This window comes from Streptomyces sp. NPDC002054, from assembly GCF_040296685.1.
Lineage (GTDB): Bacteria > Actinomycetota > Actinomycetes > Streptomycetales > Streptomycetaceae > Streptomyces.
In genome coordinates this window covers 1-86795 of the sequence record NZ_JBEOXT010000039.1, presented here as the reverse complement: position 1 = coordinate 86795, position 86795 = coordinate 1, and the positions used below count along the sequence as shown (strand labels likewise).

The following is an 86795-nucleotide window of genomic DNA, read 5'->3' as shown; positions in this document are numbered from 1 at the left end:
CAGCCCTACACCCCCGAAGAAGTCCGCGAAGCACTCCAGATCGGCCCCGACGCACCCATCATCACCACCGACGCACGCCACCGCGCCGACGCCAAGTCGGCACTCATCACGCTCGTCGAGCACGCGCTGATGGCACGACTGCGGTAGTAAGTAGGAACGCCTCTTCCGGAACGCCGGGAACCCGTCCACGGGTCCCCGGCGTTCTGTCTTTCCGAGGAGTGGGGCGAGGGGGTGCGGTGAGCGCTGAGGTTGCGGCGATCAATCTGGGGCGGGTCCTGGCGACCCGGGCGGCCGGGCTGTGGCTGGGGCCGAAGCGGCGGGCCCAGGAGAGCCGGTCCGAGCTGTCGGAGCTGATCCGGGTGCGGGTTCCGGGGCTGCGCCCGCAGCGGAGCCTTGAGCGGCAGTTCGAGCAGATCGCGGATGCGGTGGCGGCCCGGCTGGAGCCGCTGCTGGCCCACGAGTTCCGCGGCCTGTCGGAGTCCGGCCGCCAGTCCGCCCTCGACGCGGTGACGGACACCTTCACCGCGGCCGACCTCTCGGACGCGGCGATCATCGGCTCGGACGCGGACGCGGCGGAACTGGCCCGCCGCATCCGCCGCGCGGTCCCGGCCCCGGCCGGCCTGGACGAGCCGGCGGCGGCGCTGTACGAGCTGCTGTTCTCGGAGTGCTGCGACTGCTACGTGCGCGTGCTGCGCCGGCTGCCGGTGTTCACCGAACGCGCGGTGACGGAGCTCCTGGGCCGGACGACCTCCCTGGCGGCGGAGCTGTCCCAGGTCCTGGAGCGCCTCCCGGCCCGGTCCCTGTACGCGCCGGAGGGCGAAGGCCGGGACGAGGCCTTCCGCCGGGAGTACCTGGAGCTGGTCTCCCGCTCGCTGGACGAGATCGAGCTGTTCAGCTTCGCCTCGGAGCGGGCCGCGCGGACGAAGTTGTCGGTAGCGTATGTGAGCCTGCGGATCGCCGACGAGAAGCAGTCCGCCTCCCGGCTGCCGCTGGCCGGCGATGACGAGGCCCACGGCAGACAGGTGGAGACCGTCCTGCAGGACGCCCACCGGGTGCTGCTGCGCGGGGAGGCCGGCTCCGGGAAGACCACCCTGCTCCAGTGGCTGGCGGTCACCGCCGCCCGCAGCGCGTTCGGGGCAACCCTCGCCGCGTGGAACGGCCTGGTCCCGGTCCTGATCAAGCTCCGCCGGTACGCGGGCCGGGAACTGCCCCGGCCGGAGGCCCTGCTGGACCAGGCGGCGGGGCCGCTCACCGGCCACATGCCCGCGGCCTGGGTCGACCGTCAGCTGGCGGCGGGGCGGGTGCTGCTGCTGGTGGACGGTGTGGACGAACTTCCCGCCGAGGAGCGACGCGCGGTCCGGGAATGGCTCCGGGGACTGTTGCACGCCTACCCGGACAACCGGGTGGTCGTCACGTCCCGGCCGGCCGCCGCCCGAGGTGACTGGCTGCGGGCCGAAGGGTTCCGCGCGGTGCTGCTGGACCGCATGCGCCCGGCCGACCTGGTGACCTTCGTCCGGCAGTGGCACGAGGCGGTGCTGGACCGCAACCGTGATCTCCCGCACTACGAAAGGTCGTTACTGGCCGGACTGCGGGACCGGCCGCACCTGCAGTCGCTGGCGGCCACGCCACTGCTGGCGGCGCTGCTGTGCGCGCTGCACCTGAACCGGCAGGGCCAGCTGCCGCGCAGCCGCATGGAGTTGTACCGGATCGCCCTGGAGATCCTGCTGCAGCGGCGGGACGCGGAGCGCTGCGTGCCGAGCGCGGCGGCGGTGCAGCTGTCCCTGACCGACCGGCTGCGCCTCCTCCAGGACCTCGCCTGGCGGCTGTCGGACAACGGCCGCAGCGAGATCGCCTTCGAGCGGGCGGCCGTCCATGTGCACTACGCCCTGGAGGCCATGCGCCACCTGGAGGGGATGGACGCGCAGGCCGTGCTGGAGCACCTGGTGGCCCGGTCGGGAGTGCTGCGCTCCCCCGCCGAGGGCCGGTTGGACTTCCTGCATCGCAGTTTCCAGGAGTATCTGGCGGCAGCGGACTCCGCCGCCCAGGACCACATCGGCAACCTGGTGGGGCGGGCGCACCAGGACACCTGGCACGAGACGATCGTGATGGCGGCGGGCCACGCCAACCGCCCCCAGCGGGTCGAGCTGATCGAGGGCATCCTGGCCCGGGCCGCGGCCGAGCCCCGGCACGCCCGGCGGCTACGGCTGCTCGCGGCTGCCTGTCTGGAGACCATGGATGCGGTGCCGGAGGAGGTGCGGACGGCACTGGACCGCACCCTCGACCACCTGGTGCCGCCGCGCCGCGCCGCGGAGGCGGCGTCCGTCTCGGCGGTCGGCGGCCCGGTGCTGCGCCGACTGCCCGCGTCCCTGCGGGAATTGTCGGAGGCCGAGGCCAAGGCGGTCATCCGGACGGCGGCGCTCGCCGGCGGCGCGGACGTGCTGGACCTGATGGCGGGGTGGGCCGGTGACGAGCGGCCCGCGGTCCGGGCGCAGCTGGCCCTCGAATGGGAGTACTTCGCTCCTGCCCCCTTCGCCCGGGCCGTACTGCGGCGGCTGCCGCTGCGCGACGTGTGGCTGTCGCTGACGCACCCCACCCAGTGGGAGGTACTGCTCACCCTGCCGGAGGCCAGGAAGGTCGCCGTCCAGTACCCGTTCACCCGTGGGCTCGGCGCCACGGCGGAGCTGGGTGAGCTGGATCTGCTGTGGGTTCCGGGGCTGCGGGGCGACAACGACCTGTCTCCGCTGGCCAAACGCCCGGGGCTGACGAACCTGTCGGTGTGGGGGAACGTGCCGCTGCTGGACCTGGGGCCGCTCCACGACCTGCCCCTGCTGTTCAACCTGCAGCTGCAGGACTGGCAGTCCTTCCCGGATCTGCGGACGGTGCCCGACCCGCCCGGCCTGGAAGGGCTGGGTGTCGGGGTGCTGGCCGAGAACACCGATCTCTCCGTGCTGACGGCCCGGCCCGGACTGCGCTGGCTGATCGTGCAGGGGCGCGGGGTCCCCCGGGGCTTCGCCGAGCTGGGGCCGCTGCAACTGCTCCGGTCGCTCCATCTGGCGCACTACGACCTGCGCGAGTGGCTTCCCTCGGTGCGCTCGGCGCCGGCCCGGCTGCGGTCGCTGTCGTTCAGCAACTGCGTCCTGCCGGAGGACCTGAGCGGTCTGGCAGCCTTCGGGCGGCCACGCGTGTATCTCAACGGCTGCCGGACGGCCGACGGCCGTCGCCCGGTCCGGGACTCGGTCCCCGCGGGGATCAAGGTGCGGATCAGGTGACGGCCGTCGGGTGAAAGGGCTCAGCCCTGCCAGGAGTGCGGCGCGCGGAAGCCCGGGGTGCGCTCCAGGCGGCGCCAGCCGGCCGTGCTGCGGGAGCGGGCGGCCGGGATGTCCGGGGTGGACGCGGCGCGGGCGAGCAGGATCGCGGTGATCGCGGCCAGCTCCTCGGGCTCGGCGTTGCCCTTTTCGACGCGCAGCAGCATGTCGGTGCTCATCGGTGGCTTGTCTCCTCTTACTGCGGCGGGTTGCCGTGCTTGCGCGACGGCAGGTCGGCGTGCTTGTTGCGGAGCATCGCGAGGGCGCTGATCAGCGTCTCGCGGGTTTCGGCAGGGTCGATGACGTCGTCGACGAGGCCGCGTTCGGCCGCGTAGTACGGGTGCATCAGCTCGGCCTTGTACTCCTTGACCATCCGGGCGCGCATGGCCTCGGGGTCTTCGGCGTCGGCGATCTGGCGGCGGAAGATGACGTTGGCGGCGCCCTCGGCACCCATCACCGCGATCTCGTTGGTGGGCCAGGCATAGGTCAGGTCGGCGCCGATGGACTGGGAGTCCATGACGATGTACGCGCCGCCGTAGGCCTTGCGCAGGATCAGGCTGATGCGGGGCACGGTGGCGTTGCAGTACGCGTACAGCAGCTTGGCGCCGTGCCGGATGATGCCGCCGTGCTCCTGGTCCACGCCCGGCAGGAAGCCGGGCACGTCCAGGAGGGTCACGATCGGGATGTTGAACGCGTCGCACATCTGGACGAAGCGCGCGGACTTTTCCGAGGCCTCGATGTCCAGAACGCCTGCGAGGTGGGCCGGCTGGTTGGCGACGATGCCGACGACCTGGCCGTTCAGGCGGGCGAGGGCGCAGATGATGTTGCGGGCCCAGCGCTCGTGGATCTCGAGGAAGTCGCCGTCGTCGACAAGCTCCTCGATGACCTTGTGCATGTCGTACGGGCGGTTGCCGTCGGCCGGGACCAGGTCGAGCAGGACGTCCGAGCGGCGGTCGGCGGGGTCGTCGGTGGCGTGCACCGGCGGGTTCTCGCGGTTGTTCGACGGCAGCATCGAGATGAGGTAGCGGACCTCGGCGATGCAGTTCTCTTCGTCGTCGTAGGCGAAGTGCGCGACGCCGGAGGTCTCGGCGTGTACGTCGGCGCCGCCGAGGCCGTTCTGGCTGATCTCCTCGCCCGTCACGGCGCGGACCACGTCCGGGCCGGTGATGAACATCTGCGAGGTGTCGCGGACCATGAACACGAAGTCCGTCAGGGCCGGCGAGTACGCGGCGCCGCCGGCGCAGGGGCCGAGCATGACGGAGATCTGCGGGATGACGCCCGAGGCGCGGGTGTTGCGCTGGAAGATGCCGCCGTACCCGGCGAGCGCGGAGACGCCCTCCTGGATGCGGGCGCCGGCGCCGTCGTTGAGGGAGACCAGCGGGGCACCGGCCGCGATGGCCATGTCCATGATCTTGTGGATCTTCGCGGCGTGGGCCTCGCCGAGCGCGCCGCCGAAGATGCGGAAGTCGTGGGCGTAGACGAAGACCGTCCGCCCCTCCACCGTGCCCCAGCCGGTGATCACACCGTCCGTGTAGGGCTTGCGGGCCTCCAGACCGAAACCGCTGGCGCGGTGCCGGCGCAGCTGCTCGACCTCCTTGAAGGAGCCTTCGTCGAGCAGGAGGGCGATGCGCTCGCGGGCGGTCAGCTTGCCCTTGGCGTGCTGGGCTTCGGTCGCGCGGTCGCTGGGGCCGCGCCGCGCCTGCTCGCGCAGGTCGTGCAGCTCGGCCACACGGCCGCGAGCATCCGTCGGCTCGCCCGGGATCTGGTCCACAACGGTCATGTATCGACCTTACGAAGAGGACCAAGCGAAACCCTCCGTAGATACCGGACAGTCTCCGGCGCGATCCACTGTGAGGACGGGACAGAACCGGGGAACGCCGCAAGGACATCACCAGCAGGGGGCTGCGTCCTTTGTGGCATGCCTACAAAGCCATCGCCAGATGTTGAAATTTGAACGGAATGGGTCTACCGTCATTTTCGTTGAAGGTTCAACCAGGTTCAGTCACAACCGAGGAGCACATCATGGGTCTGTTCACCCGTCGCAGCCAGCAGAACACCACCACCGCCGTCGGCACGGTCGCCACCCTCGAGGTGGACCCGGCCCTCGCCGCCCTCACCGGCGACTACGTGATCGACGCCGCGCACAGCAGCATCGGCTTCACCGTCCGGCACGCGATGGTGACCAACGTCCGGGGCACCTTCGCCGAGCACCAGGGCACCCTGCACCTGGACGGCGCCGCCCCGGCCCGGTCGACCGCCGTCATCGAGGTACAGATCGCCTCGGTGGACACCGGCATCGCGGACCGCGACACGCACCTGCGCAGCGGTGACTTCTTCGACGCCGAGGCGTACCCGGTGATGGCCTTCCGGTCCACCGAGGCGCAGCAGCTGGGCGGCGACCGCTACCGGATCAGCGGCGAGCTGACCATCAAGGACGTCACCCGGCCGCTCGCCATCGACCTGGAGTTCAACGGCTCCGCCACCGATGTGTACGGCAACGAGCGGGTGGGGTTCGAGGGCAGCACCGAGATCCTGCGTTCCGACTGGGGGCTGACCTGGAACGCCGCCCTGGAGGCCGGCGGTGTGATGGTCAGCGACAAGGTGAAGCTGACCTTCGACATCTCGGCGATCAAGCAGGCGGCCTAGAAGCCGCCGCCGTCGAATCCGCCGCCGCCACCCCAGTCCCCGCCGCCGCCGAAGTCGGAGGCGCTGAAGTCGGAGCCGGAGAAGTCCCCGCCCTCGAAGCCGCCGCCATCGCCGCCGCCGAAGTCGGAGGCGTAGGCCGGGCTGGACATCATCGAGCCGAGCATGGTGCCCATCAGCAGGCCGGGCAGGATGCCGCCGCCGAAGTAGCCGCCGGCCCAGGGACCGTACGCCGGGCCGGCGTCGTAGTAGGGGCGCGGTCCGTGCTCGGTGTCGACCGTACGGAGCATCGGGTCCCGGCCCTCACGCAGCCGGACCGCGTCCGCCGTGCACACCGGAACCGTCCGGGCGGTGCCGCCGGCCGGCGCCCAGCCGGCGTCCTCGGTGCTGGGTCCGTGCCGCGGGTCGAAGAAGCAGGGCAGGCGGCGCTCCGGAAGCGGCCGGCCCTCCCGGCGGGCGGCAAGCACGGCCAGCGAGTACCGGCCGTCCTCCAGTGCCTGGGTCACGCCCTTGACCTCGTCGGGGTGCTGGACGTTGCCCATGATCTGCTTGGCCTTGTCGTACGAGTCCAGGGACTTCTCGTAGTCCGTGCGCATGGCGTCGTCGGCGCCGGGCTCGGCGGGGTGGAAGTCCAGGCGTTCCAGTTCCTCGCCGAAGGCGGTGATGTCCTCGTCGACCACCACCCGCAGCTTCTCGATGGCCTCGCGCCGGGCCTCCTCCTTCTGCTTCCGGCTGCGGCGGACCAGGGCGTACGCACCGCCGCCGCCGACCGCCGCCACGAGGCCGAGCCCGACCAGGCCGGCGACCGGGGTCCCGCCGTCCGTGCCGGTGGTGCCCCAGGAGGCCGGGGCGCTGCCCTTGGCCTGGGGCAGGGCCTGGTCCACGAAGTTGTTCAGCTGGGTGGCGGTGTCCACGGTCCCGCCGGCCTTCACCGCGCTGGTGAGGTTGCTTACCGCGTTGGTGGGCATGACGGCCTTGTCCGCACCGGCGTTGAAGCCGTCGCCGAGCCGGATGGCGTACAGGCCGGTGATGCCGGTGTTGTTGCGGACGGTGGCGAGCACGCTCTCGGGCGGGAACTCGGTGGAGTTCGGCAGCACCGCGACGAACACCGGCTTCCCGGCGTCCTTGATCTTCTTCGCCAGCGCGTCTGCCTGGTCCTTCGGCAGCTGCGCCGCGGCGCGCGGGTCGACATAGACCGGGCCCTCCTTGAGCGCCTCGGCCACGGCGGCGGGTCCGGTTGCAGCAGCTGCCGGCGACGCGAGGGCGAGGGCGCCCGCGGGCAGGGCCAACAGCACACCGGACAGTACGGATATCAGCCTGGTCCTCATATCTATGACGCTACCTGAACAGGGCATTCCCTGTGTTAGCCGGACATAAGGACATCTGGATACAAGGACCAGGCGGACGGTGACTACTCGGCCGGCTCCGCGCCCGCGTGCAGCAGACCGTAGGTGAAGGCGTCCTCCAGGGCCTGCCAGGAGGCGGCGATGACGTTCGGGGCCACCCCGACCGTGTTCCACTCGCGGTTGCCGTCGGTCGTGGTGACCAGGACCCGGGTGGTGGACTCGGTGCCGTGCGTGCCCTCCAGGATGCGGACCTTGTAGTCGACGAGCTCGAACTTGGCCAGCTGCGGGAAGAACCGCTCCAGGGCCACGCGCAGGGCCCGGTCCAGGGCGTTGACCGGGCCGTTGCCCTCGGCGGTGGCGACGATGCGCTCGCCCCTGGCCCACAGCTTCACCGTGGCTTCGTTGGCGTGCGAGCCGTCCGGGCGGTCCTCGACGATCGCGCGCCAGGACTCGATGCGGAAGAAACGGCGGGCCCGGCCCTCCGCCTCCGCGCGGAGCAGCAGCTCGAAGGAGGCGTCGGCGGCCTCGTACGTGTAGCCCTTCAGCTCGCGTTCCTTGACGCGCTCCACGACCCGGGAGACCAGGGCGCGGTCGTCGCCGAGATCGACCCCGAGCTCCCTGCCCTTGAGCTCGATGGAGGCCCGGCCGGCCATGTCGGAGACCAGCATGCGCATGGTGTTGCCGACCCGCTCGGGGTCGATGTGCTGGTAGAGGTCCGGGTCGACCTTGATGGCCGAGGCGTGCAGTCCGGCCTTGTGCGCGAAGGCGGAGACGCCGACGTACGGCTGGTGGGTGGAGGGGGTGAGGTTGACGACCTCGGCGATGGCGTGGGAGATGCGGGTCATCTCGGCCAGGGCGCCGTCCGGGAGGACCTGGCGGCCGTACTTGATCTCCAGGGCGGCGACGACCGGGAAGAGGTTGGCGTTGCCGACCCGCTCGCCGTAGCCGTTGGCGGTGCACTGCACGTGGGTGGCGCCGGCGTCGACGGCGGCGAGGGTGTTGGCGACCGCGCAGCCGGTGTCGTCCTGGGCGTGGATGCCGAGCCGGGCGCCGGTGTCGGCGAGGACGGTGGAGACCACGGCGGTGACCTGGGCGGGGAGCATGCCGCCGTTGGTGTCGCAGAGGACGACCACGTCGGCGCCGGCCTCGTGCGCGGTGCGGACGACGGACTTGGCGTACTCCGGGTTGGCCCGGTAGCCGTCGAAGAAATGCTCGCAGTCGACGAACACCCGGCGGCCCTGTTGGCGCAGGTAGGCGACGGTGTCCCGGACCATCTCCAGGTTCTCGTCCAGGGTGGTGCGCAGGGCCAGCTCGACGTGCCGGTCGTGGGACTTGGCGACCAGGGTGATGACGGGGGCACCGGATTCCAGCAGGGCCCGGACCTGGGGGTCCTCGGCCGCGGAGCCGCCGGCCCGGCGGGTGGCGCCGAAGGCGACCAGCTGGGCGTTCTTGAAGTCGATCTCGGCGCGGGCGCGGGCGAAGAACTCGGTGTCGCGCGGGTTGGCGCCGGGCCAGCCGCCCTCGATGAAGCCGACGCCGAACTCGTCCAGGTACCGGGCGATCGTCAGCTTGTCCGCGACCGTGAGGTTGATGCCTTCGCGCTGCGCGCCGTCCCGCAGCGTGGTGTCGAAGACGTGGAAGCTGTCGTCGAGGACGGCCTTCGGCGCTGTCGTCTCTGTTGGCGTCACGGTGTTCTGGCTCCTGTCGGATGAGTGGCTCCGGATGCCTGCCCCCAGGGGAGGTCGCCGCCACTTGCCCCCATCATCGCGCGCTGTCCGCTTCCGGCAGGAATGTGGCCGGGAAACGAAAAAACCTCTCGCGGGTGCGAGAGGTCTGCGCGCGGGTCTGGGGCACGGTGGCCGCTTCCGCGGAGGTTTTCCACGGTTCAGCGGCTACTGCGGACCGGCGCGCTGCTGCCGATAATCATGGGCTGAGCAAGCACGCCCGCAGTTTGCCACATCGCCTCCGGCAACTGGACACCGGTCTCACGATGCGGGCACCCCTAGCGGGGCGTAAGGGCCTCGGTGAAGAACTCCTGTACGTGGGCCAGGATGTCGGCCCGGTCGACCGTGGGCAGGCCCACGGCGAGCTGGATGCTGAAGCCGTCGAGCAGGGCGCGGGTGCGGGCGGCGAAGCGGTCGGCGTCCACCGGCCGGAATTCGCCGCGCGAGATGCCCTCGGCGAGCAGCGCCACCAGGTCGCGGTGCCAGGCGCCCTCGATGGCGGCCTGGCGTTCGCGTTCCTCGGGCCCGGCGTTCTGGGAGCGGTTCCAGACCTCCAGCCAGAGCGTCCAGTGCGGGTCCCGGGCGTACTGGGGCACGTACAGGTCGACGTACGCGGCCAGCCGGTCGCGGACCGGGCCGCGCCGGGAGAGCAGGGCCCGCCGTTCGCCGCCGAGGGCGGCCTCGCTCCACTCCAGGGTCTGCAGCAGGAGCTCGTCCTTGCTGCGGAAGTAGTAGAGGAGGTGGCCGCTGCTCATACCGACCTGGCGGCCCAGTCCGGCCATGGTGAGCCCGTCCAGGCCGCGCTCGGCGATCGTGGCCATGGCGGCGACGAGTACGTCCTCGCGCGGCGGCGCGTTCTTCCGCGCGCGTACCCCACCGGCCACCATGGCCACTCTCCTCACACCTTCGGCTGTTGCTGGGTGATGCAGTGAATACCGCCACCCCCGGCGAAAATCGTACGTGCGTCAACCAGTGTCACGGTCCGCTCCGGGAACAGTCCGCGGAAGATCTCGGCGGCCTCTTCGTCGCGCGGGTCGTCGAAGGAGCACAGCACGACACCGTCGTTGCACAGGTAGTGGTTGATGTAGGAGTAGTCCACCCACTCGCCGTCCTCTTCCAGCACGGTCGGCGCCGGGATCTCCACGACCTCCAGCGGCCGGCCCTGGGCGTCGGTGGAGGCGCGCAGGATGGCGGCGATGGTCTTGCCGCGCTCGTGGTCCGGGTGGGCCGGGTCGGGCTGGGTGTGGACCAGGACCACGCCGGGGCGGGCGAAGGCGGCGACGATGTCCACATGGCCCTGGGTGCCGTAGGTGCCGTAGTCGCCGGCCAGGCCGTACGGCAGCCAGATGGCCTTGGTGGTGCCGAGGTGGGCGTGGATCTCCTGCTCGACCTGCTCGCGGGTCCAGTCGGGGTTGCGGCCGGCGCCCAGCTGCACGGTGTCGGTCAGCAGGACGGTGCCCTCGCCGTCGACGTGGATGGCGCCACCCTCGTTGACCAGCGCGGTGGAGTACGTACGGGTGCCGACCAGGTCGGAGACATGGCGGGCGACCTTGGAGTCCTTGTCCCAGCGGGCCCACTCCTGGGCGCCCCAGCCGTTGAAGGTCCAGTCCACGGAGGCGAGCTCGCCCTGGCGGTTGGTGACGAAGGTGGGGCCGATGTCCCGCATCCAGGCGTCGTCGAGCTCCTGCTCGACCAGGTCGATGGGGTGCTTGTCGCCGGCGCCGACGACAGCGCGGGCGCCTTCGGCATCGCCGGGCGAGACCACGAGGGTGACCGGCTCGTACGCGCTGACGGCGCGGGCCACGGCGCCCCAGGCCCTGCGTGCCTCGGCGAGCTCCTCCGCGTTGGTGAAGGTCGGATTGGGGCTGGGCCAGGCCATCCAGGTGCGCTCGTGCGGCGCCCACTCGGGGGGCATGCGGAATCCGGCGTCCACGGGCTTGTTCATGATCACGGCAGTGGTCCTTGCTGGTCTACAGGAAGTACAGGCGGTTGAGGGAGACCGATTCGGCGGCTTCGGAGCGCAGCGGGTCGCCGTCGAGGGTGACGAGTCCGCTGCGCGCGTCGACATCGACCGCGCCCACCCGGGAGTTGAGGAGGAGGTCCGCCGGTCCGATGCCGCGGGTGCCGCGGACGGCGACCCGGCGGCGGCGGGTCGGCATGGCGTCGCTGCCGAGGGCCGCGGCGGCGGCCGAGACGAAGGCGACGGAGATGTCGGCTGCGGTGGCCCCGTACGAGCCGAACTGCGGGCCGAGCACGAGGGGTTCGCAGGTGTCGGTGGCGGCGTTGGGGTCGCCGGTGACTCCGTAGGCCGGGAAGCCGGACTTGAGGACCAGCTGCGGCTTGGCGCCGAAGAACGGGGGGCGCCAGAGGACGATGTCGGCGAGCTTGCCGACTTCGATGGAGCCGATCTCGTGGGCCAGGCCGTGGGCGATGGCCGGGTTGATGGTCAGCTTCGCCATGTAGCGGAGCACGCGGGCGTTGTCGTCGCCCTCGCCGTCGCCGGCCATCGGGCCGAGCTCCTGCTTCATCTTGGCGGCCATGGCGAAGGTGCGGCGGATCGTTTCCCCCGCCCGGCCCATGCCCTGAGCGTCGGAGGAGGTGATGCCGATCGCCCCGAGGTCGTGCAGCACGTCCTCGGCACCCATCGTCCCGGCCCGGATCCGGTCGCGGGCCATGGCGGCGTCGCCGGGGAGGTCGGGCTTGAGGTCGTGGACGGAGACGATCATGCCGTAGTGCTCGGCGACCGCGTCCCGGCCGAAGGGCAGGGTGGGGTTGGTGGAGGAGCCGATGACGTTCGGCACGCCCGCCATCTTGAGCACGTTGGGGACGTGTCCGCCGCCGCAGCCCTCGATGTGGAAGGCGTGGATGGTGCGGCCTTCCAGGACGCGGAGGGTGTCCTCGACGGACAGGCACTCGTTGAGGCCGTCGCTGTGCAGGGCGACCTGTACGTCGTGCTCCTCGGCCACCCGCAGCGCGGTGTCCAGGGCCCGGGTGTGGGCGCCCATGTCCTCGTGCACCTTGAAACCGCTGGCCCCGCCCTCGGCCAGGGCCTCGACCAGGGGTGCGGCGTCGGAGGAGGAGCCGCGGGCCAGGAAGCCGATGTTGACGGGCCAGGCATCGAAGGCGTTGAAGGCGTGCTTGAGCGCCCACGGGGAGTTGACTCCGACGCCCCAGACCGGCCCGAATTCCTGGCCGATGACGGTGGTGACACCGGCGGCCAGCGAGGCCTCCATGATCCGCGGGGAGAGCAGGTGGACGTGGGTGTCCACGGCGCCGGCGGTGGCGATGAGGCCTTCGCCGGAGACGATGCTGGTGCCGGTGCCGACGACCACGTCGACGCCGTCGAGGGTGTCGGGGTTGCCGGCCCGGCCGATGGCGTGGATCCGGCCCTCGCGGATGCCGATGGACACCTTGCGGATGCCAAGGACTGCGTCGATCACCAGTACGTTGCTGATGACCACGTCGCAGGTGTCGCGGACGGCCGCGGCCTTGAGGTGGAGGCCGTCCCGGGCGGTCTTGCCGAAGCCGGCCAGGAATTCGTCACCGGGCTTCTGGGCGTCGGACTCCACCCGGACGGTCAGCCCGGAGTCGCCGAGCCGCACCCGGTCCCCGGCCCGGGGGCCGAAGACGGAGGCGTACTCGTGCGGGTCGATATGCCGACTGCCTGCGGCGCAGTGGTCGCTGTGTTTGGTGGGCCTGCTCACGCGGGAGCTCCTTCCGGACCGGAGGTGTCGCCGTGGCGGGTGCCGTCGGCCGGGGCGTCCCCGGCGGCTTCGGCTGCGGCCGGCGTCGCGCCGAGATAGCCGCACGCAGCCGCTGTGGCCAGCGCCTGCGACTTCGCGCCCGGCGCGTCCAGCGGGCCGTCGACCAGGCCGGCGAAGCCGATCGCGACGCGGTCGCCGCCGATGGGGACCAGGCCGACCTCGGCCTCGCCGAGCGGGTCGAAGCGGACCGAGGAGCCCGCGGGCACGCAGAGGCGCATGCCGTACGCGGCGGCGCGGTCGAAGTCCAGGCGCGGGTTGGCTTCGAAGAAGTGGAAGTGCGAGGTCACGCTCACCGGGACGGCCGCCGTGTTGCGGACGGTCAGCCGCACCTCGGGCTCGGGAGCGGGGGACTCCGGGCCGGGGACGACGGCTCCGGGGGCGTCGTCGCCGAGCGGGACCGCGCCCCGGATCGGCGCCGAGACCACGGCGAGGCGGGAACCGTCCTCGAAGACGGCCTCCACATGTACCTCGGTGACCACGTCGGCGACGCCCGGCAGGACGTCGTCCGCGCCGAGCACGCTGCGGGCCGCCTCGATCGCCTCGGCGAGCCGCTTTCCGTCGCGCGCTGCCTCACAGACCGTGTCCGCGATCAGCGCGGTGGCCTCCGGGACGTTGAGCTTCAGGCCCCGGGCGCGCCGGGCCCGGGCGAGTTCCGCCGCGCTGAAGAGCAGCAGCCGGTCGCGCTCCGTAGGGGTCAGCCGCACGACATCCACCTCCCTGTGCAAGGTTGAGCGGGTTAGAGCAACACTCTAACTCTTCACCTTCCCGCAAGAAACCATTGACCTGGGACCAGGCCTTGGGTCACATTGAGCGTCGCTCTAACAAATGCCCCCCGCTCACCGTCCTCTGCCCGGGAGTCCCCCATGCCCATAGAACAGCGCGGAGTCGACACCATCCCCGAGGAGGAGCGCACCAGCTCCCCGCGTGACCTCGTGGCGATCCTGCTCGGATCGAACCTCTGCCTCGGTGTGATCGTCTTCGGCTGGCTGCCGCCCTCCTTCGGGCTGGGCCTGTGGCCCTCGGTGACCGCCATCGTGACCGGCACCCTCATCGGGATCGCGTTCACCGCGCCGCTCGCCCTGGTCTCGCTCCGGACGGGCACCAACCTGTCCACGTCCAGCGGAGCCCAGTTCGGGGTCCGCGGCCGGCTCGTCGGCTCGGTGGTGGGCCTGCTGCTCTCGCTCGGCTACACCGCGCTCACCCTGTGGATCGGCGGCGATGTGATGGTCGGGGTGCTCTCCCGGCTCACCGGGCTGCCGGACGGCGGGGCCTCCCGGGCCCTGATGTACGGCGTCCTGGCCGCCTGCACCGTCGTGGGGGCCGTCTTCGGCTACCGGCTGCTGCTGCGAATGAGCAAGCTGCTGGCCGTCGCCATGGTGGTGCTGCTGGCGGTCGGCGTGTTCGCGTACTCCGGCGACTTCACCACCGCCGCCCCGCCGGACACCCCGTACCTGCTGGGTTCCTTCTGGCCGACCTGGGTGCTCGCCGCCGTCGCCGCCGGACTCAGCGGCCCGGTCGCCTTCATCACCCTGCTCGGCGACTACACCCGCTACATCTCCCCCACCCGGCACGGCTCCCGCAAGGTCTTCTGGGCCACCTGCGCCGGCCTGCTCTTCGGCCTGCTGATCCCGCAGCTCTTCGGCACGTACACCGCGCTGGCCGCCCGGGCCGGCCTGGACTACGCCGGACCGCTGGTCGAGGCCTCGCCCGGCTGGTACCTGGTCCCGCTGCTGCTGGCCGCCGCGGGCGGCTCGATCGGCAACGCCGGGCTGATGTTGTACTCCATGGGCCTCGACCTCGACGCCATCCTGCCCCGCACCACCCGCACCCGGGCCACCCTGATCGCCGCGGCCGTCGCCACCGGATTCGTCTTCCTCGGCTCCTTCGCCTGGAACGCACAGGCCGCGATGACCTCCTTCGTCCTGCTGCTCACCGCGCTGGGCACCCCCTGGGCCGTGGTCACCCTGATCGGCCATGTGCGCTGCCGCGGGGCGTACGACCCGGATGCGCTCCAGGTGTTCAACCGTCGGGCCCGTGGCGGCGTCTACTGGTACAGCGCCGGGTGGAACCTCCGCGCCACCGCCTCCTGGGCGGCGGGTGCGGCGGTGGGCCTGGCCGCCGTGTCGACTCCGCTGTACGAAGGGCCGCTGCTGGCCCTGACCGGCGGGGTGGACTGCAGCTTCATCCTGTCGGGGCTGGTCGGCGGTCTGGTGTACGCGGCGCTGACCTTCCGGACCGAGCCGGTCCGTGAGGTCGCCATGGCCATGGACTGAGGGACGCACAAGGGGGAGGCGCCGTGGAAGAGCTGGCGTATGTGGCGGGCAAGATCGTCAAGGGGGTCGCGGGCCTCGCGTATGCCTTCGGCGACACCCTCGTGGGCCTCGGCCCCGAGGGCAAGGAGAAGCGCAAGCAGGCCGATGGCGAGGACCGGGCCGAGGACAAGGCCGGCAGCTGACCGCCGCCGTACACGGCAAAGGGCCCCTGCTTTCGGCAGGGGCCCTTTGCCGTACGACGGGGGTGCCGCGGGCTAGCCGAGCTGGTGCATCCAGCCGTGGGTGTCGGCGGAGTGGCCGGTCTGGAGCTCCAGCAGGGCCTTGCGCAGGCGCATCGTGACCTGGCCGGGCTCGCCGTCGCCCTGGGTCCAGTTGGCGCGCTCGGACTTGACCGAGCCGACCGGGGTGATGACGGCGGCGGTGCCGCAGGCGAACACCTCGGTGAGGGTGCCGTTCTCGTTGTCCCGCTTCCAGTCCTCGGTGGTGATCCGGCCCTCCTCGGCGGTGTAGCCGAGGTCGCGGGCGATGGTGAGGAGGGAGTCGCGGGTGATGCCGGGGAGGAGCGAACCGGTGAGCTCCGGCGTCACGATGCGGTCGCCGTACACGAAGTACAGGTTCATGCCGCCCATTTCCTCGATCCAGCGGTGCTCGACGGCGTCCAGCCAGACCACCTGGTCGCAGCCGTGCGAGGCCGCCTGGGCCTGCGCGACCAGCGAGGCCGCGTAGTTGCCGCCGGTCTTGGCCGCGCCGGTGCCGCCCTTGACGGCGCGGACGTACTCCTCGGAGAGCCAGACGGAGACCGGCTTGACGCCACCGGGGAAGTAGGCGCCGGCGGGCGAGGCGATGACCATGAAGAGGAACTCGTTGGCCGGGCGGACACCCAGGCCGACCTCGGTCGCGAACATGAACGGCCGCAGGTAGAGGGAGGCTTCGCCGGAGTCCGGCACCCAGGCGCGGTCCTGCTTGATGAGCGCGTCGCAGGCCTCGATGAACAGCTCGGTGGGCAGCTCCGGCATGGCCATGCGGCGGGCGGAGGCCTGGAACCGCTCGGCGTTGGCCTCCGGGCGGAAGGTGGCGACGGTGCCGTCGGGCTGGCGGTACGCCTTGAGCCCCTCGAAGATCGTCTGCGCGTAGTGCAGGGTCATGTTCGCCGGGTCCATCGACAGCGGCGCGTACGGGACCAGCTCGGCGTCGTGCCAGCCGCGGCCCTCGGTCCACTTGACGGTCACCATGTGGTCGGTGAAGTGGCGGCCGAATCCGGGGCTGGCCAGGATCGCCTCGCGCTCCGCGTCGGACAGCGGGTTCGAGGAGGGCTTGAGCTCGATCGTGGGCGTCGTCATGAGTGCTTGTCCTTCACCGGTTGTGTATGGCGGACCGCGCTCACGGCGTACTAGGACGTCCGAGCTTCCCCGTATTCCGCGGCCTCGCGTTCGATTATCGCGCGCAGGGTGGCTTCGGAGAAACAGGTGATGCGGCCCAGGGAGATGGTGGCACCCGGGGCCGCACAGGAAAAGCCGCCGGGTCCAGGGAACGCGACCCGGCGGCTTTCCGTGTTCTGGTGGAGCCGTTGTGTGCCGGGTCAGCCGGCTACGCGCGCGGCGAGGGCGTCGCCGATCCGGTCGGTGGACCGGAAGGTGCCGTCGCGCTCGGCCAGGTCGGCCGAGACGGCCTCCTCGATGCGGACGGCCTGGGCCTCGTAGCCGAGGTGGCGCAGCAGGAGGGCGACGGAGAGGATCGTCGCGGTCGGGTCGGCCTTGCCGGTGCCCGCGATGTCCGGGGCGGAGCCGTGGACCGGCTCGAACATGGACGGGTAGGCGCCGGTCGGGTTGATGTTCCCGGAGGCAGCCAGGCCGATTCCGCCGGTCACGGCGGCGGCCAGGTCGGTGAGGATGTCACCGAAGAGGTTGTCCGTGACAATGACGTCGAACCGGTCGGGCTGGGTGACGAAGAAGATCGTCGCGGCGTCGACGTGCAGGTAGTCGGTGGTGACCTCGGGGTACTCCTGGCCGACCTTGTCGAAGATGTTCTTCCACATGTGGCCCGCGTACACGAGGACATTGTTCTTGTGCACCAGCGTCAGCTTCTTGCGCGGGCGGGAGTTGGCCCGCTCGTACGCGTCGCGGACGACCCGCTCGACACCGTAGGCGGTGTTGATGCTGACCTCGGTGGCCACCTCGGCGGGTGTACCGGTGCGCAGCGAGCCGCCGTTGCCGGTGTACGGGCCTTCGGTGCCCTCGCGGACGACGACGAAGTCGATCTCCGGACGGCCGGCCAGCGGGGTGGCGGTGTTCGGGAACAGCTTCGACGGGCGCAGGTTGATGAAGTGGTCGAAGGCGAAGCGGAGCTTCAGCAGCAGACCGCGCTCCAGTACGCCGGACGGGACCGAGGGGTCGCCGATGGCGCCCAGCAGGATCGCGTCGTGGTGCTTGAGGGCCTCAAGCTCCGCGTCCGGGAGGGTCTCGCCGGTGCGGTGCCAGCGCTGGGCGCCGAGGTCGTATTCCTTGGTCTCCAGCTTCACATCCTGGGGCAGGACCGCGGAAAGGACCTTGAGGCCCTGAGCCACGACTTCCTGGCCGATGCCATCACCGGGGATCACTGCGAGATTGATGCTGGTCGACATGACGGCACCGTACTCCTTGTCCAGCCCTCGGGCATGTTGCGTCCACCATCTGGACGCAACATGCCCGGCGGACGGGCTTAGTGGCCGGTCTCGCCGCCGTTGTCACGGCGGTCCAGGGAGCGCTGCAGGGCGGCGGCGGCGTTCCTGCGGTCCGCGTCGGCCGAGGAGGTGTGGCGGACGCGGCGGGTGGCGGGGCGGGAGGTGGTGGTGTGCATGGTGATCGACTCCTTGAGATCACGGCGTGGCGGGGCCACGGATGAGGGGGGTTCCTTCAAGGCGCCGGAGGGGCGGGGAGCGCATCGCCGCAGGGGTTGCCTGCACGGGGCGCGCACTCTCGACCGCCATTCGCCGGATCGGCGAGACGTTCGGCTTCTACAAAGCTAGGACAGGTCGGGCTGTATGTCTGCGCAAATACTCGGGCTTCCTAGTATCTGAGACGAACTTGTCCGGTTGATACGGGAAGCGTGCGCGGAGGGTGTTCGGGTGGTGTCCGGACAATGCCCGGACGATGCCGGGGGCGCGGGGTGGGGCCGTGGGGCGCCGGGCCCCGGTTCAGGCGCCGGTGCCGGTGGGGCGGCGCTGGGCGCGGAGCTCGCGGATCAGGGCCTGGACGGCCAGGGTACCGGCCTGCTCACGGGTGGTGACGTAGCCCACCGAACGGGTGGGGCGCTCCGGTCCGAGATCGGTGATCTGCACCGCGTCCGCTGCTCCGCTCAAGGAGAGGGCGGGCATGATCGCCATGCCGAGGCCCCGCTCCACCATGGTCAGCACCATGCCGTCGTCCTCCGCCTTGACGGTGGCCCGCGGAATCCAGTCCTGCCCTCGCCACCACTCCCGGGTGTAGGACCCGCAGTTCTCGTCCCAGTCCAGCAGCGGCAGCGCCTTGGGGTCGGGGTGTCCGGCGGGGTGCACCAGGGCGTACGGCTCCTCGACGAGCACCCCGCTCAGCAGGCCGGCCGGTATGTCCGCGGAGCCGCCGAGGGTGGCGATGCCGAGGTCGGCCCGGCCGGCGGCCACCTCCCCCGCCGTGCCGGCACCCAGCTCGCGGACCACCCGCACCTCGGGCCGGATGCCGGGGTGGCGGGCGGTGAGCCGCTCCAGGGCGGGCGGCAGCAGGTGCAGGGCCGCGCTGCGGAAGGCGGCGATGCGCAGGGGGCCGGCCAGGGCCCCGCCGGGCGCCGCCGCGGCGCGCACCTCCGCGGCGAGGCCCTCGTACAGCCGGAGGATCCGGCGGGCGTGGGCCACGGCCCGCTCCCCGGCGGGGGTGGGCCGGGCACCGGACCGGCCACGGTCGAAGAGCACGGCGCCGAGCTTGGCCTCACTGCCGCGCACCGAGTGCGAGACGGCCGACTGGGTGAGACCGAGCACCCCGGCGGCAGCGGAAAACCCCCCGGCCTCACCAACAGCCACCAGAACCCGAAGCTCCTGCGGCCCAAGCTCGCCGGAGCCGACCGCGGACTGCGCCGAGCCTGCGGGCGCCCGCGACGCCACCCGTGCCGGAACCGGCGCCAGTGCTGGAGCCGACGCCGCTGCCCGCGCCGGTACTGAAGCCTGCGCCAGTGCCGAAGCCGGAGCCGGTACCCGCGCCGGAGCCGGAGCCACTGCCTGAGCCCGTGCCGGAGGCGGAGCCACTGCCCGCGCAGCACCCTGCGCCGGTGCCGGTGCCTGTCCCAGAGCCGGAGCCGGAGGCAGCTCCTCCGCCGGAGCCGGCGCCACTGCCCGCGCCGGTGCCGAAGCCGGCGCCACTGCCCGCGCCTGCGCCCGCGCAGCACCCTGCGCCGCTGCCGGAGTCTGCCGTTGCGTCGCCATATGGCCCGTCCTCTTTCCATGAGCGCCGCTCATGGATGTGCGGCTTTCATGAGCGCAACCCTCTGCCCGGCTCGGTGATTCCTTCCTAGCGTCATCGCCATGACCACCCAGACCGGCCGGACCGGCCACGCCGTCCACCAGATCGCCCGCCCCACCGGCTACCCCACCGCCGACGCGTTCCGCCTCGTCGAGACCCCCGTCCCCTCCCCCACCCCCGGCACCGCCCTGGTGGAGAACCTGCTGCTCTCGGTGGACCCGTACCACCGCGGCCTGATGGACGGCGGCGAGGACGGTTTCGAGCTGCACACCCCGCTGGAGGGCCGCTCGCTGGGGCGGGTGATCGCCTCCCGTGACCCCGGGCTGGCCGAGGGCGACCTGGTCTTCCACCGGGCCGGCTGGCGCACCCACGCCCTGGTCACCGCGGGCGTGGACGGCACCCGCACGGTCCGCCCGTACGAAGGGGTCCCGCTCGAGGCCCACCTCTCCATCCTCGGCGGCACCGGCCTCACCGCATACGCGGCACTCACCCGGACGGCCGCCCTCCGCGAGGGCGAGGACCTGTACGTGTCCTCCGCCGCAGGCGGCGTCGGCACCGCCGCCCTGCACATCGCCCGCCTGCTGGGCGCCCGCCGGATCATCGGCAGCGCCGGCTCGGCCGCGAAGGTCCGCCACCTCACCGAGAACCTCGGTTTCGACGCGGCCTTCGACTACCACGACGGTCCGGTCGGCGAACTCCTCGCCGCAGCCGCACCGGACGGCATCGACGTGTACGTGGACAACGTCGGCGGGGACCACCTGGGGGGCGCGATCGACGTGCTCCGCGAGTACGGCCGGATCGCCTGGGTCGGCGCGATCTCCCAGTACAACGGCGACCGCGCACCGGCCGCGCCCCGCAACCTCTTCGAGGTCGTACACAAATCCCTGCGCCTGGAAGGGGTATTGGTTCGCAATCACACCAATCTGCAGGCGGAGCTGGAGGAATTCCTCGTCCCGCATCTGCGCAGCGGGCGGATCACCACCGACACCACCGTTGTGCAGGGCATCGAGCACACGGTGGACGCCTTCCTGGCCATGCTCAACGGGGCGAACACGGGCAAGATGCTGGTCCGTCCCACCCCTTGATACCGGCTACCCGGAAGTTCACCGAACCCTTACCGCACGGCTGTAGACCTTTGAAGGTGCTGCCGCCAGCCTTGCCGTCGATGTGCCGCCGTGGCACCGGAGTGGGAGGCGAGGGGCCAGTGACACCGATCAGCCGCAGAGGATTCGTGGGAATCGGAGCGGGTCTCGCGGCGGGGGCGGCCCTCGCCCCCGCCGCGACGGCCGAAGCCGCAACCGTCTCGGCGGCGGCAGCGGCTGCCACCGGCACGATCACCGACGTCCGCCACGTGGTGATCCTGATGCAGGAGAACCGCAGCTTCGACCACTACTTCGGCCGGCTGAAGGGCGTGCGCGGGTTCGGCGACCGGGCGGCCGGCAACATCCCCGGCGGCTGGGGCACCTTCCAGCAGCCGAACTGGGGCGGCCGGCAGTTCCCGTGGAAGCTGTCCGCCACCCCGCCGGCCGGCGGCGCGGACAGCGAGACCCTCGCCCAGTGCACCGGCGACCTGCCGCACAGCTGGACCTCGCAGCACGCCGCCTGGAACAAGGGCCGGATGGACAACTGGGTGATGGGCGTCGGCAACACCCGCACCCTCGGCTACCTGGACCGCGGCGATATCCCCTTCCACCACGCGCTCGCCGACCACTACACCATCTGCGACGCGTACTTCTGCTCGGCGCTCTCCGCCACCGGTCCCAACCGCACCTTCCTGTGGAGCGGCAAGATCGACGCCTCCAGCAAGGACGGCGGGGACGAGTCCGGGCTGACCTGGGAGACGTACGCGGAGGCCCTGGAGCGGGCCGGTATCTCCTGGCGGGTCTACCAGAACGCCCAGGACAACTACGGGGACAACGGTCTGGCCTACTTCAAGAAGTTCACGGACGCCGCGCCCGGCACCCCCTGGCACGACAAGGGCATGTCCTCCGTCCCCCGGGTCACCGGCTCCACCCCGGACGACATCGCCGCCGCCATCCGGGCGGACGTGGTGGCGGGCACCCTCCCCCAGGTGTCCTGGGTGGTCGCGAACGAGGCGTTCTCCGAGCACCCGTACGCCCCGCCGGGTGACGGCGCGCACTTCGTCGACCTGGTCTACCGGGCCCTCGCCGCGGACCCCGAGGTCTTCGACTCCACCGTCCTGTTCCTCAACTACGACGAGAACGACGGCTTCTTCGACCACGTGCCGCCGCCGGTGGCCCCGCCCGGCACCGTCGGCGAATACCTGGACGGCGTCCCGATCGGCCTCGGCTTCCGGGTGCCGATGCTGGTCATGTCCCCGTGGACCCGCGGTGGCTGGGTCAGCTCGGAGGTCTTCGACCACACCTCGGTCCTCCGCTTCATGGAGACCTGGTCCACGGCCCTGGGCAAGCCCGCCCTCTGCCCCAACATCAGCGCCTGGCGGCGCAAGGTGGTGGGCGACCTCACCGGCGTCTTCGATTTCACGTCGCCCGTGTACGGCGTACCGGCCGGCCTGCCCTCCACGGCCAAGGTCATCGGCCAGGGCACCTGCGCCCCGCTCCCCAACCCGGTCCCGCAGAACAACGCCCTGCCCGCCCAGGAGCCCGGCACCCGCCCGGCCCGGGCCCTGCCCTACCAGGTCAACGGCAACCTGGACCGGCTGGAGTTCGGCGCGGTCGGGAAGATCGTCGCCTGGTTCTCCATGACCAACCAGGGCGGCCAGGCGAAGCGCCCGGCGCACTTCTCCATCCACCCGCACCAGCACCGGGACACGGCGGCCTGGCAGTACACGGTGGACGCCGGCGGCACCGCCACCGACTACTTCCACATCGGCCTGGGCCATGGCTCCGGCAAGTACGACATATCCATGTACGGCCCGAACCGCTTCCTGCGCCGGTTCCTCGGGGACGCGACGAAGCCGGGCAAGTCCCTGGAGGTGGCCGCCCGCTTCGCGGTGGAGCCCGGCACCGGCAAGCAGGCGATCTACTTCAAGATGACCAACACCTCGGCCGCCCCGGTCACCTTCACCATCCGCTCGAACGCCTACCGCTCGGACGGCCCCTGGACCTACACCGTCCCGGCGAACTCCTCCCGCGAGGACTTCTTCAACGCGGTGGCGTACAGCAAGGGCTGGTACGACTTCACGATCCTGGCCGACTCCGACGGCACCTGGTCCCGCCGCTACACGGGCCACATCGAAACGGGCGCGCCCAGCATCACCGGGTCCTAGCGAGGGGCGGGGAGTCCGGGCCCTCCGGGCACGTCCGTGGGGGCCGTAACTCCCCGTTCACCGATGTCGTTGTGCGGTGGGCAGAGGCCGCGGGAGGCAGCAATGACACGCATTCTGTTGCACAGCACCGTCTCGCAGAGCACGTCCGACGGGCCGCCGGGAAGCGAGGAGATCCTCGAGCGGGGGATGGCGCTCGTCGAGCCCGAGCTGCGCCGGATCGTGGCACGGCTCCATCCGTCCGTGGCCCGGGTGTGCCGCTACCACATGGGGTGGGATGCAGAGGGCTCTGGCTCCGCGGGTCTCGCGCAGCGAGCCGGCAAGCGTGTGCGCGCGGCGCTGGCGGTGCTGTCGGTCCGCTCCGCCGGAGCGCCGGAGCGGTTCGCCACCGCCGCCGGAACGGCCGTGGAGCTCGTGCACCAGCTCTCCCTGCTGCACGACGACGTCATGGACGGTGACACCGAGCGTCGCGGCCGGCCTGCCGCCTGGGCCGCGTTCGGTACGGGTCCGGCCGTGCTCGCCGGTGACGCCCTGGTGGTGCAGGCGGTCGCCGGGATCCTCCACGCACAGGCGCCCGGGGCGGCTGCGGCCACCGACGCTCTGATCACAGCCGTGGAGAAGATGGTGGAGGGGCAGGCGGAGGACCTTTCACTCGAGGAGCGGTCCGTGAGCGAGGTCTCCCCGGACCGGTACGTGCACATGGCACGGGGCAAGACCGGCGCTCTCTTCGGCTGTGCCGCGGCTCTGGGCGCTGTGCTGGCCGACGCGCCGGCTCCCGTGACGGGGGCACTCCACTTGGCGGGGAGCGAGTTGGGGGTGGCCTTCCAGATCCTGGACGACATCCTCGGCCTGTGGGGCGAGAGCACGGTCACCGGGAAACCCGTCGGGACGGACCTGATGCGCGGCAAGAAGACGCTGCCCCTGCTGCTCGCGGCCGGCTCCGGCACCGCAGCCGGCCGACGGCTCACAGACATGCTGGACTGCGGTTCGCTGGCTCCGGGCGATGTCCCCGAAGCCATGCGGCTGCTGGAGGAGACGGAGAGCAGGCGCCGTTCCGAGGAGGCGGCTGCCCGCCATGTGGCGTCGGCACTGGCGGCCCTCGGCGAGGCGCCCATCCCCGCCGGCGTACGGGACCAGTGGCGGCGCTTCATCACCGACCTGTCCCTCCGCAACAGCTGACAGCTGACAGCTGACGGTCAGAGCACGTCCCCGTTGCGCCAGTCGAACCACAGCGGGTCGGCGGGATCCGGCTGGATCCCGCCGTCCGGCACCCACAGGTACGTGGACCCCTCTTCCTCGGCGAGCCGCCGGGGCCCCTCGGGCCCCAGCGTCCCGATCTGCCCGCCCCACACGGCCCAGCCCCGGCTCTCGTACAGCGCGGCGCCTTCATCGGACGCGGACAGCGCACCCAGCTCGTACGCCCGCGCGATCACCCCTTCCAGCCCGGCCATGACCGCGCTCCCCAGCCCCTGCCGGCGGCAGTCGGCCCGTACGCCCACGGCCTCCACATACCCGGCCCGCAGTGCCCGCCCCCGGTGCACCACCCGCCGCTGCACCACACTGCCGTGTGCCACGAGCCGGTTGTCCCGGCGCACCAGGACATGCATGCCGCCGAGCCCATGCTCGAAGTCCTCCTCGGAGAAGTCCCCTTCGAAGGCCTCCCCGAGCAACTCCCGAATCCCGTCGAGCTCCTCACTGCTGAGCTCCGAAGTGTGGGCCAGGGCCGTCCGTGTATCGGTCATGGAACCAGTCTCCACCCGCCATGATTCGGCTGGCATATTCCTGGCCACCCCGGGACGGCAGCGGGAGACTCTGCGCATGTCGCACACCACCCAGCAGTGGACGCCGGCCCACGGCGAGCCCTACCGCCCCGTCTCCTACCGTCCCGCCCGGATGCCCGCGGCTGAATCCCTGGCCCGGGCCGCCGAGTTGCGGCAGCGGATGGATGGGCGGCGCACCGTACGGCACTTCTCCGCCGATCCCGTGCCCGAGCAGGTGGTCCGGGACGCGATCGCGTGTGCCGCCACCGCGCCGTCCGGGGCGCACCAGCAGCCGTGGACCTTCGTGCTGGTCAAGGATCCGGTGGTCCGGGGGCAGATCCGGGCCGCGGCCGAGCAGGAGGAGGAGATCTCCTACGAGGGCCGGCTCGGGGACGAGTGGCTGGCGGCGCTGCGCCCGCTGGGTACGGACGCGGTGAAGACGCACCTCACCGACGCGCCGGCGCTGATCGTGGTCTTCCAGCAGCGCTACTGGCTGGGCCCGGACGGCACCAAGCGCAAGCACTACTACGTGGACGAGTCGGTCGGCATCGCGGTCGGCATGCTGCTGTCCGCCCTGCACCTGTCCGGCCTGGCCGCCCTGATCCACACCCCGAGCCCGATGCGCTTCCTCGGCCACGTCCTGAACCGCCCGGAGAACGAGAAGGCCTTCGCGGTGATCCCGGTGGGCTACCCGGCGGAGAACTGCCAGGTGCCGGACCTGGTCCGGAAGTCCCTGGACCAGGTCATAGTGGAGGTCTGACGACCTCCCCGGCGGGCGGCTCCGGAACCGGCCCCGGCGCCGTCTCGCTGGCCTGCCCGCCCCCAAGGGCGGAGGCCAGCCGCATCCCGATACGCACCCGGTCCTCCGGCGTGCCTGCGTCCATGGCCGCCCGCACCTGCCGCAGGATCAGCCAGTCCCGCACGACCTTGCTCACCCCGAGCACGGCCGCCGTCACGATCGCCGCGGTCAGCATCAGTCCACCGGCCCATCGGTCACGATCTCCGCGTAGCAGGGCGCCTGCCGTACGGAGACGCGGGCGCCGCCCATCGCGATCACGCCGGGCGGCCTCGCCCGGTCCCGCGGGTCCTCCTCCACGTCCGGCGGCCGAACCGCCAGGCCGCTGCGCCTCAGCCGCTCCTCCAGCTCGGCGGGCTCGATGGCGCAGCACCACTCCACCACCACGTCACCACCCCCGTGCGTGTACACGTTGGCGGTGCCGTGGGCTGCCCCGGCAGCGGCCAGCAGTCGCGGACGCCGCAGCACCCGGCTGTTGAGCCAGTCCTGCGCCCCACCCTGGCGCACGCGCTCCAGCTCCGCCGCTTCGGCGGGGTGGGGGCGGCGCCGGCCGCGGCGCCACAGCTGCGTCAGCCCGGGGGCGTGCTCCGGAAGCCGCGGACGCCAGACCGGGTCGGGATGGACCAATCGGATCACCGCGTGCCCCCGCACCTGGGTCAGGATCCATTCACCGCCCTGCGGTACCAGCCGCAGGCCCGGCACACCGCGGAGCCCGCCGTACAGCTCGTCGAGCCGCGGCAGCACCAGGGCGAGGACCCGGTCGGCCATCGCCGGATGCAGACCGAGAAGCAGGCCGTCCGGGCCCGGCCGCGCATGAGTGAAGCCCAGCAGGGCTCCGTCGCGCTGGTCCTCCTCGCGCAGCCCTCGGCAGAGCTCCTCCACGATCAGTGCCTCGGTGGTGCGCTGCAGCGCCTGGTTCCCGGCCGCGTCGGGAACCGGCTGCCGCCGGGTAATCACGCCCTCCGCCACCCAGCGCAGGCAGACATGGTGCGGAAGCCCGGTGGCCTCGCGGCAGATGGTTGCTACACGGTGGTGGTTGTCGGTGCGCCTGGACATACGTCTCCCCGGGCGTCGTCCCGGCACGGACGCGTAGAGGTCTCGTATCTCCCTGGCAACTGACCCACCCCGTACGGGAACTCGTGAGAGCCCTGAGCTCCTCCGGGATACCGGGCCCGGATCGTGGAGCGTGTCGCCGTACGCGACAACTGCTCCCAGGCTAGCAGGAGTTGCGGTTCCCGGAAATGGAAACCGCCCCCGCTCCGGAATTGGGGGTACCGGGGCGGGGGCGGGGTTTGCTGGGGACTGGGGTCAGCCCATGTGGGGGTAGCCGTACTCGGTCGGCGGGACCAGGGTCTCCTTGATGGAGCGGGTCGAGGTCCAGCGCAGGAGGTTGGAGGCGGCGCCCGCCTTGTCGTTGGTGCCGGAGGCACGGCCGCCGCCGAAGGGCTGCTGGCCGACCACGGCACCGGTCGACTTGTCGTTGATGTAGAAGTTGCCCGCGGCGAAGCGGAGCTTCTCCATCGCGTCCGCCGCCGCGTAGCGGTCGGCGGCGATGACCGAGCCGGTCAGGGCGTACGCCGAGACGGACTCCATCTGGGCCAGCATCGCGTCGAAGTCCGCGTCCTCGTAGACGTGCACGGCGAGGATCGGGCCGAAGTACTCGGTCGTGAAGACCTCGTTCTCCGGGTCGGTGCACTCGATGACGGTCGGGCGGACGAAGTAGCCCTCCGAGTCGTCGTACGTGCCGCCCGCGACGATGGTGCAGGTCGGGTCGGCCTTCGCGCGGTCGATCGCGGCCTTGTTCTTCGCGAAGGAACGCTCGTCGATGACCGCGCCGATGAAGTTCGACAGGTCGGTGACCGGGCCCATGGTGATGCCGTCGACCTCGGCCGCGAACTGCTCCTTGAACCCGTCGTTCCAGATGGACGCCGGGACGTAGGCGCGGGAGGACGCCGAGCACTTCTGGCCCTGGAACTCGAAGGAGCCGCGGGTCAGGGCGGTCTTCAGGATCGCGCGGTCCGCGGACGGGTGCGCGACGACGAAGTCCTTGCCGCCGGTCTCGCCGACCAGGCGCGGGTAGGACTTGTACTTCTCGATGTTGTTGCCGACCGTCTTCCACAGGTACTGGAAGGTCTTGGTCGAGCCGGTGAAGTGGATGCCGGCCAGCTCCGGGTGCTCGAGGGCGACCTCGGAGACCGCGATGCCGTCGCCGGTCACCAGGTTGATGACGCCCTTGGGCAGGCCGGCCTCTTCGAGGAGCTCCATGAGCAGGACCGCGGCGTGGGTCTGCGTCGGGGACGGCTTCCAGACGACCACGTTGCCCATCAGGGCGGGGGCGGTCGGCAGGTTGCCGGCGATGGCCGTGAAGTTGAACGGCGTGATCGCGTAGACGAAGCCCTCGAGCGGGCGGTGGTCGCTGCGGTTCCACACGCCGGCCGAGTTCGCGATCGGCTGCTCGGCCAGGATCTGCCGGGCGAAGTGCACGTTGAAGCGCCAGAAGTCGACGAGCTCGCACGGGGTGTCGATCTCGGCCTGCTGCGCGGTCTTCGACTGGCCCAGCATGGTGGAGGCGGCCAGCTTCTCGCGCCACGGGCCGGCCAGCAGCTCGGCGGCACGAAGGATGATCGCGGCGCGGTCGTCGAAGGAGCTGGCGCGCCAGGCCGGGGCGGCGGCGAGGGCGGCCTCGATGGCGTCGCGCGCGTCGTCCTGGGTGGCGTTGGCGTAGGTGCCGAGGACCGACTTGTGGTCGTGCGGCTGCACCACGTCGAAGCGCTCGCCGGCGCCCATCCGCTTCACGCCGTTGATGGTCATCGGGAGGTCGATCGGGTTCTCGGCCAGCTGCTTGAGCTGGATCTCCAGCCGGGCGCGCTCCGGGCTGCCGGGGGCGTACGAGTGGACCGGCTCGTTGACCGGCGCGGGGACCTGGGTCACAGCGTCCATGGGTCTGACAGCTCCTTGGGCCTAGTTCTTGGTGATCATCGAGCGGACGAAGAAGAGCAGGTTGGCCGGCTTCTCCGCCAGGCGGCGCATGAAGTATCCGTACCAGTCCGTGCCGTACGCCGTGTAGACGCGCATGCGGTGGCCTTCGGCGGCCAGTCGCAGGTGTTCCTCGCTGCGGATGCCGTAGAGCATCTGGAATTCGTACTCATCCAGTTTGCGCCCTGCCTTGCGGGCGAGCTCCTGGGTGATGGCGATCAGGCGCGGGTCGTGGGACCCGATCATCGGGTATCCCCGGCCCTCCATCAAGATCTTCAGGATCCGGACGTAGGCCTTGTCGATCTCGGCCTTGTCCTGGTACGCGACCTCGGCGGGCTCCTTGTAGGCGCCCTTGACAATCCGGACCCGGCTGCCGGAGTCGGCCAGCCGGCGGGCGTCGGCCTCGGTGCGGAAGAGGTAGGCCTGGATGACGCAGCCGGTCTGCGGGAAGTCCTTCCGCAGCTCGTCGTGGATGGCGAACATCGAGTCGAGGGTGGTGTGGTCCTCGGCGTCCAGCGTGACGGTGGTGCCGATGGCGGCGGCGGCCTCGACCACCGGGCGGACGTTCGCCAGCGCCAGCTCGTGGCCGCCGGGCAGCGCCTGGCCGAACATGGAGAGCTTGACCGACATCTCGGCCCTGGTGCCCAGGCCCAGGTCCTTCAGGCGCTCGATGAGCTCCAGGTAGGCGTCGCGGGCGGCGTAGGACTGCTCCACGGTGGTGATGTCCTCGCCCACCACGTCGAGGGTGACCTCGAGGCCCTTGTCCGTGAGGTCGGCGACGATCGGGATGACCTGGTCGACCGTCTCACCGGGGATGAACCGGTTCACCACGGGCTTGGTCACCGGGGCGGCAGAGACGATTCGGCGCATCTTGTCGCTGCGCGAGGCGGCGAGGATCGCGGGACCCAGCACGGGGCACCTCCAACGAGTGGCAGAAAGCTAAGTAAATCCACCGTGAAACCTAAGGATCGAATTGATCCTCGGCCATCGACACCTGTCACGCATCCGTGGCCGGGATCTCATACATATGTCTGAGGCGGCCGGGTGCGGGTGGGAGAATGTGGCCGTGAAGGGCGATTACCAGGACCTGGTGGACGAGATCTCGGCGCTGCTGGACGCCCCGGCGACCCTGGAGAACCGGGATTTCCGCCTGATCGCCTTCGGTGCCCACGACAGCGAGGACGACCTCGCGATGGACCCCGTCCGCACCCGGTCGATCCTCACCCGGCAGTCCACGGCGGCGGTGCGGTCCTGGTTCGAGGGCTTCGGCATCGCCCGGGCGACCGGGCCGGTGCGGATTCCGGCGGCCCCGGAGGCGGGGGTGAACCGGGGGCGGATCTGTCTGCCGGTGCGGTACCGGGGCATCGTGCACGGGTACGTCTGGCTGCTCGACGCGGAGCCCGGGCCCGATGCGGAGCAGCTGGCCGCCGCGATGGAGGTGGCCGAGCGGATCGGGCTGCTGCTGGCCGAGGAGGCGAAGGCCGGGGCGGACCTGTCGCGGGAGTTCCGGGCGGCGCTGACCGCGGGGCGCGGCCGGGAGCAGGAGCTGACCGCGGGCGCGCTGCGGGCCGCGCTGGGGGCGGGGGCGGACGGGCTGCACGCGGTGGTGTGCGTGGCCCCGTGGACCGGCGAGGCCCCGGCGTCCGTGCAGGGCGCGGCGGCGGTGTGCGTGGCTCCGCTGCGGGGGGCCGGATTCGATGGCGGGTCCGGGGCCGAGGGCGGGTCCGGAGCCGGGGGCGGCGGTACGGTCCCGGTCGGGCTGGCGCTGGCCGTGCTGGTCCGGCTCCGCTCGCCGGAGCTCCTGACCCCGGCGGTGAACACGGCCGGCCGGCTGCTGTCGGGCCGGGGCGCCCCGGCCGCCGGCCCCTCGGCCGGTTCCGCCCCCGCTTTCACCGCTACGGCTGCCGGGCGTACGCCGGCCCCGGCGGCCGGGGTCGGGCGGCCGGTCCGGGGGCTCGCGGAGCTCCCGGAGGCCTGGGCGCAGGCGACGGCCGCGGCCCGCGCCGCCCTGGCCCAGCCGAAGCTGGGCCCGGTGGCCGAGTGGGACCGGATCGGCCCGTACCGGATGCTGGCGGCGCTCACCGCCGATGCAGCGCAGGACCCGGCCATCCGGGCCCTGCTCGGCCCCGCCCATCCCGAACTGGCCCGCACGGCCGAGGTGTTCCTGGACTGCGCCGGACAGGCCGGCCGGGCAGCCGCCGCCCTGGGCATCCACCGGCAGACGCTCTACTACCGGCTGTCCCGGGTGGAGCAGCTGACCGGCCTGGACCTGGACGAGGGCGAGGACCGGCTACTGCTGCACATGGCCCTGAAGGCCGCCCGGCTGCCGGGCTGAGGCAGGCCCCTGCCGGGCCGCCGTGATCAGGGCGTAGATCCCCAGCGCGATCAGTCCGGGCGCCCCGGACGCCGGGTTGAGCACCATCAGCGGCACCCCGATGGCAAGCAGATACCAGCCCAGCTCGCCCGGCAGCCGGCCGGTCTCGCGGACGATGCGCGCGCTCAGCGTGCCCAGGGCCAGCAGGCCGAAGCCGGCCAGGAAGAACCACAGTTCGAACTCGCGCTCCGGCTTCCCGGTGGCGGCGTCCCAGAAGCCGTCGCGGGCCAGGTCGTCGATGCTGCGGTAGAGGATCACGGCCACCAGGAAGTGCAGCCCGGCCAGTGCGGTCACCAGTCGGGGGATCCATCGAGCGGATCGCATCACGGTCAACCACCTCGATTCTCAAGGCTCTTGAGTCTCCATACACCGTTGTATGGAATAACCGTACAGTACTGTACGGACATGGCGAGGAAACAACTCACCCCCCAGGACTGGTCGGTCGCGGCGCTGCGCGCGATGGCCCGCGGCGGTGTCGCCGCCGTGTCGGTCAACGCACTGGCGGGCGAGCTCGGGGCGACCCGCGGCAGCTTCTACTGGCACTTCAAGGACCGGGACGCCCTGCTGACGGCCGCGCTGGAGATGTGGGAGCAGGACGACACCCATGGCCTGATCGGGGAGCTCGGCGACATCACCGATCCCCGGCAGCGGCTGACCGCCCTGTTCACTGTCGCCCTGGGGCAGGAGGACATCAGCGGCCTGGAGCCCGCGATCGTCGCCCATGCCGACCATCCGGCGGTCGCCCCGGTCCTGCGCCGGGTCACCGAACGGCGCATCGGCTACCTCACCGACCTGTACGCGGACCTGGGTCTGGACGCCACCACGGCCCGGCAGCAGGCGGTGGTCGCCTACGCCGCCTACCTCGGCTGGGTCGAACTGCGCCGGTCGGCCGGCGAGCTCGTGCCCGAGGTCGCGGCCGACGGTCCGGCGGCCGAGGCCGCACTGGCCCACCTCATTGCCCAACTGGCCGGCCAGGTCGGCGGTCAGCCCTTGCCGGCGCCGGAGTAGAACGGGATCGGGGCGCCGGAGACCGCGTCGAGCAGGACCCGGCTACCGAGCGGGCGGCTCAGTTCCACCGGTACGTCCTTGAGGTGGGCCGCGGCGTCGCAGACGGCTCCGGCCCGGCCGCGGGGCGTCGTCCCGGCCGCCAGGACGACGGTGTCGGCACCTTCCAGGACCTCCTCGACCGCGACCTCCTCGCAGCTGCCGTGGGACGCGGCCACGGTGAAGCGGGTGGCCTCGGGTGAGGCGGCGGTGTGGCCGGACAGCCAGCCGGAGCCGCCGTGGGCGTACGCGGAGACCGGCCCGATGGGCGGTGCGGGCAGCCGGTCGGGGCCGATCGCGACGCGGGCGAGCGGGGTGTCGTACCCCTCCAGGGTGAAGAACCAGGCCGGCACCCGGGCAGGGCCGCGGCTGGTGTTCAGGGTGAGCTCGCCGAACCGGGCCGCGGTCACCACCAGGGCGCGGGCCCGGTCGGGCTCCTGGTCGAAGAGTCCGTACGTGTCCGGGGCGGACAGCGGCGCGACGGGCAGGGTGCTCCCGTCGGACCAGGTGATCCGGCCGGGGGGCGGCGCCGCCGGCGGGAGCTCGGTCCGCAGGGTGAAGTTCTGCCCCAGGTAGGCGTTCTTGTCCTCGCCGTTGCGGAACGCGCCCTGCGGGAGCCGGATCACGTCCTGCAGCGGGTGGAAGCCCTCCCGCCACCGCTTCAGGGCCGCCGAGCCCTCCCAGGCGCGGGCCACCTCAGCCATCCGGCCGCGCGGCACGGCCGTAGCACCGCCCGGCCCGGCCTGCGATACCGGCGAGCCCGGCCCGTCCGTCGCTCCGCAGCCCACCCCCACCAGGGCAAGTGCCGTCATCCATGCCATCGCCGACGTCACTCTCCGTCGCACAACTCCCCCTCGGGTAGGCCCGGTGCGGAGCTGTGACGGGACGCGCCCGACAGTGGTTCCGCGGTCAGTCCTCGGTGCCCAGCGCGGTCTCGGCCGCCCGGCGCATGCCCTCGGTGAACTCCTCGGCGGTGGCGGCCGATTCGGGGTCGAACAGCCACTGGACCATCAAGCCGTGCAGCAGGGCCTGGTAGAAGGCGCCCAGCGTCCGCACATCGCGCTCGTCGAGCTGGTCCTCGGGGGTGCCGGTCATCATCGAGATCAGCCCGCGCCGGCCCTCGGCCTGCGAGGCGGCAAGCATCGCGCCCACCCCCGGCACCCGGTCGCGACTCAGGGCGACCTCCAGGCTGGCGGCCCAGATGGGACCGGAGGTCTCGTGCTGGGCGAGCACGCCCTCCCACACCCCGCGGAAGCGCTCCAGCGAGCCGTCCGCACCCTTCACCCCGGCTGCGGAGGCCTCGCCCCACTCCTCCATGAGGGCGATGAAGGCCTGGGTGAGCAGGGCGTCCTTGGAGCCGTAGTGGTAGCCGATAGAGGCCAGGTTGGCGCCCGAGGCGTTCACGATGTCCCGCGCGGTGGTCCGCACAAAACCCTTCTCGACCAGGCACTTCTTCGCGCCTTCGAGCAGATCTTCCTTATGTCCCATGCCCCCGACTCTATCAAGACACCCGTCTCATACAGTCGTCATAGACAAGCGTTTATGACGACTGTACATTTCTGCTCATGACGAACCCGCCTCGCGCCGGCCGCCGGGAATGGACCGCCTTCACCGTCCTCCTGCTGCCGCTCCTCCTGGTCTCGATGGACGTCTCCGTCCTCTACTTCGCCATCCCGGCCATCACCCGGGAGCTCGACCCCAGCGCCACCCAGCAGCTGTGGATCTTCGACAGCTACGCTTTCGCGCTGGCCGGTCTGCTGATCACCATGGGTTCGCTCGGAGACCGGATCGGGCGGCGCAAGCTGCTCCTGATCGGCGCCGCCGCCTTCGGGCTCGCCTCGGTCGGCGCGGCCTACGCCACCAGCGCCGAAATGCTGATCGCCGCCCGCATCCTGCTCGGCATCGGCGGGGCCACCCTGATGCCCTCGACCCTGGCCCTGGTCCGGAACCTGTTCCAGGACGATGCCCAGCGCACCCGGGCCATCGCCCTGTGGTCCGGCGCAATGGCGGGCGGTATCGCCCTCGGCTCCGTGATGAGCGGCGTGCTGCTCAACCACTTCTGGTGGGGCTCGGTGTTCCTGGTCAACGTCCCCGCGATGCTGCTGCTGTTTGTCCTGTCGCCAGTACTGGTCCCCGAGTTCAAGGACCCGGCCCCGGGCCGCTTCGACCTGCTCAGCGTGCCGCTGTCCATGGGGGCCGTACTGCCGGTGGTGTACGGGCTCAAGGAGATCGCCGCCGAGGGCGTCGACCCCTTCCGGCTGGGCTGCCTGGCCGTGGGCGGGGCCCTCGGGTACGTCTTCGTCCGCCGCCAGCGCTCCCGCACCGACGCGATGATCAGCCCGGCGCTGTTCCGGGCCCGCGGCTTCGGCGCCGCCGTCACCCTCAACACCCTCGCCGCCTTCGCCATCATGGGCTCGGCCTATTTCTCCACCCAGTACCTCCAGTCGGTCCTCGGCATGGGCACCCTGGAGGCCGCCCTGTGGAGCCTCGCCCCGTCCGTGGCCGTGGGCGCCGCCGCCCCGGTCGCCGCCACCCTCGGGCAGCGGCTCGGCAAGGGCCCGGTCATCGCGGGCGGGTTCGTCACCGGAGGGGCCGGCTTCGCGCTGCTCGCCACGGTCGGCACCGATTCGCTGTGGCTGCTGCTGGCCGGCTGCGCGGTGCTCGCCTGCGGCATCGTCACCGTGATGTCCCTGGTCTCGGACATGGCGCTGGCCGCCGCCCCCGCCGAGAAGGCCGGCTCGGCCGCCTCCCTGCTGGAGACCGGCCAGGAGTTCGGCGGCGCCCTGGGCATGGCCCTGCTGGGCAGCCTGGGCACCGCCGTCTACCGCAGCGACCTGGCGGATGCCGACCCCGCGGTCCGGGAGACCCTCGGCGGGGCCGCTGCCGCCGCCCAGCAGCTGGGCGGCGAGGCGGGTGCCGCCGTGCTGGCCGCGGCCCGCGAAGCCTTTGTGCACGGGCTGCACTACGCCGCCTGCGGGGCCGGCCTGCTGATGGTGGCCGCCGCCGGGCTGGCCCTGGTGCTGCTGCGGCCCGGCGGGGGCTCCGCGCCGGCCGGAGCAGCGGCCGAGCCGGTGGGTGCCGCGCGCTGAGCGGCGTACGGGAACGTAGTACGAAAAGGGCCCGGGGGAATCCCCCGGGCCCTTCGTCGTGCGTGGTCGCGCGTGGTGCGGTCAGGCGTCCAGGTTGACCGAGCGGGCCGAGGCCGCGCCGATCTCCTCGGCGATCTCCGCCAGGACGGCCGGCGGCAGCGTGTCGTCCACGGTCAGGACGGCGAGCGCCTCACCGTGCTCCTCAGCGCGGGCGACCTGCATGCCGGCGATGTTCAGACCGGCCTCGCCGAGGATCCGGCCGACGGTGCCGACGACACCCGGGCGGTCCTGATAGGCGAGCACCACCATGTGGTCGGCGAGCGCGAGGTCCACGTCGTACTCGCCGATGCCGACGATCTTCTGGAGGTGCTTGGGGCCGGCCAGGGTGCCGGAGACCGACACCTCCTGACCGTCCGACAGGGTGCCGCGGACGGTCACCACATTGCGGTGGTCCGGGGACTCCGAGCTGGTGGTCAGCCGCACCTCGACGCCGCGCTCCTGCGCGAACAGCGGGGCGTTGACGTAGGAGACCGTCTCGTCGACGACGTCCTCGAACACACCCTTGAGGGCGGACAGTTCCAGCACCTTCACATCGTGCTGGGTGATCTCGCCGCAGACCTCGACGTCGAGGCGGACCGCGACCTCGCCCGCGAGGGCGGTGAAGATGCGGCCGAGCTTCTCGGCGAGCGGCAGGCCGGGACGGACGTCCTCGGCGATGACCCCGCCCTGGACGTTGACCGCGTCCGGCACCAGCTCGCCGGCGAGCGCGAGGCGCACCGACTTGGCGACGGAGATGCCGGCCTTCTCCTGGGCCTCGTCGGTGGAGGCGCCGAGGTGCGGGGTGCAGACGACCTGGTCGAGCTCGAAGAGCGGGGAGTCCGTGCAGGGCTCCTTCGCGTACACGTCGAGGCCGGCGCCGGCGACCCGGCCCTCCTTGATCGCCGAGTACAGCGCGGCCTCGTCGACGATCCCGCCGCGGGCGGCGTTGACGATGCGGACGCTCGGCTTGACCTTGTGCAGGGCCTCGTCACCGATGAGACCGAGGGTCTCCGGGGTCTTGGGCAGGTGCACGGTGATGAAGTCGGCGACCTCGAGGAGCTCGTCCAGCGTCAGCATCTTGACGCCCATCTGGGCGGCCCGCGCGGGCTGTACGTAGGGGTCGTACGCGACGACCTTCATCCCGAAGGCGGACATCCGCTGGGCGACCAGGACGCCGATGCGGCCGAGGCCGACGACGCCGAGGGTCTTCTCGCTGAGCTCGACACCCGTGTACTTGTTCCGCTTCCACTCGCCGTTCTTCAGGGCGGTGTTGGCCTGCGGGATGTTGCGGGCGGTGGCGACGAGCAGGCCGCAGGCGAGCTCGGCGGCGGTGACGATGTTCGAGGTGGGCGCGTTGACCACCATCACACCGGCCTTGGTGGCGGCGGACACGTCCACGTTGTCCAGGCCGACTCCGGCCCGGGCCACGACCTTCAGCTTCTTCGCGGCGGCGATGGCCTCGGCGTCCACCTTGGTGGCGGAGCGGACCAGGATGGCGTCGACGTCGGTGATGGCGGGCAGCAGCTCCGCGCGGTCGGCGCCGTTGCAGTGCCGGATCTCGAAGTCAGGGCCGAGCGCGTCCACCGTGGCGGGCGACAGCTCTTCGGCGATGAGTACGACAGGTTTCGAGCTCACGTGGGTCCTCACAAGTCCAGTGCGGACGGCCGTCCCGACGGCCGCAGGCGGTGGAGGGGCTAGCCGCGTGGAAGACGCACGACACTGTGGGCCTGACGCGTATGTGATGTGCAGTGTAGTAGCGGCGGCGGGCTTGTTTTCCGCCTGTCCGGAAGGATCACCCGTCCGGGGTTGGCCAGGGTGGACAAGCGGACCTGCCGGAGCGGGCGGCGGGGCCGGGACGTGTGCGTCCCGGCCCCGCTCCCGCGGTACTGCCCGGGGCTCAGTTCTCCTCGTCGGAGACCCAGCTCATCAGCTTGCGCAGCTTCTTGCCGGTGGTCTCGAGCAGGTGCTCGGAGTCGGCCTTCTTGTACTCGTTGTACTTGGGCAGACCCGCCTTGTACTCGGCCATCCAGGTGTTGGCGAACTCGCCGCTCTGGATCTCGGCGAGGACCTGCTTCATCTCGGCCTTGGTGGCGTCGTTGATGACGCGCGGGCCGGTGATGTAGTCGCCCCACTCGGCGGTCTCGGAGACCGACCAGCGCATCTTCTCGAGGCCGCCCTCGTACATCAGGTCGACGATCAGCTTGAGCTCGTGGAGGCACTCGAAGTACGCGATCTCCGGCTGGTAGCCGGCCTCGGTCAGGACCTCGAAGCCCGCCTTGACGAGCGCGGAGGCGCCACCGCAGAGAACGGCCTGCTCACCGAACAGGTCGGTCTCGGTCTCCTCCTTGAAGGTGGTCTTGATGACGCCGGCGCGGGTGCCGCCGATGCCGGCCGCGTAGGAGAGCGCGAGGTCGAAGGCCTTGCCGGTGGCGTCCTGCTCGACGGCGGCGATGCACGGAACGCCGCGGCCCTCCTCGTACTGACGGCGGACCAGGTGGCCCGGGCCCTTCGGGGCGACCAGGGCGACGTCCACGTTGGCCGGGGGCTTGATGAAGCCGTAGCGGACGTTGAAGCCGTGGCCGAAGAAGAGCGCGTCACCCTCCTTGAGGTGGTCCTTGATGGACTCCTCGTAGATCTCGGCCTGCAGCGGGTCCGGGGTCAGGATCATGATGACGTTCGCCCACTCGGCCGCCTCCGACACGGAGACGACCTTCAGGCCCTGCTCCTCGGCCTTGGCCTTGGACTTCGAGCCCTCCTTGAGACCGACGACGACGTCGACGCCGGAGTCACGGAGCGACAGCGCGTGGGCGTGGCCCTGGCTGCCGTAGCCGATGACCGCGACCTTGCGGCCCTGGATGATGGACAGGTCGGCGTCGTTCTCGTAGAACAGCTCGGCCACTGGGATATCTCCTTGGTGCGCTGGTGTTGCTCCCACCGTACGGCGGGGAACGGAATGTGAGTTTCCCGGTCTCGCGATGCGAACGCGGTCAGGCGCTGCGAGCGGGGTCAGGCGGTCAGGCGCTGCGGTCGAGCGCGCGCAGGCTGCGGTCCGTGATGGACCGGCCGCCACGCCCTATGGCGATGGTGCCGGACTGCACGAGCTCCTTGATGCCGAAGGGCTCCAGCATCTTGAGCATCGCGCCGAGCTTGTCGGCGCCGCCGGTGGCCTCGATGGTGACGGCCTCCGGGGAGACGTCGACCGTCTTGGCGCGGAACAGCTGGACGATCTCGACGATCTGCGAGCGGGTCTCGTTGTCGGCGCGGACCTTCACCAGGACGAGCTCGCGCTCGATCGCGGAGGCGGGCTCCAGCTCGACGATCTTGAGGACGTTGACCAGCTTGTTGAGCTGCTTGGTCACCTGCTCCAGGGGCAGGTCCTCGACATTGACCACGATGGTGATGCGGGAGATGTCGGGGTGCTCGGTGACACCGACCGCGAGGGAGTCGATGTTGAACCCGCGGCGGGAGAACAGGGCGGCGATCCGGGCGAGGATGCCGGGGGTGTTCTCGACCAGGACCGAGAGCGTGTGCTTGGACATGTGAGTCGTTCTCTCTCTCAGGCTCTCGCGGCTCAGTCGTCTTCGCCGTCGCCGAAATCGGGACGGACGCCCCGGGCTGCCATGACCTCGTCGTTGGAGGTGCCGGCTGCGACCATCGGCCACACCATGGCGTCCTCGTGGACGATGAAGTCGATGACCACCGTACGGTCGTTGATGGCGTTGGCCTCGGCAATGACCTTGTCCAGGTCGGCCGGGTCCTCGCAGCGCAGGGCCACACAGCCCATGGCCTCGGACAGCTTGACGAAGTCCGGGACGCGGGTGCCCTGGCGGGGCGCGGCGGACTCGCCGAGCTGGGAGCCGACCGTGTCGTGGCCGGTCTCGTCGGCGTGCAGCACGGTGTTGGAGTACCGCTGGTTGTAGAACAGGGTCTGCCACTGGCGGACCATGCCCAGCGCACCGTTGTTGATGATCGCGACCTTGATCGGGATGTTGTTCAGCGCGCAGGTGGTCAGTTCCTGATTGGTCATCTGGAAGCAGCCGTCGCCGTCGATCGCCCAGACCGTGCGCTCCGGCATGCCGACCTTGGCGCCCATCGCGGCGGGGACCGCGTAGCCCATGGTTCCGGCGCCACCGGAGTTCAGCCAGGTGCGGGGCTCCTCGTAGTTGACGAAGTGCGAGGCCCACATCTGGTGCTGGCCGACACCGGCCGCGTAGATGGTGCCCTGCGGCGCCAGCTGGCCGATCCGCTCGATGACCTGCTGCGGCGACAGCATGCCGTCCTCGGGCAGGTCGTAGCCGAGCGGGTAGGTGTCCCGCCAGCGGTTGAGGTCCTTCCACCAGGCGGTGTAGTCGCCGGTGTTGCCCTCGTTGACCTCGGCCTGGACGGCCTGGATCAGGTCGGCGATGACCTCGCGGGCGTCACCGACGATCGGGACGTCCACCGCGCGGTTCTTGCCGATCTCGGCCGGGTCGATGTCGGCGTGGATGACCTTGGCGAAGGGGGCGAAGCTGTCGAGCTTGCCGGTGACCCGGTCGTCGAAGCGGGTGCCGAGGGCGATCAGCAGGTCCGACTTCTGCAGGGCGGTGACGGCGGTGACCGCGCCGTGCATGCCCGGCATGCCGACGTGCAGCGGGTGGCTGTCGGGGAAGGATCCCAGGGCCATCAGGGTGGTGGTGACCGGGACGCCGGTCAGTTCGGCGAGGACCTTCAGCTCGGCGGTGGCGCCAGCCTTCATGATGCCGCCGCCGACGTACAGGACCGGGCGCTTGGCCGCGGCGATCAGCTTGGCGGCCTCGCGGATCTGCTTGGCGTGCGGCTTGGTGACCGGCCGGTAACCCGGGAGGTCCTGGGACGGCGGCCAGCTGAAGGTGGTCCGTGCCTGGAGGGCGTCCTTGGCGATGTCCACGAGGACCGGGCCGGGGCGGCCGGTGGAGGCGATGTGGAAGGCCTCGGCGATGGTCCGCGGGATGTCCTCGGCCTTGGTGACCAGGAAGTTGTGCTTGGTGATCGGCATGGTGATGCCGACGATGTCCGCCTCCTGGAAGGCGTCGGTGCCGATCGCCTTGGAGGAGACCTGGCCGGTGATGGCGACCAGCGGCACAGAGTCCATGTGGGCGTCGGCGATCGGGGTGACCAGGTTGGTGGCGCCCGGTCCGGAGGTGGCCATACAGACGCCGACCTTGCCGGTGGCCTGCGCATAGCCGGTGGCGGCGTGGCCGGCCCCCTGCTCGTGGCGGACCAGGATGTGACGGACCTTCTTGGAGTCCATCATCGGGTCGTACGCGGGGAGGATGGCGCCGCCCGGAATACCGAAGACGGTGTCGCACCCCACCTCTTCGAGAGATCGGATGAGGGACTGCGCACCCGTGACGTGCTCAACTGCGGCGGTCTGCTGTCCGCCGGAACGGGCCCGCGGCTGCGGATGGTGGGCCCCGGAGGCCTGCTCGGTCATCGGCATTCTCTTCTCGAAGCTGAGGGTTTTACGAGTGATTCGGCTTGTGCGCGGCCTGCGCCGTGTGCCAGTGCAACAAAAAACCCCTCGTGCCGGGAGGCAAGCGAGGGGAGCGCGTCGGGTGCGTGCAGCGGGGACATGCTGGTCCCAGCCTTAGCCGACGCGCTTTCCAAGTACGAGAATTCGGGTGCGCATGGCACAGACCCTCCCTCCGGCGGGAGGTCGATGTCAAGTGGGTGGGACGGGCGTCTCATTATGTGAGCCCCTCTGGATGAGCAAAGAGCCCCCCAGGGAACCACCGGCCAAGGCAGGCAAGGCCGCCCCGCCCGGTACTGGAAACGTACTCCTGACGAGCGTGCGACGCAGCCGGTATTCGTCAAGAGGTTCGGAGAAGGCCAAACCCTGACCGTGGGTGCAGCCCATGGCCCGGAGGGCGAGGAGCTGCTCGGGGAGGTCCACCCCTTCGGCCACCGATTGCATTCCCAGGTCGTTTGCGATACGCAACAATCCGGCCGTGATCTTGTTGAGTCTGGCCGATTCGACCACCCCCTCGACGAGGCCGCGGTCCAGCTTGAGGACGTCCACGGGGAGGCGGCGGAGCGCGCTGATGCCCGCATAGCCGCTGCCGATGCCGTCCAGGGCGATCCGGACCCCGAGCCGGCGCAGGGCCGTCAGGCGGCGCTCCAGCTCGTCGAAGGGCACGCGTGGATCACTGTCGGCCAATTCCAGGATCAGGGCCCCGGACGGCAGCCCGTGGCGGGCCAGCAGGGCCTCCACCGAGGCCGACGGGGCGGCCCTGTCCAGCAGCCGCCGGGCGCTCATCCGGACCGCGACCGGGGTGTCGTGCCCGGCCCGGTGCCGCTCGGCCGCCTGCGCCACGGCCTCCTCCAGCAGCCGGTCCCGGGAGAAGACGCCCTGGGCGGAGCGCCGGCGGGCCTGCGCCGCCACCGCGGTGACCGCGCCGGTGGCCAGCGAGACCACGGGCTGGTGCAGCAGGGCGAACTCCGCCTCCTGCAGCGCGGTGCGCAGCCGGCCGGCCGGCTCGGCCTTGTGAACCGCCTCGGTCTGCAGCTGGGGGGCGTACAGCTCGACCCGGTCCTTGCCGCCGGCCTTGGCCCGGTACATCGCGAGGTCCGCGTTGCGCATCAGGTCCGACGGCGTGATGCCGGAGTCGGCGAAGGCCACGCCGATGCTGGCGGCGACCCGGACCTCGCGGCCGGCGATCCGGTAGGGCTGGGAGAGGGTGCTGCGCAGGCGCTCGGCGATCTCGTGGACCAGGTGCTCGCGGCCGGCGCGGTCGCGGTTGCCGTCGCCGAGGATGAGGGCGGCGAACTCGTCGCCGCCGAGGCGGGCGGCGGTGTCCCCGGCGCGGACCGAGTCCTGGAGCCGGCGGGCGGCCTCGATGAGCAGCTCGTCGCCGGCCTGGTGGCCGATGGTGTCGTTGACGGCCTTGAAGCCGTCGAGGTCGATGAAGAGTACGGCGCTGCTGTGGTCGCCGGCGCGGCGGCCGGCCAGGGCCTGGCGGACCCGGCGGGTGAACAGGGCCCGGTTGGGCAGGTCGGTCAGCGGGTCGTGTTCGGCGCTGTGCTGGAGCTGGGCCTGGAGGCGGACCCGTTCGGTGACGTCGCGGCTGTTGAGGATCAGCCCGCCCTGGTGCCGGTTGACGGTGGATTCCACATTGAGCCATTCGCCGCTGCCGGACTCGAAGCGGCATTCGATGCGGGTGGTGGACTCGTCGCCGGGTGGGACGGCCAGGAAGCGCCGGACCTCGTGGACCACCCGGCCGAGGTCGTCGGGGTGGATGATCTCCGCGAGCCGGCGGCCGATCAGCTCCTCCGCCTCGCGGCCGTAGACCCCGGCCGCGGCGGGGCTGACGTACCGCAGCACTCCGGAGGGCGCGGCGATCATGATGACATCGCTGGACCCTTGGACCAGGGAGCGGAAGTGGTTCTCCTTCTGGGCCAGTTCCTGGGTGAGGGCGATGTTGTCGATGAGCATGATGCCCTGGCGGACGACGAGGGCGAGGACCACGGTGCAGCCGGTGAAGACGACCACCCGGTCGACTTTCCGGCCGTCCACCACGTTGTAGAGGATGCCCAGGGTGCAGACGGCCGCCGCGAGGTACGGGGTGAGGGCGGGCAGCGAGCCGGTGATCGGGCGGCTGACCTGGCGGGCGGGGTACGGACGGCCGGGCGGGCCGGCCGGGCCGGGCGGGGTGCGCCGGGCGCCCCAGGGCGCGTACGCGAGGAGCAGCGAGCCGGCGAACCAGCCGGCGTCGAGCAGCTGCCCGGACTGGTAGCTCTCGCGGAGCAGCGGCGAGGTGAAGAGGGCGTCGCTGAGCACGGTCAGGGCGAGGGCGGCGATGGCTGTGTTGATGGCCGAGCGGTTGCGGGCGGAGCGGCGGAAGTGCAGGACCAGGACCATCGAGACGAGGGCGATGTCCAGCAGCGGGTAGGCGAGCGTGAGGGCGGCGCGCGGGACGCTGCCGGGGGCTCCGGACTGGGCGGTCTGCGCGGCGTTCGCGAGGGCGAGGCTCCAGGACAGGGTGAGCAGGGAGCCGCCGATGAGCCAGGAGTCGAGGGCCAGGCAGACCCAGCCGGCCCGGGTGACCGGGCGTTTGGCGAGGACGAGCAGGCCCACGATGGCGGGCGGGGCGAAGCAGAGGAAGGCGAAGTCGGCGAGGGAGAGGCTGGGCACCTGGGTGTCGAGGATGACCTCGTACCAGCCCCAGATGGCGTTGCCGAAGGCACCCATGAGGGAGGAGAAGGCGAACAGCAGCCAGGCCGGGCGCTCCCGGCTGCGGTGGGTGCGGGCGTAGTGGTAGCAGGAGACCGCGGCGAGTAATCCGGCGGCGCTGAGCCCGAAGTCGCCCATGAAGACGGCGATTTCGTCGGAGCCCCAGCCGAAGGTCGCGCCGACCGCGTAGGCACCGCTGATCACGGCGAGGAGGAGCTGCGCCAGCAGGCCCTTGCCGCCGCCGGGAACCTGCGACTGGGCCAGGAGCGCTCCGGGGGAAGTCACGGGGCTCCCTCGGCCGGCGGGGCCGGTGCTCCGGCTGGTCGGGCCGCTGCGGCGGGTCGGGCCGACGGGGCCGCCGGTCCGGCGGTCGTGACCCGGTTGGCTGGTTTCGGCGCACTCGCGTGTCGCCTCCGGCGGCTCCACCGCGTCGGATCCTTCGTCCATTGACCGTGCATCGCCCGTCGCCCCCCAAACTGTCCGATCACTCCCCAGCGCCATACGTTCACGGCGCAGCCCCTTGTTCCGGACGATACACCACTTTCGTTACTCAGGGACAGGGTAGGTGTACGCTGTGTCACCAAAGGGAGAGTTGTACGCACGGAGTGCGCATGAACGATTGCCGAGCGTGCACATTCGGCCTCATTCCGTGATCAATACGGTGTTCTCCACAGGCTCCCCGGCGGCGAACCGGGTGAGCTGGCGGGCCAGCAGCCGCTTCGCCCGCGGCTCGAAGGCCGAGCTGCTGCCGCCTACGTGGGGCGTGATCAGGACATGGGGAGCATGCCAGAGGGGGTGCCCGGCCGGCAGCGGCTCCGGGTCGGTCACGTCGAGCGCCGCCCGCAGCCGTCCCGAATCCAGCTCGGCCAGCAGGGACTTGGTGTCGACCACGGGCCCGCGGGCCACGTTGACCAGCAGCGCGCCGTCCTTCATACGGCCGAGGAAGCCGGCGCCGACGAGCCCCCGGGTGTCCTCGGTGAGCGGGATGGAGAGGATCACCACGTCGGCCCGGGGCAGCAGGTCCGGCAGTTCGGTGAACGGGTGTACGGGGCCGCGGGCGGTGCTCCGCGCCGAGCGCGCGACCCGGGTGATCTGCGCGCACTCGAAGGGCGCGAGCCGGTCCTCGATGGCGGCGCCGATGGCTCCGTACCCCACGATCAGCACGGACTTGTCGGCGAGGGCCGGGTAGAACCCGCCCCGCCAGTCCTCGCGGTCCTGGCCGCGGACCATGCCGGGGATGCCGCGCAGGGAGGCGAGCACCAGGGTGAGGGCGAGTTCGGCGGTGCTGGCTTCGTGGACCCCGCGGGCGTTGCACAGCCGGATGCCCGGGTGCAGGTCCGCGAGGCCGCCGAGGACGTCGTCGGTGCCGGCGGTCAGGGTCTGGACGATCCGGAGCCGGGTCATCAGGGCCAGCGGGCGGAGGCTGACCCCGGGGGACTTCATATAAGGGGTGACGTAGAAGACGCAGTCGGCCGGATCGGCCGGGAACGCGTCCTCACCGTCCCACCGGTGGTAGCGGAAGGCGGCGGGGAGGCCGTCGATCTCGTCGGCGGGGAACGGCAGCCAGACCTCTGGCGTGGTGGAAGACATGATCCCGAGGCTATGTGAAGCGTTCGCGATCAAGCGGTTAGTTTGGGGTGCGTCAAAGGGAGGGGGACCCGGGCGTGGAGCGCAGGTCAATCGGGGCGTCGGCGCTGACGGTGGGCGCGATCGGACTCGGCTGCATGCCGATGAGCTGGGCGTATGCGGCCTCACGGCGGGACGGGGCGCGGTCGCTGGCCGCTGTGCACGCGGCCCTCGATCTGGGGGCGAACCTGCTCGACACGGCCGATATGTACGGGCCGTTCACCAATGAGCTGCTGCTCGGCCGGGTGCTGCGGGAGCGGCGGGCCGAGGCCTTTGTGTCCACCAAGGCGGGCTTGATGGTGGGCGATCAGCATGTGGTGGCCAACGGCCGCCCTCCTCATATACGCCGGGCCTGTGACGCCTCGCTGCGGCGACTTCAGACCGATGTGATCGACCTGTACCAGCTGCACCGGGTGGATCCGGAGGTTCCGGTGGAGGAGACCTGGGGGGCGATGGCGGAACTGGTGGCCGCCGGAAAGGTGCGGGCGCTGGGTTTCTGCGCGGTCGGGGCGGGCGCGGGGCCGGGGGCCGGGCGGCGCGGCGACCGGTCGTACGCCGTGACGATCGGGCAGTTGGAGCGGGCCCAGCAGGTGTTCCCGGTGAGCGCGGTGCAGGCGGAGCTGTCGGTGTGGTCGCCGGAGGCGGTCTGGCAGCTGCTGCCGTGGTGCGCGGCGCGGGGGGTGGGGTTCCTGGCGGCGATGCCGTTGGGCAGCGGGTTCCTGACCGGGACGCTGACGCCGGGGCAGGGCTTCGAGGCGGACGATGCGCGGGCCCGGCATCCGCGGTTCACGGCGGAGGCGATGGCGGCGAACCAGGTGCTGGTGGCGGGCCTGCGGCGGGTGGCCGCGCGGCACGGTCCGCAGGTCACGGCGGCGCAGGTGGCGCTGGCGTGGGTGCTGGCGCAGGGGCCGCATGTGGTGCCGGTGCCGGGGGCCGAGCGGGCGGCGTGGGCGGTGGAGAACGCGCGGGCCGCGGAGGTACTGCTGACGGCGGCGGACCTGGCGGAGATCGCGGCGCTCCCGGTGGCAGTGGGAGCCTGGGACTAGCGCGTCCGGCCACCGCCGTGTGGGCACACGGCACACGGCCCGCAGCCGTGTGGGCAATCGTGCCGCAGGGCGGCACGGGTGGGCACACGGCACGACGGCCCGCACCGGCCGCGCAGCGTGCACCGCAGCGGTGCCCGGGCTGGGCGGGGTATGGGCCGCTGGGCGGTGGTGTCCCGGTGTGCCCACCCGTCCCGCCCTGCGGGACGATTGCCCACACCGCAGCCGGGCGGGGGTGTCCCCGTGTGCCCACGCGTCCCGCCCTGCGGGACGATTGCCCACACCGACGGAGGGAGCCGGGATGCGGAACGGAATGGTGCGGGGCGCGGTGGTTGCCGCGGCGCTGTTGCTGGCGGGGTGTTCGGCGGAGCCGGCCGGGGGTAGGCCGGCGGGCCCGACCTCGCCGCCGGGCACGGCTTCGGGCGGGCCGACCGCCTCCCCCACGGCGCCCCCCGCCAAGGGAGCGGTGACGGTGTCCGGCGAGGTGGCCAAGGGACTGGAGTCGCCCTGGGGGGTGGCCCCGCTGCCGGACGGTGATCTGCTGGTGGCCTCCCGGGACAAGGGGACGATCAGCCGGGTGGACGTGAAGACCGGCAAGTCGGCGGTGATCGGCGAGGTGCCGGGGGTGGCCCCGGCCGGCGAGGGCGGGCTGCTGGGCTTGGCGCTGTCGCCTTCCTTCGCCTCGGACCGGATGGTCTATGCGTACTTCACCACGGAGTCCGACAACCGGATCGCCCGGCTTCGGTATGACGAGCAGCGACCGCCGGGTCAGCAACTGGGCGCTCCGGACACCGTGTTCCGGGGCATTCCGAAGGGGCTCGTCCACAACGGTGGCCGGATCGCGTTCGGCCCGGACAAGATGCTGTACGTGGGGACGGGCGAGACCGGTGACACCGGGCTCGCGCAGGACAAGACCTCGCTGGGCGGCAAGATCCTGCGGATGACCCCGGATGGGGAGCCGGTGCACGGGAATCCTGAGGCCGACTCGGTCGTCTACTCCTATGGGCACCGCAATGTGCAGGGCCTGGCCTGGGACCGGGACCGGCGCCTGTGGGCGGCGGAGTTCGGGCAGCAGGCCTGGGACGAGCTCAATCTGATCGAGCCGGGCGGGAACTACGGCTGGCCGGAGGCGGAGGGGAAGGCGGGCAAGGCCGGGTTCAAGGATCCGGTGGCCCAGTGGAAGACCGACGAGGCCTCGCCGAGCGGGATCGCCTGGGCGGCCGGCTCGGTGTGGATGGCCGGGCTGAAGGGCGAGCGGCTGTGGCGGATCCCGCTGGCCGGCGCGACCCCGGTGGCCGAGCCCGAGGCCTTCCTCACCGGGAAGTACGGCCGACTGCGGACCGTGGTGGCCCTCGGCGGGGACCGGCTGCTGCTGGTCACGAGCGAGACTGACAGAAGGGGTTCGCCGGAGGCGGGCGACGACCGGATCCTGACCCTGACCGTGCGGTGATCAGCCGGCCCCGACGGGGCCGAAAGGGGGGGCACGTGTTCAACATGATCGAGCAGCTGTTCAGCCCGGGACGCAAGCACACGGACGAGGAGAAGAAGCGGCTGGAGCTGTCCCGGGTCGACGTGAACGACGGCGACCCGGGGAAGGGCCCGATAGATCTCGATTACGGCGCGGTGGTCATACGCGTCCCGGCGCAGCCTCCGCAGGAGGACTGACCGGGGCGAACAGGCGGAGGCGGTGGGCGAGGGCGGCGGCTTCGCCGCGGCCCGCGACACCCAGCTTGGCCAGGATGTTGGACACGTGGACGCTGGCGGTCTTCGGTGAGATGAAGAGCTCCTCGGCGACCTGACGGTTGGTCTGTCCGGCGGCGACCAGCCGCAGGACGTCCCGCTCGCGGCTGGTGAGCCCCAGTGCCTCCACCGGATCGGTGTCGGCCGCGGGCCGGTCCGGCGTCTCGTGGGCGGTGAGCGGGAGCCGGGCGCGCTGCGCAAGCAGGGCGAGGTCCTCGCGGAGCCGGCGGGCGCCGAGGCGCTCGGCGTCGGCGCAGGCGGCGCGGAGCAGGCCGACGGCCCGCTGCCGGTCGCCGCCGGCGGTGAGCAGTGCCTCGCCGAGCCGGTGGCGGGCCCGGGCCAGCAGGTACGGGCGCTCCAGCGGGCGGACCCGTTCCTCGACCGCGGTCCAGTCGGCCACGGCGTCCCGGCCCTCGGCGCGCAGGAGTTCGGCGCGGACGTACTCGGCGTGGGCCGCCCACACCGGGGCCGGGGTGGCCAGCCCGCGGGTGGCGTCGCGGATCAGCCGGACGGCGGCGTCCCGGCCGGCGTCGGCGGACGGCAGGCCCCGGGCGTCCGCTTCGGCGGTGGCCGCCGCCAGCAGCAGCGGCCAGGCGTAGCGGTGGCTGGCGAGCGGGAAGCCGTAGCCGACGGCTTCGGCGAATTCGGTGCGGACCTCGGCCGGCCGGCCCTCCCCCGCGGCCAGGCCGACCGCCAGCCGGTAGAGCGGGATGCGGTGCTGGGGCTGGGTGTCGTGGGTGCCGAAGTGCTCGTGGGCGGCGGCGAGCCGGGTGGCCGCCTCGGTCAGTTCACCGCGGGCCAGGGCGAGGTAGCCCAGGCGTGCGGAGGCCGAGCCGCGGGGCGCCGCGCTCTGGCCGACGTGCAGTGCGCGCCGGGCGGCCTCGGCGGCCTCCTCCCAGCGGCCGAGGCTGTACAGGCTCTCGGCCATGTTTCCGCAGAGCCAGGCCTCGGCGTCCAGCAGCCGGGCCTTGGCGACGATCTGCACACCCTGCTGTGCCAGTTCCACGGCTTCCCGGGACCGGCCCCAGGCCTCCAATTGGGAGGTGAAGTTGATGTACGCGCGTCCGGCGAGCAGCGGGACGCCGAGTGCGGTGGCCCGTTCGATGACCGAGCGCATCTCGGCGAACCCCTGCGCGGGGTCTCCGGAGTCGGTGCGCAGGCAGCCGACGGTGATCCGGGCGTTGAGTTCGGTCTCCTCGGCGCCGACCATACGGGCGTACTCGGCGGCGCGTTCCGCAGCCGCGAGGTTGTCGGGGCCGGGGCTGTGGACCATGCCCCAGCCAGCGGCCTTGACGAGGACTTCGGCGTGCACCTGGGACGGGGGCAGCCCCCGGACGAGTTCCTGGGCGATGCCCAGCTCCTTCCAGCCGTCGCCGCGGGCGAGGCTGGCGACGAGCCCGGAGCGTTCGGTCCAGAACCAGGCGGCGCGCAGCAGGTCCTGGTCGGCGGCGGCGTCCTCCAGCATCTGCAGCGCGATCTTGGTGAGCTTCAGGGCGCGTTCGCGTTCGCCGCCGAACCGGGCCGCGACGGTGGCCTCGGCCAGCAGGTCGAGCCGTTGCAGCGGGGTGGTCGCCGGATCGCAGCCGCACGGAGGGTACACCTCGGTGTAGTCGGCGGGGCGCAGCCCCTCGCGGACCTCGTCCGGGGCGCTGTCCCACAGGTCCAGGGCGCGTTCCAGCAGGCGCAGTTGCTCGGAGTAGGCGTGCCGGCAGCGGGCGGCCACCGAGGCCTGAAGTGCTGCGGGCAGCGCCTTGGCCGGGTCGTTGGCGTAGTACCAGTAGCTGGCCAGCCGGATGATCCGCTCCTCGGCGCGGACCAGGGTGCCGTCGGCTTCCAGGGCTTCGGCGTAGCGGCGGTTGACGCGGGAGCGTTCGCCGGGCAGGAGGTCGTCGCTGACGGCCTCGCGGACCAGGGAGTGCCGGAAGCGGTAGCCGTCGCCGTCGGGGGTGGCGAGCAGGATGTTGGCGCCGACGGCGGCCCGCAGGGCCTCGATGAGTTCGTCCTCGGTCAGCCCGGCGACGGCGCGCAGCAGCGGGTATTCGATGGTGGAGCCGCCTTCGGCGACGATCCGGGCGACTCGCTGGGCGGCCTCGGGCAGCACCTCGACGCGGACCAGCAGCAGGTCGCGGAGGTTTTCGGTGAGGCCGGTGCGGCAGCCGTTCCCCATGCAGGCGACGAGTTCCTCGACGAAGAAGGCGTTGCCGTCGGAGCGGTCGAAGACGGTGTCGACAAGGGACTCGTCGGGCTGGGAGGCGAGGATGCCGGCGAGCTGGCGGCGGACTTCGCCCCGGTTGAAGCGGGGCAGCTCGACCCGCTGGACGGTGCGCAGCCGGTCGAGTTCGGCGAGCAGCGGTCGCAGCGGGTGGCGGCGGTGGATGTCGTCGGCGCGGTAGGTGGCGAGGACGACCAGCCGGCCGCTGATGAGGGTGCGGAAGAGGTAGGCGAGCAGGTGCCGGGTGGAGGTGTCGGCCCAGTGCAGGTCTTCCAGGACGAGGACGACGGTGCGGTCGGCGGCGAGGCGTTCCAGCAGCCTGGCCGTCAGTTCGAAGAGACGGTGGGTGCTTTCCTCGTCGTGCGGGCCGCGGGGGGTGTCGCCGAGTTCGGGGAGAATCCGGGCCAGCTCGTCCTCCTGGCCGGCGGCTGCGGTGGCGAACTCGTCCGGGAGGCGGCGGCGCAGGGTGCGCAGGGCCGTGGAAAAGGGGGCGAAGGGAAGTCCCTCCGCCCCTATCTCCACACAGCCTCCGACGGCCATGACGGCGCCGTACCGGGTCGCCTCGCCCAGGAACTCCTCGGTGAGTCGGGTCTTCCCGACCCCGGCCTCGCCGGCTATCAGAAGGGCCTGCGGCTCTCCGCCGGCGGCCCGGGCCAGTGCGTCGGTGAGTACGGCCAGTTCGTCGGCGCGGCCGACGAACACCGGGCTGACAGATCTGGTCTCCACGCCGCCGAGCATGGCACAGACGTCCTGCTCGCCGGCACTTGTTATCGGTGCGCTTCTCATCACGTGTCAGATCACACGGGTCGCGGCGCGGGCTACGCGGCGGCGGTGAAGCGGTTCCGGTCCTCCCTCGCCGCCGACGCGGGCTCCTGGCCCCGCGCCGACCCGCGGCGCGCCTTCTTGGCCTGCTGGACCTGGCGGTACGCGTCGGCCTGGCGGATGAAGTCGGCGCGGCGGGTGGCGGCGATCTCGTGCGCGAACATCTCGTTCTCTCCCCGGTTCGTTTCTCTTGCACCTCGTTCGGTGTGGTTCAAGATTCGCGTCCCAGGGGGTGCCGGCACATCGGGAGCATGCCGCATGTGTGCGGGGCGGGGGTCCTTAGACCCGGGACCGCAGGCCTTAGGCCTTACGGCCTTAGCCGGCGGCCTTCGGGAGGGGGGTGAGGACGTCGAAGTACATGAGGCCGAAGAGCAGGACACCAAGGGCTCCGAGGGCGAAGGCGGCCCAGGAGACGGCCCTGACCCAGGTGGGGTTGAAACGGCCGGGGGCGCCGAAGGAGGGCCCGGCCAGGACGAGCATGCCGAGGATCAGGGCGAGGGCCGAGAAGCAGCCGTTGACCAGGGCGGTGAGGTGCCAGGCGTCGCCGTACAGGGCGTCGATCTTGGCCTCGGTGCTCGCCGCGTTGACGGACTCGATCTGGCCGACGAGGGTCTGGCGCTCGGCGAGTACCCGGGAGACCCAGCTGCCGGTGAGGGCGATGACGGAGAGTCCGGCGCCGGCCAGGGCGGCGGCTGCGGCGCCGACTCCGGTCGGGCGGTCCTCCGGCTCCGGCTCCAGCTCCGGCTCCTCGTCGTGAGCGTCGAGGCCGTCAGCGCCTTCGACGGGCTCAGCGGCCTCGGCGGGCTCGACGAGTTCCTCGGGCGCCGCGTCAGTCTTGGCGGCAGTGGGGGTTGTGGTGTCCATGCGGGGCACCGTAGGCGCCCCGCATGAGAGCTTCCTGAGAGACGAGGGAGATCAGGCCTTGGGCCACTCGTGGGCGAGGACCGACCAGATCTCGGTGCTCTGGCGGACCCCGCGGTGGCGGAAGTTCTCGCGCAGCACGCCCTCCCGCGTGAAGCCCAGCCGCTCGGCAACGGCGATGCTCTTGGCGTTGGCGGAGGAGACGTGCCACTCCACCCGGTGCATGCCGCGGGTGTGGAAGGCCCAGTCGATCAGGACCCGGCAGGCGGCGGTGACCAGGCCGCGGCCGGCCGCGGCGGGCTCCAGCCAGCAGCCGACCTCGCACACGCCCTGCTCCGCGTCGAAGGCGGGGAAGAGGACCCCGCCGCGCAGGGTGCCGTCGACCCGGATGCCGTAGAGGCGGGCGCCGTCGGCGGCGGCCTTCGCGGCGTTCGTGCCGAGCAGGTTCCGGGCTGATTCCAGGTCGGTGGCCCGGTCCGGGAAGGGCACGTGCACGCCGATGAACTCACGGCCGCGGTCGATGTGCGCCAGGAACTCCTCGGCGTGCCAGACCTCGAGCGGGAAGAGCTGGGCGTCATCGGCCAGGTCTATGGAGAACATGCGGGCTCCTTACGGCGCACGGCCGTGGGACTGGAACGGTCAGTGGGAGGCGGCTTCCGCGGGATCGTCGGTGGGCCGCTGCGCTGGCAGTTTGCCATGCGGACGGCTCTCGGGCGGCTCAATACTGATCTTGGGCAGCCGGCGGTCGAGCCAGTCGGGCAGCCACCAGTTCGCGCCGCCCAGCATGTGCATGAGGGCGGGGACGAGGAGGGTGCGCAGGACGAAGGCGTCCAGGGCGACGGCCACGGCGAGGGCGATGCCGAACATGGCGATCAGCCGGTCGCCGCTGAGGACGAAGGCGAGGAAGACGGAGATCATGATGACGGCCGCCGAGTTGATCACCCGGCTGGTCTCGGCCAGGCCGACCCGGACGGCACGCCGGTTGTCGCCGGTCTCCAGCCATTCCTCGTACATCCGGCTGACCAGGAAGACCTGGTAGTCCATGGACAGTCCGAAGAGCACCGAGACCATGATCACGGGCAGGAAGGGCTCGATCGGCCCGGCGCTGCCCAGGCCCAGCAGTTCGCTGCCCCAGCCCCACTGGAAGATCGCCACGACCACGCCGAAGGAGGAGGCGACGGCGGCGACGTTCATCAGGGCCGCCTTCACCGGGATCCCGATGGACCGGAAGGCGAGCAGCAGCAGGACACAGCCCAGGGCGATCACCACGCCGACGAACAGCGGCAGCTTGCCGATGATCACCTCGGCGAAGTCGTCGTAGCCGGCGGTCACCCCGCCGACGTACACCTCCATGCCGGTGCCCGCTTCGGCGCGCGGGACGACGTCCTGGCGGAGCCGGTCGACCAGCTCGCTGGTGTCCCGGGACTGCGGGGCGGATTCCGGTACGACGGTCAGGACGGCGGTGTCCCCGCTGCGGTTGACCACGGCGGGCCCGGCGGAGGCGACCCCCTCGGTGTTCCTCAGGGCTGCGCCGAGCCGGTCCAGGGCGACCCGGTCGCCCGCGTCGCCCAGGTGCGCGACCACTGCCAGGGGGCCGTTCGTGCCGGGGCCGAAGCCCTCGGCGAGCAGGTCGTAGGCCTGCCGGGTGGTGGCGGTGGCCGGGTTGTTGCCCTGGTCGGAGGTGCCGAGGTGGAGGGAGAGGGTGGGCAGGGCCAGTACCACCATGACGAGGGCGGCGACCAGGCCGAGCAGCTTGGGGTGCCGTTCCACGAAGGCGGACCAGCGGGCGGCGAACCCGCTGGGCCCTTCGGGCTGCGGACCGTGCTCGGCGAGCCTGCGGCGTTCGCGGCGGGAGAGCGCGCGCATCCCGATGTACGAGAGGAGGGCGGGCAGCAGCGTCACCGAGGCGGCGACCGTGAGGACCACGGTGAGCGAGGCGGCCAGCGCGACGCCGTTGAGGAAGTCCAGGCGGAGCACCAGCATGCCGAGCAGGGCGATGCAGACGGTGGCGCCGGCGAAGACCACGGCCCGGCCGGTGGTGGCCACCGCGGTCCGGGCGGCCTCCTCGACCGGGAGGCCGCGCTGGAGGCCCTTGCGGTGCCGGGTGACGATGAACAGCGCGTAGTCGATGCCGACGCCGAGGCCGACCAGGGTGCCGAGCATGGGGGCGAAGTCGGCGACCGGCATGGCGTGCCCGAGCAGGCTGATGCCGGAGTAGGCGGTGCCGACGCTGACCAGGGCGGTCGCGATGGGCAGCAGGCTGGCGGCGAGCGAGCCGAAGGCGAGGAAGAGGACCAGGGCGGCGACGGCCACGCCGATGACCTCGGCGAGGTGGGCGCCGGGCGCCTCGGTGAGTCCGATGGCCCGGCCGCCGAGCTCGACCTGGAGGCCGTCTGCCTCGGTCTGCGGGTTCTTGGCGGCCTTGACGACCGCCGCGGCCTGGGCCTTGGGGACCGCGTCGGCCGGCCGGTCGAAGGTGACCACGGCGTAGGCGGTGCGCCCGTCGGCGCTGATCCGGGTCGCCCCGTCGGGGCCGCCGTAGGGGCCGGCGACCGAGCCGACGCCGGGGAGTCCGGCGATGGTGTCGAGGGCGGCGGTCATGCGCTGCTCGACGTCGGGAGCACGGACGGTCCGGTCCGGCGGGGTGCGCCAGACGACGGTGTCGGTGTCGCCGCCCTGGCCGTGGAAGCCTTCACGGAGCAGGTCGGCGGCCTTGCCGGACTCGGTGCCGGGGACCTCGTAGTTGTTGGAGTACGCACTTCCGGCGGTGGCGGCGGTCGCCGCGGTGCCGCCGAGGGCGATCAGCCAGAGCAGGACGACGACGAGGCGGTGCCGCAGACACCACCGTGCGATTGCTGCCAACGGATCGTGCTCCCCTGGTGGTGGCTCGGATCTTCACCGGGACGGCCCGACGCAGAACGCATGAACGCAGGAGACCTGTGGACCTGTGGCCCTGTTGCCCTAGGGGGTCGCCCTGGGTGGTCTCCACCGACACGATCGCAGCGATTGGTGATCGTTGGCCCGATTCGTGCGCATCGTCACAGGACTGCGGTGGTGTGCGGGACCTTGTACCCGGGGACGGAAGGCCAGCGGACCGTCAGGACGACCGTGTCCTCCTCCGCGCACCAGGAATGATCGACTCCGCGGCCCCAGACCACATAGTCGCCCTGCTCGGCGAGGACGACCGTGCGCTCGGGGAACTCCAGCCGGAAGCGCCCGCTGATGAGGACCTGGAGGGCGGTGCGCTGCTCGCCCCGCACCCACTGGGCGCGTTCCTCGCCCTTGGCGTGCATTCCCCACTTGATCTCGACGTCCCCGCTGTGGCGGGGGCCGTCGGGGTCCTTGAAGTGGCCGAGGAGCCAGCCGTGGTCGAGGGCGGCGTCGGCGGCGGCCCGGCCGACGTAGACGTTGTCGCTCATGGAAAGCGAGGCTAATCCAGTTGCGAGCCCGGGCGGGCGGCTGGTCGGCTGCGCGGATGCGGATGACGACGGATGGCGTACAGGTACGGGCCCGGTACGACGCGGAGATGCGGCGCGGGGCGCAGCCCGAGGGGCCGGGTGCGGTGGTGGAGCGGGCCGGGCAGGTGGTCCGGCACAGCGCGCCGGGCCTCGGCTTCAACGCGGTGCTCTGGTCGGACCTGACGGATCAGACCGCGGACGCCGCGATCGCCGAGCAGGTGGCGTTCTTCGCGGGGCGCGGCGCGGACGAGTTCGAGTGGAAGCTGTACGACCACGACGGCCCGGCGGATCTGGGGGCGCGGCTGGCTGCGGCCGGGCTGGTGCCGGAACCTCCGGAGACGCTGATGGTGGCACGGGTGGCGGACCTGACCGCGCGGTCGGCGGACGGCGGCAGCCCGGCGCTGCCGGAGGGGGTGACCCTGGTACCGGTGACGGACGCGGCCGGGGTGGAGCTGATGATGGCGGCGCACGAGGCGGCCTTCGGGGAGTCCATGCCGCGCCTGCACCACCAGGTCCTGACCCGGCTCACCGAGGAGCCGGACACCCTCGCCGCGGTGGTGGCCATGGCGGCCGGCCGCCCGGTGAGCGCGGCCCGCATCGAGATGCCGGCCGGGGCCTCGTTCGCCGGCCTGTGGGGCGGCGGCACCGCCCCCGAGTGGCGGGGCCGCGGCATCTACCGCGCCCTGGTCGCCCACCGCGCCCGCATCGCCGCCGACCGCGGCATCCGCTACCTCCAGGTCGACGCCTCCGACCAGAGCCGGCCGATCCTGGAGCGCCTGGGCTTCGAGGTGCTGGGCGTCACCACGCCGTACGTCTGGACGGCGGCGTAGCGGGCCGCGATGACGAAGGTGACGCTGATCAGCAGGGACCAGGCGGCGAACTTGGCGAGCGGCACCGGCTGCCAGCCGTCGAGCTGGTCGGGGTAGCTCCAGGCCCCCGCGTAGGTCGCGGCGTTCTCGGCGACCCAGAGGAAGAACCCGATCAGTACGAAGGCCAGGGACAGCGGCATCCGGTACCGGACGGCGCCCACGGTGTAGTGCACCCAGGTGCCCCACAGGGCGAGGAGCAGCAGGGCGGCCAGGGGCCAGCGGAGGTCGGGCAGCCAGTGGTGGGTGAAGAAGTTGAGGTAGACGAGGGCGGCCAGGACTGCCATCGGCCGCGCCCGGTACCGGTCCAGGGAGAGGTCCATCAGCCGCCAGGCGCGGCACACGTAGCTGCCGACGGCCGCGTAGAGGAAGCCGCCGTACAGCGGGACGCCCGCCACCTTGGTGAGGGCCTCCTCCGGGTAGACCCAGGACCCCATCTGCACCTTGACCAGCTCGAAGAGCAGCCCGATGACGTGGCAGGCGGCGATCACGGCGGTATCGCGGGCGCTGTCCCAGCCGGCCTTGCGGGCCAGCACGGTCAGGCCGACCCCGTAGAGCAGGACCAGGTCGTAGCGGGCCACCGGCAGCTCGGGCAGCAGCCCCGACGCCCCGATCCCGAGCACCAGGGCAACGGGAAAGGCACAGCAGCGTGCCTGCAGCAACCCGAAGCGCAGCAGCTGGCCGGCCGGGTTCGCGGGCTGAGGGGTCTCGTTCGGGCGCATGTTCCCGCAGACGCCCGGAGCCGCCCGCGGGGTTCCGGCCCGGGACGCCCTGGGGGGCGGCCCGGGCGGAGGGTCGCGGGGGAGCTACGCAGCGGCGCCGCGGGGGGCGTCGCGCCAGTAGCCCAGGCTGTCCAGTCGGGACTTGGGCAGGCCGAGGTCCTTGCGGAGCCAGGAGGTCAAGGCGCGGGTGGTGGCGGTGTCGCAGGCCAGCCAGACGTACGCGGCGGCCGGATCCGGTGCCAGCGCCGGGAGTTCGGCCTTGACCCGCTCGACCAGGGCCGCGCCGCCGCGCTCGCGGGGGATCCGGCGGATCTCGTGCCGGGCGGGGTCCAGCCGGACCGGAAGTTCCGCGTCCGAGGCGTGCTGCGTCTCGAACCACACCGTGGCGGGGGTGTCCGGAAAGGCGTCCAACAGGGAGTTGACCGCGGGCAGCGAGGCCGCATCCCCGATCACCAGCAGCCGCTCGGGCGCGGGCGCGGGCCGGACGAAGCCGGTGCCCTGGACCGTGGCCTCGATGGTGTCCCCCGGCGCCGCGCATCGCGCCCAGTTGCTGGCCGCGCCGTCGTGCAGGGCGAATTCCAGCGAGAAGGTGCCGGCCGCCGGGTCGGGATCGACCAGGGTATAGGCCCGCTGGTGCGGTTTGCCGTGGTCCTGGAACCACAGCCGCACCCACATGGTCGGGTGCAGGGACTCCCCGGCCGCCGCCAGCAGTCCGCCGTCGGTGAAGCCGACCCGCCGGTAGTCCGCCGTGACCTGTTCCGCCCCGGTCACAGTGAACGTAAAGTCCTTGGCGCGCAGGAGTTTGAGGACCACGCCCTCCCAGCCCTTGCCCACAGCCATGTCCGTCCGCCCCTTTCCCGGCACCCTATAGTTAGGTCAGCCTAACCTGACGCGCCTGGGGGTACGTGTGAGCAGTGCGAGCGAAGCGACCGTTGCGGACCACGAGGTGTACCGGGACGCCCATGGCATCCCCCATCTCCGCGCCGCCGGACCACGCGAACTCGCCTACGCCCAGGGCCGGATCACCGCCCTCGACCGGGCCTGGCAGCTGGAGACCGCCCGCCACCGCGCGCAGGGCTCCACCGCCGCGTTCCTCGGCCCCGCCGCCGTCGCCTGGGACCGGTTCGCCCGCCAGGCGCGGCTGGCGGACACCGCCCGGCGCTGCTTCGACGCCCTGGATCCGGAGACCGCCGACTGGGTCCGGGCGTACGTGGCCGGGGTGAACGCCGGGCTCACGAGAGGGGCGGCCCGCGACCCCCGGTTCGCGGACACCGGCCTCTCCCCCACCCCCTGGGACCCCTGGGTTCCGCTCGCCGTCTGGGTCTCCACCCACATCCTGTTCGCCGGCTTCCCCACCAAGCTGTGGCGCGACCGGGTCGCCCGCACCCTCGGCGACGCCGCCGTCCCGCTGTTCGCCGCCGACCACCCCGGCAGCTGCGGCAGCAACGGCTGGCTGGTCCCCGGGGACCGCACGGTCAGCGGCTCGGCGATCCTCGCGGGCGACCCCCACCGGACCATCGAGGACCCGGGCGTCTACCAGCAGATACGTCTCTGCTGCCCGGAGTACGACGTCCTCGGCCTCGCCGTCCCCGGAGTGCCCGGCATCGCCCACTTCGGCCACACCGGCACCGCGGCCTGGGCCATCACCAACGCCATGGCCGACTACCACGACCTGTACGTCGAGGAGTTGCGGGAGGACGGCCACGGCCGGCTGCTGGCCCGCGCCGCCGACGACACCTGGGAGCCGGTCGCCCGCCACACCGAGACCCTCACCGTCAAGGACGGCGAAACGTTCCTCCATCTCGAGGTGGAGGTGCTGGAGACCGCGCACGGCCCGGTCGTCGTCAGGCAGGGGATCGACGGGGCGGAACAGGACCTGAGCCTGCGCTACCCGCCCCGGGTCTGCGAGGACCTCGGCTTCGCCGCGCTGCCCGCGCTGCTGCGCGCCCGTACGGTCGCCGACGTCGACCGCGCGCTCGACGGCTGGGCCGAGCCCGTCAACGTGGTCCTCGCCGCCGACTCCGCGGGCGGCCTGCTGCACCGGGTCGCGGGCGCCGTCCCGCTGCGCGACCCCGCCAACCGGCTGCGGCCGGTGCCTGCCTGGGAGCCGCAGTACGCCTGGCAGGGCTGGGCCGCGACCGTCACCGAGCCGGTGCAGGGCTTCGCCGTGATGGCGAACGCGCGCGGCATCGCCTCCCCGTACGGCGTGGAGTTCGCCCCCGGCCACCGCGCGCACCGCATCCGCGAACTGCTCAGCGGCTCGGCCGGCTGGTCGGCCAAGGACATGGCGGAGATCCACCGGGACACCCACCTCGCCGCCGCCGGCCCGCTCCTCGCCCCGCTGCCCGCCCTCGACGGCCTCGGCCCGGCTGCCTCTGCCGTACGCGAGCGGCTGCTCGGCTGGGACCGCCGGATGGCGGCGGACAGTACGGACGCGGCCCTCTTCGCCGCCTACCGCTCCGCCCTCGCCCGGCGGATCGCCGCCGACCCGCTGTTCGCGGAGCTGGCCGGCCCGCCGACCGGGCCGGAGGTGCTGCACGACTGGCAGCTGCTCCTGCCGAAGACCGGCTACGCGCTGGAGGGCCTGCTGATCAGCCCCCTCCTCCCGGAGCTGGACCGCACGGCCCATGTCCGGGCGGCCCTGGAGGACACGGCGGCCACCTTCCGCGACGTGCCGTGGTCCGAGCTCCACCGCCTCGCCCCCTGGCAGGCCCTGCCGGACCCCGGGGCCTCCTGGCCGGGCCTGGCGGGCGACCACGACTGCGTCAACGCCACCTCCTCCGTCCCGGGCGTCACCGACCTGATCGTCCGCGCCTCGGCGGCCCGGTACGTCTGGGACCTGGCCCGGCGCGAGGACAGCCTGTGGGTGGTCCCACTGGGCGCAGACGGGGTCCCGGGCGACCCGCACCACCAGGACCAACTGCCGCTGTGGGCACGGGGCGAGCTGGTGCCGGTGGTCACCGACTGGGACCGGCTCAGCCGGGAGCCGTTTTTGTACGAGTGATGTACGTGTCGACGGGGCGTCAGGCTCCGTCCGACCGGGCAAGGACCCCGGCATGACAGACACCAACAAGCCCCGTCGTCACGCCTCTTGGATGGTCGTCGGCGTACTGGCGGCACATTTCCGCGGGCAGACGCCGTTCACCCAGGAAAGCCTGGCGGAACACCTGCACGTGGACCGCGAGACGGTCTCCTCGATGGAACAGGGCCGCCGCCTCCTTCAACCGAAGATGGCGGCGGCCCTCGACGAACTGTTCGACACGCGTGGGGCGTTGAGCAAAGCGCTGACGAAGGTCCCGAAGCGGGAGCGGTACCCAGCGTTCGCGATCGACTACATCGACCACGAACGTGATGCAGAGAGCCTGCTCTGGTACGAGAACCACGTGATCCCCGGGCTGCTTCAAACCCCAGAGTACGCAGCGGCGGTCTTCGGCTGCCTCTATCCGCCGCTGACGCCGGAGGAGGCTGAGCAGCACACGACATCACGACTGGCCCGGCAAACGCTGTTCAACCGCAAGCCGTGGCCGCCGATGATGCACTTCATCCTGGAACAGGTTGTCCTGGAGCGGCCGATCGGCGGCATGGAGGTGCTCCGCGGGCAGCTTCGACACCTACGGGAGATGGCGAAACTCCCCTTCCTCGGACTCCAGATCATCCCGACCAGCCGAACCACCCACGCTGGCCTCGCGGGACCGATGATCCTCCTGGAAACAGGCGACCACGACCAGCTTGCCTATCTGGAAGGCCAGCGCGTCAGCTTCCTGTTGGACGATCCCGACGACGTCCATTCCCTGCATCTCAAGTATGGGATGCTGCGTTCTCAGGCCCTTTCACTGGAGGACAGCATGGGCCTGCTGGACGACCTGCTAGGAGAGTCATGACGCACGAACTGGCCTGGTTCAAGTCGAGCTACAGCAGCGACGAGGGCGGCGCCTGCATCGAAGTTGCCTACCACTGGCGGAAGTCGAGCTATAGCGGCGACTCCGGCGGCAACTGCGTCGAAATCGCCGCGCACCCCGCCGCCGTCCACGTCCGGGACTCCAAGGTCGCCGACGGCCCGGTGCTCACCGTCTCACCGGCGATCTGGTCCGCCTTCCTCGCTGCCACCTGCTGAAGGGGGCTCTGGGAGACCCCGGTTGATCCGGGCCTGGTTGGCCCGGAGGCCGGTGGCGAGGCTGTGGTCATGACCGACAACAACAGCAATGTGACCGGCTTCCACGACCGTGTCGTCCTGATCACCGGCGGAACCCGCGGGATGGGCCTGGCCACCGCACGTCTGCTCCTGGAAGCCGGCGCCCACATCGTCATCACCGGCCGCGACGATGCCCGTCTCGACCGCGCGGCCGAAGAGCTGGACGAGGTCTCCGACCACGGCTCCCGTCTGCTCACCGTCCGGGCCGACTCCGCCAGCCTCACCGATCTCGACCGCCTGGGCGCCCTGATCCGCGACCGCCACGGACGCCTCGACGGGGTGTTCGCCAATGCCGGGGTCGGCGTGTTCCAGCGCAGTGGCGAGGTCACCGAGCAGGACTTCGACCTCAGCGTCGACGTCAACTTCAAGGGCGTGTTCTTCACGATCCAGAAGGTTCTGCCGCTGCTCGACGCGGCGGGTGGCGGTTCCGTCGTGATCAACGCCTCATGGACATTGCACCGGGGCATGGCCATCGCACCGGTGTACGCGGCAACCAAGGCCGCCGTCCACAATCTGGCCCGCACCCTGAGCAGTGATCTCGCCGGACGGGGCATCCGGGTCAACTCGATCAGCCCGGGCTACATCGTCACCGAGATGCTCCACACCGCCGTCCCGGACCCCGCCTCGCACGATGCCATCCGCGCCCAGGTGCCGCTGGGACGGCTCGGCCAGGCCGAGGACATCGCCGAGACCGTGGCCTTCCTCCTCTCCCCCCGGTCCTCGTACATCACCGCCCAGGACATCGTCGTCGACGGGGGCGTGGCGACCGCCGCCCCCGCCTCCTGACGGCACGCGTGACGGGTGGCTGCCTGGCCCCGGCAGGGCCAGGCAGCCACCCGTCACGACCGGCCACAATCGGCGTATGAGCACAGCCATCACCCTGAGCGAGTTCCTCCGCTCCCGCCGTTCCCTCCTGCGCCTCGAAGACGTCGCCCTGCCGGACTTCGGAGGCCGGCGCCGGGTCGCGGGCCTGCGCCGCGAGGAGATCGCGCAGCTCGCCGGGGTGAGCGTCGACTACTACACCCGGATGGAACAGGGCCGCGTGCCCAACCCCTCGGATGCGGTACTCGACGCCCTCGCCCGCGCCCTCCGGCTGGACGGGGATGCCACGCGGCACCTGTACCGCCTCGCCCGTCCGCAGCCCTCCACCCGGCACGCTTCCCGCCGCCAGGCCCGGCCACAGGGCGTACGGCCCATGCTCCAGCGGCTGCTGGACGAACTGGTGGACGTGCCGGCCATGGTGATGGGCCGGCGCATGGACATCCTGGCCTGGAATGCCGCAGCGGTCGCCCTCTTCGGCGACTACGGGGCCCTGGACCGGGCCGAGCGCAACATCGCCCGGATCACCTTCCTCGACGAGACGTCCCGCGAACTGTATGCGGACTGGCCCTCCTGCGCCCGCGAGAACGTGGCCTACCTCCACCTGGACGCGGGACGGCACCCCGAGGACCCGCAGTTGGCGAGCCTGATCGGCGAACTGTCGATGAAGTGCGAGGACTTCCGCCGCTGGTGGGCCGAGCACCCGGTGCAGGACAAGACCTCGGGGACCAAGCGGTTCCGCCATCCGGTGGTGGGCGACCTGGAACTGGCCTACGAGACCCTGCGCGCAGCCGACGACCCCGATCAGGCTCTGATCACGTACGCAGCCGAGCCGGGCAGCCCCTCGCACGACGGCCTGCGGATGCTGCTGGCCTGGGCCGCCGGGACTCCCTCCCGGCTCGACTGCGGTCCTTGTGTCAGTTGACGCCGATCTCGCCGAGTTGCAGGTAGTGGTCACCGAATTGGTCGGTGCTCAGCCTGGTGCCGGTGATCTTCACGTAGCGGGCCGTGGTCGGCGCGAACGAGATGGTCTGGGCTGCGGCGCCGGGGCGCGGGTGGTTGCGCTTGTCGGCGACGGTGGTCCAGGTGGCGTTGTCGGATGAGACCTGGACGGTGAAGTCGACCGGGAAGCCGAGGCCCGTGTTGGCGCCGTCGGTGCGCGGGGTGAGCTGGACCTGGCTGATCTGGCTCGCTCCCTGGAGGTCGACGGTGATCCACTCGTTGGCCGCTGCCGTGGGCGACTTCTGGCTGCTCCAGCCCAGCGAGTAGCCCTCCGCCGAGTTCACGATGCCATCGGTGGCGGCAGTGCGCTTCCACCCCGAGGCCTCCACCGAACTCGACGTCGTCACCGGGCGGTTGGATGCCAGTTCCGCGCCGAAGGCCTCGATCTCGGCCAGTTGCATGTGGTAGTTGCCGCGCTGGTCCGTGCGCAGCTTGGTCCCGGTGACCTTGACGTAGCGCACGTCGGTGGGTGCGAAGGGGAAGGACTGCGCGGAGGCGTCGGGCTTCGGGTGGTTGCGCTTGTCGGCGACGGTGGTCCAGGTGGCGTTGTCGGCCGAGACCTGGACGGTGAAGTCGACGGGGAAGCCCAGCCCGGTGTTGGAGCCGTCGGCACGGCCGAAGAGGTCCAGGCGGCCGATCCGGCGGGCGGCGCCGAGGTCCACCGTCACCGACTCGGTGTGGTCGGTGGCGAGGTTGTCGATGCTGCTCCAGCCGTTGGTGCCGGTCGGCAGGGAGCGACGGCCGTCGGTGAGGGCGTTCCTGCTCCAGCCGTCGGCCTCGTAGCTGCTGGAGGCGGTGACGGCGGCACCTTCGGCGGGGTTGGTGCCGGGGTTGAGCCGCACGTTGTCGAACCGGGCGCTCGCGCCGCCGGTGGCGAGGCCGACGTTGCCGACCGGGTAGCTCGCATCGGTGAGGGAGATCAGCTCCGCCGTTCCGGCGTACACCTTGAGGGTGGAGCCGCGGGTGACGGCCCGCAGGGTGACCGTCTGGCCGGAGGTGTAGCCGGGCACCTTCGCCGTGGCGAGGGTGGTGCCGCTGCGGTTGACGAAGACCTCGCCGTTGTTGCGCAGGCCCACCAGGTAGCCGGTCTGCCGGTCGGTCGGGTTCTGGCTGTGGACGGTCAGGCCGGCCCAGTTGGTGTCGCCGCCGTCGGCGTTGACGCCGGTGATCCGGACGTCGACGGAGGCGGCGACGTCCTGGTAGGCACGCCCGGCCACTGCGGAGACCGTGTCATAGCCACTGGCGGTGTCGCTCTGTACGTACGCCTGGTCGCCGGTGACCGACCAGGAGCCGCGGGTGTGCCGCCACTCGGTGTCGGCGCCAGAGGAGAAGTCCTCGGCGAACGGGTAGGAGGCGTCGGGACCGGGGGTGGTGAGGGCGTCCAGGATCTGCTTGTGGCGGTGGTCGATCTCCGCGCCCGAGGTGGTGAACTCGGTGGTGTTGGTGATCAGGGACGAGGTCAGGGCCCGGGCCAGGACCGGCTTGACCGCGGCGAGCTGGTGCAGCAGCTCGTAGTCCTGGATGCCGGCCAGCAGGGCCTCACTGCGCACGCTGTCGTAGACGTCGAGGGCGTCCTTGTTCGGGCGCACCAGGAACGGGTCCCCGTTGGTCCAGTCGTTGAAGGTGTCGATGTGGTCGAAGCGGGTCGGCGGGTTGCCCACCGGCTGCGTCCAGATGTTCCAGCCCCAGTGCAGGAATCCCTTGCCGCCGACCGCCGACACCATCCACGGCGTCAGACGCGAGTCGGAGAGCGGGTAGCTGATGAAGCGGTTGAGGTGGCGGTCCCGCGGGCCGATGCAGTAGTAGAGCCAGAGGTCCTGGCCGGCGAGACGCTGGTTCTGGTAGTAGCCGGCGTTCTTGTCGTAGTGCTCGTCCATGATCGGCGTGACGGTGCCGAGGACGTCGTCCAGGGCCGGCACGGCCTCGTGGTGGGCCTCGTTCGTCTGCCCCTGGGGGAAGTACTCGCGGTAGCGTTCGTAGAGCCACTTCGCGGAGGAGACCTGGGTCTGGTCCGCCGCGTAGGGCTCGTCAACGGCGCTCATGTAGAACACGTCGCTCCACCGGCGGCCGGGTGCGCAGGTCGGCCCCGAGTCAAGGCACTTGGAGTCGAGGTGGGCCTTGAGGGCGGGAAGTACCGTGTTGACGTACGCGGTGGCCTCGGCCGAGCCCGGAGTCAGGTAGGCCATCTTCACCCCACCGTTGCCGTCGCTGACGAGCGCCTCGAGCTTCTTGCCGGCGTCCTCGACGAGGGTGGGGGTGTAGATGTACTGGAGTGAGCCGGCGTCCTTGAAGAGCTCGACGAAGCGGTCGAAGTTCTTCCAGGTGAAGGTGTACTTGCCGTCCACGAGCGTGGTGTCGGGTATGGAAAGGGCCTGGAAGTCCGCGTAGATGACGTTGTTGCGGTGCTTGGCGTGGTTCTTGGCGAAGTTCCCCATGAGCGTCCACCACTCGGGGGAGAAGTCCGCGACCCCGTACTGGTCGGGGATGGACGACGCCGTCCACTTGTAGTCCCAGCCGACCGAGGTGAACCAGTTGTTCATCCGGAACGTCGACCGGTTCGTCGGGGGCAGTTCGACGTCGTAGACCGTGACGGAGACGGGCACGTCCACCGGGCCGGCCGAGCTCTGCACGGTGGCCTTGCCGGTGTAGGCGCCGGGCGCCTGCCCGGTGGGCACCGCCACGCTGTAGTAGTAGGGCTGCGTGGTGTTCGCTGCCAGCTGGTGCGGGGCGTTGCCGACGAGCGCGTCGTAGTAGCTCGTGCCGCCGTCCGGCGGCTCCTGCTGGTGACCACTCTGGATTTTCGCGATGTTCGGGTGGTTGTACTCCCGGTTCACGGTGATTCGCGAGGACGGGATCACTGCTCCGCCCGGCCCGGTGAGGTCGCCGGCCTTCACCGACAGGCCGGACAGCGTCTGCCCCGAGCGGACGACGATCTGGGCGGCCTGGACCTCGTTGCGCGCCGAGAACATCGTCACCGCGTTCGTCGGCCGGAAGGGGGCCTGCGAGGACGAGAAGACGTGGTCGGCCCCGCTCGCAACCCAGACGGACGGCTGCGCCGCGGCGGTGGCCTGGCCCGGGGTGACGGAGGCCAGCAACAGGCAGGCCAGTGTGCCAACTGACACTCTGATAGATGTTTTTCTCACGAATCCTTATATCGCATGACAACAAACGCTCAGGGGCCGGGCAGCACTTCGCCCCGCCGAGCAACAGCTCGACGGGGCGAAGGGACGGGAGTGAGGCGGGGCTCAGCCCTCGGAGACGCCCAGGCGCTCCAGGATGAGCTCCTTCACGCGGGCCGCGTCCGCCTGGCCGCGGGTGGTCTTCATGACCGCGCCGACCAGCGCGCCGACCGCCGCAACCTTGCCGCCGCGGATCTTGTCCGCGATGGCCGCGTTGCCGGCGATGGCCTCGTCCACGGCCGCGCCCAGCGCGCCCTCGTCCGAGACGACCTTCAGGCCGCGCTTCTCGACGACCTCGTCCGGGGTGCCCTCGCCCGCGAGGACGCCCTCCAGGACCTGGCGGGCCAGCTTGTCGTTGAGCGAGCCCTCGGCGACCAGTACCGCGACGCGCGCGACATCGGCCGGGGTGATCGGGAGCTCGTCCACGCCGACGCCCTGCTCGTTGGCGTTGCGGGCCAGCTCGCCCATCCACCACTTGCGGGCGGCGACCGAGTCGGCGCCGGCCGCGATGGTGGCCTCGATGGACTCCACGGCACCGGCGTTGAGGATCGACTGCATGTCGAACTCGCCGATGCCCCACTCCTCGCGGAGCCGGTTGCGGCGCACCCGCGGCATCTCGGGCAGGCCGGCCCGCAGTTCCTCGACCCACTCGCGGGCCGGGGCGACCGGGACCAGGTCCGGCTCCGGGAAGTACCGGTAGTCCTCGGCGTTGTCCTTGATGCGGCCGGAGGTGGTGGAGCCGTCGTCCTCGTGGAAGTGACGGGTCTCCTGCACGATCGTGCCGCCGGACTGCAGGACGGCCGCGTGGCGCTGGATCTCGAAGCGCGCCGCGCGCTCGACCGAGCGCAGCGAGTTGACGTTCTTGGTCTCCGAGCGGGTGCCGAAGGTCTTGGTGCCGTTCGGGCGCAGCGACAGGTTCACGTCGCAGCGCATCTGGCCCTTGTCCATCCGGGCCTCGGAGACGCCGAGTGCCTTGATGACCTCGCGGAGCTCGGCCACGTACGCCTTGGCGACCTCGGGGGCGCGCTCGCCGGCGCCCTCGATCGGCTTGGTGACGATCTCGATGAGCGGGATGCCGGCCCGGTTGTAGTCGAGCAGGGAGTGGGACGCGCCGTGGATACGGCCGGTGGCACCGCCGACGTGGGTCGACTTGCCGGTGTCCTCCTCCATGTGGGCGCGCTCGATCTCCACGCGGAAGATCTCGCCGTCCTCCAGCTGGACGTCCAGGTAGCCGTTGAAGGCGATCGGCTCGTCGTACTGGGAGGTCTGGAAGTTCTTCGGCATGTCCGGATAGAAGTAGTTCTTCCGGGCGAAGCGGCACCACTCGGCGATCTCGCAGTTCAGCGCGAGGCCGATCTTGATGGCGGACTCGATGCCGATGGCGTTGACCACCGGCAGGGAGCCGGGCAGGCCGAGGCAGACCGGGCAGGTCTGCGCGTTGGGCTCGGCGCCGAGCTCGGTGGAGCAGCCGCAGAACATCTTGGTGCGGGTGCCGAGCTCGACGTGGACCTCGAGGCCCATGACGGGGTCGTACGTCGCGAGGGCCGCGTCGTACGAAAGGAGTTCGGTGACAGTCACGGTGGAACTTTCCCTCTCAGCCCAGCAGGACGTCGTCGTCGCCGAGGCGCTTCAGCTCGCGGTACAGGATCGCGAGGCCGGTGACGATGGCGGCGGCGGACACAACGGCGTCGACCAGCTGGAGCGTGTCGTGCTCCGTGCGGGCCCTGCGGACCTGCTTGATCACGCTGATGGCACCGAAGGCGGTGGTGCCGATCGACAGGTAGGTGCCGGACTTCGACTTCTTGAAGCCCTTGGCCTTGGTCAGTGCACTCACAGGGACGGAGCCTCCTCCAGCAGCGGGTGACCCCAGCGGGCGACGAAGGCGGCCTCGACGGCAGCACCGACCTTGTACAGGCGGTCGTCCTTCATGGCCGGGGCGATGATCTGCAGTCCGACCGGGAGGCCGTCTTCCGGCGCCAGGCCGCAGGGCAGCGACATGGCGGCGTTGCCGGCCAGGTTGGTCGGGATGGTGCACAGGTCCGCGAGGTACATCGCCATCGGGTCGTCGGCGCGCTCGCCGATCGCGAAGGCGGTGGTCGGGGTCGTCGGGGAGACGATCACGTCCACGCTCTCGAAGGCCTTCTCGAAGTCCTTCGTGATGAGGGTGCGGACCTTCTGGGCCGAGCCGTAGTACGCGTCGTAGTAGCCGGAGCTGAGCGCGTACGTGCCGAGGATGATGCGGCGCTTGACCTCGGGGCCGAAGCCGGCCTCGCGGGTCAGGGCGGTGACGTCCTCGGCGGACTTGGTGCCGTCGTCGCCGACGCGCAGGCCGTAGCGCATGGCGTCGAAGCGGGCCAGGTTGGAGGAGGCCTCGGACGGGGCGATCAGGTAGTACGCGGCCAGCGCCAGGTCGAAGGACGGGCAGTCCAGCTCGACGATCTCGGCGCCGAGCTCCTTGAGGAGCTCCACGGACTCGTCGAAGCGCTGCACGACACCGGCCTGGTAGCCCTCGCCGCGGAACTGCTTGACCACGCCGACGCGCATGCCGGCGACGGAACCGTTGCGGGCCGCCTCGACGACCGGCGGGACCGGGGCGTCGATGGAGGTGGAGTCCAGCGGGTCGTGACCGGCGATGACCTCGTGGAGGAGGGCCGCGTCCAGGACCGTACGGGCGCAGGGGCCGCCCTGGTCGAGGGAGGAGGAGAAGGCCACCATGCCGTAGCGGGAGACCCCGCCGTAGGTGGGCTTCACGCCGACCGTGGCGGTGACGGCGGCGGGCTGGCGGATGGAGCCGCCGGTGTCCGTGCCGATGGCGAGCGGGGCCTGGTAGGAGGCCAGGGCCGCGGAGGAGCCGCCGCCGGAGCCGCCGGGGATGCGGGTGAGGTCCCAGGGGTTGCCGGTGGGGCCGTAGGCGCTGTTCTCGGTGGAGGACCCCATGGCGAACTCGTCCATGTTGGTCTTGCCGAGGATGACGACGTCGGCTTCCTTCAGCTTGCGCGTGAGGGTGGCGTCGTACGGCGGGATCCAGCCTTCGAGGATCTTCGAACCGACGGTGGTCGGGACCCCGACGGTGGTGAAGATGTCCTTGAGGGCGAGCGGTACGCCGGCCAGCGGGCCCAGCTTCTCGCCGGCGGCGCGCTTGGCGTCGACGGCGCGGGCCTGGGCGAGGGCGCCCTCGCGGTCGACGTGCAGAAAGGCGTGCACCTTCTCGTCGACGGCCTCGATGCGGGCCAGGTGGGCCTCGGTGACCTCGACGGCCGTGAGCTCGCCGGAGGCGATCTTCTCGGCGGTCTGGGCGGCCGTGAGCTTGACGATCTCGTTCATATGATTAGTCCTCCCCCAGGATCTGCGGCACCTTGAAACGCTGCTGCTCCTGTGCCGGGGCGCCGGAGAGCGCCTGCTCGGGGGTGAGCGAGGGACGGACCTCGTCCGCGCGCATGACGTTGGTCAGCGGGAGCGGGTGGGAGGTCGGCGGGACGTCTTGGTCGGCGACCTCGGCGACGCGGGCGACCGCGCCGATGATGTCGTCAAGCTGTCCGGCGAAGTGGTCGAGCTCGTCTTCGGCCAGTTCCAGACGTGCCAGCCGAGCGAGGTGGGCGACCTCCTCGCGCGTGATGCCAGGCATGCAGCGATCCTCTGGGGTGGGTGTTTTCGGGTTCCGGCCCCAATCCTATGGGGCCGGGCCCCTTCCCCGTGAAACGGTTACCTGCCGTGTGCCCACCCGTGCCGCCCTGCGGCACGATTGCCCACACGTCACGGAGCGGGCGTGTCCGTTAGTTCGGCCGGGCGGCGCCAGCCGCGTTCGCCGCGGGCCAGGAGCCAGGCCGTGGCCTCCTGCGGGGGCATGGCGGCGGCGACGAGCCAGCCCTGCACCGCGTCGCAGCCCAGGTCCCGCAGCCGCTCCCAGGTCTCGTCGTCCTCTACGCCTTCCGCCACCACCAGCAGGCCCAGGGAGTGGGCGAGGTCGACCGTACAGCGGACGATCTCCGCGTCCTGTGCGTCGACCGCCAGCCGCGCCACAAAGGACCGGTCGATCTTCAGCTCGCTGACCGGGAGCCGCCGCAGGTGGACCAGCGAGGAGTAGCCGGTGCCGAAGTCGTCCAGGGACATCTTCACGCCGTGGCCGGTCAGCCCGGCCATCGTGTCGGCGGCCCGCTGGGGGTCTTCCAGCAGCACGTGTTCCGTTATTTCCAGCTGGAGCGCGCCCGCCGGCACCCCGTGCCGGGCCAGCCTGGCCGCCACCGCGCCCGCGAAGCCGGGGGTGTGGACGTCCCGCGGCGAGACATTGACGGCGACCGGGACCTTCAGGCCCTGTGCGCGCCAGCGGGCGACCTGGGCGAGGGCGGTCTCCAGGACGTACTCGGTCAGGTGGGGCATCAGGCCGGAGGTCTCGGCGATGGCGATGAACTCGTCCGGGGAGACCCGGCCGCGCTCCGGGTGCACCCAGCGCACCAGCGCCTCCAGGCCGGCGACCTGGCCGTCGAAGCGGACCTTGGGCTGGTAGTGGAGCTCGACCTCGCTCGCGTCGAGGGCGCGGCGGAGGTCTCCGAGGAGGCCGAGCCGGTCCGGGGTGTTGCTGTCCCGCTTGGACTCGTAGACCTCGACGCCGGTACGGTCCCGCTTCGCCTGGTACATGGCGACGTCGGCCCGGCGCAGCAGGCCCTCGGCGTCGAGGGCGTGGTCGGGGAAGACGGCGAGGCCGGCGCTGGCCTCCAGGACCAGGGTGAGTCCGTCGAGGTCGAGCGGGGAGCCGAGGTCGGCGACCAGGTGGCGGGCGACCCGCTGGGCGCTGGTGGTGGAGTCGGTGGTGGGGAGGAGGACGGCGAACTCGTCGCCGCCGAGGCGGGCGACCTCCGCCTCCTGCGGCAGGGCCTGCCGCAGCCGCTCCGCGATCTGGAGGAGCAGCCGGTCCCCGGCGAGGTGGCCGAGGGTGTCGTTGACCGCCCGGAACCGGTCCATGTCGATCAGCACAAGAGCCGACCGGGTGCCCAAACGTTCAGCCTCGTCCAGGGCGGTCCAGGCCCGTTCCAGCAGCCACTGCCGGTTGGGCAGTCCGGTGAGCGGGTCCCGCAGCTGCTCCTCGGCGCGGGCCCGGGCGATCCACAGGGTGGAGTCGAGGGCGATCAGCGGGACCGCGAACAGCGGCAGGAGCACGGGACTTGTGACGGCGACCACGCAGATCAGCGGGGCGATGCCGAGCAGGGCGACGGCGACTAAGCCCTGTCGCAGCAGGGCCGTACGGGCGACCGTGGGCAGTCCGCCGCCGCGCGGGGCCAGGGCCAGCCAGAGCAGCAGCCGGGTCACCCCCAGATAGGCGAGGGCCGCCAGGACCACCTCGGGGACGGCGGCGGGGCCCCATTCCCCGGGCCCCCAGGGGGACTCCACGGTGGGCGTCTCGCCGACGACGGCAAGGACCAGGGCTCCGGCGCCGATGCCCAGGATGTCGGCCGAGCCGTGCAGCAGGCTCTGCCGCCAGCGGTGCCGGCGGGCCGCGCCGACCAGCGCGACCACGGCCAGCGAGACCAGTCCGGCGGGGATCCACCCGTAGAGGATGAGCACGGCCAGGGTGAGGGCGGCCCCGGATCCGGTGCCGCCCCACCAGCGGTCCCGGCCAAGGGCGACCAGGTGGCCGACGATGATGCCGGTGAGCAGGGCGAGCGCCCAGCCCACGCTGCCGCCGGGGAACAGGTCGTGACGGTTGGTCAGCACGGTGGCCAAGCCGAGGAGGAGGACGATGCCGGCCGAGGCCACGATGGCCATCGGCAGCGCGGCGCGCCAGCCGGAACCGCCGGCGGCCGTGCCGTCGTCCAGTGGATGGGTGTCCGGCGTCCTGGATCTCAGGATGCCGAACCGGCCCGTCCGTACGGACGGGAGATCCCCGCCGAAATCAGGTGACGGGTCGGCGCTTTCGGTGGGTTTCATGCCCGTCCCTCTCACAGCCGGCAATGCCGATGCCACGCGATGGCCCCGATGTCATGCCATCACGGCCGGCATCGCACCACGCAGCCGTGCACGACAGGAGCACCCCTCAACAGTAGGACGCGGGAGGCTCCCAGGGGCAGCGGTCGGCGGCGGTTGCCCGAATGCGACCCAGCCATCCTCATCAGTACGGTATCCGCCGAACAGGTGAGATCGGCCCGGGGGTCCCCCTGTCACCCGTCCGATGATCCGACAGGTCACCGCCCTGTGGCCAGCCCTCTGCCGGCCGTTTGCGACCGCCTTCCGCGCCCGGCGTGCGCCCGCCCGAGCAGCCGCACGCCACGCATCCGTTCGCCTTCGCTACGCCCCCGCGCGAGTCCTACTGCGCGGCGCCGGAATCGGCCACCGGGAGGGCCGCCTCGCGGGCCGCATCCGGCCCGTCCGCGAGCAGCACTTCGAATCCGGCGTCGTCGAGCACCGGGAGCTTCAACTGCACGGCCTTGTCGTACTTCGAGCCGGGGTTCTCGCCGACCACGACGAAGGAGGTCTTCTTCGACACCGAGCCGGTCACCTTCGCGCCACGGCTCTGCAGGGCCTCCTTGGCCCCGTCCCGCGTGTGGCTCTGCAAAGTGCCGGTGACGACCACGGTCAGACCCTCCAGCGGACGCGGGCCCTCCTCTTCCCCGGAGGACTCCTCCTCCATCCGGACCCCAGCCGCCCGCCACTTGCGGAGGATCTCCTGGTGCCAGTCGACGGCGAACCATTCCTTGAGCGAGGCGGCGATGATCGCGCCGACCCCCTCGGTGGCCGTCAGCTCCTCCTCGGTGGCCTGCTCGATCCGCTCGATGGAACGGAACTCGCGGGCCAGCGCCTCGGCGGCGACCGGGCCGACATGACGGATCGACAGGCCGTTGATGACCCGGGCCAGCGGGCGGGTCTTCGCGGCCTCGATGTTGGCGAGCATGGCCAGGGTGTTCTTCTTCGGCTCGCCCTCCTGGTTGGCGAAGACCGTGACGATCTTCTCCTCGCCCGTCTTCGGGTCCCGCTTGGGCAGCCCGCTGTCCGGGTCCAGTACGTACGCCTTGATGGGCAGCAGCTTCTCGACCGTGAGGCCGAAGAGGTCGCCCTCGTCGACCATCGGCGGCTGCGCCGGCTCCAGCGGCCGGGTCAGCGCGGCTGCGGCCACCGCCCCGAAGTTCTCGATGTCCAGGCTCTGCCGGCCGCCCAGGTAGAACAGCCGCTCGCGCAGCTGGGCGGGGCAGGTCTGCCCGTTGGGACAGCGGAGGTCGATATCGCCCTCCTTCATCGGCCGCAGCTCCGTCCCGCACTCGGGACACTGCGCCGGCATGACGAACTCCCGCTCGCTGCCGTCCCGCAGGTCCACCACCGGGCCGAGGATCTCCGGGATCACATCGCCGGCCTTGCGCAGCACCACGGTGTCCCCGATGAGCACGCCCTTGGCCTTGACCACGTCCTGGTTGTGCAGGGTGGCGAACTCGACCTCGGAGCCAGCCACCGTCACCGGCTCCACCTGCGCGTACGGGGTGACCCGGCCGGTCCGGCCGACGCCCACCTTGATGTCGATGAGCTTGGTGTTGACCTCTTCCGGGGCGTACTTCCAGGCGATCGCCCAGCGCGGGGCGCGCGCGGTGGAGCCGAGCCGGCCCTGCAGCGGGATCTCGTCGAGCTTGACCACCACCCCGTCGATCTCGTGCTCGACGGAGTGCCGGTTCTCGCCGAAGTGGTGGATGAACTCGCGGACCTCGGCCAGGGAGGAGACCACCTTGTTGTGCTGGGCGGTGGGCAGGCCCCACTCGTGCAGCAGGCCGTAAGCCTGGGACAGCCGGTCGATCTCGAAGCCCTCGCGGGCGCCGATGCCGTGCACCACCATGTGCAGCGGGCGGGTCGCCGTGACCTTCGGGTCCTTCTGGCGGAGCGAGCCGGCCGCGGCGTTGCGCGGGTTGGCGAAAGGCTTGTCGCCGGCCTCCACCAGGCGGGCGTTGAGCTCCTCGAACTTCTCCATCGGGAAGAAGACCTCGCCGCGGATCTCGACCAGGTCGGGGATCCGATCGCCCGTCAGCCGGTCCGGGATCTCCGCGATGGTCCGCACATTGGGGGTGATGTCCTCGCCGGTGCGGCCGTCGCCGCGGGTGGCGGCGCGGGTCAGCCGCCCCTTCTCGTAGGTGAGGTTGACGGCCAGGCCGTCCACCTTGAGCTCGCACAGGTAGTGGAAGGCCGAGGAGCCCACGTCCCGGGCGACCCGGTCGGCCCAGGCAGAGAGCTCCTCGTCGTCGAAGGCGTTGTCGAGGGACATCATGCGCTCGCGGTGCTCGACCGAGGCGAAGTCCGTCTGGTACGCCCCGGCCACCTTCTGGGTGGGCGAGTCGGGGGTACGCAGCTCCGGGTACTCCTCTTCCAGGGCCTCCAGCGAGCGCAGCAGCTTGTCGAACTCGGCGTCGCTGACGACCGGCTGGTCGTTCACGTAGTACCGGAAGCGGTGCTCCTCGACCTGCTCGGCCAGCAGCTGGTGCTGCTCGCGCAGCTCCGCCGGTACCGTCTCCTGCTGTTCGGCTGCCATGCCCCTGATCCTCCCGTTTCGATCACTCAGGGTTGTCGGCGAGTGATCTCGCCGCCCTGACGCAGTGCGCCTGCACCGCGCGGGCGTAGGCGGGCGAAGCACCCGCCAGACCGCACGACGGAGTGACCACGACGGACTCGGCCAGAGTCCCCGGGGCCAGCCCCAGCCTGCGCCAAAGCTTCCTGACACCCATGACGCTACCGGCAGGGTCCGACAACGGGACGTCGGTGCCCGGCACCACTCCGGCGAAGAGTTTCGTGCCGCTTTCCACCGCCTCCCCGATGGCGTCGTCCTCGCGCTCGGTGAGCAACGAGAAATCGAACGACACGCCCGTGGCGCCGGCCCGGCGGAGCAGGGCGAAGGGCACCTCGGGCGCGCAGGAATGCACGATCACCTCTCCGTCGTGCACGGCGAAGAGGTCCCGCAGCGCCCCCTCCACCACCTGCCGGTCCACGGCCCGGTAGGTGCGGTAGCCGCTGGCGCTCCGGACCCGCCCGAGCAGGACAGCGGTCAGCGAGGGCTCGTCGAGCTGGAGCACGATCTGGGCGCCGGGGATGCGCTTGCGCAGGTCGGCGAGGTGGTCGCGGAGGCCTTCGGCGAGCGAGCCGGCCAGGTCCCGGCAGGCGCCGGCGTCCTGGAGCAGCGCCTCGCCGCTGCGCAGTTCCAGCGCCGCGGCGAGCGTCCACGGCCCTACGGCCTGGACCTTGAGCCTCCCCTGGTACCCCTGGGTGAACTCCTCCAGGGCGTCGAGGTCCTCCCCCAGCCAGGACCGGGCCCGCTTGGTGTCCCGGCCGGGCCGGTCGCTGATCCGCCAGCCGCTGGGCTCGACATGCGCGAACAGGTCGACGAGCAGGCCCAGGGACCGGCCGATCATGTCGGCGCCGGGGCCGCGGGCGGGCAGTTCGGCGAGGTAGGGGAACTCCTCGAAGGTGCCGGTGACGGTCTTCGCCGCCTCCCTCGCGTCCCCGCCGGGCAGCGAGCCGATGCCGGTGGCGCCGACGCCTGTGCCGGCACTCATCGGCCCGGCCGCACGGTCAGGTCGTTGACCTCGGCGTCCCGGGGCAGGTCGACGGCCATCAGGATGGTGGTGGCCACGGACTCGGGGTCGATCCAGGCCTGCGGGTCGTAGGACTTGCCCTCCTGGGAGTGCACCTTGGCCTGCATGGGGGTGGCGGTCCGGCCCGGGTACACGGAGGTCACCCGCACCCCGTTGGCCCGCTCCTCGCCGCGCAGGGAGTCGGCGAGGGCCTTCAGTCCGTGCTTGGAGGCGGCGTACGCGCCCCACTCGGGGTGGGCGTTCAGTCCGGCGCCGGAGTTCACGAACACCACCTGGCCCTGGGCGGCGCGCAGGGAGGGCAGCAGCAGCCGGGTCAGCTCGGCGGGGGCGATCAGGTTGACGTTGAGCTGCTGGTGCCAGGTCTTGGGGCGCAGCTCGCCCACCGGGCCCAGGTCCACGATCCCGGCGATGTGCAGCAGGGAGTCGAGGCGGTCGGGCAGCGCCTGGTGGGAGAAGGCCCAGGAGATCCGGTCGGGATCGGCGAGATCGGCGACGAGTGCCCGGGCGCCGGGGTAGCGGGCGGTGAGCTGCTTGCCGCGGGCGGCGTCGCGGGCGAGCAGGATGAGCTCGTCTCCGCGCGCGTGGAGGCGGTCCGCGACGGAGGCGCCGATGCCGGAGCCGGCACCGGTGATGAGATGAGTAGCCATGGCCCCATGCTCGCACTCCCCCGCGCCGGGCCCCGAGTCCCGACCGGCCTGTTGTACGAACGGCCCCCGCAGCGGCAGGTTCCCGTGCATCGGGGGTGACCCGCGGGCGGAACCCCGCTCGCGGGGGCGGAGCGCGAAGCTGCGGGGCGGGCCCTGCGGGGCCATTCCCCCACCCCGCCCCTTCCCGAAACCGGGGCTCCGCCCCGGACCCCGTAGGGTGCCCGGACCCCGGGGGGGGCCGGACCCCGGGGGGGGCCGGACCCCGGGGGGGGCCGGACTCCGCCCGGAGTCCCGCTTCCCGGGCTCGGCCGGGAGGACCCCGGGTACTGCGTCGGCATGACCCCGGAGTCGGACTCCGGGGTCATGCCGGGCAGGGGCCCGGTCAGGGCAGTGGCGTCAGCCGGCCAGGTAGGCCCGGGTGATGGTGATGTCGGACTTGTTGCCGGACTTGTCGACCGTCACGCCGCGCAGCGAGACGTGGCCGCCCTTCGCCGGGTTCTTCACGCTCACCTTGCCGGCCTGGACCGGCAGGGTCTGCCAGGTGTAGCCGTCGTCGTACGACACCTGCACGGTCAGCGAGGCGAGGCCCGCGCCGGCCGCCGGGCCCTGGACGGTGACCGGGACCTGGACCGTACGGCCCGCCGGGGAGGTCCCGGTGAGCGACAGCTCGGGGGTGAAGCGGACCACCGAGGCCGGGACCTGGGTGGGTTCAGCGGTCTGCTTCGAGCGGAACCACCAGGTGGCCGTCACCTTCGCCGAGGTGCCGGAGACCGCCGACGGCACGGTGGTCTTGGTGACCAGCTTGTACGGGGCGTCCGCCGCCGGCACCTCGAAGGGGTCGGAGTCCCGGAGCTCGGTGTTGCTGCTGCCGGCCACCACGCCGTTGCGGTAGAGCACGGTGCTGCCCTTGGCCAGGAAAGACGCGCCGTTGTGGCCGGCCCCGTCCGCGAGCAGCGGCAGCGATCCGTACAGCTTGTTGCCCTCGCGGTAGATGCCGAGCTGGGCCGCGGTGTCCACGCGCGGGCCGAAGACGGCTGCGTTGTAGCGCTCGCGGTAGCTCTTGCCGCCCTGGTAGCTGCGCTGACCGTCGCTGACGTAGGTGGTCTCCTCGATCGGCCAGCCGTTCTCGTCCGTGCCGCCGGTCTGGCCGAAGAGGGTCTCCCAGGTGGCCCCGTCGAGCGTGGACAGGTGGAGCTTCGCGGTGGCCGGGAGCGGCCTGGGGATGGTGATGCCGCTCGCCCCGGTCGGGTCGGGCAGCCAGCCCAGGACGGTCAGGCCGCCCTGCTTGCCGGTCGCCGAGGCGCCCTGTTCCACCGAGACGGTGGCCAGGTCGGCGGCCTTGAGGTGGCGGGTGTAGCCGGTGGCGAGCCGGGTCACCGGTCCGCCGAGGGCCGCGTGGTACTCGTCGTTGGCGCCGTCCTGCCAGTGCGCGTCCCACTGCTGGCGCAGGGTGCCGGCCGGGGCGGCCGGGCCCATGTGCGCGGTGCGCAGCGGCGCGTAGGAGTCGAGCCACCAGCCGAAGGCGTAGCCGGAGTTGCCGACCCGCACGTCGTAGGTGGGCATGGCGAACTTCTCGACGGCGGTGCGGGAGGGCACGGTGATGGCGACCGGCTTGGCGGTGCGCGCGTCGACGGTCACCGTGGTGTTGCCGGTGACGTCGAGCTTGGGCTGGGCGATCCAGTCGATGCCCTTGCTGAAGTCCTCCGGGTCGGCCACGACGTCCGAGTTCAGCAGGTAGCCGCCCTTGGGCACGCGGACGGTGACGGTGCCGGACGCGTCGTACTGCTGGAACCGCTTGCCGACCGCGAGGCCGGTGGTGCCCAGCACGGTGGTGCCGTAGTCGGCGGTCGGCTTGCCGTTGCGGCCGAGGTGCTTGACCGTCAGATTGTAGGACTCGACCTCGCGTTCGACGGCGATGGCCGTCCGGGTGCTCTGGCCGCCGCCGGTCGCGGTCGCGTACGCCGTGTAGGCGCCGTCGACCTGGCCGCCGAGCCGGGTGTTCAGGGTGAGGTTGACCGAGGCGGTGCCGCCGGCCGGGACGGTCACCTTGGCCGCGTCGGCGGTGAGGAAGCCGGCCGGGGCGGGCTTGCCGTCGGGGCCGGTGGCGGTGACGGCCACATCGAGGGTGACCGGGGCTCCGCCGAGGTTGCGGTAGCTGAGCTTCTTCGTCTCCGGGGTGTCGTCGTGGTGCGGCCACGGCTGCCCGGCGAAGGCCAGCGAGACCGGTTCGGCGAACACGCTCTGGCCGAGCGCCCGGTCCACCGCGATGCGTCCGCTGCCCTGCTGGAAGGGGGTGTACGCGCCGGGCTTGGTGGAGGCGGTGAGGACGCCCTTGAGGTCGGCGCCGGTCCACGTCGGGTGCTGCTGCTTGAGCAGGGCCGCGGCGCCGGCCGCATGCGGGGCGGCCATGGAGGTGCCGGAGATGGTGAGGTAGCCCTCGGGGCTCTGGCCGACCTCGCGTTCGATGACGCTGCCCGGGGCGGCGGCAGCGGTGGTGTCCACGCCGGGGGCGGTGACATCCGGTTTGACGGCGCCGTCGCCGGTGCGCGGGCCGATGCTGGAGAAGTCGGCGAGGGCGTCGCCGTCGTCCACCGCGCCGACGGTGAGGGCCGCCTGGGCGCTGCCCGGGGAGCCGATGCTGCCGGGCCCGTCGTAGCCGCTGTTGCCGGCCGAGATGGCGAAGAGCACGCCCTTGTCGGCGGAGAGCTTGTTCACGGCCGTTTCGAGCGGGTCGGTGTCGGGGCCGTCGGGGCCGCCGAGGCTCATGTTGATGACCTGGGCGCCCTGGGCGACGGCCCATTCCATGCCGGCGAGGATGCCCGCGTCGTCGCCGGAGCCGGAGTCGTCGAGGACCTTGCCGTTGAGGACCTTGGCACCGGGGGCGACGCCCTTGAGTACGCCCCCCGACTTGGCGCCCGTACCGGCAGCGATGGAGGCGACGTGGGTGCCGTGGCCGAACCGGTCCTTGGCGTCCGGGGCGGCGGAGAAGTTCTGTTCGGCGACGACCTGTCCGGCGAGGTCGGGGTGGGTGGAGTCGACACCGGTGTCGAGGACGGCGATCTTCACGCCCTTGCCGTCGTACCCGGCGGCCCAGGCCTTGTCGGCGCCGATCTGCTTGGTGCTCTTGTCGAGGTGGGCCTTGCGGATGCCGTCGAGCCAGATGGTGGCGATGCCGGCGGCGGTGGCGCGGCGGCCGGTGCCCGCCTGGGCGTCGGTGAGGGTTTCCCAGAGGGCGGCGGCCCGGTCCGGGCCGGCGGTGACGGCTTCGGCGCCCAGGGACGGGAAGGTGCGGCTGACCTCGGTGCCGCCGGTGGCGCGCAGGCCGGCCTTGGCGGCGGGGGCGGCTCCGCCCTCGTAGCGGACGATCAGCTTCAGGCGGTCGCCGCGGGCCTTGCGGTACTCGGGGCGGCCGAGCTCGGTGAGGTCGAAGAGGCGGGGGTCGAGCCGGCCGGCCTCGATCAGACGCTGGGCGTCGAAGGGGACGATGCTGGTGCGGCCGTTCTGGCGCTGCACCGAGACGGGTATCTTCTCGCGGCCCTTGGCCGGGCGGAAGCCGACCGGATTGCCCTTGGCATCGACGGTGACCCGGTCGCCGGTGATCAGCGTGAGGTGGGTCAGGCCCGGGGAGGTCTGCTGCCGCTGCTTGGCTGCGAACGGCTTGGCTGCGGAGGTGGGTGTGGCTGCTGATCCTGATCCTGGTGCGGCTGCGGAGGGTGTGGTCAGACCCGCCGCGAGCGCGAGGGCGGCAGCCGTGGCTAACGCCGCCGCCCCCGTACGCCTGTTGCGATGTGAAGGCACGTCAATTCCCCCTGGAAAAGGCGTTATCGCCCGCAGAGCGGATCTCGCTCTGCGGAATGCGAGTATCACCCGGGGTCTGACGTGTGATCAACCATGCGTCGGGAGAAGGTCGTTGGGGCGGAAGGTGCGGCGGTAGGCGTTCGGGGAGACGCCGAGCGAGGTCCGCATGTGGGCGCGCAGCGAGTTCGCGGATCCGAATCCGGCGCGGTGCGCGACCAGATCGATCGGCAGATCGCTGGTTTCCAGCAGCTGGCGGGCCAGTTCCAGACGCTGGGCGGTGAGCCACTGGACGGGGGTCATGCCGACCTCGTCGCGGAACCGCCGGGTGAAGGAGCGCAGGCTCATCCGGGCGTGCGTGGCGAGCTCGGCGAGCGAGAGCGGTTCGCCGAGCCGTTCCAGGGCCCAGGCGCGAGTGGCGGTGGTGGAGGCCACGGTGGGTTCGGGGACCGGGCGGTCGATGTACTGGGCCTGGCCGCCGTCGCGCCACGGCGGTACGACGCACAGCCGGGCGGCGCGGTTGGCGACGGTGCTGCCGTGGTCGCGGCGGATCAGGTGCAGGCAGAGGTCGACGCCGGCGGCCACCCCGGCCGAGGTGAGGACGTCGCCGTCGTCGACGAAGAGCACCTCCTCGTCGAGCCGGACCAGGGGGAAGGCCCGCTGGAACTCCTGCGCCTTCATCCAGTGGGTGGTGGCGGGCCGGCCGTCCAGCAGGCCGGCGGCGGCCAGCACGTAGGAGCCGGTGCAGATGGAGACCAGCCGGGTGCCGGGCCGGATGCCGGCGATCGCCGCGGCGAGCTCCGGGCCGAGGGGGGCGCCCTGGGCCAGCTCGTCCATCGCGTGGGTGGGCGGGATGATCACGGTGTCGGCGGCGGCGAGCGCTTCGGGGCCTGCGGAGACGGCGATGCCGAAGCCTGCGTCGCTGGTGACGGGCTGGCCGTCGGCGGTGCAGACCGTGACCTCGTACAGCGGCCGGTCCTCGGCGTCGAGGGCGTTGCCGAAGACCCGGGACGGGATGCCGAGCTCGAACGGGGGGACGCCCTCGAGGGCGAGGACGGCCACCCGGTGGCGGGCGTGGCTGCGCAAAGACTCCATGGCCAGATCCTGACACATGCTGGCCGTCCGGCCAGCACCGTGGGGCTGCTCGGCCGCCGAAGCTGGTGCCATCAGCAGCACCGAAGCACCGAAGTACCGACCTGAGGAGAAACACCATGCGCGCCGTCGTCGTCAGCCAGTGGGGCGGGCCCGAGGTACTGACCGAAACCGAGCTGGAGCGGCCCGAGCCGGCCATGGGCGAGATCCTGGTCCGGGTGCACGCGGCCGGCGTGAACCCGGTCGACTGGAAGACGCGGGCCAGCGGTGCGCTCATCCCGTGGGGGCCGGTTCCGATGGTCGGCTGGGACGTCTCCGGCACGGTCGAGGCGGTCGGCCCGGGCGTGACCCTCTACCGGGAGGGCGACGAGGTCTTCGGCATGCCGAGCTTCCCGCGGCAGGCGGGCGGTTACGCGGAGTACGTGACCGCCACCGCCCGGCACTTCGCCCGCAAGCCGGCCGCCCTGACGCATGTGGAGGCGGCTGCGCTGCCGCTGGCCGCGCTGACCGCCTGGCAGGCCCTGACGGACACGGCGGACGTACGGCCGGGCGATCGGGTGCTCGTCCACGCCGCCGCGGGCGGCGTGGGGCACTTCGCCGTCCAGATCGCCAAGGCGCTCGGCGCGTATGTGATCGGCACGGCGAGCGCGCCCAAGCACGAGTTCCTGCGCTCGATCGGCGCCGACGAGGTGATCGACTACCGGAGCGCGGACTTCGAGGACGTGGTCTCCGACGTGGACGTGGTGATCGACGCGATCGGCGGCGAGTACGGGGCGCGCTCCCTGAAGGTGTTGCGCCCCGGCGGCCGGCTGATCACCCTGAACGGCCCCGACGATGTCCCGGCCGACGGCGGGGACCAGCACCGGACCGGCTGGATGCTGGTCGAGCCTGACCTCGGGGGCCTGAGGGCGATCGCCGCCCTGGTCGAGGAGGGCAGGCTGCGGCCGGCCGTGGACACGGTCCTGCCGCTGGACCAGGCCGCGAAGGCCCACGAACTCGGCGAACAGGGCCGCACCACGGGCAAGATCGTCCTGACCATCGTCTGACCCGCTGCCGCTGCGCGGGGCCATGTCCCCACCCCGCCCCTTCCCGAAACCGGGGCCTGCGGCCCCGGACCCCGCCCGTGGGGCTGCGCCCCACACCCCGGGTGCCCGGGCTCCGCCCGGCACCCGTCTCCGGGGCTCCGCCCCGAACCCCGGCGGGGCCGCGCCGGACCGGGTCCTGTCGGTCAGAGCGTGGCCGTGGCTCGGGTGGTTGTGGCGATCGTGGCGGAGCCGACCACGCGGGTGCCGTCGTAGAGGACGATCGCCTGGCCGGGGGCGACGCCGCGAACCGGCTCGGTGAAGGTGACGCGGATTTCGCCGTCCACCGGCTCGGCGAAGACCTCCGTCTCGCCGCCGTGGGCGCGCAGCTGGGCGGTGTACGTCGCCGGGCCGGACGGCGGGGTTCCGCACCAGCGGGGGCGGATGGCGGTGAGGGCGGTGACGTCGAGGGATTCGACCGGGCCGACCGTGACCGTGTTGTTCACCGGGGAGATGTCCAGCACGTAGCGCGGCTTGCCGTCGGCGGCCGGGTGGCCGATCCGCAGGCCCTTGCGCTGGCCGATGGTGAAGCCGAAGGCGCCTTCGTGCGTGCCGAGCTTCGCGCCGGACTCGTCGACGATGTCGCCCTCCGCCTTGCCCAGCCGCTTGGCCAGGAAGCCCTGGGTGTCGCCGTCGGCGATGAAGCAGATGTCGTGGCTGTCCGGCTTCTTCGCGACCGCCAGGCCCCGGCGCTCCGCCTCCGCGCGGATCTCGTCCTTGGTGGTGATCGTGTCGCCGAGCGGGAAGAGGGCGTGGGCCAGCTGCTTCTCGTCCAGGACGCCCAGCACGTAGGACTGGTCCTTGGCCATGTCGCTGGCGCGGTGCAGCTCGCGGGAGCCGTCCGGCCGCTCCACGACCGTGGCGTAGTGGCCGGTGCAGACCGCGTCGAAGCCGAGCGCGAGGGCCTTGTCCAGCAGCGCCGCGAACTTGATCTTCTCGTTGCAGCGCAGGCAGGGGTTCGGGGTGCGCCCGGCCTCGTACTCGGCGATGAAGTCCTCGACCACGTCCTCGCGGAAGCGCTCGGCGAGGTCCCAGCAGTAGAAGGGGATGCCGATGACGTCCGCGGCGCGGCGGGCGTCCCGGGAGTCCTCGATGGTGCAGCAGCCGCGGGCGCCGGTACGGAAGGACTGCGGGTTCGCGGAGAGGGCGAGGTGGACGCCGGTCACGTCGTGCCCGGCTTCGACCGCGCGGGCGGCGGCGACGGCGGAGTCCACGCCGCCGGACATGGCGGCCAGGACGCGAAGGGGGCGGGGAGTGCGCGGCAGGGTCTCAGTCATAGCGCCTTCCAGGGTACGGGGAACCGCGCGGGGGTCCCAGCGCGTTGTTCCGTGACGGGGGGTGAGGCGTATGGGCCGCAAGGGCGCCACGGAGTCGAAGAAGCCGAACAAGCCGAAGAAGACCAGGCGGGCGGTGCTGCTGGCCGGGCTTGGGCTGGTCACGGCGGCAGCGGTGGCCGCCCGGGAGGACATCGAGCGCGGGTACTGGCTGCTGCCGGGGGTCGCCAAGCCCCGTAAAGAGGGCGAGCTGGACCACCCGGGCGCGCGGTGGACGGCGGCCTCCCCGGCGAACTGGCGGCTGGCCGACCGGCCCGACGACTACCGGGTGGACCGGATCGTGGTGCATGTCACCCAGGGCGGTTTCGCGTCCTCGGTGGACGCCTTCAAGAACCCCTGGCACAAAGCGTCCGCCCACTACATCGTGCGCGGGGACGGGCACATCGAGCAGATGGTCCGCGAGCTGGACGTGGCTTTCCACGCGGGCAACCGCTCGATGAACGAGCGCAGCGTGGGCATCGAGCACGTGGGGTTCGTGGACCGCCCCAAGGACTTCACGCCCGCGATGTACGAGTCCTCGGCGCGGCTGGCCGCGGCGATCTGCCGGAGGTACGGCATACCCGCCGACCGGAAGCACATCCTGGGCCACTCCGAGGTGCCGGGCGCCGACCACACCGACCCCGGCCCGCACTGGGACTGGGACCGGTACCTCAAGCTGGTCCGGGACCGGCTCGCGCAGCAGTCAGCCGCTGGCTAGCCGGCTAGCTGAGGCCGGCGGTGCGGGCGCGTTCCACGGCCGGGCCGATGGCGGCGGCCAGCGCGGCCACGTCCTCCTTGGTGGAGGTGTGGCCCAGGGAGAAGCGGAGGGTGCCGCGCGCCAGATCGGGGTCGGTGCCGGTGGCGAGCAGGACGTGGCTGGGCTGCGCAATGCCGGCGGTGCAGGCGGATCCGGTCGAGCAGGCGATGCCCTGGGCGTCGAGCAGCAGGAGCAGGGAGTCGCCCTCGCAGCCGGGGAAGCTGAAGTGCGCGTTGGCGGGGAGCCGGTCGTCCGGGTCGCCGCCGAGGACGGCGTCGGGGACGGCCGCGCGGACTGCGGTGATCAGCTCGTCGCGCAGGGCGCCGATCTCGCGGGCGAAGGTCTCGCGCCGCTCGGCGGCGAGGGTCGCGGCGACCGCGAAGGCGGCGATGGCGGGGACGTCGAGGGTGCCGGAGCGGACGTGCCGCTCCTGGCCGCCGCCGTGCAGGACGGGGACGGGGGTCTGGTCGCGGCCGAGCAGCAGTGCGCCGATGCCGTAGGGGCCGCCGATCTTGTGGCTGCTGACGGTCATGGCGGCGAGGCCGCTGCCCCCGAAGCGGACGTCGAGCTGGCCGACGGCCTGGACCGCGTCGGAGTGCAGCGGGATCTCGAACTCGCGGGCGATGGCGGCGAGTTCGGCGACGGGCTGGACGGTGCCGATCTCGTTGTTGGCCCACATGACGGTGGCGAGGGCGACATCGCCGGGGCTGCGCTCGACCGCGGCGCGGAAGGCCTCGGGCGCGACCCGCCCGTAGCGGTCCACGGGCAGGTAGTCGACGGTGGCGCCCTCGTGCTCGGCGAGCCAGTGCACGGCGTCGAGGACGGCGTGGTGCTCGACGGGGCTGGCGAGCACCCGGGTCCGGGCCGGGTCCGCGTCCCGGCGGGCCCAGTACAGGCCCTTGACGGCGAGGTTGTCGGCCTCGGTGCCGCCGGCGGTGAAGACCACCTCGCTGGGCCGGGCCCCGAGCGCCTCGGCGAGGGCCTCCCGGCCCTCCTCGACGGTGCGGCGGGCCCGGCGGCCGGCGGCGTGCAGGGCGGAGGCGTTGCCCGTGATGCCGAACTGCGCGGTCATCGCGGCGGCTGCCTCCGGCAGCATGGGGGTGGTCGCGGCGTGGTCGAGGTAGGCCATGATCCCCCGATTCTACGGTCGGCCCCGCGGGCCCGGAACGCCGCCAGGCCTTTTCCGGCCCAGGGCGACCGGCCCGCGGTCCGGCCCGCGGTCCGGCTCGTGCTCCGGCCCGCGGTCCGGCTCGGGCGTCAGGTGCGCGGGGCGCGGGCCAGCTGGCGGGACTGGGCGACCAGGTGGTCCGCGGAGTCCCAGACCTCGGCGTCCTCTTCCAGGAAGCCGCCCGCGAGGTTGCGGGTGGTGATCGAGACGCGGAGCGGGCCGGGGGCGGGGCGGCGGCGGATGTGGGTGGTGAGCTCCACCGTCGGGGTCCAGCCCAGCAGTCCGAGGTCGAAGGCGGTGGGCGGCAGGGCGTCCACGGCGAGCAGCAGGGACATCGGGTCGGCGTCGCGGCCGTCGGCGAGCTCGAACCAGGCCCGCATCTCGCCCTTGCCGGAGGGGGCACCGACCGCCCAGCCGGCGGTGGCCGGATCCAGGCGGAGCCGGAGCCGGTCGACGATCGCCGAGCTGCCGGGGATCGGGGCCGGGCCGGCCTCGGGGCCGAGGCAGTCCTCGTACGCGGGGATCACCGGGGGCACGGCGGTGGTGCGGACGTCGTCGGGCAGGGAGTCGAGGTCGCCGTAGGAGGCGAGGACCCGGATGCGCTCGATCTCGGCGCCGGTCTCGGGGTCGTACTGGAGGAGCGAGGCCTGGCCGGTGGAGAGGGTGCGGCCGATCCGGACGACCTCGGTGCGGATCACCGCGGGGCCGGGGGCGGAGGCGCTCAGGTAGTGCGCGGAGACCGTGAAGGGGTCCGGGTGCGGCAGGGCGGCGGACAGGGCGCGGCCGACCAAGGCCAGCAGGTATCCGCCGTTGACCGCAGTGATGATCGTCCAGCCGGCGGAGAGGTCCGCGTCGTACACCCCGGGCTCGTCCGCACGGGGCGTGACGGTGGTGTCGCGGTCGAATTCGCTGTCGCCGATGGATGCCTGGGCCGCTGCATGTGACATGGCTCGACGGTACACCGGCACGCTACTAAGCGGTAGCTTTCTTTGCCGACTCCCCTTACGGGGTCTCCTCGGAGACGGAGGACCGGCGGTTCCAGGCGAGCGGGGCGCGCCAGTGGAAGCGGATGGCGAGCAGGCGCAGCAGGAAAGTGGTGACCACGGCGATCCCGCTGGTGAGGGGGTTGAGCATCTCGAAGGCGATGCACAGGGCCACCATCGTGGACCCCACCAGGGCGGGCACGGCATACATCTCGCGGTCCCGGAGCAGCGAGGGCACCTCGTTGACCAGGACGTCCCGCAGCACACCGCCGCCGACCGCGGTGGCCACGCCGAGCGCGGCGGACGCGGTCAGGCCGAGGCCGTACGCGTAGGCCTTGGTCGTGCCGGTCACACAGAACAGGGCGAGGCCGGCCGCGTCGAAGACGTTGATGGCCCGGTTGATCCGCTGCACCTCGGGGTGCAGGAAGAAGACGATGCCGGCGGCGATCAGCGGGGTGACGAAGAAGCTGAGTTCCCCGAAGGCGGCGGGCGGCACGGCGCCGATGACCAGGTCCCGGAAGAGCCCGCCACCGAGGGCGGTGACCAGCGCGAGCACGGCGATGCCGAAGACGTCGAAGTTCTTGCGGACAGCGAGGAGCGCGCCGGCGGTGGCGAAGACGAAGATGCCCGCGAGGTCCAGTGCGTGCTGGACGCCGGGCGGGAAGAGGTCATTGAACAGCACCGGCCCATTGTGCCGTCCGCCTGGCGGCGAGCCCCGCCGACCTGTGCCACCCCCGAGCCGAAGGACTGGGGGACCAGACGTCGAGTGTTGAAAACCGTTCAGAGCGGAGGCGTGGCCGAATTCCGTTGACAGCATGGCGATCAGCG

At 71.9% G+C, this 86795-nt stretch carries 71 protein-coding genes and 1 pseudogene; 23 read left to right on the top strand and 49 right to left on the bottom strand.

What is annotated here, in order from left to right; all coding sequences use genetic code 11:
• Together ABT123_RS30445 and ABT123_RS30440 are read left to right on the top strand one after the other, a co-directional pair.
• A pseudogene (locus ABT123_RS30445) lies at nt 1–147 on the top strand (ATP-binding protein); the annotation flags it as partial.
• A gap of 89 nt (nt 148–236) precedes the next feature.
• Nucleotides 237–3269, top strand: a complete 3033-nt coding sequence (locus ABT123_RS30440) for an NACHT domain-containing protein (protein WP_351320484.1) — start codon at nt 237–239, stop codon at nt 3267–3269.
• A 20-nt stretch (nt 3270–3289) separates the two neighbouring features.
• Here ABT123_RS30440 and ABT123_RS30435 read toward each other — a convergent pair whose 3' ends face one another.
• Both ABT123_RS30435 and ABT123_RS30430 read right to left on the bottom strand, forming a co-directional pair.
• On the bottom strand, nt 3290–3484 hold the full coding sequence (locus ABT123_RS30435; RefSeq protein WP_351320482.1) for an acyl-CoA carboxylase subunit epsilon: 195 nt from the start codon (nt 3482–3484) through the stop codon (nt 3290–3292).
• Between the two features lie 17 nt (nt 3485–3501).
• Nucleotides 3502–5085 (bottom strand): acyl-CoA carboxylase subunit beta, encoded by a 1584-nt coding sequence (locus tag ABT123_RS30430; RefSeq protein ID WP_351320480.1) that lies wholly within the window; start codon nt 5083–5085, stop codon nt 3502–3504.
• A gap of 242 nt (nt 5086–5327) precedes the next feature.
• Here ABT123_RS30430 and ABT123_RS30425 point away from each other — a divergent pair, with 242 nt between their 5' ends.
• Complete coding sequence (locus ABT123_RS30425) at nt 5328–5951, top strand: YceI family protein (protein WP_351320478.1); 624 nt, start codon at nt 5328–5330, stop codon at nt 5949–5951.
• Here ABT123_RS30425 and ABT123_RS30420 read toward each other — a convergent pair.
• The 6 genes from ABT123_RS30420 to ureA form a co-directional block, all read right to left on the bottom strand.
• Entirely contained in the window at nt 5948–7276 is a 1329-nt protein-coding gene (locus ABT123_RS30420) for a hypothetical protein (RefSeq protein WP_351320476.1), read from the bottom strand. The genes ABT123_RS30425 and ABT123_RS30420 overlap by 4 nt on opposite strands.
• A gap of 83 nt (nt 7277–7359) precedes the next feature.
• On the bottom strand, nt 7360–8982 hold the full coding sequence (gene cimA, locus ABT123_RS30415; RefSeq protein WP_351320474.1) for a citramalate synthase: 1623 nt from the start codon (nt 8980–8982) through the stop codon (nt 7360–7362).
• A 314-nt stretch (nt 8983–9296) separates the two neighbouring features.
• Nucleotides 9297–9905: a TetR/AcrR family transcriptional regulator gene (locus tag ABT123_RS30410; RefSeq protein WP_351320472.1), complete on the bottom strand. Its 609-nt coding sequence runs from the start codon at nt 9903–9905 to the stop codon at nt 9297–9299.
• 11 nt (nt 9906–9916) lie between these two features.
• Nucleotides 9917–10963 carry an agmatine deiminase family protein gene (locus ABT123_RS30405; protein ID WP_351320496.1) on the bottom strand — a complete coding sequence of 349 codons (1047 nt, stop codon included), beginning with the start codon at nt 10961–10963 and terminating at the stop codon, nt 9917–9919.
• A gap of 25 nt (nt 10964–10988) precedes the next feature.
• A complete protein-coding gene (locus ABT123_RS30400; protein WP_351320494.1) occupies nt 10989–12671 on the bottom strand; it encodes an urease subunit alpha in 1683 nt (560 codons plus the stop codon).
• Between the two features lie 47 nt (nt 12672–12718).
• Entirely contained in the window at nt 12719–13486 is a 768-nt protein-coding gene (gene ureA, locus ABT123_RS30395; protein WP_351320470.1) for an urease subunit gamma, read from the bottom strand.
• 159 nt (nt 13487–13645) lie between these two features.
• On the opposite strand from ureA, the gene ABT123_RS30390 reads away from it, so the two are divergent.
• Together ABT123_RS30390 and ABT123_RS30385 are read left to right on the top strand one after the other, a co-directional pair.
• The gene (locus ABT123_RS30390; protein WP_351320468.1) at nt 13646–15055 is read left to right on the top strand and encodes a cytosine permease; all 1410 of its coding nucleotides are present in this window, start codon (nt 13646–13648) and stop codon (nt 15053–15055) included.
• Between the two features lie 23 nt (nt 15056–15078).
• Complete coding sequence (locus ABT123_RS30385; RefSeq protein WP_351320466.1) at nt 15079–15237, top strand: hypothetical protein; 159 nt, start codon at nt 15079–15081, stop codon at nt 15235–15237.
• A 72-nt stretch (nt 15238–15309) separates the two neighbouring features.
• Here ABT123_RS30385 and ABT123_RS30380 read toward each other — a convergent pair whose 3' ends face one another.
• The 4 genes from ABT123_RS30380 to ABT123_RS30365 all read right to left on the bottom strand — a co-directional run bounded on the left by ABT123_RS30380 (nt 15310) and on the right by ABT123_RS30365 (nt 19166).
• Nucleotides 15310–16395, bottom strand: a complete 1086-nt coding sequence (locus ABT123_RS30380; protein WP_150207176.1) for a branched-chain amino acid aminotransferase — start codon at nt 16393–16395, stop codon at nt 15310–15312.
• A gap of 239 nt (nt 16396–16634) precedes the next feature.
• Entirely contained in the window at nt 16635–17675 is a 1041-nt protein-coding gene (locus ABT123_RS30375) for a 3-isopropylmalate dehydrogenase (RefSeq protein WP_351320464.1), read from the bottom strand.
• A gap of 77 nt (nt 17676–17752) precedes the next feature.
• Complete coding sequence (locus ABT123_RS30370; RefSeq protein WP_351320462.1) at nt 17753–17890, bottom strand: hypothetical protein; 138 nt, start codon at nt 17888–17890, stop codon at nt 17753–17755.
• A 337-nt stretch (nt 17891–18227) separates the two neighbouring features.
• Nucleotides 18228–19166: a LysR family transcriptional regulator gene (locus ABT123_RS30365; protein ID WP_351320460.1), complete on the bottom strand. Its 939-nt coding sequence runs from the start codon at nt 19164–19166 to the stop codon at nt 18228–18230.
• Nucleotides 19167–19583: 417 nt separating this feature from the next.
• Between ABT123_RS30365 and ABT123_RS30360 the strand changes: the two genes are divergently transcribed.
• The 3 genes from ABT123_RS30360 (at nt 19584) to ABT123_RS30350 (ending at nt 23947) form a co-directional block, all read left to right on the top strand.
• Nucleotides 19584–20606: an NADP-dependent oxidoreductase gene (locus ABT123_RS30360; protein WP_351320458.1), complete on the top strand. Its 1023-nt coding sequence runs from the start codon at nt 19584–19586 to the stop codon at nt 20604–20606.
• Between the two features lie 119 nt (nt 20607–20725).
• Nucleotides 20726–22771 (top strand): phosphocholine-specific phospholipase C, encoded by a 2046-nt coding sequence (locus ABT123_RS30355; protein ID WP_351320456.1) that lies wholly within the window; start codon nt 20726–20728, stop codon nt 22769–22771.
• A 102-nt stretch (nt 22772–22873) separates the two neighbouring features.
• Complete coding sequence (locus ABT123_RS30350) at nt 22874–23947, top strand: polyprenyl synthetase family protein (RefSeq protein WP_351320455.1); 1074 nt, start codon at nt 22874–22876, stop codon at nt 23945–23947.
• A gap of 17 nt (nt 23948–23964) precedes the next feature.
• Here the strand turns inward: ABT123_RS30350 and ABT123_RS30345 are convergent, their stop codons facing one another.
• Nucleotides 23965–24510 (bottom strand): GNAT family N-acetyltransferase, encoded by a 546-nt coding sequence (locus ABT123_RS30345; protein ID WP_351320453.1) that lies wholly within the window; start codon nt 24508–24510, stop codon nt 23965–23967.
• Between the two features lie 76 nt (nt 24511–24586).
• On the opposite strand from ABT123_RS30345, the gene ABT123_RS30340 reads away from it, so the two are divergent.
• Nucleotides 24587–25288 (top strand): nitroreductase family protein, encoded by a 702-nt coding sequence (locus ABT123_RS30340; protein ID WP_351320451.1) that lies wholly within the window; start codon nt 24587–24589, stop codon nt 25286–25288.
• On the opposite strand, the gene ABT123_RS30335 is transcribed toward ABT123_RS30340, so the two are convergent.
• The 4 genes from ABT123_RS30335 to ABT123_RS30320 all read right to left on the bottom strand — a co-directional run bounded on the left by ABT123_RS30335 (nt 25272) and on the right by ABT123_RS30320 (nt 29212).
• Entirely contained in the window at nt 25272–25502 is a 231-nt protein-coding gene (locus ABT123_RS30335; protein ID WP_351320449.1) for a hypothetical protein, read from the bottom strand. The genes ABT123_RS30340 and ABT123_RS30335 overlap by 17 nt on opposite strands.
• Nucleotides 25502–26380: a hypothetical protein gene (locus ABT123_RS30330; RefSeq protein ID WP_351320447.1), complete on the bottom strand. Its 879-nt coding sequence runs from the start codon at nt 26378–26380 to the stop codon at nt 25502–25504. The genes ABT123_RS30335 and ABT123_RS30330 overlap by 1 nt, the downstream gene beginning before the upstream one ends.
• A 252-nt stretch (nt 26381–26632) precedes the next feature.
• Nucleotides 26633–28264: an L-glutamate gamma-semialdehyde dehydrogenase gene (pruA, locus tag ABT123_RS30325; RefSeq protein ID WP_351320445.1), complete on the bottom strand. Its 1632-nt coding sequence runs from the start codon at nt 28262–28264 to the stop codon at nt 26633–26635.
• A 21-nt stretch (nt 28265–28285) separates the two neighbouring features.
• Entirely contained in the window at nt 28286–29212 is a 927-nt protein-coding gene (locus ABT123_RS30320; protein ID WP_351320443.1) for a proline dehydrogenase family protein, read from the bottom strand.
• Nucleotides 29213–29366: 154 nt separating this feature from the next.
• Between ABT123_RS30320 and ABT123_RS30315 the strand changes: the two genes are divergently transcribed.
• The gene (locus ABT123_RS30315; protein WP_351320441.1) at nt 29367–30635 is read left to right on the top strand and encodes a PucR family transcriptional regulator; all 1269 of its coding nucleotides are present in this window, start codon (nt 29367–29369) and stop codon (nt 30633–30635) included.
• On the opposite strand, the gene ABT123_RS30310 is transcribed toward ABT123_RS30315, so the two are convergent.
• The gene (locus ABT123_RS30310; RefSeq protein WP_351320439.1) at nt 30591–30998 is read right to left on the bottom strand and encodes a DUF6463 family protein; all 408 of its coding nucleotides are present in this window, start codon (nt 30996–30998) and stop codon (nt 30591–30593) included. The two genes, ABT123_RS30315 and ABT123_RS30310, sit on opposite strands and share 45 nt — an antisense overlap.
• A gap of 81 nt (nt 30999–31079) precedes the next feature.
• On the opposite strand from ABT123_RS30310, the gene ABT123_RS30305 reads away from it, so the two are divergent.
• Entirely contained in the window at nt 31080–31682 is a 603-nt protein-coding gene (locus tag ABT123_RS30305) for a TetR/AcrR family transcriptional regulator (RefSeq protein ID WP_351320437.1), read from the top strand.
• On the opposite strand, the gene ABT123_RS30300 is transcribed toward ABT123_RS30305, so the two are convergent.
• On the bottom strand, nt 31658–32530 hold the full coding sequence (locus ABT123_RS30300) for a hypothetical protein (protein ID WP_351320435.1): 873 nt from the start codon (nt 32528–32530) through the stop codon (nt 31658–31660). The genes ABT123_RS30305 and ABT123_RS30300 overlap by 25 nt on opposite strands.
• A gap of 97 nt (nt 32531–32627) precedes the next feature.
• Complete coding sequence (locus ABT123_RS30295; RefSeq protein WP_351320433.1) at nt 32628–33206, bottom strand: TetR/AcrR family transcriptional regulator; 579 nt, start codon at nt 33204–33206, stop codon at nt 32628–32630.
• A 77-nt stretch (nt 33207–33283) separates the two neighbouring features.
• Here ABT123_RS30295 and ABT123_RS30290 point away from each other — a divergent pair, with 77 nt between their 5' ends.
• On the top strand, nt 33284–34807 hold the full coding sequence (locus ABT123_RS30290; RefSeq protein WP_351320431.1) for an MFS transporter: 1524 nt from the start codon (nt 33284–33286) through the stop codon (nt 34805–34807).
• Nucleotides 34808–34888: 81 nt separating this feature from the next.
• Here the strand turns inward: ABT123_RS30290 and serA are convergent, their stop codons facing one another.
• The 6 genes from serA to ABT123_RS30260 all read right to left on the bottom strand — a co-directional run bounded on the left by serA (nt 34889) and on the right by ABT123_RS30260 (nt 44624).
• Nucleotides 34889–36481 carry a phosphoglycerate dehydrogenase gene (gene serA / locus ABT123_RS30285; RefSeq protein WP_351320429.1) on the bottom strand — a complete coding sequence of 531 codons (1593 nt, stop codon included), beginning with the start codon at nt 36479–36481 and terminating at the stop codon, nt 34889–34891.
• A 262-nt stretch (nt 36482–36743) separates the two neighbouring features.
• Complete coding sequence (ilvC, locus tag ABT123_RS30280) at nt 36744–37745, bottom strand: ketol-acid reductoisomerase (protein WP_351320427.1); 1002 nt, start codon at nt 37743–37745, stop codon at nt 36744–36746.
• Between the two features lie 115 nt (nt 37746–37860).
• On the bottom strand, nt 37861–38385 hold the full coding sequence (gene ilvN / locus ABT123_RS30275; protein WP_150207196.1) for an acetolactate synthase small subunit: 525 nt from the start codon (nt 38383–38385) through the stop codon (nt 37861–37863).
• A gap of 32 nt (nt 38386–38417) precedes the next feature.
• The gene (locus tag ABT123_RS30270) at nt 38418–40304 is read right to left on the bottom strand and encodes an acetolactate synthase large subunit (protein WP_351320425.1); all 1887 of its coding nucleotides are present in this window, start codon (nt 40302–40304) and stop codon (nt 38418–38420) included.
• Nucleotides 40305–40526: 222 nt separating this feature from the next.
• A complete protein-coding gene (locus tag ABT123_RS30265; RefSeq protein ID WP_351320423.1) occupies nt 40527–43319 on the bottom strand; it encodes a putative bifunctional diguanylate cyclase/phosphodiesterase in 2793 nt (930 codons plus the stop codon).
• 357 nt (nt 43320–43676) lie between these two features.
• Nucleotides 43677–44624: a 2-hydroxyacid dehydrogenase gene (locus ABT123_RS30260; protein WP_351320421.1), complete on the bottom strand. Its 948-nt coding sequence runs from the start codon at nt 44622–44624 to the stop codon at nt 43677–43679.
• A gap of 74 nt (nt 44625–44698) precedes the next feature.
• Here ABT123_RS30260 and ABT123_RS30255 point away from each other — a divergent pair, with 74 nt between their 5' ends.
• From ABT123_RS30255 to ABT123_RS30245, 3 genes are all read left to right on the top strand, one after another.
• Nucleotides 44699–45706: an aldo/keto reductase gene (locus ABT123_RS30255; RefSeq protein ID WP_351320419.1), complete on the top strand. Its 1008-nt coding sequence runs from the start codon at nt 44699–44701 to the stop codon at nt 45704–45706.
• Nucleotides 45707–46016: 310 nt separating this feature from the next.
• Entirely contained in the window at nt 46017–47153 is a 1137-nt protein-coding gene (locus tag ABT123_RS30250; RefSeq protein ID WP_502971096.1) for a PQQ-dependent sugar dehydrogenase, read from the top strand.
• Between the two features lie 44 nt (nt 47154–47197).
• Nucleotides 47198–47368 (top strand): DUF6191 domain-containing protein, encoded by a 171-nt coding sequence (locus ABT123_RS30245; RefSeq protein WP_351320492.1) that lies wholly within the window; start codon nt 47198–47200, stop codon nt 47366–47368.
• Here the strand turns inward: ABT123_RS30245 and ABT123_RS30240 are convergent.
• From ABT123_RS30240 to ABT123_RS30215, 6 genes are all read right to left on the bottom strand, one after another.
• A complete protein-coding gene (locus ABT123_RS30240; protein ID WP_351320490.1) occupies nt 47331–50393 on the bottom strand; it encodes a helix-turn-helix transcriptional regulator in 3063 nt (1020 codons plus the stop codon). The two genes, ABT123_RS30245 and ABT123_RS30240, sit on opposite strands and share 38 nt — an antisense overlap.
• Before the next feature lie 80 nt (nt 50394–50473).
• Entirely contained in the window at nt 50474–50641 is a 168-nt protein-coding gene (locus tag ABT123_RS30235) for a hypothetical protein (RefSeq protein ID WP_351320415.1), read from the bottom strand.
• Between the two features lie 151 nt (nt 50642–50792).
• The gene (locus ABT123_RS30230) at nt 50793–51341 is read right to left on the bottom strand and encodes a hypothetical protein (protein ID WP_351320413.1); all 549 of its coding nucleotides are present in this window, start codon (nt 51339–51341) and stop codon (nt 50793–50795) included.
• Nucleotides 51342–51392: 51 nt separating this feature from the next.
• Nucleotides 51393–51938: a GNAT family N-acetyltransferase gene (locus tag ABT123_RS30225; protein ID WP_351320411.1), complete on the bottom strand. Its 546-nt coding sequence runs from the start codon at nt 51936–51938 to the stop codon at nt 51393–51395.
• 39 nt (nt 51939–51977) lie between these two features.
• Nucleotides 51978–54200: an MMPL family transporter gene (locus tag ABT123_RS30220; protein WP_351320409.1), complete on the bottom strand. Its 2223-nt coding sequence runs from the start codon at nt 54198–54200 to the stop codon at nt 51978–51980.
• Between the two features lie 176 nt (nt 54201–54376).
• The gene (locus tag ABT123_RS30215; RefSeq protein WP_351320407.1) at nt 54377–54757 is read right to left on the bottom strand and encodes a cupin domain-containing protein; all 381 of its coding nucleotides are present in this window, start codon (nt 54755–54757) and stop codon (nt 54377–54379) included.
• A 62-nt stretch (nt 54758–54819) separates the two neighbouring features.
• Between ABT123_RS30215 and ABT123_RS30210 the strand changes: the two genes are divergently transcribed.
• A complete protein-coding gene (locus tag ABT123_RS30210) occupies nt 54820–55626 on the top strand; it encodes a GNAT family N-acetyltransferase (RefSeq protein WP_351320488.1) in 807 nt (268 codons plus the stop codon).
• On the opposite strand, the gene ABT123_RS30205 is transcribed toward ABT123_RS30210, so the two are convergent.
• Both ABT123_RS30205 and ABT123_RS30200 read right to left on the bottom strand, forming a co-directional pair.
• The gene (locus ABT123_RS30205) at nt 55524–56384 is read right to left on the bottom strand and encodes a DUF817 domain-containing protein (RefSeq protein WP_351320405.1); all 861 of its coding nucleotides are present in this window, start codon (nt 56382–56384) and stop codon (nt 55524–55526) included. The genes ABT123_RS30210 and ABT123_RS30205 overlap by 103 nt on opposite strands.
• Before the next feature lie 84 nt (nt 56385–56468).
• The gene (locus tag ABT123_RS30200; RefSeq protein WP_351320403.1) at nt 56469–57224 is read right to left on the bottom strand and encodes a siderophore-interacting protein; all 756 of its coding nucleotides are present in this window, start codon (nt 57222–57224) and stop codon (nt 56469–56471) included.
• A gap of 67 nt (nt 57225–57291) precedes the next feature.
• On the opposite strand from ABT123_RS30200, the gene ABT123_RS30195 reads away from it, so the two are divergent.
• The 5 genes from ABT123_RS30195 to ABT123_RS30175 all read left to right on the top strand — a co-directional run bounded on the left by ABT123_RS30195 (nt 57292) and on the right by ABT123_RS30175 (nt 62320).
• Nucleotides 57292–59388 (top strand): penicillin acylase family protein, encoded by a 2097-nt coding sequence (locus tag ABT123_RS30195; protein ID WP_351320401.1) that lies wholly within the window; start codon nt 57292–57294, stop codon nt 59386–59388.
• A 52-nt stretch (nt 59389–59440) separates the two neighbouring features.
• Nucleotides 59441–60265: a helix-turn-helix domain-containing protein gene (locus ABT123_RS30190; protein ID WP_351320399.1), complete on the top strand. Its 825-nt coding sequence runs from the start codon at nt 59441–59443 to the stop codon at nt 60263–60265.
• Nucleotides 60262–60498: a DUF397 domain-containing protein gene (locus ABT123_RS30185; protein ID WP_351320397.1), complete on the top strand. Its 237-nt coding sequence runs from the start codon at nt 60262–60264 to the stop codon at nt 60496–60498. Before ABT123_RS30190 ends, ABT123_RS30185 begins: the two co-directional genes overlap by 4 nt.
• Nucleotides 60499–60567: 69 nt before the next feature.
• Nucleotides 60568–61362: an SDR family NAD(P)-dependent oxidoreductase gene (locus ABT123_RS30180; protein ID WP_351320395.1), complete on the top strand. Its 795-nt coding sequence runs from the start codon at nt 60568–60570 to the stop codon at nt 61360–61362.
• A 76-nt stretch (nt 61363–61438) separates the two neighbouring features.
• Nucleotides 61439–62320 carry a helix-turn-helix transcriptional regulator gene (locus ABT123_RS30175; RefSeq protein ID WP_351320393.1) on the top strand — a complete coding sequence of 294 codons (882 nt, stop codon included), beginning with the start codon at nt 61439–61441 and terminating at the stop codon, nt 62318–62320.
• Here the strand turns inward: ABT123_RS30175 and ABT123_RS30170 are convergent.
• The 11 genes from ABT123_RS30170 to ABT123_RS30120 all read right to left on the bottom strand — a co-directional run bounded on the left by ABT123_RS30170 (nt 62313) and on the right by ABT123_RS30120 (nt 80667).
• Nucleotides 62313–65519, bottom strand: a complete 3207-nt coding sequence (locus ABT123_RS30170) for a glycoside hydrolase domain-containing protein (RefSeq protein ID WP_351320391.1) — start codon at nt 65517–65519, stop codon at nt 62313–62315. The genes ABT123_RS30175 and ABT123_RS30170 overlap by 8 nt on opposite strands.
• 123 nt (nt 65520–65642) lie before the next feature.
• Entirely contained in the window at nt 65643–67154 is a 1512-nt protein-coding gene (gene gatB, locus ABT123_RS30165; protein ID WP_351320389.1) for an Asp-tRNA(Asn)/Glu-tRNA(Gln) amidotransferase subunit GatB, read from the bottom strand.
• Between the two features lie 16 nt (nt 67155–67170).
• Entirely contained in the window at nt 67171–67410 is a 240-nt protein-coding gene (locus ABT123_RS30160) for a hypothetical protein (RefSeq protein ID WP_351320387.1), read from the bottom strand.
• On the bottom strand, nt 67407–68900 hold the full coding sequence (gatA, locus tag ABT123_RS30155; protein ID WP_351320385.1) for an Asp-tRNA(Asn)/Glu-tRNA(Gln) amidotransferase subunit GatA: 1494 nt from the start codon (nt 68898–68900) through the stop codon (nt 67407–67409). Before gatA ends, ABT123_RS30160 begins: the two co-directional genes overlap by 4 nt.
• A gap of 4 nt (nt 68901–68904) precedes the next feature.
• Complete coding sequence (gatC, locus tag ABT123_RS30150; RefSeq protein ID WP_150207214.1) at nt 68905–69201, bottom strand: Asp-tRNA(Asn)/Glu-tRNA(Gln) amidotransferase subunit GatC; 297 nt, start codon at nt 69199–69201, stop codon at nt 68905–68907.
• A gap of 128 nt (nt 69202–69329) precedes the next feature.
• Entirely contained in the window at nt 69330–71498 is a 2169-nt protein-coding gene (locus tag ABT123_RS30145) for a putative bifunctional diguanylate cyclase/phosphodiesterase (protein ID WP_351320383.1), read from the bottom strand.
• Nucleotides 71499–71874: 376 nt separating this feature from the next.
• Nucleotides 71875–74073 carry an NAD-dependent DNA ligase LigA gene (gene ligA / locus ABT123_RS30140; protein ID WP_351320381.1) on the bottom strand — a complete coding sequence of 733 codons (2199 nt, stop codon included), beginning with the start codon at nt 74071–74073 and terminating at the stop codon, nt 71875–71877.
• Between the two features lie 22 nt (nt 74074–74095).
• Nucleotides 74096–75091 (bottom strand): methionine synthase, encoded by a 996-nt coding sequence (locus tag ABT123_RS30135; RefSeq protein ID WP_351320379.1) that lies wholly within the window; start codon nt 75089–75091, stop codon nt 74096–74098.
• Nucleotides 75088–75777 (bottom strand): SDR family oxidoreductase, encoded by a 690-nt coding sequence (locus ABT123_RS30130; protein WP_351320377.1) that lies wholly within the window; start codon nt 75775–75777, stop codon nt 75088–75090. Before ABT123_RS30130 ends, ABT123_RS30135 begins: the two co-directional genes overlap by 4 nt.
• 396 nt (nt 75778–76173) lie before the next feature.
• On the bottom strand, nt 76174–79575 hold the full coding sequence (locus ABT123_RS30125) for a S8 family peptidase (protein ID WP_351320375.1): 3402 nt from the start codon (nt 79573–79575) through the stop codon (nt 76174–76176).
• Between the two features lie 87 nt (nt 79576–79662).
• Entirely contained in the window at nt 79663–80667 is a 1005-nt protein-coding gene (locus tag ABT123_RS30120) for a GlxA family transcriptional regulator (protein ID WP_351320373.1), read from the bottom strand.
• Between the two features lie 116 nt (nt 80668–80783).
• On the opposite strand from ABT123_RS30120, the gene ABT123_RS30115 reads away from it, so the two are divergent.
• Nucleotides 80784–81710 carry an NADP-dependent oxidoreductase gene (locus ABT123_RS30115; RefSeq protein WP_351320371.1) on the top strand — a complete coding sequence of 309 codons (927 nt, stop codon included), beginning with the start codon at nt 80784–80786 and terminating at the stop codon, nt 81708–81710.
• A gap of 182 nt (nt 81711–81892) precedes the next feature.
• On the opposite strand, the gene mnmA is transcribed toward ABT123_RS30115, so the two are convergent.
• Complete coding sequence (gene mnmA / locus ABT123_RS30110) at nt 81893–83023, bottom strand: tRNA 2-thiouridine(34) synthase MnmA (protein ID WP_351320369.1); 1131 nt, start codon at nt 83021–83023, stop codon at nt 81893–81895.
• 70 nt (nt 83024–83093) lie between these two features.
• Here mnmA and ABT123_RS30105 point away from each other — a divergent pair, with 70 nt between their 5' ends.
• A complete protein-coding gene (locus ABT123_RS30105) occupies nt 83094–83777 on the top strand; it encodes an N-acetylmuramoyl-L-alanine amidase (RefSeq protein ID WP_351320367.1) in 684 nt (227 codons plus the stop codon).
• Between the two features lie 4 nt (nt 83778–83781).
• Here the strand turns inward: ABT123_RS30105 and ABT123_RS30100 are convergent, their stop codons facing one another.
• The 3 genes from ABT123_RS30100 to ABT123_RS30090 form a co-directional block, all read right to left on the bottom strand.
• Nucleotides 83782–84945 carry a cysteine desulfurase family protein gene (locus ABT123_RS30100; protein ID WP_351320365.1) on the bottom strand — a complete coding sequence of 388 codons (1164 nt, stop codon included), beginning with the start codon at nt 84943–84945 and terminating at the stop codon, nt 83782–83784.
• Nucleotides 84946–85073: 128 nt separating this feature from the next.
• On the bottom strand, nt 85074–85931 hold the full coding sequence (locus ABT123_RS30095; protein ID WP_351320363.1) for a thioesterase family protein: 858 nt from the start codon (nt 85929–85931) through the stop codon (nt 85074–85076).
• A 55-nt stretch (nt 85932–85986) separates the two neighbouring features.
• Nucleotides 85987–86646: a trimeric intracellular cation channel family protein gene (locus ABT123_RS30090; protein WP_351320486.1), complete on the bottom strand. Its 660-nt coding sequence runs from the start codon at nt 86644–86646 to the stop codon at nt 85987–85989.
• Between the last annotated feature and the right edge of the window lie 149 nt (nt 86647–86795).

Coding starts and splice junctions, on each gene's coding strand:
- ABT123_RS30435 (WP_351320482.1), bottom strand. CDS start 3,484: ATGAGCACCGACATGCTGCTGCGCGTCGAAAAGGGCAACGCCGAGCCC.
- ABT123_RS30430 (WP_351320480.1), bottom strand. CDS start 5,085: ATGACCGTTGTGGACCAGATCCCGGGCGAGCCGACGGATGCTCGCGGC.
- ABT123_RS30425 (WP_351320478.1), top strand. CDS start 5,328: ATGGGTCTGTTCACCCGTCGCAGCCAGCAGAACACCACCACCGCCGTC.
- ABT123_RS30420 (WP_351320476.1), bottom strand. CDS start 7,276: ATGAGGACCAGGCTGATATCCGTACTGTCCGGTGTGCTGTTGGCCCTG.
- ABT123_RS30410 (WP_351320472.1), bottom strand. CDS start 9,905: ATGGTGGCCGGTGGGGTACGCGCGCGGAAGAACGCGCCGCCGCGCGAG.
- ABT123_RS30405 (WP_351320496.1), bottom strand. CDS start 10,963: ATGAACAAGCCCGTGGACGCCGGATTCCGCATGCCCCCCGAGTGGGCG.
- ABT123_RS30390 (WP_351320468.1), top strand. CDS start 13,646: ATGCCCATAGAACAGCGCGGAGTCGACACCATCCCCGAGGAGGAGCGC.
- ABT123_RS30380 (WP_150207176.1), bottom strand. CDS start 16,395: ATGACGACGCCCACGATCGAGCTCAAGCCCTCCTCGAACCCGCTGTCC.
- ABT123_RS30375 (WP_351320464.1), bottom strand. CDS start 17,675: ATGTCGACCAGCATCAATCTCGCAGTGATCCCCGGTGATGGCATCGGC.
- ABT123_RS30370 (WP_351320462.1), bottom strand. CDS start 17,890: ATGCACACCACCACCTCCCGCCCCGCCACCCGCCGCGTCCGCCACACC.
- ABT123_RS30360 (WP_351320458.1), top strand. CDS start 19,584: ATGACCACCCAGACCGGCCGGACCGGCCACGCCGTCCACCAGATCGCC.
- ABT123_RS30350 (WP_351320455.1), top strand. CDS start 22,874: ATGACACGCATTCTGTTGCACAGCACCGTCTCGCAGAGCACGTCCGAC.
- ABT123_RS30345 (WP_351320453.1), bottom strand. CDS start 24,510: ATGACCGATACACGGACGGCCCTGGCCCACACTTCGGAGCTCAGCAGT.
- ABT123_RS30340 (WP_351320451.1), top strand. CDS start 24,587: ATGTCGCACACCACCCAGCAGTGGACGCCGGCCCACGGCGAGCCCTAC.
- ABT123_RS30335 (WP_351320449.1), bottom strand. CDS start 25,502: ATGCTGACCGCGGCGATCGTGACGGCGGCCGTGCTCGGGGTGAGCAAG.
- ABT123_RS30330 (WP_351320447.1), bottom strand. CDS start 26,380: ATGTCCAGGCGCACCGACAACCACCACCGTGTAGCAACCATCTGCCGC.
- pruA (WP_351320445.1), bottom strand. CDS start 28,264: ATGGACGCTGTGACCCAGGTCCCCGCGCCGGTCAACGAGCCGGTCCAC.
- ABT123_RS30310 (WP_351320439.1), bottom strand. CDS start 30,998: ATGCGATCCGCTCGATGGATCCCCCGACTGGTGACCGCACTGGCCGGG.
- ABT123_RS30305 (WP_351320437.1), top strand. CDS start 31,080: ATGGCGAGGAAACAACTCACCCCCCAGGACTGGTCGGTCGCGGCGCTG.
- ABT123_RS30300 (WP_351320435.1), bottom strand. CDS start 32,530: ATGACGGCACTTGCCCTGGTGGGGGTGGGCTGCGGAGCGACGGACGGG.
- ABT123_RS30295 (WP_351320433.1), bottom strand. CDS start 33,206: ATGGGACATAAGGAAGATCTGCTCGAAGGCGCGAAGAAGTGCCTGGTC.
- ABT123_RS30290 (WP_351320431.1), top strand. CDS start 33,284: ATGACGAACCCGCCTCGCGCCGGCCGCCGGGAATGGACCGCCTTCACC.
- ilvN (WP_150207196.1), bottom strand. CDS start 38,385: ATGTCCAAGCACACGCTCTCGGTCCTGGTCGAGAACACCCCCGGCATC.
- ABT123_RS30270 (WP_351320425.1), bottom strand. CDS start 40,304: ATGCCGATGACCGAGCAGGCCTCCGGGGCCCACCATCCGCAGCCGCGG.
- ABT123_RS30260 (WP_351320421.1), bottom strand. CDS start 44,624: ATGTCTTCCACCACGCCAGAGGTCTGGCTGCCGTTCCCCGCCGACGAG.
- ABT123_RS30250 (WP_502971096.1), top strand. CDS start 46,017: ATGGTGCGGGGCGCGGTGGTTGCCGCGGCGCTGTTGCTGGCGGGGTGT.
- ABT123_RS30245 (WP_351320492.1), top strand. CDS start 47,198: ATGATCGAGCAGCTGTTCAGCCCGGGACGCAAGCACACGGACGAGGAG.
- ABT123_RS30240 (WP_351320490.1), bottom strand. CDS start 50,393: ATGCTCGGCGGCGTGGAGACCAGATCTGTCAGCCCGGTGTTCGTCGGC.
- ABT123_RS30235 (WP_351320415.1), bottom strand. CDS start 50,641: ATGTTCGCGCACGAGATCGCCGCCACCCGCCGCGCCGACTTCATCCGC.
- ABT123_RS30230 (WP_351320413.1), bottom strand. CDS start 51,341: ATGGACACCACAACCCCCACTGCCGCCAAGACTGACGCGGCGCCCGAG.
- ABT123_RS30225 (WP_351320411.1), bottom strand. CDS start 51,938: ATGTTCTCCATAGACCTGGCCGATGACGCCCAGCTCTTCCCGCTCGAG.
- ABT123_RS30215 (WP_351320407.1), bottom strand. CDS start 54,757: ATGAGCGACAACGTCTACGTCGGCCGGGCCGCCGCCGACGCCGCCCTC.
- ABT123_RS30210 (WP_351320488.1), top strand. CDS start 54,820: ATGACGACGGATGGCGTACAGGTACGGGCCCGGTACGACGCGGAGATG.
- ABT123_RS30205 (WP_351320405.1), bottom strand. CDS start 56,384: ATGCGCCCGAACGAGACCCCTCAGCCCGCGAACCCGGCCGGCCAGCTG.
- ABT123_RS30200 (WP_351320403.1), bottom strand. CDS start 57,224: ATGGCTGTGGGCAAGGGCTGGGAGGGCGTGGTCCTCAAACTCCTGCGC.
- ABT123_RS30190 (WP_351320399.1), top strand. CDS start 59,441: ATGACAGACACCAACAAGCCCCGTCGTCACGCCTCTTGGATGGTCGTC.
- ABT123_RS30185 (WP_351320397.1), top strand. CDS start 60,262: ATGACGCACGAACTGGCCTGGTTCAAGTCGAGCTACAGCAGCGACGAG.
- ABT123_RS30180 (WP_351320395.1), top strand. CDS start 60,568: ATGACCGACAACAACAGCAATGTGACCGGCTTCCACGACCGTGTCGTC.
- ABT123_RS30175 (WP_351320393.1), top strand. CDS start 61,439: ATGAGCACAGCCATCACCCTGAGCGAGTTCCTCCGCTCCCGCCGTTCC.
- gatA (WP_351320385.1), bottom strand. CDS start 68,900: ATGAACGAGATCGTCAAGCTCACGGCCGCCCAGACCGCCGAGAAGATC.
- gatC (WP_150207214.1), bottom strand. CDS start 69,201: ATGCCTGGCATCACGCGCGAGGAGGTCGCCCACCTCGCTCGGCTGGCA.
- ABT123_RS30145 (WP_351320383.1), bottom strand. CDS start 71,498: ATGAAACCCACCGAAAGCGCCGACCCGTCACCTGATTTCGGCGGGGAT.
- ligA (WP_351320381.1), bottom strand. CDS start 74,073: ATGGCAGCCGAACAGCAGGAGACGGTACCGGCGGAGCTGCGCGAGCAG.
- ABT123_RS30135 (WP_351320379.1), bottom strand. CDS start 75,091: ATGAGTGCCGGCACAGGCGTCGGCGCCACCGGCATCGGCTCGCTGCCC.
- ABT123_RS30130 (WP_351320377.1), bottom strand. CDS start 75,777: ATGGCTACTCATCTCATCACCGGTGCCGGCTCCGGCATCGGCGCCTCC.
- ABT123_RS30120 (WP_351320373.1), bottom strand. CDS start 80,667: ATGGAGTCTTTGCGCAGCCACGCCCGCCACCGGGTGGCCGTCCTCGCC.
- ABT123_RS30115 (WP_351320371.1), top strand. CDS start 80,784: ATGCGCGCCGTCGTCGTCAGCCAGTGGGGCGGGCCCGAGGTACTGACC.
- mnmA (WP_351320369.1), bottom strand. CDS start 83,023: ATGACTGAGACCCTGCCGCGCACTCCCCGCCCCCTTCGCGTCCTGGCC.
- ABT123_RS30105 (WP_351320367.1), top strand. CDS start 83,094: ATGGGCCGCAAGGGCGCCACGGAGTCGAAGAAGCCGAACAAGCCGAAG.
- ABT123_RS30100 (WP_351320365.1), bottom strand. CDS start 84,945: ATGGCCTACCTCGACCACGCCGCGACCACCCCCATGCTGCCGGAGGCA.
- ABT123_RS30095 (WP_351320363.1), bottom strand. CDS start 85,931: ATGTCACATGCAGCGGCCCAGGCATCCATCGGCGACAGCGAATTCGAC.